The following is a 111,628-nucleotide window of genomic DNA, read 5'->3' on the forward strand; positions in this document are numbered from 1 at the left end:
AAAAACAGCAACACCACAGACCGATGCCAGCCAGCATACCAAAACAGGACATCAAGTCATGCCCGGTCCGCGGGATAAGGCCGGGAGTGGAAGGGACCGCGAAGCGGCGATTTCCGTTGCGGGGCCGCGAGGGGTGTCGGGGAGCGAGCGGGACGCTCCCCGGCCCGTTGACTGATAACCGGAGTTAACAAAGGAGCACTAAACATCAAGTGAACGGAAAAAAGCGGAGCTTCAGACTCACACCAGACTCACCGCGTGAGCGGAAAAACAGCCCCCGTCCACCCACCCCACAAATATCAGTCACGGAATCCGCTCCTCTGTCGGCTGCGACTGCGGTTGCGCAGTCACAATCCGGTAGCCGGCCCCCGGGTGCGGCGCCTGCAGACGCGGCCCGGCGCCGAACAGTTTTTCACGCAGCGTTCCCGGACGGTACTCCTGCTTATACACACCGCGCTTCTGCAACTCCGGAATCAACAGTTCCACCACATCGCGGAAGGTCTCATGGGTCACCGCATAAGCGAGGTTGAAACCGTCCACATCGGTCTCTTCCACCCAGCTTTGCAGCTCATCAGCCACGGTCTGCGGGCTGCCCACCAGTAACGGGCCGAAACCACCAATCCCTACCCAGTCCGCCAGCCCCTCCACCGTCCACTGGCGGTTGGGATCGGCGCTGGAAAACGCCTCCACCGCCGACTGTATGGCGTTAGTTTGCAGGTATTTCAGTACCTGATTCGGCTGATACTGGCCGAAATCGATGCCGGTCCAGCCGGAGATCAGCGCCAGCGCCCCCTCATAACTGACATAGGAGCGGTACTCCTGCCATTTTGCCCGGGCGGCGCGATCCGTCTCGCCGACAATCACCGTCTGCAGGTTGAAGATCAAAATACTGCGCGGATCGCGCCCGGCCTGCGCCGCGCGACGGCGAATATCGGCCACGGTTTTTTTCAGCAGGGCTTTCGACGGCGCGGCGACAAATACGCACTCGGCGTGCTCAGCGGCAAACTGTTTACCGCGGCTTGAGGCGCCAGCCTGATAGAGTACCGGGGTACGCTGGGGCGACGGTTCGCACAGGTGAATCCCCGGCACCGAGAAAAATGTTCCCTGGTGGTTAATCGGGTGGATTTTGCGCGGATCGCTGAAGATCTGCCGCTGCCGATCGCGCACCACCGCCCCCTCTTCCCAGCTCCCTTCCAGCAGCTTATAAATCACCTGCAGATACTCATCGGCATAGTCGTAGCGGGCGTCGTGATCGGTCTGCGCCTTGTGGCCGATATTACGCGCCCCGCTTTCCAGATAAGAGGTGACGATATTCCAGCCCACCCGGCCCTTCGTCAGATGATCCAGGGTCGACAGCCGGCGGGCGAAGGGGTATGGATGTTCAAACGACAGCGAGGCGGTCAGGCCGAATCCCAGGTGTTCAGTGACCAGCGCCATCGGCGTCACCAACGCCAGCGGATCATTGACCGGCACCTGTGCCGCCTGGCGAATCGCGGCGTCGCCGTTGCCATTAAGTACGTCGTAAACCCCCAGAACATCGGCGATAAACAGGCCGTCAAACTTACCGCGCTCCAGCAGACGCGCCAGGTCGACCCAGTATTCAAGGTCTTTATACTGCCAGGAGCGGTCCCGCGGATGGGCCCACAGCCCCGGCGACTGGTGCCCGACACAGTTCATATCAAAAGCGTTAAGGCGAATTTCACGTTGCGATGACATAGCTTTCTCCATGGTGATGCCGTAGCCGCAAGGCGGCCCGGTCATTCGTTATCATTGTTAAGGGATTAAAAACGCGAATTTATGACTGCGGGACGGGACATCGTGAAGCGGTAATCTGGCGCAGAGAGGCGAGCACCTCCAGCGCCACGGTATGAGCGTGATCGGCCACCTGGGGCAGCCCCATCAGTTCGCCAAAGCGCCCGCGCGCTGCGGGCCCCACCACCAGAAGGCGCGGGTTGGCCTCCCCGGCGTGATTAAGGGTTTGCGATCGCTGATTCACCAGCAACCCCAGACGTAGCGCATCGGCCTGAATGATCCCATGTCGCGCCAGATCGCGCAGCAGCGGCTGGCTGTCGATCAGCCCGCCGTGGGCCGGGCCGGTGGTCACCACCAGCCGATCGACTACCAGTTCCGTCGCACTGCCGCCGCGCTGGCGCAGGAACAGCCGCAATTGTTCCCCCTGCTCCTCCGCCGCCTCAAGACGCGCGGCCCGGACATCCAGTTCGCCACGCTGGCGACGCGCCGCTATCTCCTGCGCCACCTGTGGAGCGATACGGTAACGGTGGACATCCCACCAACTGCGCAGATGGCGTAAAAATCGCTGTTGCTCGCGCAGCGGCAGCGACTGCCAGATATCCTGGCCGTGATGGCGCACCGCATCGAGTACCTTCTGCCAGGGGATCCCCTGCTCTGCGGCCAGGCGAATGTCGCCGCGTACTCGAGCCAGCCACTGGCGCAGGCTGATTGCCTCACTGACGCTATACTCTGCCGACCAGTCGGGGAATGTTCCGGACAGGTTGGCGCGCGGCAGCAGCCCGCGGCGGGAAAACGCCAGCACGCGGCCACGGTGACCACGACTACCGAGCGAGGCCACTACGTCCGCCATGGTCAGCCCGGTGCCGATAATCGCCACCCGATCGGTGATGCCAATATCGTCAAAGCGCGAGGTTTGCCACGGATTAGCGATCACCCCGGGATGATCCGCCAGCGCCTGCAGAGACGCCGGTAGCGCCGGCGGCGGATGGCTGACCGCCAGCACCACGACATCGGCCTCCAGACGCTGGCCGCTGGCGGTGATCACCGCGTTCTGTTCCTGAGCGACGGCGTGTTCGCGCAGATGGCTGAACGCCACGCCGGGTTTATCAACCGCTTCCATCAGACGCTGGTGCACATAGCGGCCAAACCAGGCGCGCTGCGGCCACACTGCGCCGTCCGGGGTACCTGCCGCGGTATCTTGCTCAAACGCCGGCTGCTGGCGATACCAGCGGTCAAAATCGCCCTCCGCGCTTTCACTGAGCTGCATGCGCGCCGCCGGCACATTAATGCGGTGTGCCGGCTCCGGGGTGGAATACGCTACCCCATGCCCCGGCAGATCGCGCGGCTCAAGCAGCGTAATACGCAGCGGCGCCTCGCTATGGCGCGCCAGCTGGACAGCCAGCGCCGCGCCGCTGAAACCACCGCCGACGATCACCACATGGCATTCATCCATGGGCCAGCTCCGGCGTCAATTGTTGCTCCAGATCGCGCACCAACGGAATCACCTCGCGGCCGAAAAACTCCACCTCTTCCTGGCAGTGCAGGAAGCCAAGCAGCAGCAGATCGACCCCGGCGCGTTTGTAATCGATAATCCGCCGGGCGATTTGCTGCGGGGTGCCGATAAGCCCGGGTTTAAAGCCATCGTTATACTGCACCAGATCCTCAAAAGTTGATTTCGCCCAGTTGCCCTCTTTTTCCGGGGAGGCGTTGCCGGCATTCTGCACTTCATGCTGGAAGCCTTTCACCGCTTCGATATCGGCATGGTCGAGGATCTCCTGCAACTGCGCCTGCGCTTCCTGTTCGGTAGCGCGGGCAATCACAAAGGCATTCATACCAATCTTCACGCTATGGCCATTTTCCGCGGCCTTGCGCTGAATATCATCGACCTGAGCACGGATCCCCTCCGGCGTGTTGCCGTTGGTGAAATACCAGTCCGATACCCGGGCCGCCATATCCCGCGCCGCCCGGGAACTACCGCCCTGGAAAATTTCCGGGCGCGGATCGACGGGTTTCGGTTTCAGGCGATAATCGCGAAAACGGTAAAAATCCCCGGCGAAACTAAATGACGCCTCCTCCCAGACCCCTTTCAGGCAGCGGATAAACTCTTCGGAACGCAGGTAGCGCTCTTCATGATCCAGCCACGGCTCGCCAATAGCCTTAAACTCGCCGCGAAACCAGCCGCTGACGATATTCACCGCAATACGCGGCCCGTAGAGATGGCTGATGGTGGCGACCTGCTTGGCCGCCAGCGCCGGATTCCACGGGCCGGGCAGCAGCGCGGCGATCACCTTCAGCCGTTCAGTGGCGGCCAGCAGATCCTGGGAAAAGGTCACCGACTCATGCTGATTGTCGGCCCCGTAGCCGGCGGTAAAACGGATTTGGGTTAGCGCATAGTCAAACCCGGCCTGCTCGGCGATACGCGCCAGCTCGCGGTTATAAGGGGCATCCCAGTGGGTGCGCTGCGGTACCTTACTGACCACCAGGCCCCCGGACACGTTGGGCACCCAGTAGGCAAACTGCAGTGGACGCTGTGCTGTCATGATCTCTCTCCTCAGCTGGCGCTGACCTGTTTCACCGGACGGCGATCGCCGCCGATGGTTTCACCAAACGGGCCGGTGTTGACAGTTTTTTGCCGCTGCTGACCGTTACCCGCCAGCGGCAGCAGCGGCATCACCAGCTCAGCGAAGCGATGCGCCTCCTCAAGGTGCGGATACCCGGAAAGCACAAAATGGCTGATGCCCAGCGCCTGATATTCACGAATGCGTTCCGCGACCTGCTGCGGACTGCCCACCAGCGCGGTACCGGCGCCGCCGCGTACCAGGCCGACCCCGGCCCACAGATTCGGGCCAATACGCAGATTGTCCCGGGAACCGCTGTGCAGCGCGCTCATCCGCGCCTGGCCGGTCGAGTCCATACGCGCAAAGATCTGCTGCGCCTGGGCTATCGTCTCATCATCAAGGTGGGCAATCAGGCGATCGGCAGCGGCCCACGCCTCTTCTTCGGTTTCACGCACAATGACATGCAGGCGAATACCATATTGCAGAGTACGGCCGCGGGCCGCGGCGCGCTCGCGAACCACCGCCAGTTTTTCCGCCACCTGAGCCACCGGTTCCCCCCAGGTCAGATAACTGTCGATCTGTTCGGCGGCCACATCAATCGCCGCTTCGGAAGATCCGCCAAAGTAGAGCGGTGGCCCGTTTTCCTGTATCGGCGGGAACAGCAGTTCGGCACCTTCAACATGAATATGTTTGCCGATGTAATCCACTTTTTCTCCTTTCAGAAGGCGGGAATAGACATCGAGAAACTCGCGGGTCACCTCATAGCGCTCCTGGTGACTGAGAAAAATACCGTCACCTTTGTTCTCCACCGGATCGCCGCCGGTCACCACATTAATCAGCAGGCGCCCTTCAGACAGCCGGTCGAGGGTGGAAGCCATCCGCGCCGCCAGGGTCGGCGGCTGCAATCCCGGGCGTACCGCCACCAGAAAGCGCAGGCGACGGGTCAACGGCGCCAGCGCCGACGCCACCAGCCACGAGTCTTCGCAGCTTTTACCGGTGGGGATCAACACCCCGTAGTAACCCAGGTTATCCGCCGCCAGCGCCACCTGCTGCAGATAGGGAAGATCAACAGGTCGACCGCCGTGGGAAGTGCCCAGATAGCGGCCATCGCCGTGGGTGGGCAGGAACCAGAAGACTTTGATATTTTCGTTGCGCTGTTCGGTCATAATGCTTTTCCTTTATAACTATATCCAATATTCATCGAAGCGATGTTCTCTTTTAGTTATAAGTCATTAAGCGAAAAGCGTGCCAGGTTGGGAAATAAAAATTAATGTTATTTTTCAATCAATTATAAAAAATGACGCACAGACCCGTTGCTGCATTTGCAGCAATTCACCGACAGCCTCTGTTGCATTTGCAACGATACCCACAGTATTTGCCGGTATTTCGCCGTCGCAAGCCGGGATAAGGTCTAAGCGTCAACCGCAGGAGACCGCTATGCAAAACCTTCACCACGGACAAACAGATACCCCGGAACTGGTCGATCCCGCTTCACGGGCATTTCGCAATCTGCTCGACCGGCTGGCCCCTACCGACGCCACGGTATTGATCGTTGGGGAAACCGGTACCGGCAAAGAGGTGGTGGCCCGCTATCTGCACCACCACAGCCCGCGCCGCCATCAGCCCTTCCTGGCGGTCAACTGCGGCGCGCTGAGCGAAAGCCTTGCCGAAGCGGAACTGTTCGGGCATGAAAAAGGCGCCTTTACCGGCGCGGCGCAGTCCCGCCCCGGCTGGTTCGAAGCGGCGGAAGGCGGCACTCTGCTGCTTGATGAGATTGGCGAACTGAGCATGGCGCTACAGGTGAAGCTGCTGCGGGTGCTACAGGAGCGGGAAATCACCCGGGTAGGCTCCCGGAAACCAGTCCGTATTAATGTGCGGGTGATTGCCGCCACCCACGTTGACCTGTTACAGGCGATCCGCGAACGGCGCTTTCGTGAAGACCTCTGGTACCGACTGAATATTGCCGCCGTAGAGCTACCGCCGCTGCGTCAGCGCCGGGAAGATATTCCGGTACTGGCCAGCCATTTTCTGGCGCTTTATGCCCGCCGGCTGGGCCGGCCAACGCGCCGTCTGGCGCCGGAGACCCTTGACGCGCTGGTAGAGTATAGCTGGCCGGGCAATGTGCGCGAACTGGAAAATACCCTGCATAACGCGGTGCTGCTGAGTAAAGAAGAGATCATTACCCCCGACCAGTTGCGGCTGAACGTCTATGCCGAAAAAACGCCGCGCGCCCACCCGCAAGACGATATCGCGGAGGTGCTCCAGCGGCTACTGGTCGGCGGACAGCCGCAGGCCTGGCAGCACGTCACCCGGACCCTGCTTAACAGCGCGCTTTCCCTGTGCGACGGCAATCAGACCCAGGCGGCCGCGATGCTCGGTATCAGCCGCAATACGCTGCGCACCCAGCTTGCTAACCAGGGCGTCATTCGCCCGCGGCGTAAACCGGCTGGCGCCGCCATCGCCTTCGTCCCGCAGGGGCGTGAATTGCGTATCGGCTATCAGAAATTCGGCAACCTCGGCATGCTGAAGGCGCGTCAGACCCTGGAGCAGGCGCTGGCGCCGCTGAATGTCGATGTCCTGTGGAGCGAATTTCCCGCCGGCCCCCAGCTACTGCACGCGCTACAGCATCACGACATCGACTTTGGCGCCACCGGCGAAGTGCCGCCCATCTTCGCCCAGGCCAGCGGTAGCTCACTCCAGTACGTCGCCTGGGAACCACCGGCCCCGGACAGCGTGGCGCTGGTGGTGCCGCAGACCAGTAGCATCCGCGCTCCGGAGGATTTACGCGGCAAACGCATTGCGGTAAACCGCGGATCGAACGTCCACTGGCTGTTGATGCAGTTGCTTGACGAAGCCGGATTGAGTCAGGACGAAGTGCGGATCGTCTATACTCCGCCGCGTATCCCGCTGACCCCCAGCGATTACCGGGCGGTGGATGCGTGGATGATGTGGGATCCGCTGCTCAGCGATGCCCTGAGCGAAGGGACGCTGCGCGTGGTTGCTAACGGGCAACGGCGGGTCAATAATCACCTGTTCTATCTTGCCAGCCGCGAGTGGGCCGGACAGAACCAGGATGTGATGCCGCTGTTGCTGGCCGCCCTGCAACAGAGCGGGCAGTTTATTGACCGCGAACGCCGTCAGGCCGCCGCGCTGCTGGCCGGGGAATTAAACCTTAGCGCCGCGGCGCTGGAGCAGGCGCTGGCGCGGCGCAGCCACCAGACACAAACGATGGACAGCCAGATCGTGCGCGAACAGCAGCGCATCGCCGATCGCTTTTACGCGCTCGGCCTGATCCCGACGCCGGTACGGATACGCGATGCGGTCTGGCAAAGCCCGGTGCCGCTGGCCGTGGACCAGCACTAAAGGCCGGAGGTTTTCGGCGGGCGCGGATACTTCCACAGCCAGCGCCCGCTGACCATGCGCCAGTAGAAAAATGCTCCGCGCACCGCCCAGTCGAGGAACATCCCCAGCCAGACGCCAACCACGCCCATGCCAAGCACAATGCCCAGCACATAGCCCGCCACCACCCGGCATCCCCACATCCCGAGCATTGATACCCACATGGCGAAACGGGCGTCGCGGGCGCCCTTAATCCCGGCGGGCAGAACCCATGAAGCGGCCCAGATGGGCATAAAGGCGGCGTTCAGCCAGATAAGCACTTTCACTACCTCAATAACGTCTGCCTCCCGGGTATAGAACGACGCCATCAGTCCGGCCAACGGCGCCGTCAGCCAGGCGATAGCGGTCAAAAACAGAGTGGAAAGCCAGAATACATGGCGCAACTGACGTTCCGCCTGGCCAATCTGCCCCTTCCCGAGGCGCTTGCCGGTAATGATGGTCGACGCCGACCCCAGCGCGTTGCCCGGCAGGTTAATCAGCGAGGCGATAGAAAACGCGATAAAGTTGCCGGCGATCACATCGGTCCCCATACCGGCGACAAACATCTGGGTTAACAATTTCCCGGCATTGAACAGCACCGACTCAATGCTCGCCGGAATGCCAATCCCCAGCACCTCCCCGAGAATGGCGAAATTGAGCGGTGTGAAATAGCTGCGCAGCCGGATATGCAGCGCCGGCGTGAAGCCAATCATCAGCACCCAGATAATCGCCAGCGCGCCGATATAGCGTGACAGGGTCAGGCCGAGCCCGGCGCCGATAAACCCGAGGCCGGGCCAGCCCGCCACGCCATATATCAGCACGCTGCTGATGACGATGTTGAGGATGTTCATACCGCCGTTAATCAGTAGCGGAATTTTGGTATTTCCCGCTCCGCGCAACGCCCCGCTGCCGATCAGCGCTATCGCGGCCGCCGGATAGCTCCAGGCGGTGAACTGCAGGTAGCTGAGCGCCAGCGCTTTTACCTCGGCGGTCGCTTCTCCGGCGATAAAATCAATGATGTACTCCCCGCAGGCGTGAACCAGCGCGGCCAGCAGCACGGCAAACAGCGTCATCAGTACCAGCGACTGGCGCGCCGCGGCCCGCGCCCGCTGACGATCGCGCTTGCCGAGGCTGAAGGCCACCACCACCGTGGTACCGAGGTCTACGGCGGTAAAAAAGGCCAGCACCACCATATTGAAGCTGTCCGCCAGCCCGACGCCGGCCATCGCTTCCTTACCCAACCAGCTGACCAGGAAGGTGCTGAGCACCCCCATCAACAACACGCAGGTATTTTCCAGGAAAATGGGGATCGCCAGTGGGGTGATTTCTCGCCAGAACAGTACGCGATAGCTTTTACGATGGGTGTACCAGCGGGTCTTTGCCAGCGCCTGCCGGAAAGGGATATTCAGCGTCAAGGGAGGCCTGCGTTAAGAATTTTGAAACCACATTTCAATAATGGACGACATCGGTCTGGTCTGCAAAGGGTTTTATGAAAAACCGCGCGATTTTGTCCCTGGCGGAGCGGGTAAGATGAGCCAATATCTGGCCGGATTTCGCCAGCGTCCCTGCGGGTTGTGCAGACAAAAGCAGCGGTTTGAGGAATTAATCAGCAATCGCGCGCTTTCCGGCAAACAGCCTTTGACAAGGGCGCCAGGTATCGTTACTATGCGCCCCGTTCACACGATTCCTCTGTAGTTCAGTCGGTAGAACGGCGGACTGTTAATCCGTATGTCACTGGTTCGAGTCCAGTCAGAGGAGCCAAATTAAGGAAAGCAGACGTTCACTGACGTCTGCTTTCTGCATTTATATCAACTGGTTATCCCCTTCTTCAGGTTCACTCTCGTTCACTAAAAACCACTCGAAGCCATACCCTTTTGCTGGTAAAGCTGGTTCGATTTGCGTTTTACCAGCACGCGGAGAGAACCGTCATGTCACTTACTGATACTAAAGTAAAAAATGCCAGACCAGCGGAAAAGGCCGTCAAGCTCACTGACGGGTTTGGCCTCTGCCTGCTGGTGCATCCCAATGGTTCGAAATACTGGCAGTCAGGCTTGACCCTGACCCAAAATCCTGTTCCATCCGGAAACAGAACTTTAGGTCAGGGTCACAGGGTCAATGCTCGTCAGCGCCCACGCATCAGGGGCAGCTAATCACTTCATGAAGATCCTCGAATGAAAAAGCGCGTAGCCCGTAGCGGCGATCGTCCACTTCGAGCGGTAACTCTTCGCATTCATCGCCCTCGCCCATAAAGCACTGTTCCAGTTGCCCAACCACCCGGCGTAATTCGTGATCGACATAAATCACCCGATACAAATCCCGCACCGGATAAATATCGCTGCCGCCGATCAGTACCGAGAATTTATCATTAAGCTTAATTAAGTACTGTCGATTATCTACGCAGTTTATCATTTTGCTCTCCTTATCATCTAACTCCTGAGGTCACTTATAGGTCAAGGTAAACGTCGCCGTCGCATTCGCTTTTCCAGCAGTAATTGTTGCTCCCGTCTGATAATAGCGCGCCTGAAGCTGCACGATTTCATTACCACCCGATGGCGACTGATAATAAAAACGTTCCTGCCCAAACTGCACCGGCACATTAATATGCTGATACCACAGTTCAATACCTACACCGGTCGCCGCCATATTGCCTGGCGCTCTATCCAGCCTCATCACGCCGGGTCGGTTTATGGGATCCGGTGTGGCGTCAATTCGTACATTAATGCGGGCATTACGGTTACAGTTCAAAGAAATATTAAATCGCGTCCACCCGGTCCCGGTCCCGGTCCCCAGGCCACGGAATTCCCGTTTATCGTGATCGCCCATCGCGACATTGACCCCAGGCGTAGTCACCGAGCAGGCTGCTGCACTCACGGTATTGGTTCCCGTCAGGCGAATATTGGCCATCGGAAATTGATTCACAATTACCGCCTGTGCCAGCATACCCGGCGTCAGCGTGCCTCCACTAATATTACCGGTTTTAATTAATTCAACCCGGACATTGGAAAGAATAGGATAATTGAGTGCCGGAAAATCGATCTGAAAAGGTAAGTGTCGACCACTTGTACCCATCACTAATCTAATCCCTACACCCGGGATATTAGTATTATAAATATTATTTCCAGAACTACTCAATGTTCTCCACTGGCGTATCTCCCAGGCAAATGTCCACGGCACATCACAGCCTGCAATAGATCTGCCATTATTAAAATCCCCGGTATTCGCTGTGCCAATAACAGTCCCCACTGCGGCATCACGCTGAACAATAATATTGCCAAAATTGACCTCCACGGAAACCTCAGAAGTTATGCCGTCAACAAAATTACACCTGGCATAACCCACCGCTGGTAGCAGCAGTAGTATCATCATCGTTGATAATTTAGCTATTAAATTCATCCTCCCTCCTGCTTATATCTAATGTCTGGTACATTCTGCTTTTATTCAGGCATTGTTTATTAAAAATTGCCGCTAAAGTTGCCCTTCCTGTCAAATGCTTATTACCCCCGGCGCGCTGTCCAGCCTCATCACTCCCGTGATTCCCGGATATGCTACTGCATTGATCTGAACGTTTACCCTGGCGTTTCTGTCGCAATCCAGCCCAATTGAAAAATCCTGCCACGCAGTGCCTGAATTAATACCGCTGAATACCGACTTTGGCTGTTTACCCAGCGCCACACTGACGTTGGGTGTTGAGACTGAGCAGGCGAGCACCGTCACTACGCCGCCGGAAAAGCTTATCGGCACTTCAGGCGACCAGGCGCCGGTTTCACGTATTCCAACATAGAATGTGCCAACCGGGCCGCTTAATGTTCCCCCCTGAATCGTGTGGGTTTTAACCAGCAGAATACGCGCCTGGTGACCAAATGAGTGGCGAATTCCTACGGCGTTCGAGATATAAAATATTGGCCACTCAGTTCTGCCGACCTGTATTCCTCGCCATGGCGCCCACGCAGAAGTATTGACATGGCTTTCTCCCTCAATAATGAAGCCAACGCCGGGAAGATTGGTATCGAATACCGTATCAGTGGCATACAAAAGCCCGGAAGATCGTCCATTATTGCTTCTGACGCCCGTCTCAAGGCTATATTGCGCCATCGTGTCATAGTTGCAGTTTTGGTATGACATACCCCGGCCGGAATAAAGCCAGTCGCTAATCGGTTGTCCAACCTGCGCATCGCGCTGTACGGTAATTGAACCGGCATTAATACTAAATGCCCCCACCGCCTCACAAAGCGCCAGCGTTTTCAACGGCACAGACAGCAGAATAAATAGCCCCCCCTGCCAGATAGTATTACGGTTCATCAGCGACACACCCCCTGAATCCCCGTCAGCACGCCTGAATCCGTCGGCTCTGGTAAACGGTAATGTACCGTACAGCGCTGCGACCCGTTCCAGGACACCCTAAGATCGCCCTCATCCGCGACCCCCGTCAGATAGACCTGCCCGCCGTCACCCACTATTCCGCTACTGCCGTTTTGCTGGCTCACACTGGCGCCAAACGGCACAGGCCCCTCCTGATAACTCACCGTCATCAGCACCCGACGACCAACGCGAGTGTCGAAATCCGCTACCACCACCGCGCCTTGCCCGGGGGTTACCGTACGAACCGCGGTATCAATATCCACGTCTTCCGCCAGCGTACTGGTATCCAGCGCAATACGATTTTTCTTATACGGGTTGACATAAGGCACCACGGTATACCCGCGCCAGTCGGTATAGACCCCGGTATTATTCTGGACTTTGGTATTACCGGCGCCGGGAGCTCTGACAAGCGCCATCGAGTCCCCCAACGATTGCGAGAACGTAACGCCGTACGGATGGGCGACGATCCCCCCTTTCAGGCCATAATTGATTTGCTGCGTATTATCGTCATAGCTATAACCGCCAGCGATCTCGTTATAAGCCCCTTTATAAGTGGCGTTGATATTACCGGCCGCCCCCACGCCATGGTTGGTATAGCTCTGCTGAACGCTATAACTAAGGTTGTTGTCTGATAATAATGTACCGTTAAGCCCGACTTGCTGCCGGGTATCGCCCCCTCTGGCGGTGTTAATACTGTAATTGGCCCATGCGCCAGGCATAAAGCTCAACAGCGGTACCTGAATGGTGAACGCCAGTTGCTGGTCGGCGGCCTGGGTACTTTCCGGATAGTCGCTGTAGCTGTAGGTCAGGCTGTAGTTCATCGAACCAATATTACTGGCCCAGCCGGCACGGAAAGTACGCTCCTCCCCGTCACGGTGCCAGTAATCCTGCTGGTAACCGGAAATAAAGAATGATCCGATATCACTAAGACTCTGGCTGATGTCCAGTTGCAGGCGCTGGCGTTTGTTGTATTGCATGCGCCAGACATCGCGATCGCCAACGCGCATATCATTAGCCTCCGGGAAGGTATAATAGCCCTGCGTGGAGTAACGATAAGCCGCCAGCGTAAAACTGGTGCCGGTAGTCTGCATGGTTTTTGAATACTGCACCCGATATGACTGACCATTGCGGGTTTGTTCGTCATCAAGCGTTGTGCGCGCAACGGTAATATCGGTAGAAAAAGATCCCAGTTCACCAAGTCCGAATCCCATCCCGACGGCGGCGGACAGATAATCCGGGGAATAGATTGCCCCGCCATAGACCGTCATTGAATGCGGTAGACCATACATAGCGCTCAGTTGCCCAAACCCGGGCTCGTCGCCGGTATCATTACCGCTGCGATACTTGCCGGCGGTGGCGGCATATTTGAGCCGGCCTTCACGCTGCATAATCGGCACCGCCGCAAAAGGTTGCACAAAACGGCGTTCGCTACCGTCCGCCTCTCTGATAGTGACATCAAGGTCGCCGCTGCCGGCGGTCGGATAGAGATCGCTGATGACAAACGCGCCGGGAGCCACATAACTCTGCCAGATAATGTAGCCATTCTGCCGCACCGTCACCTGGGCATTCGACCGGGCAATGCCGCGGATGACCGGGGCAAAACCGCGCAAACTATCAGGCAGCATATTATCGTCCGACGCCAGCTGTGCGCCGCGGAATTGTACGCTGTCGAAAATTTCCCCGGGCGTATAGCTGTCCCCGAGCGTTAATTGCGCTTTCAGCGATTTGATATCCCGCTGCAGCCAGCTATTAATCGAATCCCAGCGGCTGCCCTGTTCCTGGCTGTAAGACCAGGTCGAATAGTTGCGTAGCCGCCACGCTCCAAAGTTCAGGCCGCTTTGCAGATTCGCGTAATAGTTATCCCGGGAGCCATCGTTATGACTATGCCAGGTATTAGCGCCGCTGAAATTGTAATTGAGTAGCGCCGCGGTGACGCCATCATCCCACAGCGCCGGATCGACCCATTCCCTGGCGGAAGCGTTTATCGCCGCCTGGGGAATACTGACCTCCAGTTGCAATTTACTGAAACGCAGTTCGGTAGCCGCCTGAGGGATATACTGACCGATATCATCGAGCGGCTTATCGGCGGGCAGCGCCGCCAGTTGTGGGAAAGCGTCGACTCTTACGCCCCACGCTTTAAGCATCGCCGGGGTAATTTGCGCACGCAGTTTTTGATCAGCACCGCTGACGAAATGAATATCCTGAAGTTCGCCCTGCGCCTCGCCATTGATATATACCATCACCCGATACACGCCTGGCTGCTGGCCGCCCGCTTCGGCAAACGCCGATAAATCCGCCACCGGTTGACGCGGATTGCCTATTTCCAGCGCGTAAGGGTTGAAGGTTTCCCGGGCCGCAGCGATGTAACTCCACGACAGCATCAGCGCTATCGTGACGGGAGAATAACGCTTAATCATCTTTATTCCCCCGACAGGTTGCGGTTTTCCGGTTGGCTAATCGCGCCGTAATCGCTGATCGCCTGCCAGGAGACCGTCGTCACTTTGCCGCCCGCCAGAGTATATGTGGCGCTGCCTTTCGGCGGCACCATGTCCGCTTCCTTAATTTCCTGGCCGTCCACTTTCAGGGAAAAGAGCGAGACGTAATAAGCTGAAGGGTTGGTTAAGGTCAAACGGTTGCCGCTACGTGAAGCCTGCAACTGCTGATATGCCGTATCCACCCGGCCTTCCAGCCCCGCCGGACGGTAAAACAATTTAAGCCGTGATTTCACGACGATATGCAGCACATTAGTATCCGCCTTACTACTGTCCATGGCCGGGATAGCTTTCACATTCAACCAGTACACCGATTCCCGATCTTCCGGCAATTGACCACCCGTGCGCACAATACGCAGAATATTTTCTTCATCGGAATTAATACGAAATAGCGGCGGCGTAACAATAAATGGGGCTTTACTGTCAGGCGCATCCATATCTACCCAGCTTTGCACCAGATAAACGCCAGAATCGCCCGGGTTGCGTATGGAAACGGAAGTCTCTTTTTTATCACCGGGATAAATGACTCGGGTACCACCAATAACAATACCCGCCCAGGCCGTATGAGTAAAAATAACCAACATCATCGCCAGCGAAATTGGATATAGGTTCATTCCTTTTCTCCTGACAAAGGAAAACGCGTCCTTGCGGAAAATTTCCTGTCTACAGAATATGTCAAACAAGATACGTGGCTGATCCGCCACTCATCGCAGTGTTATCTGTAATTAATAGTGAACTGAGAAGTACTGTTCGCAGTACCGACACCCACAGTGGTATTTGTGGAAACATAGCGCGCCACAAAGTCCAGATTGTTATCGCCGGCGGCCAGCGGATAATTTGAAGAAGCGGTGTACAACGGAATAGTGGCGCCATTTCTGTCGGCAATTTCAATACCAACCTGGGTAGCAACACCCGCCGTACCAGCGCCGGTCAACTCCAGCAGGTTACGATTCTCCGGTTTAGCGACACCGTCAAACTTAACGCTTGCCCCAGTCACTGTTGCCGGACAGCCGGTTAATTGCAGCGTAAAGCGCGTCGGTCCGGCCTTTTTACCTGCACCGCCGTCCAGTGCCGATTTAGCGACCCGGCCAAGATCAACATTCAGGTTTTGTGAACCACTGGCAATAGTGCAAGTCTCATCAGTGATCGTTCCCGTGAAATTGATGGTGCCATCTGCAGCATTAGCGATACTCGCCACACTGCCTACGCCGACAGCCAGTAAAAACGCGCTAACTATTTTGGTTTTCATGAACTTCTCCTTCATTAATCGATAATCATGTGGCAACAGGGCTGCCAAAATCTGGCAAACTGATGTCTAACGCATAAAAAACGTGCGCTGAACTCTACGTTTTGTGCCAGTTCGAATAATTCAGAAGATCAGACGCAATAATCACGGCCTCGCAGAGTAACAACATAAAAATAATTCTAAGTACGAAGATAATATGTTGTTGAAAGGTGGTTTTTAGCAGGAGGGGCATTCTGGCAGCAACGACATCACAACGTGCTGCCAGGTCAATGTAACAAAACATTAAAACGATAAATCAGAAAAAATCCAGATAATTCAGTCAATTTAAATACCACCCGATGATCCCTTCATAAAAAAATTGACATTCCATTAATACATTGAGATATTAACTCACAATCTGGCACAAATTGTGTGGTTCTCTGTTACATTTCCCCACACTTCCTGAAACCTCCGCGTATTTGTTGCTGTATAAATCACCGTATTCCTGATATTCCGATGGCCAAGATAATCCTGAATCAACCGGGTATCGCGGCCAAGATTGGCCAGCGCATAGCCGCAGCCATGCCGTAACATATGGGGATGCGCCGCAATACTGACGCCGGCCAGCTCCCCATAACGCTTTAGCAATAACCGCACCTGGTAGCGCGATAAAGGTCCCCCTTTCTGAGATAAGAACAGCCAGTCACTATCGGCCTCGCGCCAGCGTTTACGCGCCTGTAGCCAGCGCAGCAGCGCAGGAAGTTCCTGGTCGAACAGCGGATGCTGAGTCGATAAGCTGTTCTTTAAACGCCGCACATATAGCGACTGACTGCCCAGATCGATATCCGACAGCCGCAACCCACATAATTCACTCACCCGCAAACCGTGTAAAAAACACATCTGAATCAGGCAATAATCACGTTCGAAATGAATACCCTGATCGGCAACACCTAATATTTGCTCCACTTCATGATGAGTAAGATGTTTTCTTTTATGCATTCACTTGTCCTTAAATAATCTTATGGAAAGATCTAACCCGACAATCCAACGACGGGTCATATAAATAATACCATTAATATCCACAAAGATGCGAGTCTATATTTAGATCATTCACCCCGTAAATATCATAAACACGCTGAACAAAAAAACCAAAATAATAATAGAATCCAAAAATGATTTTAATAAATTAACACAAAATATCTTATTAAATAAAGTTACAGAATGATAATTTAATTATCATTTCATTAGTGAATGTAAAATAACCCGCTAACTGACAATATATCAATATGAAACAGAGAAAATCATAAACTCAACAGACAGTTTCTCTAAAAAATATAATTTGTAGAGTAATATCTACGTCAACCAATGGCGCCTTTCGCTGGTGTTAATATTCATCCGCGAATATCCTTATAACAGGATTTTGGTTGTATTTATCTATCATTCAGTATGTTAAATACCGTGGGCTGTTTAATGCCCGACACCTGCGCCATCTCTGTCTGAGTTTTCTGCACTCGCTCATCCGGTTCGGCGAGATGGGTATTGAGCAGCATATCGACTGCTTTTGCCCACACCGGTACCACAGCATCCGGTTGTTCATCCATAAGAAGCTGTTCCAGCGTGCTGCCATGGCGTAATGAAACGTCCCCTTCCCCCCGGTGTGGTTCTTCGGCCCGGATGTTATCCGCCGCCGGTAGCATTCTGGGTTCAGATGAGATGATTCTCAAGAAATCCATTTTTGCGACATCAAAATGGCGGATAAATATCACTCACAGGAATAACACAACGTTGCACCGGCACGACAAATCAGTTACAAGGAGGCAGAAAAACAGCAAAGTGCCATTGATTATGAATAGTGAATTTCTGACCAATAATATTCTCAGCCTGATGATTCTGTTCGCCTGTTTCATTCTTCTGCCAGGTATGCGTATCTATAGTCGCAGCCACCCAAAGTTCAGACACGGCGTACTGATCCATACATTTCAGTTTCTATTGTGGTCTGCCATTATTATCATACTGGGTAGCTATGCCGACGACGCTATTAGCGATTTCAAACTGACGTTCATTAACCCGACGGTCGTCAGTCTGGTATGCACCTCATTAATCGCGGCCCTGCTACTACGCAAACTGTTTTTAATGATTAACCGCCTGGAAAAGAATCAGGTGAATAAAGGCAGCGATGTTACCAGCGCACGCATGATCTCCCGGGTACTGAAGATCACCCTGATCGTCGCTATGGTATTGTTGTATGGCGAACACTTCGGCATGAGCCTCTCCGGCCTGCTGACCTTCGGTGGTATTGGCGGCATCGCTATCGGTATGGCAGGCAAGGATATCCTCAGTAACTTTTTCTCCGGGATTATGCTCTATTTTGACCGGCCATTTAATATCGGAGACTGGATCCGCTCACCTGACCGTAATATTGAAGGCACCGTGGCGGAAATCGGCTGGCGTACAACCAAAATAATTACCTTTGATCAGCGTCCGCTTTATATCCCCAACTCTATCTTCGCCGCTATCAGCGTGGAAAACCCGGGGCGCATGACCAACCGGCGCATTAATACCATACTGGGTCTGCGCTATGAAGATGCCGATAAAATTGCCGTTATCAGCGATGATATTCGTAACATGCTAAAAACCAGCGAAAACATTGATCAGAATAGAACCCTACTGGTCTATTTCAATGGCTTCGGCGACTCTTCACTTAATATCATGGTCTATTGTTTTACCCGCACCACTCTCTGGGCAGAATGGCTGGAGATTCAGCAGGGGATATTTTTAAAGATGATTGAAATCGTTCACGGCCATGGCGCAGACTTCGCATTTCCCAGCCAGACGTTGTATATGCAGGACAGCAACGCCGCACCTGCCGCGCCGACTGCCCCGGGGCAACCCCCTCACTGACGGGATTACGGATTGCAGACACGCCCGGCGAACGCACCGGGCGGCGAATCACCTTCCCGGCGACTATTTCTGGCGCTCTTTCACCACCAGTTGGTGGCGGTCATTATAAAATCTGCGGTACCCCAGATAGCAGGCAATCATTGTGGAAAGGCTGGCGGTGGAAAGCAGCATAAAGGTCACCATAATCTGGTATTTAATCGCTTTCACCGGATCGATACCGGCAAAAATCAGGCCCGACATCATTCCCGGCAGACTGACCAGCCCCACCGTTTTAGCAGAGTCCACCGTTGGGATCAGCGCAGCGCGGATACTGTCGCGAATCAGCCTTGCCGACGCCATCTTCGGCGTCGCGCCAAGGCTGAGCATCTCCTGAATCTGCTGCTGTTCACCATTGAAGCGCTGCCCAAGATTGTTGTAACACAGCCCCACAGCCACCATGGCATTACCGGCAATCATCCCGGAAATCGGAATCACCTGCATCGGAGCGAATTCAATCGAGCCGCTGATAACCAGCACCGCCAGCGTTAAAACCGCCCCTGTAGTAATCGCGATAAATGAAATCGTGAACGCATTATCGATATATTTGCTACGCTTTTTGGCATTCCAGGCGGCATTAAAGCAGATAAATAACACCATCAGGATAGTCAGCGCGGCGTTATTCAATTCGAAGATATATTTCAGCACATAGCCGACAATGATCAGCTGTACCACGGCCCGGCAGATACTCCAGATGATATCCTTTTCCAGCGCCAGCTTCTCTTTATGGCTAATCAGTATCGCCACCAGAACCAGAATCATCGACAGCCCGAGTGACTCATTAGTGATATTATGCTGATTCATGCTGGCTCTCCTCACGCAGCTTCCCGGCATGGGCCGGCAGGGTAATAACCTCATCCGCGTGGCTAATTTCTTCCCGATCGTGGGTCACCCAGAGCACCGCCATCTGCCTTTCCTGCACATACTGATGGATCAGATCGTTGACGCTGCGCTTATTGCTTTCATCGAGGGCGCTGGTTATCTCATCCAGCAGTAAGACTTTCGGCAGAAACTGTAGATTGCGAATCAGCGACACCCGCTGTTTTTCCCCGCCGGAAAGCTCATTAATCCCTTTTTCCAGCAGACTATCCGGTAGCGAAAAGCGCGCCAAATCCGCTACCAGCTTTTCCCGCCCGGGGGTCTGGCCGCGAATCTGCCACGGAAACGCCAGATTGTCATACACGGTCGCGCCAAACAGCGCCGGCGTCTGGGCACAATAGGAGACCTGTTGGCGATACGACTCCGGCGCCAGACTATTAATATCCTGACCGTCAAACCAGATGTGGCCATCGCTGGGGCTAATCAGCGAAGCAATAATTTTTAATAATGTACTTTTGCCGCATCCGGACGGCCCGGTAATTAATTTAAATTCACCCGGCATTAGCGAGAATGACACCTGCCGCAAAATATCGGTCTGCCCGATACGGTAGTCAATCTCTTCCAGCCGCAGTAGCGGACGCTTTTCGTTCATAATTTGTTCCGTATTTTTCACGCTTACCAAAACATTATGGTAGCGCGAAACGGCCCCGGCGTATTTCCGGCGGCGCACGCTTTTTAGACGAACGGCAGACAGAGTTAGCTTTCGTTAAATATTCCGCCGGCAGCGTTAAAAATTCACCGCTGCCCGGCATGATGGCGCGCGCTCAAACAGGGACACTGCGCGCCGCTCCCGTATCCGCTTACCAGCCGGGCACCGCGCCGCCGTTAAATATTTTCTCTGCCGCGGCGGCAACCTCAGGCGACTGATACGATTTAATAAAATCACGCACGTTTTCGGCGTCTTTGTTTTCTTCGCGGGTGACGATGATATTTACATAAGGGGAGTTTTTATCCTCAATAAACACACTATCGCGCACCGGTGAAAGCCCGGTCTGTTGCAGATAGGTGGTGCTGATGATCGCCACGGTAACCTGCGGATCGTTAAGAACTCTGGGCAACTGGGCGCCTTCCAGCTCGATAATTTTTAACTGCCGCGGGTTTTCGATAATATCCGCCGCCGTCGGCAATAGCCCGGTACCGTCTTTAAGGCGAATCAGTTGCTCTTTTTGCAATAACAGTAATGCCCGCCCGAGGTTGGTCGAATCGTTGGGAATCGCCACCGTATCGCCGTCTTTCAGTTGCGCAACCCGGTTTATTTTCCGCGAATAGCCGGCCATCGGGAAAACAAAGGTGTTTGCTACCGCCACCAGAGAGTAGTCATGGGCTTTATTATCCTGTTCCAGGAAAGGCCGATGTTGAAAAACGTTAGCGTCCAGTTCGCCGTGGGCCGTGGCGTCATTTGGCAGCAGCGATCCGCTAAATCCCACCAGTTCCACCTCCAGCCCATACTTCTGTTTCGCGACCTGTTTCGCGACTTCGGCCACATCCTGTTCGGCGCCATTAATCACACCCACTTTAATATGCCGCCCATCGCCGGACTGGCCATCACAGCCGCTCAGTAATAACCCCAGTAATAACGCCGTACCCGGTAATACCCTGAAAAACACGCCTTTCACGTTAATGATCCTTTATCGACAGGAGAATATTCACCCTAAAAAACCGTATCTGCTACACAGAGTCAACCCTGCCCTTATGTCAAAAAAGCACTTGTTATACTCGTGATACGATAAACTGGCTGTACGCAGTTCCCCTCGGTCACTGGCTCCGCTCAGCGCCCGGGAATGAATTCCCCCTGGCGCCTTCCTGCAATGTGACCTGTTAATGCGCAAGACCCGTTTCGCCATCCTGAAACCGGCATTGCGCGGGTTATGCATTTTTCAGTCCGTTTCCCCGCCTCGTAGACCAGAGCTCCGCCAGCCAGCGGGGTTGCGCGCCACTCCACTAGGGTGTAACCCACACGGCGATAAACTGCACCTTCACCTCCCCGCTCCACAAACCGTCCCTGAGGTTTTTAAACCGCTGCGTCGTTACGCCATCCGAGGTGGCAGAGTCGATGGTGAAGTCAAAGTTACCCTGCGCGGAACGGCGATCGGAAGAGGCATAAGCGCTGGCCACCGCCAGAGAATCCAGTCCGGCTGATTCCGCGCCAGCGGTATCCACCAGGGTGGTTTGGCTGGTTTTTGTTAATTTTTGCCCCTTCCAGCCCACACCGACCTCCAGCGTTGAACCATCTGCGCGCCTGAGGGTGTTGGTGACCAGTTGTGAAAGCAGTTTAAAATCCGTGGCGCCGGACTGCCCCTGAATGGTGATGTCAAAGGCGCCATTCTGAGTATTAAACTGGTCGAGCCCTTCGACGTACTGAAACGCCAGAGGCCGTACCGGCGTAACCACCAGCACGCTGGTGGTATCTTTCGTGGCGGTAACATCCCAGCTCACCGTTGTAGAGGCGTTAATCTGCGCAACCACGCCTGCGCTGTATAGCACTGCCGTCACAGCGATACCCGATATGCTTTTTTTCATCTATAGCGCCTTTTTATCCAAAATATTCACTGATCTGAAACGGGATAAAGCCATATCGGTATCGCAGATGGCTTCTGTGTAATATCAAACATCCTGTAGAAATAAATCCCGGCTATCTTTTCACTGATTTTCATGCGCTAAGGGCCCCGTCTTTAGCAGACAGGCAATAAGGTCTGCGCTCTGTCACATTGCAGCGTAATGAAATAGATATTTAAATAATCACTGGTATTTCAGCATTTGCTCCCGAAGGGCGATAACCGGTTTACCGCAGGCACATCATTTTGGTTATCGACAAGTGTAGTAAAGCCTGACGGATAAATAAAAATGCCGATCGCCGCACACAGATGCAGGCGCGTGAATTACATGCTAAGGTGCTCCGTTACCGGGCAGTAGAGTCCTGTTCACAACCAGATGAAACAGCAGCGCATCGTCACGCGGGAAAAATGATTGTCTGTTGCTGACACGGAACCGGAGCAGACGCCAGACAATATACGCGCCGGTAACATCATACCGCCCGCAATCCCTCCGTCAGCGGAAAAACGCGACGGATAGTGTCGTAATCTATTACGGAGCCAGGCTGTAATCGCGCCATGACCGATCTGTTCATTCCTGACCAACCCTTTCATGACGATTTTTTGTCCGGCGCCAGCGGCCATATCGCGATGGCGTCACAGGCGCGCTATTGTGAAATACGCTTCGACCGCACCCGATATCATGACGCGCTGTACCGCCAGTATGCCATCGACTACCCGCAAAACATCCGCCAGGCGGTAGTAAAAAGAAAAGCGGAATATCTGGCCGCGCGCTACGGCTGCGCGCTGTTGCTACGGGAGGCTGGCGCGCCGCACACGCGGGTCGCCAGCGGCGCCAACCGCCAGCCGCTGTGGCCGCCGGGATTCTGTGGCGCGATAACCCACAGCAAAGACCGGGCGCTGGTGGTCATCGCCCCGCTCAGCGCCGGCCTGTATCCCGGCGTGGATATCGAATTCTGCGCGCCGCAAACGCTGGAAACCATTGCACAAGAAATCACTACCCCGCAAGAGTTGCGCTACCTGAAGCAAGGGCCTGGCGGGCCGGAGATGGCGCTGCTACTGGCCTTCAGCGCCAAGGAGAGCCTGTTTAAATCCCTGTGGCCGCAGGTCGGGCGGTTCCTGAATTTCACCAGCGCCAGTGTGGTGGCGATAGCGCCGCAGCGCCGGGAATTCACTTTGCAACTTAACGAAGCGCTTAGCGCCGCCCTGCCCGCCGGCCGCTGCTTTTATGGCCATTACCGGCAGGACGACAGCGCTATCACTACGCTGATCCTGTAACGTGTCCGGCTACAGAGTCGGCGTCGGGGTGGGATACATATTGCCTGCCAGCGGCGGCTAAGCAATTCAACACCAGCCGGCCTGGCAGACGGTGTGCCGGGCACGCCTGGGTTCAGTGATTAGCGGAAGGAAGGTGAATATCACTACCGGCCAGTGTGCCCATAACGTTGTACATCGCACAAGCGGCATCAAGCAGCGGCATGGCCAGCGCCGCGCCGCTGCCCTCGCCGAGGCGCATCTCCATATTCAGATACGGCGTCATGCCAAGATGCTGTAAAGCAATGAGCGATCCCTTCTCCGCCGATAAATGCGAGGCAATCAGATACTGACGAGCGCCGGGTGCGATACGGCAGGCCGCCAGCGCCGACGCATAAGACAGGAAACCATCCAGCACCACCGGCAAGCCGCAGGACGCCGCGCCAAGTATCGTTCCCGCCATCCCCACCAGGTCGAATCCCCCCACTTTCGCCAGCACATCAATCCCGTCGCTGGCGTCCGGCCGGTTAGCGGCGATCGCCCGCTGCACCACACGCACTTTATGGTGCAGTTGCTGGTGGGGAAAATTAGCGCCAATGCCAACCACCTGCTGCGGGTCACTGTCGGTCAGCACGCTCACCAGAGCCGCCGCCGGAGTGGTATTGGCAATCCCCAGCTCGCCGGTACCAAACACCCTGATCCCCTGCGCCGCCCGCGAACGCGCCAGATTCGCGCTATCGAGCAACAGTTTCTCCGCGTCCTGGCGGCTCATCGCCGGGCCGGCGGCAATATTGGCGCATCCCCGGGCGATCTTCAGGCTGGTCACGCCGGGCAAAAGATCGCCGTCGATACCGATATCCACCACTTCCACCGCCACGCCGGCCTGGCGCGCCAGCGCGCAAACTCCGGTCAGGCCGCGCGTCATATTGCACGCCTGAATCCAGGTCACCGCCCGCGGCGTGACGGCGACGCCTTCATCAAACACCCCGTGATCGGCGCACATCACCAGGATAAGCTTGTCGGCAACCGCCAGTTTACCGCCAAGCCCCGGCATTCCGGCCAGTTGCAGCGCCAGAGTTTCCAGGCGCCCCAGACTCCCCGGCGGCTTCAGCAGGCCGTCAATATGCTGCTGCGCAGCGTCCATGGCCGCCCGGTCAATAGCCGGAATCGCCTCTATCAGTGAAGCCAGTGTCTGCATGATTCTTTTACTCCATCTGGCCGGCTCACAGCAGAGCCAGCAGGAAAATAACTTCACCCAATTCGATTGCCGCCCCAAGGGTATCGCCGGTCTGCCCGCCCAGCGTGCGCCTCAGCCCCCAGGCCAGCAGCATAATCAACGCCAGCGTCGCCGCCATGGCGAACAGTCCCCTGACGGACAGCAGCGCGGTGCACAGCCCCGCGCCAGGTAGCAGCACCAGTACCGCCTGGCGCCCGGTCACCTTGCCAATAAACAGATTACCGAGGCCATTTTCCCGGGCATACGGCTGGCGATACATCAGCATCACCACGGCGCTGCGCCCGGCGACGCAGGCCGCCGCCAGCGCCGGCAACATCTGAGTGCCGCGCACCGCCAGTTCGCTGAGCAGCACAATTTTCCCTACCAGCACAAACACCAGCGCCAGCCCACCGTGGGTTCCCAGCCGGCTGTCGCGCATAATCTCCAGCATCCGTTCCCGGGTACGGACGGAAAAGATCCCGTCGCAGGTATCCGCCAGCCCGTCAAGATGAAAGCCGCCGGTCAGCAGCGCCAGCGCCAGCACCGCGGCAAAGGCCGCCACCGGCGCCCCGCCGCCCGGCGCTACCATCACAAAGACCAGCCCGCTCAGCGCGCCAAGAATCATCCCCGCCAGCGGAAACGCCACAATGGTGCGCTGATACTGGTCAATCTCCAGCCCGCGGTACCAGCGCGCCGGCACCGGCAGTCGGCTGATAAACGACAGCGCGGCGCACAGTAATTTGATCATTTAATTTTCACTCCAATCCCGCTGACCACCAGCCAGACTTCGTCCGCCGCCCGGGCCAGCCGTTGATTCACTCGCCCGGCGATATCGCGGAAATGACGCGCCAGACGATTTTCCGGCACAATCCCCATCCCCACTTCGTTGGTAACCAGCACCACCGGCGACGGGCAGCGGGCGCAGGCCGCCAGCAGGAGTTCAATCTGGCACTGAATCCCGGCTTCCGCGGCGGTGAAGTCCCACTCCGCCTCCGGACGATCGCCGAAGAAGTCGAACAGCAGATTGCTGATAAGCGTGGTGATACACTCCAGCAGCACCGCCTCCCGGGGATCGTTATCCGCGCCAATTACCCGCTGCAGGTCCTGCCACCGCTCTACGGTGCGCCAGTGAGCGGGGCGACTCGCTTTATGGTGCGCCACCCGGGCCGCCATCTCATCATCAAAAATTTGCGAGGTGGCGATATACAGCACCCGCTCGCCGGCCTCGCTCACCAGACGCTCGGCATGGCCGCTCTTACCGCTGCGTGCGCCGCCGGTAACCAGAATCATAAATCTTGCTCCTGATGCTCGCGCATAATCTGGTAAATCCTTTCAATATCAATATGCTGACGCATCGCGTCAGCCAGTTGGTCAAACTGGCGCGCTTTATGGCCGGCATAATCCAGCACTTCGCCCTGCCACGCCGCCATCCCCTTACGCTGGCGCAAATTGTCCAGCAGCGAGCGGGTAAAGGCGCCATTATCAAACAAACCGTGTAAATAGCAGCCCGCCGCCAGGCCATCGTCGCTCACCGCGCCGTCCGACACCGCGAGCTGGCCGTGGAACAGCCTGAGCAGCGGCCGCGCCTGGCTGCCGCGTACCGTTTCTCCCATATGAATCTCATAGCCGCTGACCGGATGCGCCACGGCGCTGCCGACAATCCCCGGCAGCCCGTCGAGCGCATGGCCGCGCACCAGCGTGGTCACTTTTTCGCTGGCGAAACGGGTCACCACATCCAGCAGCCCCAGCCCGGCCCCTTCGCCAAGACCGGACTCCACGTCATCGATAATCTGTCTGCCAAGCATCTGATAACCGCCGCAAATGCCCAGTACCGGCGTCCCCTGACGGTGCTGTTCCAGCAACGCCTGCGCCAGGCCGCTGGCCCGCAGCCACTGTAAATCGCCAAGGGTATTTTTACTGCCGGGCAACAACAGCAAATCGGCGCCGGACAGTTCGTGGGGATGGGTGACATAACGCAATCGCACGTCTGGCTGGGCCGCCAGGGCGTTAAAATCGGTGAAATTCGCGATATGCGGAACCTGAATTACCGCAATATCCAGCGCCTGGCTGACGGCATCGCGGTATTTCCCGCGCTGGAGCGCCACGCCGTCCTCATCTTCGAGATCGATATCCAGCCACGGCATGACCCCCACCACCGGCACGCCGGTCAGCGCCTCTATCTGGGCAATCCCCGGCGTCAGCAGCACCAGGTCGCCGCGAAATTTATTGATGATCACCCCTTTCACCCGCCAGCGCTCATGCGCCTGAAGCAACGCCAGCGTACCGTAAATCGCGGCAAACACCCCGCCGCGATCGATATCCGCCACCAGGATCACCGGGCAGCAGGCCAGTTCCGCCATGCCCATATTCACGATATCGCGATCGCGCAGGTTAATTTCCGCCGGGCTGCCGGCCCCCTCCAGCACCATAATTTGCTGTTCCTCCGCCAGGCTGCGGTAGACGCTGCGCACCTGCTCGCGCAGTTGCGGCTTATAGTCGTGGTAGCTGAGCGCATCCATATTGCTGGCGACTTTACCCATCAGCACCACCTGCGCCTGACGATCGCTGGTGGGTTTGAGCAGCACCGGATTCATGCGCACGTCGGGGGCGATACCGGCCGCTTCGGCCTGGAAAATTTGCGCCCGCCCCATCTCTTTGCCATCTGGCGTGATACCGGAATTGAGCGCCATATTCTGCGATTTAAACGGCGCGCAGCGCCAGCCGTCCTGGTAAAAAATACGGCACAGCCCTGCCGTCAGTACACTTTTCCCGACGTCAGAGGCGGTGCCCTGTAACATCACTGCCAGGCTCATGAGACCTCCTGATGGCTACGCCCGAAATGGGCATAAAGTTCCTGTTCGCTACGATACAGCGGAAGTCCCGCCAGAGCGTGGAGTTTCACCAGCCACGGCTGAACCAGCCCGGCCTGCTCCAGCATGCGCTGCTGGCTAAACACCTCCTGCGGCGTACCGGAGGCCAGCACCGCGCCGTGGCGCAGCACGTGAACGCCATCGCACACCTCGTAAATCAAATCGATATCATGGCTGGAGATCACCACCCGTTTGCCCTGCCGGGCGATACGGCGGATAATCTCCATCATCTGGCGGCGCCCGGCGGGATCCAGCCCGGCGGTCGGTTCATCGAGCAGCAGATAGTCCGCCTGCATCACCAGCGCCCCGGCAATCGCCACACGCTTCTTCTGGCCGTGGCTGAGAAACTGAATCGGCTGCTGGCGAAACGCCCCGGCGTCCACCAGCTCAATGGCCTGCGCCAGGCGGCGGGCGATTTCCGGCTCCGGCACCCCAAGATTACGTAGACTGAAGGCGATATCGCTGTCGATATCGGTATAAAACAGCTGCTGATCGGGATCCTGAAATACCGTGGTCACCTGGCGGCGCAAGGCGATAAGCCCCTGCTTGCTGTAGTCCAGCGGCCTGCCCTGCCACACGACGCGGCCCTGCTGCGGACGCAGCAGCCCGCACAGATTCATAAACAGCGTCGACTTGCCGCAGCCGTTGGCGCCGACCAGACCGGTCACCGGATATTGGGCAAAATCGAGGCTAATATCCCGCAGCACCGGCTGATCCTGATACTGAAAATACAGGCCCTGAGTGGCCAGCATGGCAGATCCTTACAGGTGAAAATCCCCCTGAAATAATTTAACTTCCAGCGCCGTGACCATCTGCTGGTAGCGCGCCATTACCCGGGAAAACAGCATACCCACCAGCATCGCCAGCGAGCGATAACCGCCCGGCAGAGTACGGTAGCCGAAACGCAGCGTCTGCGCCCGGTGAATCGCCAGCGCTTCATCAAGCAGAATAAAAATAAACCGCCAGGTAAGCAGAATCTGCTCGGTCAGCAGGCGCGGTACCCGGCAGAGCTGCAACAGCCTAATCATCTGGTTAAACGGTAGATTGAGCACCAGCCAGAACGTGGCCGACAGCGCCGCCAGACTGCGCCACAGGGTCTGGTTGGCCATCTCCAGTCCGGCGGCGGTGATCCCCAGCGCTACATTGCCCAGCGACAGACTCCACAGCATCCCCTGCGGCTGGCGCGAAACACTGAACAGAATCGTGATGGTCCCGAGCAGCAGAAATCCCAGCGGCAGCGCCAGCCAGCGTAACCAGCGCCCGGGAGTGACCCGCAACATCCAGCAACTGACTCCGCCAGTCACCGCCGCCAGCGCCCCCTGTGCGGCGGGCGGCAACGCCATCGCCAGCGCCATCAGCAGGATCCACAGCGCGAACTTGAGCCGCGGATCCCGATCGCGCCAGCGGCTGCGGGCGCTGATTTTATCAATGCTCAGCATGCTGGCCGCGCCTGCCGCGGTAGTAGCCGAGTATATAGAAAATCACCGCCGCGCCGATCGATCCCTGCAGGGTAAACAGCAGACTTTCGATCTCCCCGCTGGCCGGTTCATAGAGCGGTTCGAACCACGGCTGATAATCCGGCGCAATGGCCATGATCTGCTGCTCCGCCTCACCGTCGGAGCCGCCAAACTCGCCGCCGTGATCGATGAAAAACGGCACAATCATCAGGGCCGCCACCAGCCCCAGCAAAATCAGCGTCTTTTTCATTTCATATTCCCCGCGCGGTAATGAGCTGGCGTTTGGTTAACTGGTCATAAATCAGTACTGTCAACAGACCTTCGGCAATCGCCACCGGGATCTGCGTCAGGCAGAAAATCCCCATAAACTTGGCCATCGCACCAGCGGCGCCGGACTGCGGATCGGGAAACGCCGCGCCGAGCTGTAGCGAGGTAACAAAATAGGTCATCAGATCCGCCGTCATGGCGCACAGGAATACCGCCACATCGCTGCGCAGCCCGGATTTACGCGCCAGCCGCCACACCAGATAACCAGCCACCGGCCCGATCACCGCCATCGACATGCCGTTAGCGCCGAGGGTGGTTAACCCGCCATGAGCCAGCAGCAGCGCCTGGAACAACAGCACGATGGCGCCGAGGGTTGCCACCACCCCGGGGCCAAACAGGATCACCGCCAGCCCGACGCCGGTAGGATGCGAACAACTGCCGGTCACCGAAGGTATTTTCAGCGCCGAAAGCACAAAGATAAACGCCCCGCACAGCGCCAGCAGCACCTTCTGATGACTGTCCTGCTGGACAATCTGGCGCAGACGCACCAGCCCGTACCACAGGCACGGCAGGAACAGCACCCACCAGGCCAGCGCCCACAGCGGGGGTAAAAAGCCTTCCATAATGTGCATCGCGAACGCATCGTCGGGAACCGCCAGCATCAGCAGCCCCAGACCCAGCCCCGAAAAAGAGAGGCGTTTCAACTGTTGTTCCATAATCCTTCCCCTGTCGCTTATGACGGTCGGTCATGCCTGGCCGCGGTTCACCAGAATGGTGGAAAAATAGGCCAGCGGCTGGTCGTCGCTCACCGCGGCCAGATCCCGCCAGCACTGCTCCTCCGGCAGAGTCGCTTCTGTCATCATCACGGCGTATTCCAGTAATCCAAGGCGCGCCAGCAGCGCTTTGACCGCCGGGAAACGCCGGTACACCTTCATCAGCACCACGCACTCATGCTGCCTGAGCGCCTGCTCCAGCGCCGCCTCGCCGGCGGTACAGGAGACGATCGCCAGCGACTGTTGTTCCATCGCCAGCGGCAGTTGCGCCGCGGCGGCAATCGCGGCGAAGGAGGTCACCCCGGGGACAATCTCCAGCCACGGCACGCGCCCGAGGCGCTGGAACAGAAATACCCAGGTGCTGAACAGCATGGCGTCGCCGAGGGTGATAAAACCGACCCGCTTTCCGGCCGCCACTTCGTGGCGCAGCGCGGCGCTAATCTCATCCCACACCGCGGTTTTTTCCTCGCTGTCGGCGCTCATCGGAAAATGGCAGGTGCGCACATCAGTCTGTGGGCCGAGATAGTCGCGGGCGATACTCAGCGCGACGCTCTCCCCACCGCGGCGTCCCGCCGGGGCATACAGCACATCCAGCGTGGCGATAATGCGTGCGGCGCGTACGGTGATCAGATCGCTGGCTCCCGGCCCGACGCCCAGCGCATAGAGTCTTCCGCTCATGCCACCTCCAGACAGGCGTCGCTCAGCGCCTGCTGCAAATGATCGCTGAACATGGCGCGAATCGCCGGGTTTTCCCCCAGCCCCTGCAGCCAGGGCCGGGCGTCAATACCGGCGCGGGCGAAGCGGGTTTTCCACGAATCTTCTTCATCCGAGGCCATATCGTTGATGGCGTGATCGCCGGCCACCAGCATCAGGGGCATCAGGTGTACCCGACGCACCTCCTGGCGGCGCAGGCTATCGATCAACACCTCAATTTCCGGGTAACTTTCCACCGCGCCGACGCGCATCGGCAGCCCGCGCGCCGTCATCAGATGATCGAGGCAGGCGTAGGCGGCGAAAGCGTGGTGGCTGGCGCCGTGTCCCATAAACACCACCTGCTCCCCGGCCGCCAGCGGCGGTAGCTGCTGCTGTAGCGCGGTAAGCAGGGTTTCATAATCCGCAAAGCCGCTGAGCAGCGGCGCGCCAATCACCAGACGCTGAAACTGACCGCGCAGTTCGGCAACCTGACGGACGATTTTTTCGTATTCATCGCCGTTGATGATATGCAGCGACTGAATCGCCACATCCTGATATCCCAGCGCCGCCAGGCGGCGCAGCGCCTGCTGCGGGTTGTCGATGTCGAGGTTGTCGCGCTGTTTCAGCTTGCGAATAATCATGCCGGAGGTAAATGCCCGGAACAGATGCCGATCCGGGCAACGGGCCGCCAGCGCATTTTCGCAGGCGGTAATGTTCTTCTCACGGGTATCGTGATAGCTGGTGCCAAAGCTGATCACGAGCAGGGCTTTCTTCATCTATTTCTCCTGAGCATCCGCCGCGGGATGCGGGTTATTTTTCGCCGCCAGCCACTCGCGCAGACAGCGAGCGAAATCCTCCTGGCTCTCCAGCAACGCCGCCCCCGACGCCTCGTCCGGCGGACGGGTCAGCACAATGCACGGGATGTTCAGCGCCAGACAGGGGCGCACTTTTTCCAGAAATCCCCCCTCGCTGCCGGACTCTTTGGTGATCACCACATCGGCCCGACATTGCTGATAAAAGACCTGATTAAACGCGGCGCTGAACGGCCCGCACAGAGCATAAATCTGTTCGACGCCCAGCCCGGAAGCTTCACACTGCGCCAGCGCCTGTGCGGTAGGCAGCACCCGCGCCAACAGAGTTTTATCCGCCAGTCCCTGGCGCCAGCGGGCCAGATCTTTGCTGCCGGTGGTTAACAGCACCCGCGGTCCGCAAGCGCTGGCCAGCCGGCAGGCCTCTTCTATCGATGTCGCCCGGTGCAACAGCGGGCTGTCGATAACCTCCAGTTGCCCCGGCCGCTGATAGCGGTGCAGGCGGATCCCCAGTTGCCGGCAGGCCAGGCGGGCGTTACGGCTCACGACCTCGGCGTAGGGATGCGAGGCGTCAATCACCCAGCGCACCCGGTGTTCCCGCAGCCACATCACCATTTGTGGGCCATCCATGCGCCCGCTGCGTATCGTACCGCGCAGCCCAGCGGCCATTTGTCGACCCGCCGGCGTGGCCACCGACAGGGTGTAATCCACCCCGGCCTCGTCCAGCATCCGGCATAGCTGGCGGGCGTCGCTGGTGCCGCCAATCACCAGCACCGGCGCCGTCACAGTTGGTAGCCTCGCGGGGTGATCATCAGGCCATCGCGCAGATAGGTGGCCTGATTGCCGACAATCACCAGGCTGGTCATGTCTACCGGCGCAAAGTCCATCTCGCCGAGGGTCGTCAGCCATTTTTCCTGCTTTTTACGGCCGGCGGCTTTGACTACCCCGACCGGGGTCTGCGGATCCTTACTTTCCAGCAGCAGTTCAAAAGCGCGCGCCAGATGCCCTTCCCGCCCACGACTGCGCGGGTTATAAAAGCAGATAACAAAATCCGCCTGCCCGGCGGCGGTGATACGTTTTTCAATCACCGGCCACGGGGTCAGCAGATCGCTTAAGCTGATATGGCAGAAGTCGTGCATCAGCGGCGCCCCGAGCAGCGATGCGGCGGCAATACTGGCGGTAATCCCCGGCACCAGCCGCACCTCCAGATCCAGTTGCTGACGCGTCACTATCTCCAGCACCAGCCCGGCCATGCCGTATATCCCGGCGTCGCCGCTGCTGATCAGGGCGACATTTTTACCCTCCAGCGCCAGATCGATGGCGGTCTGGCAGCGCTCAATCTCTTTGCACATGCCGGTTTTGATCACCTGCTTATCACCGCTCAACCCCTTCACCAGGTGGGTATAGGTTTTGTAGCCGACGATCACTTGCGCCTGTTCCAGCGCCGCGATCGCTTCGCTGGTCATCATGGCCTGCGAACCCGGGCCAATACCGATAACGCTCAACATGAATGGGAAACTCCTAAAGTAATGGTGACGCCCTGTTGACGCAGGGTTTCGCCCACCAGTTGGCCGTCGCTCATTAACCAGGCTACCGGTCGCGAAACGCTACTCACCCCGACGGTCTGGCGCACAAACGCCGAACCGGCGAAACGATGCTCGTGGCGCCGCAGTTCATCGACGCTGAAAATCTCAAAAGGTACCCGGTGGCACAGAGCGAGCTGGTTGAGCGCCGGCTCATCTTTTTTCAGCGCCACGCTGCCAATGGCCCGCAGCGCCAGCGGATCGATATGATTGGCGTTAAATTGCTGGCGCAACAGCGCCACCAGGGTTTGCAGCGAGGTGGCGCGCCGGCAGCCAATGCCCGCCACCACCCGCCGCGGCACCAGGCGGAACAGCGGAACCGACGCCGCCAACGGCAGGTCGCTCAGAGTGACGCATACCAGCGCCGCCAGCCCGTCCAGCTGGCGCAGCGAGGCCACCGGGATAAAACCGCGGGTGTCGCAGCGTTCGGCATCCCCGGCCAGCGCCGGATCCCACCACAGGCCGACGCGCTTCCCGCTCACCAGCATGTGGTTGACGGTCTTCACCGCCTGGCGGAAATCCCGCATATCGGCATCCAGTTGGGTGGCCAGCACGTCCAGCGCCGCCAGTTGGTTAACGTCAGTAGCGGTGGTGATCACCGGATCGGCGCCCAGCACCCCGGCCAGATAGCGGGTCAACGCGTTGGCGCCGCCGACGTGGCCGGAAAGCAGGCTGATAACATGCTGACCGCGCTCATCGATCACCACCACTGCCGGGTCGGTCAGTTTGTCGTTAACCAGCGGCGCAATCACCCGTATCGTCAGGCCGGTGGCGCCCACCACAATCAGCGCCGAATAACTGTGAAACGCCTCACGCACCGTTTGGGCGAAACTGCCGTTAAACGGCATAAAACCCGGCTCCAGCAACTTATCGCTGGTGAAGCAGGTCAGCGGCAGCGCCGCCTGCAACCGCCGGGCCAGCGCCACGCCGCCGGGGGTCAGGCAGAACAGGGCGATGGATTCAGGAGTGACGGTATTCATGGCTAAACTCCGCGTCGTACAGTTTTGAATAGTGGTACTCCGCGCCGAGGAACGGCCCCACCAGAATCAGGGCGGTTTTGCGGATCCCGGCGGCGCGCACCTGGTCGCTGATGTCGCTGAGGGTGCCGCGCAAAGTCTGGCTATCCGGCCAACTGGCCTTGTAGACCACCGCCACCGGGGTATCCGCCGGATAACCGCCGGCGATCAACTGTTCCGCCACCCGGTTAATTCGCTGTACCGAAAGATAAATCGCCATCGACGTCTGGTGGGCGGCAAAAGCGCCAAGGGTCTCCTTCGGCGGCATCGGCGTGCGCCCGGCAATACGGGTGATGATCAGGCTCTGGGACACCTCCGGCACCGTATACTCAATACCGAGCTGCGCCGCGGCGCCCTGGAATGCGCTGACCCCGGGCACCACCTGCCAGCCGATACCGCGCCGTTTCAACTCCTCGCTCTGCTCGCGAATTGAGCCATACAGCGACAGATCGCCAGTCTGCAGGCGCACCACCAGCTTGCCGGCCTGCACGCCCCGGACCATCAAATCGATAATCTGTTCCAGATGCAGAACGGCGCTGTCGTGGCATTCGGCCTGCGGCGGGCAATAGTTAAGGAGATCAGGGTTAATCAGCGAGCCGGCGTAAATCACCACCTGGGCCTGCTGTAGCAAGCGGTAGCCTTTGAGGGTGATCAGCTCGCAATCCCCCGGACCGGCGCCGACGAACCACACGCAGCGAGTGTCAAAAGGTTGATTCATGATGTCCCCTCCTGAGGCAGGAAATAACAAAAGTGGCATTATTCGGTTTGAAATAGTGGCCGCTGCCCAGCGCGGTCAGCGTGGCGCTCTGAATCTGCTGGCAATCCAGTTCCGCCACCGGGCAGTGCGCCAGATGTTGCAGAGCGCCGGACAGGTTCTCCTGCAGAATAAATGTCATCACCAGCCGCCCCCCCTCCACCAGGTGCGCCAACGCCCAGTCGATAAGTTGGGTCAGGTGGCCGCCGCTGCCGCCGATAAAGATTGCCTGCGCCTGTTCGTTGATCTCCAGCGGCGCCACACCATTGATTACGCGCAGAGTGCGGCAGTCGAAATAGGCCATGTTTTGCTCCAGCAGCGCCAGCGCCCGGGGATTACGCTCAATGGCAATCACCCGCAGTTGCGGATAGCGCAGCGCCGCCTCCAGTGCCACGCTGCCGGTACCGGCGCCGACGTCAATCATCAGTTGTGCCCGGTGTAGTTCCAGCCTTGAGAGCGCCAGCGCCCGCACCGCCTCTTTGGTCATCGGCACCTGCTGACCGCGCAGAAATAGTTCATCTTTCATCGAGGATCACCACCACGTTCATCTCCCAGCCTGGCGCCACCTGCTGTGGCGCAAGCCGGTGAATACGTTCATTGTCCTGCGCCAGGTTCTCACCGATGATCAGCGTGCGCGACAGCCCGCGGCGCATGATTTCACGGGCAATCTGATACGGGCCGATAAGCTGATCGGTGACCATCGCCACCCGCGGATGGCCCAGCAGCCAGTCAAAATCGGGCTGGCGTCCGTGACTGCTGGTCATCAATAAGTCGTTCATCGCTACTCCGGCGCGGGCGCACAGATACTGAATGGCGCTGATGCCGGGAATAATGCGGACCCGATCGGCGCCAAAATGGCTGACCAGACGGTTGCCGATGCCGTACAACAGCGGATCTCCGGAAGCCAGCACCACCACGCGCTGCGCCAGGCGCCGCTCCAGCCACGCCAGCAGCCCCTCAATATCGGCATCCAGCAGCCGGGTTTGCGCGCCTGAACCGGCAAACAGCGCCAACTGTCGTCGCCCGCCCACCAGAATTTCCGCCTGCGCAATGGCCTGGCGCGCCGCGTCGGTCAACAGCGCCGGCGTTCCCGGGCCAATACCCGCGACGATCAACATCTCAACGCCCCGACAATGTCCGCCAGCGGGCGGTTACTGCCCAGCAACTGGCTATCAAAGGAAAACAGCACCGCGTCGCAGCGCGGCGGCTGGCGGGTATAGCGCAACATTTCGCCCACCCGCAGACAGATACGCTGCGCCAGCCGGGTATACACCGCCTGCCAGCCGCCGGCGTCGATAACCTCCAGCGCCGCTTCGGTGGTGGTGCATTCGCTGACCGCCAGCAACAGCGCCCGGGGCGCCCCCATCAGCGCCAGATGGGCCACCAGGGTTTCCATCCGCCCATCGGCGATATGGCTGTGGGTATGAAAAATCCCGGCCGCCACCTTCACCAGTTTGCCCGGGTGGCCTATCAGGACGATATGCTGAAATCCCAGCCGTACCGCTTCCTCAATCATGTAGCCGACAAAATTGCTCATGGTGACCACCATGTCGCCATCCAGTTGTAACTGCTCGCGAACAAAGCGCTCGCCGTGGTTGCCCGGCACCAGAATGATTCTGTCCAGCCCGGCGGCGCGCTTCATCTCCAGCTCAATCGCCAGCGAACGTTTCCAGCTCTCTTCGGACATTGGCGTCACAATGCCGGTGGTGCCGATAATCGAAATCCCCCCCTCAATCCCCAGCCGCGCGTTGTAGGTTTTTTTGGCCCGTTCCTGCCCTTCCGGGGCAAAAATCTCCACTTCCGCCCCGCGCCCCGGTCCGATAACCTCGCGCACCGCGGCCTCGATAGTCTGGCGCGGCGTGCGGTTGATGGCGGCGCTGCCCACCGGCAGCCCGACGCCCTGGCGGGTGACGGTCCCCACGCCGTCACCGCCGCGCAGCGCAATCTCGCCGCTGTCATTAAGGGTGACCCGGGCAAAGATCAGCATGCCGTGGGTAGCGTCCACATCATCGCCGCCGTCTTTGCGGATAGCCGCCACCGCCTGTTGTCCGGCAATATGCGGCTGCTCGACGTTAAGACACAGCGTGACGCCGGACGGCGTGACAATCGACACCTGGCGGATAAGATGCTGGCGCAACACCATCAGGGCCGCCACCCGCGCCGCCGCCGTGGCGCACGACCCGGTGGTGTATCCCTTGCGATACGCCCTGCCATGGTGCCAGACGCTGTCCAGTGTCTGTTGGCTCATGCTTCCTCCTGCAGACGGTAGAGCAGCGCATTGACGATCGCCGCCGCCACATTACTCCCCCCTTTACGCCCCCGGGCGGCAATCCCGGTCACGCCGCTGTCGATCAGCGCCTGCTTTGACTCTTCGGCCCCCACAAACCCCACCGGCACCCCCACAATGCCGACCACTGAACGCAGATGGACCTGATGTTCCAGCAGGCGAAACAGCGCGGTAGGCGCATTGCCGAACACAAAAATTTTCTCCCCCGGTTCGCTGACCGCCAGATCCACCGCCGCCATCGAACGGGTTATTCCCTGGCGCTGCGCCTGCTCCGCCACCCGCGCATCGGCGACATAGCAGCGGCACACCCCGTCATAGCGGGCGAGACGGGTTTTATTAATGCCAGACAGCGCCATGGTGGTATCGGTATATATGGCGCAGCCGCGGCGCAGGCCGTCGCTCAGGCGCGCCAGGGCGTCCGGGGAAAACCACAGAAGATCCAGCCAGTCAAAGTCGGCGGTGGTGTGGATCACCCGCTTGATCACCGCCTCCTGCAGCGCGTCGCGAAAGCGAAAATGCGGATACTCCCGGGCGATAATCTCGCCAATAATGGCAAAGCTCTGCGCTTCGATAGCCTGTGGCTGCTGTAGGTATTGCATGGCCCTGTCCTTATTCAGTTCGGCGACAGCATGTTGTACTGTCGCAGCGTTGCCCGGTCTGCCGCCGGCAAGCCGGAGACGCCATTGACGAATGACGCCCGTTAAGCGCCGAACCACGGTTTGCGGCCCGACCCGCCGTTGTCTATCCCCCTGCCAGCCCCCAGCGCAGCGCGGCGAACAGCGCCAGCGCCAGCCCGGCGGCAACCATCATCAAACGCACTGCCCGCGGAATATCGGCGATCTCCACCTCGCGGGTCGCCTCGCCAATCCACGGTTTTTCCACCCGTTCGCCAAAATAGTCATTCGGCCCGCCGAGACGGATCCCAAGGGCGCCGGCGACGGTGGCTTCCGGCCACGCACAGTTGGGGCTACTGTGCTGGCGGCGGTCGCGCCAGCCAGTGCGCAGCGCCCGGCGCGCGTCAAAACCGCTGAGCGCCGCGGCGACGCTCAGCAACAGCCAGCTCAGGCGCGCCGGAATAAAATTAGCCACATCGTCAAGGCGTGCGGATACACAGCCGATAGCCCGATACTGTTCATTTTTGTAGCCCACCATCGAATCGAGGGTGTTGACCGCTTTGTAGGCCATGGCCAGCGGCGCGCCGCCGAGCATCAGGAAAAACAGCGGCGCGATAACCCCGTCCACGCTGTTTTCCGCCACGGTCTCCACCACTGCCCGGGTAATCTGCGGCTTTTCCAGCGCCGCGGTATCGCGCCCGACAATCCACGCCAGTTTCTGGCGGCTTTCCGTGAGACTGCCGCCGCGCAGCGCCTGCTCCACCTCCCGGGCGGCATCGCCGAGGCAGCGCCCCGCCAGGGTGGTGAAAATCATCCACACTTCCACCACCACGCCGAACCACGGGTGAATCCGCCACGCCAGCGTCAGTACGCCCCACGCTGTCGCCCAGGTGACGCCCACGACCACCAGCCACAACACCCCACCGCCGATAAACAGCCCACGCTCGCTGACGCAGACCCGGCGAATAGCACGTTGCACGACGCTAATCAGCGCGCCGATCCAGCGTACCGGATGCGGCCAGCGCGGCGGATCGCCAATCACCAGATCGCACAGCCAGGCGACAAACCACGGCAACAGCGTCATCGCCGGCTCCTTGCCGCGGCAAACCAGCGGTTCAGCAGCGTCGGGCGCTGAGCGAAGTGCAAATGCAGGTAGCTGCCGAGGGTATTTCCTACCTGCCAGCCCCCCTGCCAGTTGCGCAACACCGCGCCGTCGCGGGTTTTGCGGCAGTCGAAAACCGCCGACTGGCGGGGAGTAAAATCGGAGTAATGGAATTCATGGCCGCGCAGGGTCTCACCGGCCTCCGCCAGCAGCGTGGTCTGGCGAGCGGTGGCTTCGCAGTAGCCGAAGCGGGTTAACCGTTCGCCCATATGGCTGTTGCCGGGCAGCACCCCGGCCATCAGAAAGGTCTGCTCATGCCGGTCGGTTAGCATATCGCCGAGGTACATCAGTCCCCCGCATTCGCCGTAGACTGGCACTGCGCGCCGGTGCGCTGCGCGAACGGAATCCAGCATGGCGCGGTTTGCCGCCAGACGCCCGGCGTACAGTTCCGGATAGCCGCCGCCGAACCACACCATGTCGCAGGGTGGCAGGGCTTTGTCATGCAGCGGGCTGAATGGGCACAGCCGTACTCCGCTGTGCTCAAACAGATCCAGCGCATCGGGATAGTAAAAATGGAAGGCTTCATCGCGGGCGATGGCGAGAGTCAACCCCTGCGCCAGCGCCGGATCAGGTAGTTGCGGCATTTCACCAGATGGCATTCGGGCCAACCGGGTCAGCGCCAGCAGACGATCGATGTCGAGGGTGCGGGCCAGTCGGGCGGCAAAATCCCGCCACGGCTGCAGGTTTGGACGGCTTTCACTGGCGCTGACCAGCCCGAGATGGCGCGACGGCAGCGCAATGTCGTCCATCACCGGCACCCGACCGAGTACCGGCAGCCCGCAGTAACGCTCAATGGCGGTTTTCAACAGCTGATAATGGCTATCGCTGTTGACCCGGTTAATGATCACCCCGGCAATAGACAGCGTCGGGTCGAACTGGCGAAACCCCAGCACCGTGGCGGCGATAGACGTAGAAACCGCCTTACCGTCCACCAGCAGAATCACCGGGCAACCGAGCTGTTTCGCCAGCGCGGCGCTGCTGCAGTAATCAGGGTCGCTGCCGTAGCCGTCATAGAGCCCCATCGCCCCTTCAATCAGGGCGACGTCCGCATGGCGCATCGCCTGGCGAAACAGAGCATTAAGGGTGGCGGCGGGCAACATAAAACTGTCGAGATTACGCGAGGGGGTGCCTGAAATGGCGCTGTGCCAGCCGCTGTCGAGGTAATCCGGGCCGACTTTGAAGGGCTGAACGCGCATGCCGAGCTGCCTGAACAGGGAAAGCAACCCGAGGGCGACCGTGGTTTTGCCGGTTCCGCTGCTGGTCCCCGCAAGGACAAATGCCTGCCTGACTGATGCCGCCATCGCCATCCCCTGCTGCCGGGGAGAGTAATGGCGACGTGTACGCAAACCCAGCCAGGACGGCTGTGCGCAACAGGTGACCACCACCCTCCCACCGAAGGTGTTAAGCCTGGGTCATCAGATCGGTCTTCTGGCTTAGCGTCACTCTTATCCGCCCTTCCCAATCCGAAGATCAGTGGTTATGCGGACTCGTCAGCATCACAGCAGCGGGGGCTGCGGGGGATTTTCACCCCCTTCCCGGTATTATCTGATGGCCGTAGATTATTCAGTAACAGACGCGTCATTACTTTAAGTTACATGTGGGCTGGCAGCATTCACTTTTCCCGACCACCCGGACAGTAACCCCGGGTAATACTCTCGTTTGCCGCCTCCCTGTCACTCAAATTATTTAGCGTGTCAGGTACTCTATTACGACTATACGTTATCAAAAAAATAAGAACTTGCTTAGTTTATAAAGTGCGATAACAATAATTGTTGAGCTATAGCAATTTTTTGCACACTACTTTTCTTTTATATCCGTATTTACTTGCCTCTGCACGGGCAATTAATTTTGCAAACTATATCAAAATATTGCTATTTCACGCTTAATTCGGGTTACCGCCAGAAGGTTGATACTCCTTCACCCCGACCACGTTAATTATCTATGCCAATAGGGATGCCGGCGTTTATCACCTTCCCGCGTGCGAATGACTCAGCGACTGTTTTCGGCGCCCCGCTCACTTCATCTCCTGCTCTTCCAGCGCCAGTGAGCGAAATGCCTGCGGTGTGACCTGATAAGTATCGCGGAACACTTTGCAGAAATAGCTGGTCTGGGAAAAACCCAGATTACGGGCGATACTGGCGATACTCCAGTCACTGTGGCACAGCAGTTCCCGGGCGCTGGCCATGCGCTGCTTGTTGACCCAGGCGTTGAAGCCAATTCCCTGATATTTCTTAAATAGCTTACTGAAATAGTACGGACTGAGGTAAACGTGCGCCGCCACCTCTTCGAGACGCAGATCCTCTGACAGGTGCGCATCGATGTAACGCAGCGCTTTTTTCATTTTACTTTCATGGGGCGACTGGGCGCGCTGACGCGCGCTCGGCCGCTCATCGCGGTCTTTAATGACCACAAAATTGAGGTGCTTCTTAAGGCAGTTTTCGACAATCAGTTTCAGCAGATCCGCCGAAGCGGCGATACGCGAATAGTCCACCACCGGTATCTTGTGGTACTCCCTGAGCAGAGTCTGATCTTTGCGCCAGTGCTCATCAACGTTAAGTATTTCAATCAGTTCGACATCATTTTCCAGCCGCACCTGACCGCAGAGCACAAACCCCACCAGATGGCCGGCAATCACCAGCGGAATCGAAAAATCCGTTAACCCGGCGTGGCAGCGATAGATACAGGGACCGTCCGATTTGGACGCTTCCAACCCCCCGCAGCGATCGCTCATGCGGCAACGGTGGTGGCGTTCAGGATCCTGACGCATCAGCTGGCAAAACGGCGTAAAATTAAAGAGTTCGGATATCTCTTCGCCGTGGATGTTCACCACTACAACTGCTAAACCGGTAGCTTGTGCAAAATCCTGGGCGATTTTATTTATGAGTTCTGAGTTGAGCGAACTGGCAGAAATCATGATAAAACCTCTCAGCGTGTGTTGAATTATTGTTATCAGCAAGCCCCAAAAAACACTTTCTATTCACATCTCAACGACAGGGATTTTTCTCCTCTCCGTTATACACCAGTAATGACCTGACTCGTAAACCAAACATAACAAATAACGCCCTCCGGATGGAGGACGTTATTTTTATACAGGAAAGCAGATCACGAAAAAAAGCGCTGTTGCTGCAAATACGGCATTCAGAAAATAAAAACTGTGCGCTTCATTCCACTTTGCAACTATTGCACGGGAGATTCTTACCAATTAAGGTCCGGTAACAGAACGCTCCCAGACATGCGCCGGCAATCGGCGCCACAATGGGAATAATGAAATACGGTAAATCGCGCCCACCGGTCATGGCGATTTTTCCCCAGCCGGCAATAAAAGCGAACAGTTTCGGGCCAAAGTCACGCGCCGGATTCATAGCGAAACCGGTCAGCGGACCAGTCGACGCGCCGATTACCGCCACCAGAATACCAATCAACAGCGGCCCCAGTGCGCCACGCGGCACGCCATTACCGTCGTCGGTCAGCGCCATGATCAGGCACATCAGAATCGAAGTAATCACAATTTCTACCAGCGCGGCCTGCCAGATAGCCAACTGCGGTGCCGGATAAGTACTGAAAATACTCGCCAGATACAGGCTCTCTTCACTACCGCGCACCATGTTATTTACCGCTTCATAGTCGGTGAACAGCGCCATATACAGCACATAGGCCACCAGCGCGCCGCCAAATGCGCCGGCCACCTGCGAAACAATATACGGCAACACTTTAGCGCGCGGAAAACAAGCGAACAGCCACAGTGCGATAGTAATCGCCGGGTTCAAATGGGCGCCTGATATCCCCGCGGTCAGATAGACCGCCAGCGAAATCCCCAGCCCCCACACGATACAGATTTCCCACAGACCAAAACTGGCGCCCGCCACTTTGACGGCGCTCAAACAAGCAATACCAAAGAACAGGAACAGACCGGTTCCCAGAAATTCTGCAATACACTGCGCCTTCAGCGAATCATCATTCATAATGTCACCTTTTCCTCAGGATTATGCGTCCGTGCCGGCACCAGCAGTCGCCAGCCAGGGAGAACACCCCAACATCCTGGCTACCATAGAATAATCGCCGCGGAAAAGTGTTGGCCTCCTTACCGGCGTCACTGACAGAAAATAGTAAACGGATAACAAATTATTGCTCAGGGTAAAACGCCATACCCGCGCCACAAAATGCCTGCGAGCAATAATCCACTCACCGGACGATATTAATTTCTTGCCGGGGCTTTTATCGTTATTTGCAAAGCGGATCGCAATTTTATTTTTAATCGCCAGCCGCCAGTTTGGCGTTAGCAAAAATAATAGACAATGTCACCTGATGAAATGTAAATCTGATTTTACAAAGACAATTATTTGCCAGCATAAAACCAATCAAAACTAAAAAAAATCAATGAAATACAATATTTAACAGCAATAATTTGTTATTCGCTGACGGATATTTTTTTCGCCTTCTTTCAACACAGCCATTCTTTATTGACGCTTGTTTGTATATTGCCATTATCCCCATGAACCCCAGGTGAGGTTTATATGCAACAGGAAGCGTTAGGAATGGTGGAAACCAAAGGACTGACCGCTGCAATTGAAGCGGCCGATGCGATGGTGAAATCCGCCAATGTCATGTTAGTCGGCTACGAAAAAATAGGCTCCGGCCTGGTGACGGTAATCGTGCGCGGCGATGTCGGCGCAGTAACGGCCGCCACGGATGCCGGCAGCGCCGCGGCGTCGAAGGTCGGCGAAGTGAAAGCCACTCACGTCATCCCGCGCCCCCACGCCGATGTCGAAAAATTCTTACCAAAAGGAATTAACGCATGAGTAGCAATGACCTGGTGGAGCAGATTATGGCCCAGGTAATCGCGAAAGTGTCCGCCCCTGCCCCGGCGGCTTCCGCATCCCCTTCCCCTCAACAACGAGACACAGTTATGGCTGAAAAATCCTGCAGTTTAACGGAATTCGTAGGGACGGCCATTGGCGACACGGTTGGTCTGGTGATTGCCAATGTCGACAGCGCCCTGCTGGAAGCAATGAAACTTGAAAAGCGCTACCGCTCCATCGGCATTCTCGGCGCCCGCACCGGCGCCGGTCCGCACATTATGGCGGCGGACGAAGCGGTGAAAGCCACCAATACCGAAGTGGTGAGCATTGAGCTGCCGCGCGATACCAAAGGCGGCGCCGGCCACGGCTCGCTGATTGTCTTTGGCGGCAACGACGTCTCCGACGTCAAACGCGCGGTGGAAGTGGCCCTCAAAGAGCTGGACCGCACCTTCGGCGATGTCTACGGCAATGAGGCCGGCCATCTGGAGTTGCAATACACCGCCCGCGCCAGCTACGCGCTGGAGAAAGCCTTCGGCGCCCCGCTGGGCCGCGCCTGCGGCATTATCGTTGGCGCGCCGGCCTCTATCGGCGTGTTAATGGCCGATACCGCGGTGAAATCCGCCAACGTCGAAGTGGTGGCTTACAGCACCCCGGCCCACGGCACCAGCTACAGCAACGAGGCCATTCTGGTGATTTCCGGTGATTCAGGCGCCGTACGTCAGGCGGTGATTTCAGCCCGGGAGATCGGCAAAAAAGTGCTCGCCACTCTGGGCAGCGAGCCGAAAAACGATCGTCCTTCCTACATCTGACGCCAGCGCGAGGTTGAGTCATGAGATCAAAAAGATTTGAAGCGCTTGCGAAACGTCCGGTCAACCAGGACGGCTTCGTCAAGGAATGGATCGAAGAAGGCTTCATCGCTATGGAAAGCCCTAACGATCCAAAACCGTCCATTAAAATCGTCAACGGCGTCGTCACCGAACTGGACAGCAAACCCCAGGCGGAATTTGACCTGATTGACCACTTCGTCGCCCGCTACGGAATTAACCTTAAGCGCGCCGAAGAAGTCATGGCCATGGATTCGATGAAGCTGGCCAATATGCTGTGCGACCCGAATGTGAAACGCAGCGACATCGTCCCGCTGACCACCGCGATGACGCCGGCGAAAATCGTCGAAGTAGTCTCGCATATGAACGTGGTAGAGATGATGATGGCAATGCAGAAAATGCGCGCCCGTCGTACGCCGTCCCAACAGGCCCACGTCACCAACGTTAACGATAACCCGGTGCAAATCGCCGCCGACGCCGCCGAAGGCGCTTTCCGCGGTTTTGATGAGCAGGAAACCACCGTGGCGGTGGCGCGCTATGCGCCGTTCAACGCGATTGCGCTGCTGGTAGGATCGCAGGTAGGCCGCCCCGGGGTACTGACCCAGTGCTCGCTGGAAGAAGCCACTGAACTGAAACTCGGCATGCTCGGCCACACTTGCTATGCGGAAACTATTTCCGTCTACGGCACGGAGCCGGTGTTCACCGACGGCGACGATACGCCATGGTCGAAGGGCTTCCTCGCCTCTTCTTACGCCTCCCGCGGCCTGAAAATGCGCTTTACCTCCGGTTCCGGCTCGGAAGTCCAGATGGGCTACGCCGAAGGTAAATCGATGCTGTATCTCGAAGCGCGCTGCATTTACATCACCAAAGCCGCCGGGGTTCAGGGCCTGCAGAATGGTTCCGTGAGCTGCGTCGGGGTACCGTCCGCCGTGCCGTCCGGTATTCGCGCCATCCTTGCGGAAAACCTGATCTGCGCCGCGCTGGATCTGGAATGCGCCTCCAGTAACGACCAGACCTTTACCCACTCGGATATGCGCCGTACCGCGCGCTTCCTGATGCAGTTCCTGCCGGGAACCGACTTTATCTCCTCCGGTTTTTCCGCGGTGCCGAACTACGACAACATGTTCGCCGGCTCCAACGAAGACGCGGAAGACTTTGACGATTACAACATCATCCAGCGCGACCTGAAAGTCGACGGCGGCCTGCGCCCGGTGCGCGAAGAAGATGTCGTCGCGGTACGCAACAAAGCCGCCCGCGCGCTCCAGGCGGTGTTCGCCGGGATGGGCCTGCCGCCGATCACCGATGAAGAAGTGGAAGCGGCCACCTACGCCCACGGCTCGAAAGATATGCCGGCGCGCAATATCGTCGAAGACATTAAGTTCGCCCAGGAAGTCATTAATAAGAACCGCACCGGTCTGGAAGTGATCACCGCGCTGGCCAAAGGCGGGTTTGAAGATGTCGCCCGCGACATGCTCAGTATCCAGAAAGCCAAGATTGCCGGGGACTATCTCCATACCTCCGCCATCATCGTCGGCGACGGCCAGGTGCTGTCGGCGGTGAACGATGTCAACGACTACGCCGGACCGGGTACCGGCTACCGCCTGCAGGGCGAGCGCTGGGAAGAGATCAAAAACATTCCCAACGCGCTGGATCCGAACGAGATGGGTTAAGGGGCCTGACCATGGAAATTAATGAAAAATTACTGCGCCAGATTATTGAAGGTGTTTTGCAGGAGATGCAGGCCGGCGACAAACCCGTCTCTTTCTCCTCTTCCGGCGCCGCAGCGGCGCCTGCCCAGGCGCCAGCGGCGGCAAATGGCGGCTTCCTGACCGAAACCGGCGAAGCCCGGCCGGGCACCAGCCAGGATGAAGTGGTGATTGCCGTTGGACCGGCATTTGGCCTCTCCCAGACCACCAATATGATAGGGGTACCGCATCAGGCGATTCTGCGTGAAGTGATTGCCGGAATTGAAGAAGAAGGCATTCGCGCCCGGGTCATTCGCTGCTTTAAATCCTCGGATGTAGCCTTTATCGCCGTGGAGGCCAACCGTCTGAGCGGTTCCGGCATCTCCATCGGCATTCAGTCGAAAGGCACCACGGTTATCCACCAGCAGGGGCTGCCGCCGCTCTCAAACCTTGAGCTGTTCCCTCAGGCGCCGCTGCTGACCCTGGAAACTTATCGCCAGATCGGCAAAAACGCCGCCCGCTACGCCAAACGCGAATCGCCGCAGCCGGTGCCGACCCTTAATGATCAGATGGCGCGCCCGAAGTACCAGGCCAAATCCGCCATTCTGCACATTAAAGAGACCAAATATGTGGTCACCGGGAAGAATGCGCAGGAACTGCGCGTGGCTCTTTGACGAAGGACAACATGATGAATGCTGAAGCAATTGAATCCATGGTTCGCGATGTGCTCAGTCGCATGAACAGCCTGCAGGAAGGGGCGCCGGTCACCCCAGGCGCCAGCTGCGCGGCATCGGCCGGCGTCAGCGCCAAAGTGTCCGATTATCCGCTGGCTAACCGCCATCCGGAATGGGTGAAAACCGCCACTAACAAAACCCTCGACGATTTAACGCTGGAAAACGTGCTTAACGGTAGCGTAACGCCTCAGGATCTGCGCATCACGCCGGAGATCCTGCGTATTCAGGCGGCTATCGCCCGGGACGCGGGGCGCGATCGGCTGGCTATCAACTTCGAACGCGCCGCCGAACTGACCGCCGTGCCGGATGACCGCATCCTTGAGATATACAACGCCCTGCGCCCGTATCGCTCCAGCAAGCAGGAACTGTTGGCCATTGCCGACGATCTGGAGAAGAACTACCGGGCCAACGTCTGCGCCGCCTACGTTCGCGAAGCCGCGGAGCTGTACGTACAGCGTAAAAAACTCAAGGGTGATGACTAACCGGCTCAGGAAACGGCTATGCGATATATAGCAGGTGTCGACATTGGTAACTCCTCCACGGAAGTGGCGCTGGCGCGCTGCGAACCGGACGGCGCGCTGACGGTGATCGCCAGCGCGCTGGCGGAAACCACCGGGATCAAAGGCACGCAGCGTAACGTGTTCGGGATTCGCGAAGCCCTTGACCGGGTGGCGGCGAATGCCGGTATCGCCGTCAGCGATATTTCGTTTATCCGCATCAACGAAGCGACGCCGGTGATCGGCGACGTGGCGATGGAAACCATCACCGAGACGGTGATCACCGAATCCACCATGATCGGTCACAACCCGAAAACGCCGGGCGGCGCCGGTCTCGGGGTCGGGACCACCATCACGCTGGATGAGTTGATGACCCGCTCGCCCACCCAGCCGTATATCCTGGTGGTGCCCGCCACGGTGGATTTCGCCGCCGTGGCCCAGGTGGTCAACGCCGCGCTGCGCGCCGGTTATGACATTACCGGCATTATTCTGCAGCGCGACGACGGCGTACTGGTCAATAACCGTCTCGATAAACCGCTGCCGATTGTTGACGAAGTGCTGCATATCGATCGCATTCCCATGGGCATGCTCGCCGCCGTCGAGGTGGCGCTGCCCGGAAAAGTGATCGAAAACCTCTCCAACCCCTATGGCATCGCCACCGTTTTCTCCCTCAGCGCTGAGGAGACCAAAAATATCGTCCCGGTAGCCCGGGCGCTGATTGGCAACCGCTCCGCGGTGGTGGTGAAAACCCCCAGCGGCGATGTGAAAGCGCGCACCATTCCGGCCGGTAATCTGGAGCTTAACGCCCAGGGCCGTACTCTGCGCATCGATGTCGCCGCCGGCGCGGAAGCGATTATGAAAGCGGTGGACAGCCTCGGCGCACTGGACAACGTCACCGGCGAAGCAGGCACCAATATCGGCGGCATGCTGGAACACGTGCGCCAGACCATGGCGGAACTGACCAACAAACCGAGCAGCGAGATCTTTATTCAGGATCTGCTGGCGGTGGATACCGCGGTGCCGGTCAGCGTCACCGGCGGTCTGGCCGGGGAGTTTTCCCTCGAACAGGCGGTGGGTATCGCCTCGATGGTGAAATCCGATCGCCTGCAGATGGCGCGCATCGCCAGTGAAATCGAACACACCCTGCACGTCGAAGTCCAGGTGGGCGGCGCCGAGGCGGAAGCGGCGATTCTCGGCGCGCTGACCACCCCGGGCACCCGCACGCCGCTGGCGATCCTCGACCTTGGCGCCGGCTCCACCGATGCCTCGATCATCAATGCCAGCGGCGAGATTGTCGCCACCCATCTGGCCGGCGCCGGGGATATGGTCACCATGATCATCGCCCGGGAACTGGGCCTCGACGACCGCTATCTGGCCGAAGAGGTGAAAAAGTACCCGCTGGCGAAAGTGGAAAGCCTGTTCCACCTGCGCCACGAAGACGGCAGCGTGCAGTTCTTCCCGCAGCCGCTGCCGCCATCAGTCTTCGCCCGGCTGTGCGTGGTGAAACCCGACGAACTGGTACCGCTGCCCGGCGATTATTCGCTGGAAAAAGTGCGGCATATCCGGCGCAGCGCCAAAGAGCGGGTTTTCGTCACTAACGCCCTGCGCGCCCTGCGCCAGGTCAGCCCCACCGGCAACATCCGCGATATTCCCTTTGTGGTGCTGGTGGGCGGCTCGTCGCTGGACTTTGAAGTCCCGCAACTGGTGACCGACGCGCTGGCCCAGTACCGACTGGTGGCCGGACGCGGCAACATCCGCGCCTGCGAAGGGCCGCGCAACGCGGTGGCCACCGGGCTGATCCTCGCCCGGCAAAAGGAGCTGAAGCATGGATCTGAGTAACGACAGCCCGACAATCCTGATCTACGCCAGCGCCCCACAGGCGCTGTGGCAGGAGGTGCTGTTCGGCATTGAAGAGGAAGGTATTCCCTGGCAGTGGCTGGCTGCCGGCGAAGACCAGGACGCGCTGGAACAGATGGCCTGGCAGGCGGCGAACCGTTCGCCGCTACTGGTCGGGCTGGCCTGTAACAGCGCAGAGATTGTAGTTCATTACCGTCATTTACCGGTCGACGCGCCGTTATTTCGCCTCGGCCGGCAACAAGAGAACGCAGACCTGCGGCATCTGGGCAACAACGCCGCCAGGCTGGTGAAAGGGCTACCGTTCCGGTAAGCCGCTATTTAGCAAAGGAGAAAGACAACATGAATAACGCACTGGGACTGGTTGAAACAAAAGGTCTGGTGGGCGCCATTGAGGCAGCGGATGCGATGGTCAAATCCGCCAACGTACAACTGGTGGGATACGAAAAAATCGGTTCCGGCCTGGTAACGGTGATGGTACGCGGCGATGTCGGCGCGGTAAAAGCGGCGGTTGACGCCGGCGCCGCCGCAGCCAGCGTGGTGGGCGAAGTGAAATCCTGCCATGTCATCCCGCGTCCGCACAGCGACGTGGAGGCCATTCTGCCGAAGTCAGCCTGACCGGAAACAGGGAGCACAGCGTGAAAACATCTTTAGGACTACTGGAAGTGAGCGGTCTGGCGCTGGCGATCCGCTGCGCGGACGCCATGGCCAAAGCGGCCTCCGTCACGCTGCTCGGCATGGAGAAAACCAACGGTTCGGGCTGGACCGTTGTTGAGATAACCGGCGATGTGGCGTCCGTGCAGTCGGCTATCGCCACCGGCGCGGATCTGGCCCGGCAGTTAAACGGGTTGGTGGCGCAGAAGGTGATAGCCCGCCCGGCGCAGGGGTTAATGGCCCATCAGGAGAAACGCGGCGCCCCGGCGCAACCGGTCCGTGCCGCTTCCCTGCCTGAGCCTGAACCGGCCCCCGCGCCGACGCCGCTAACGCCGGTCAACGAAACCGCGCCGCAGCAGGCTGAGGACGCTGAGAGCGCTGCGCCCGCGCCGCAACAGCCCGAACCGGCGGCGCCTGCGCGGGTGAGCTGTAACCTGTGTCTGGATCCCGCCTGTCCGCGGCAGAAAGGCGAGCCGCGCGCAGTCTGTATTCACAACGGTAAAAAGAGGTAATCGCTGATGGACAGAACGTTGCTGGAACCGGTGGTGAATAAAGTGCTGGAAGAGATGCGCCAGCGCCCTATTCCGCTTGGCGTCTCAAACCGCCATATCCACCTGTCGCAGCAGGATTACGACCGTCTGTTTCCCGGCCAGCCGATTGCGCAAAAAAAGGCCCTGCTGCAGCCGGGCCAGTATGCCGCCGAGCAGACGGTCAACCTGGTAGGCCCCAAAGGCACGATTAAAAACGTGCGCCTGCTCGGCCCGCTGCGCGGCGACAGTCAGGTGGAGATTTCACGCACCGACGCCCGTACTTTGGGTATTGCCGCGCCGCTGCGTATGTCCGGCGACCTGCGGGGGACGCCGGGGATTCGCCTGGTGAGCGCCGACGGCGAAGTCGAACTGCAACAGGGCGTGATCGTCGCCCAGCGCCACATTCATATGTCGCCGCTGGATGCGCTAATCCTGCGCGTCGCCCACGGCGATATGGTGCAGGTAGCCATAGCAAGCGAGGGCCGGCGCCTGGTATTCGACCAGGTGGCGATCCGCGTCTCACCGCAAATGCGCCTGGAGATGCATATCGACACCGACGAAGCCAACGCCGCCGGGGCCGATAGCCCTGACGCCCGGGCGATGCTGGTAACGCCGCCATGACAGCCGCGGACATCGGCGCCATCGTCAACCGGGTACTGGCGCTGCTACAGGCCCGGGAGCGTCAGGTGTATGCCGTCACGGCGGAGCAACTGCGCCGCGGGCTGGACGCCGCTATCCCGGTTCACCACGCCACGCTACATGTGCGCATGGCGGATATCGCTCTGCTGGACAGTCTGGCGGAGCGGGACGCCGACGACCCGGCGGTGGCGGCGCTACTCGATGCGCTGTCATGGGGCATGCGCGTCCATATTTCGTTGCACGCCCGGCAGCTGGGCGCGCTGTCGGTAAAAAAACTGGCCCGTTTGCCCCTGAGCCTCGCCGACCACCAGGGATTCCGCGTCTGGCTGCATCCGGGGAGCGTCGTCAGCTTCCGGGATGTGGCGGGCAAAGACGGCTGGCTGGTGGTGCCCCGTAAAACGGTCATCACGCCGCTGGCCAGCGAGGCGATGCAGCGCCGCTCACTTCATTTACTGAGGCAGGAGTAGATCATGTATCTGGCACGCGTAACAGGTTCGGTGGTTTCCACACAAAAATCACCCTCATTGACCGGCAAAAAATTATTGCTGGTGCGGCGCGTCAATGATGATGGCGCATTTGACGGCGCCCGCTCGCTGCCGGATGAAGTCGCCGTGGACTCCGTCGGCGCCGGCGAGGGCGAGCTGGTGTTGGTCACCTGCGGCTCCAGCGCCCGCCGGGTATTCCCGGAACCCAACGACGCCATCGATCAGGCCATTGTCGCGATTGTCGACAACGTGTCGCGTTAAAGGGAGCTGAAGTTATGGCTATTTACACCCGCACCGGCGACAAGGGAACCACCTCCCTGTTTACCGGCCAGCGCGTCAGCAAAACCCATCCCCGGGTGGAAGCCTACGGCACGCTGGATGAGCTGAACGCCACCCTGAGCCTGAGCGCCAAAGCGGTGGGTCTGGCGGAAAATCGCCAGTTGCTGGAGGCGCTCCAGCACCAGATTTTTTATTTCAGCGCTGAACTGGCCAGCGAAAGCACGGCCCCCGATCCGGCCAGGCGCTACATCTGTAGCGAAGATATCGCCGCGCTGGAAAAAGCCATTGATCGTTGCATGAGCGCGGTGCCGCCGGTGAAGAGTTTTATTTTACCCGGCACCAGCGAAGCCGGCAGTCGCTTACACCTGGCGCGCACTCTCGCCCGCCGCGCCGAACGGCGGCTGGTGGAGCTGGCGGAACAGGTCGCCGTGCGCCAGGTATTGATGCAATACATCAACCGTTTGTCGGACTGCCTGTACGCGCTGGCCAGAGCCGAAGACCACCACGCGCAGTTGGCGTGTATCACCCGCCGGGTGATGGAGCGCTACCTGGCGGCGGTCAATCAGGCGCCGCAGGCGACTCCCGGGGCCAGCGATGCGCCACTCAATTTTCATGATACCCACACGCTGATGAAACATGCGATGCAGGCCGCCCTGGAACTCCAGGTACCGGTGGTCATCAGCGTGGTGGATGACCGGGGACTGCCGGTCATGACGTACCGGATGCCGGATACTCTGCTGGTCAGCAACAGCCTGGCGCCGAAGAAAGCCTGGACCGCGGTGGCGATGAAAGCGCCGACCCACACCCTGAGCGATATCGTTCAGCCCGGCCAGGCGCTGGCGGGGCTTGAAGCCATGATGAATGGCGACGTGGTGACGTTTGGCGGCGGCTACCCGCTGTGGCGCCACGGGCGAATTATCGGCGGGCTGGGGATCAGCGGCGGCAGCGTTGAACAGGACATGCATATTGCACAGGCGGCCATTGAGGCTGCCCATTTGAGGAAAGGATAATGAATAACAGTGAACTGGAAACCCTCATTCGCAACATTCTGACCGAACAACTGGCGGCGCCTCAGCCGGCGGCTGGCGGCCAGAACGGGATCTTCACCAGCGTCGATCTGGCCATCAACGCCGCCTGGAAAGCGTTTGTGCGTTTTCAGCAGTGTCCACTGAAAACCCGTCATGCCATCATCGACGCCATCCGCAGCGATATCGCGCCACACCTGGCCGATTTGTCCCGGGAAGGGGCCGATGAAACCGGTATGGGCAATCAGGAAGATAAGTTGCTGAAAAACCGCGCCGCGCTGGAAAACACCCCAGGAGTGGAGGATTTAATTACCACCGCCCTGACCGGCGACGAAGGCATGGTACTGTTTGAATATTCGCCGTTCGGGGTGATTGGCTCCGTGGCGCCAAGTACTAACCCGACAGAAACCATTATTAATAACAGCATCAGCATGCTGGCGGCGGGCAACGCCGTCTACTTCAGCCCGCACCCGGGGGCCAAAAACGTCTCCCTGAAATTGATCGCCATGATCGAAGAGATCGCCTTTAAATGCTGCGGTATCCGCAACCTGGTGGTGACCGTCGCCGAGCCGACCTTTGAAGCCACCCGGCAGATGATGGCCCACGACAAAATCGCCCTGCTGGCCATTACCGGCGGCCCCGGCATTGTGATGATGGGGATGAAGAGCGGCAAAAAAGTGATCGGCGCCGGCGCCGGCAACCCGCCGTGTCTGGTGGATGAAACCGCCGAACTGGTGAAAGCCGCCCAGGATATCGTCAGCGGCGCCTCCTTTGACTACAACCTGCCGTGTATCGCCGAGAAAAGCGTCATTGTGGTGGACTGCGTGGCGGACCGGCTTATCGAACAGATGCAGTTGTTCGACGCGCTGCTGATCAAGGGCGACGATGTCAACACTCTGCGGCGCGTCTGCCTGACGCCGGAAGGCCATGCCAATAAGTCACTGGTCGGTAAGAGCCCGATGGCGCTGTTACAGGCCGCCGGCCTGCCGGTGCCCGCCAAAGCGCCGCGCCTGCTGATTGTCGAAGTACCGGGCGACGATGCGCTGGTGACCAGCGAACAGTTGATGCCGCTGCTGCCTATCGTGCGGGTAGCCGATTTTGACGCGGCGCTGGAACTGGCGCTCCAGGTGGAGGGCGGTCTGCACCACACGGCAATCATGCACTCCCAGAACGTGTCGCGCCTTAACCTCGCGGCGCGGCGCCTGCAGACATCGATTTTTGTCAAAAACGGCCCGTCTTATGCCGGTATCGGCGTCGGCGGCGAAGGTTTCACCACCTTCACCATCGCCACGCCAACCGGTGAAGGCACCACCTCAGCCCGCACTTTTGCCCGCTCGCGGCGCTGCGTGCTGACCAACGGTTTTTCGATACGCTAAGGCGGTTCCGGGATGAAAAAATTTTCATTGCAGACCCGGTTATTCAGCGGCGAGGGCAGCCTGGCGGCCCTCTCCCGCTTCCACCGGCAGAAAATATGGGTTATCTGCGACGCCTTCCTCGCCCAGTCGCCGCTGCTGAAGGTCCTGAAAGCGGCGCTGCCGGAAGACAACCAGGTCACCGTATTCAGCGACATCACCCCGGACCCGACCATCGGCACCGTGGCGAAGGGCATCGAGCAAATGCAGCAGTTGCGCCCGGAGGTGGTGATCGGCTTTGGCGGCGGTTCCGCCATGGACGCGGCGAAGGCCATTGTCTGGTTTTGCCGCCAGCAGGGGATCGAAATCAACACTTGTGTGGCGATCCCTACCACCAGCGGCACCGGCTCAGAGGTGACCAGCGCCTGCGTGATCAGCGACCCGGACAGGGGCATCAAATACCCGCTATTCGACAACGATATCTACCCGGATCTGGCGATCCTCGATCCCGCTCTGGTGGTGAGCGTTCCGCCGGCGATTACCGCCAACACCGGGATGGATGTGTTAACCCATGCCCTGGAAGCTTATGTCTCGCCGCAGGCCAGCGATTTTACCGACGCGCTGGCGGAAAAGGCCGCCAGCCAGGTGTTTAACTACCTGCCCACCGCCTGCCGTAAAGGAGACTGCCTGGCGACCCGCGGCAAAATGCACAATGCCTCCACCCTTGCCGGCATGGCCTTTGCCCAGTCAGGGCTGGGGCTGAATCACGCCATCGCCCACCAGTTGGGCGGCCAGTTTCATGTCGCCCACGGGTTAGCCAACGCTCTACTGCTGGTGCCGGTGATCCGCTACAACGCCGCGGATCCGCGCGCCATGAAGCGCTATGCCCGCCTGGCCCGGGCCTGCCTGCTGGCGCCTGCCGGCAGCGATGACCGCAGCGCCCTGAACCTGTTGATCGCCAGAATCGAACAGTTAAAACAGCAGTGCGGTCTGCCGGGGATGCGCGATGCGCTGAAAGTGGACCGCGCCACTTTCCGGGCGCGAATCCCGGAAATGGTCAGCGCCGCGCTGGCCGATGTCACTCTGCGCACCACGCCGCGCCCGGCGGATAGCCGGGCTATCACCACGCTGCTGGAGTCATTGTTATGAGCGCGATTGCCGTCATTGATTCGCCAGCCGGAGAGCTGGTTACCCGCGACAGAGAAATTATCCTTGAGCGCGTGCGCCGCGCCGGGGTGGTCGGCGCCGGCGGCGCCGGGTTCCCGACGGCGGTGAAATTACAGGCCCAGGTAGAAACCTTTCTGGTTAATGCCGCCGAATGCGAACCGCTACTGAAGGTAGACCAGCAGTTAATGCCCCGCCAGGCGGCGCGTCTGGTGCGCGGACTGTGCTACGGCATGGCGGCAACCGGCGCCCGGGAAGGGGTAATCGCCCTGAAAGCCAAGTATCAGCCGGCCATCGACGCTCTGACGCCGCTGCTGCCGCCGCAAATCCGCCTGCACATTCTGCCGGATATCTACCCCGCCGGCGATGAAGTGATCACCATCTGGCTGGCGACCGGCAAGCGGGTACCGCCCGCGGCGCTGCCCGGGAGCGTCGGCGTGGTGGTCAACAACGTGCAGACGCTGCTGAACGTCGCCCGGGCCGTAGAGCAGGAGTGGCCGGTCACCCGCCGCACCCTGACGGTAAACGGCGCGGTGGCCCGTCCGGTCACCGTGACAGTCCCGCTGGGCGTCACCCTGGCGGAAGTTCTGGCGCTGGCCGGCGGCGCAACGCTGCCCAACCCGGGTTTCATCAACGGCGGACCGATGATGGGACACCTGGTGACCGACCTGAACACCCCGGTCACCAAAACCACCGGCGGATTGCTGGTACTGCCGGAAGATCACATTCTGATCAAACGACGGATGCGCGATGTGCGTACCCAACTGGCCATCGCCCGTACGGTATGCGAACAGTGTCGCCTGTGTACCGAGCTGTGTCCGCGCCATCTGATCGGCCATGAACTATCGCCGCATCTGCTGGTGCGCGCCGTGAACTATCAGCAGGTCGCCACACCGCAGACGCTGCTGGCGGCCCTGACCTGCTCAGAATGTAACGTTTGTGAAAGCGTCGCCTGCCCGGTGGATATTTCCCCGATGCAGATCAACCGAATGCTCAAACAGCAGTTGCGCGCCGAGGGCGCCCGCTATGAAGGGCCGCTGCGCGAAGCCGATCCGATGGCCAGGCACCGTCTGGTGCCGGTTAAACGGCTGATCCAGAAACTGGACCTGACCGACTGGTATCACGAAGCCCCCTTTGACGACACGCCTTATCAGCCGCAGCAGGTCACGCTGGCCCTGCGTCAGCATATCGGCGCGCCGGCCGAGCCCTGCGTCAGCGTCGGCGATTCGGTCAGCCACGGCCAGTTGATTGCCGCGCCGCCGCAAGACGCCCTCGGGGCGCCGGTGCATGCCAGCATCAGCGGCACCGTCAGCACGATTTCATCAACAACCATTACACTGGCGCGAGGTTGATATGTCACAAGCCATTGGAATTCTGGAACTCACCAGCATAGCGAAGGGCATGGAAGTCGGTGATTTGATGCTCAAAAGCGCCAACGTCTCCCTGCTGGTCTGCAAAACCCTGTGCCCGGGTAAATTTCTAATCATGCTCGGCGGCGATGTCGGTGCGGTGACTCAGGCCATTACCGCCGGCGAGCACGCCTCCGGTAGCCTGATGGTCGACAGCATTGTGCTGGCCAATATCCACCCGAGCATTCTCCCGGCGGTCAGCGGTCTGAACCCGGTCAGCGAACGCCAGGCGGTCGGGGTAGTGGAGACCTGGAGCGTGGCGGCTTGTATCCAGGCAGCGGACCAGGCGGTGAAAGCCTCGAATGTCACCCTGGTGCGTATCCACATGGCCTTCGGCATTGGCGGGAAATGCTACCAGGTGGTGAGCGGCGATGTATCCGATGTGCAAAACGCCGTCAATGTCGCCAGCGAAAGCGCCGGCGAAAAAGGGTTACTGGTGTACAGCGCCGTGATCCCCCGCCCCCATGACGCCATGTGGCGCCAGCTGGTACAGGAGGCGTAATGGACGATCATTTTCCTCATGCCACGGAACGGGTAGTACAGGAGTATGTGCCGGGGAAACAGATTACTCTGGCCCATCTTATCGCCAATCCCAACAAGGGGCTGTACAAAAAACTCGGGTTAAACGAAGGGGCCACCGCCATTGGGATCCTCACCATCACCCCCAGCGAAGCGTCGATTATCGCCTGCGATATCGCCACCAAGTCGGGAGCGGTGGAGATCGGCTTTATCGATCGCTTCACCGGCGCCGTGGTGATCACCGGCGATGTCTCGGCGGTGGAATACGCCCTGAAGCAGGTGACCGCCACCCTTGGCGACCAGATGCGTTTTACCGCCTGCGCCCTGACCCGGACCTGACGCCATGAAACGCATCATGTTTATCGGCCCCAGCCAGTGCGGGAAAACCACCCTCACCCAGGCGCTGCATGGCGAAACCCTGCATTATCAGAAAACCCAGGCCATTGAGTGGCGCCAGCAGACCATCGATACCCCCGGCGAATATCTGGAAAACCGCTGTCTGTACAGCGCGCTGCTGGCCAGCGCCTGTGAGGCGGACCTGATCGGGCTGGTGTTAAACGCCAACGCCGAATGGAGCCAGTTCGCGCCGGGTTTTGCCATGGCGCTGAACCGTCCGGCCATCGGCATTGTCAGCAAGGCGGATCTGGCGACGCCGGAACGGGTGCAGTGGGCCGCGCAATGTCTGCGCGAGGCTGGCGCAGAGTCGGTATTTATTACGTCGGCGCCCAACGGCGCCGGAATCAGCCAGTTACTGACATTTCTGGAAACCCACTAACCGGTCGCCAGCCGCGGCTAACACCTGCCGCCACAGGCCGGGAAACGCCGCGGGAAACGTCACATTGTCAGCAGCACAATGCCGTTCCGCCAGTATCGCGACAGCCGGCAGGGAAGCGGTCTGACACAGGCATACTATTCTCACCAGGAGTAACGGATGAGTCATAAAATCATGGCGATCAACGCCGGCAGTTCCTCTCTGAAATTCCAGCTATTGCGACTGCCCGCGGGCGAAGCGCTGTGCCAGGGGATTATTGAGCGCATTGGTTTACAGGATGCGGTTTTCACTCTGAAAGCCGCCGGGCAGAAATGGCAGGAGACGCTGCCGGTGGCCGACCATCACGCGGCTGCGCATCTGCTGCTCGACAGGCTGGTGAGCCACCGGGTGGTGGCTTCGCTTAAAGAAATTGACGGCGTCGGGCACCGGGTCGCTCACGGCGGCGAGGCGTTTAAGGATTCGGCGCTGATCGACAGCAGCGTACTAGCGAAAATCGAAGCCCTGAGCGAGCTGGCGCCGCTGCATAACCCGGTCAACGCGCTGGGGATCCACGTTTTCCGCCAGGCGCTGCCCGGCGTCCCAATGGTGGCGGTGTTCGATACCTCTTTCCACCAGACCCTGGAAGAGAGCGCGTTTCTCTATCCCCTGCCATGGCGCTACTACAGCGAGTTGGGTGTTCGCCGCTACGGATTCCACGGTACCAGCCACAAGTATGTCAGCCACACGCTGGCCGAACAGCTCGGCGTCCCGCTGAGCGCCCTGCGGGTTATCTCCTGCCATCTCGGTAATGGCGCCAGCCTGTGCGCTATCAAAGGCGGCAAATCGGTGAATACCTCGATGGGTTTCACTCCGCAGGCGGGAGTGATGATGGGAACCCGCAGCGGCGATATTGATGCGTCGATCCTACCGTGGGTGGCGCAAAAAGAGGGTAAAACCCCGCAGCAACTCAACGCGCTGCTCAACAATGAGTCCGGACTGCTGGGGGTTTCCGGCGTGTCGCCGGATTACCGGGATGTGGAGCAGGCCGCACAACAGGGCAACCGCCGCGCCGCGCTGGCCCTGACGCTGTTTGCCGAGCGCATTCGCGCCACTATTGGCAGCTACGTGATGCAACTGGGCGGGCTGGACGCGCTGATCTTCACCGGCGGCATCGGTGAAAACTCGCGCAGCGCCCGTCAGGCCATCTGCCGCAATATGCAATTCCTCGGTCTGGAGCTGGATGAAGAGAAAAACCAGCGCAACGCCAGCTTTATCCAGCGCGACACCTCGCTGGTGAAAGTGGCGGTGGTGAACACCAACGAAGAGTTGATGATTGCCCGCGACGTACTGCGTATCGCCCTGCCGCAGCGCGACGCGCAGACCGCGGAGCCCTGCCTGTAGCGCCAGCAGCCGGCGCAGCGGCGAATATCATAATTGTGATAAGCGGGGTGGTGAAATTAGCGGGGTTGTAGCATGCTGCGGCCTCGCTTTTGATGGAGCCGCGACGCGGAAAAGATCATGAAACTAATCACCTCAGCCCCCGGACGCCATGGCTGAAGCCCGTTGCCCCGCCTCCTGCGGCGAACTGATCCAGGGCTGGATTCTGGGGAGTGAAAAACTGGTCTCCTGCCCGGTTAACTGGTACAGCGAAGTGAGCGTCAGCGCCGGTCGCCCCGACGAGCGCGAGCGCCCGCGGATGCGCGCGATGCTCGAACAGGTGGTCAGCGCGCTCGGCTACCCGACCTCGCTGTCGCGTCAGCTCACCATTCGCTGGCGCTCCACAATCCCGCTGGCTAAAGGTATGGCCAGCAGTACCGCGGATATCGCCGCCACCGCTGTCGCCACGGCGCGTCATTTGCGCCACAGTCTTTGCGAATCCGCGCTGGCGCAACTGTGTGTGGCTATCGAGCCCACTGACAGCACCCTGTTTCGCCAGTTGACGCTATTCGACCACCTGCGCGCCGGCTGGCAGCAGCCCTGTTTTGGACTGCCGGCGGTGGATATTCTGCTACTGGAAAGCGCCGCAACGCTGAATACCGCGGATTACCATCGCCGCGATCGCCATGCCGCGCTGCTGCAGGGAGCTGCGCTGCTCGATGAAGCATGGCAAAAGCTACAGCAGGCCTGCCGCACGGAAAGCGGCGCATTGCTCGGGGAAGCCACCACCCTCAGCGCTATCGCCAGCCAGGCGATTCTGGCTAAACCGGCCTTCAGCGCGCTGAGACAACTGGTGGAACAGGAAGATTTATTTGGTCTGAACGTCGCCCACAGCGGCAGCGTGGTGGGTCTGCTGTTTGACGCGCGGCGCCACGACCCGCAGCGATTGTGCGCCCTGCTCCGACGCGGCGCCGCCGGCCAGTACTATCCGCGCCAGCATCTGCTACGCCTGATCCCGGGGGGCGTGGAGTAAGGGCAACAAAAAAGCCTGCCGCGCTTTACGCCTGGCAGGCTGTGACGTTGTGCAACCAAAGAACGGGGTTGTTACGCTTTCTGTTCCCCGGCCTTTTGTTCGCCCATGACTTTGAGCTTTTTAGAAATGTCGCGACGCTCTTTGGACAGTTCGGCATTTTTGATGATGTAGTCATCGACGCGATCTTCATAGTCGGTTTTCATGCTGGCGATAATGCCCTGAATCGCCTCAACGCTCATCCCCGGCTTGATGTAATCGCTCAGGTTATCCAGCAGCAGAACGCGTTTCTGATTGTCACGGATCTTTTTCTCTACGTCCTGGATTTCACGCTGCAGTTTGTTCTTACGACGGTTTAAACGTACGAACTCCAGCACGTCCTGGAAAGAAGGTTTGATGGTTTCCATTTTTACACCCCTGATTTGAGATTCGGATTCGTTAAAGCCACCGCTATACGGCTAACCTTACTTTTAGCTGCTGCTGATGACAATGATTTTCGACATGCTATTTATCATACACCTGAATACTGCTGAATCGAAACAACAAGCCATTTCAGCATACACTACTGCCCGCTATTTACGCAGCGCCCGGCAGATAAGCTGGGAGAGCCGCTCCAGTTGGCGCGCCAGTTCCAGGCTCAGCCAGACATAGCCGTGAACCGGCGTTTCCGATAGCGCCGCCGCCTGCTCATCGCGCAGCAACTGGCGCAGCTCGCGGGCCACTTCATTGAGTTTATCGATATTCGCCCGCGCCGGAGAGGGATTTCCCTCGTACAGCGCCCGGGACAGGGCTGACAGGGTCTGCCAGCTCATCTGTTGGGTATCGCGCAGGGTGCGGGCATTGATCATCAGAAAATGGCTCTCCCGGGAGGCCCACCAGGCGTTGATCTGCAGTTCCAGGGTACATACCATATTGCGACTGGTGGTCTGAATCGCCTCGAAAATCGCTTTCTGAATCCGGGTTTCGTTGCTGGCCGGGACGATCAGCGCGCGCATTTTCACGACCTCGTTGAGAATATGCTGCAACGGCTTTTCCAGCCGTGGACGCTCAAGCAGATTCGGGGAAAACCCTACCTGCGCCACCCGGGTGAAGTCGCCAATAAAATCGGCCATGTTGATGCGCCAGAGAATAAACGCCCGCTGCGGCCAGACGCTGGTAAACAGCATCGCCAGCAATGAGCCGAAAATCACATCGCCGCTGCGCCACAGCGCGGTTTCCAGATCGCCGGGCTGCGCGCCGACCACCACCGCCAGCGTAATGCCGATCAGCAACGCCTGATACGGGCGTTTACCGAGGGTCAGAAAGCCGCACAGAAACATCCCCAGCGCGCACCAGATAAGCATCAGCGGCAGCGAATACAGTTCAAGGCGCAGCGCCACCAGGCCAATCGCCGCGCCGACAATGGTCCCGCCAATACGCTGAAACGCCCGCGGCACCACGTTGCCCCAGAACGAGATAGGCCCCATCACCACTACCAGCGTAATCAGCGGCCAGGTCCCTTCCGGCACATTGAGGATCCGCACCAGTAAAAACGTGAGGATAAACGCCAGCGCAATCCGGCAACCGTGAACAACCCGGTAATGGCGATAAACGCGGACTTCGAAAGGGGTGAGTGATTTGTCGGGCCGCACGCGCGGGTCTCCAGCCAAAGAATGCATTGTAGCGATTTTTTGAGTGACATCACACAACGCGCCACACAGGAGATTACCCGTCGCAGCGGGCGCCAGTCCAAACATAACACAAACAAATCACCCGCAATGCAGAAACATTCATTAACATTTACAACACAAAACCGCACAAACAACCCTTTTCCTTACAAAGCGAAACGACCTACCCTTTATAGGGTATTCATTCACCGCACAAATTTTTCTGGTGAATTTTTCTTCGCCTGGTTAAGGAAGCAACATGCGCAAACCACAAAAGACGCTACCGGGAGTCACCCGGCGGCAGGTGCTTGCCTGGTCTGGTGCTGCTCTGGCTTTAGGTACTGGTTCCGCAAAAGCGATAACAATAACTGGTACACCTGGCTGGCAGCCCTTTTCTGACAATCCCCCTGAAACCTTTTCTGAACCACACTGGCTGTTTTTAAATGACGCCGAAGTCGCCACTCTTGAGGCCATTGTCGACCGGCTGATCCCGGAAGATGAGCTCAGCCCCGGCGGTAAAGAAGCCGGCTGCGCGGTATTTATCGATCGCCAGCTCCACGGTTTCTACGGCAATTTCGAACGTCTGTATATGGAAGGCCCCTTCCAGCAGGGCACGCCGGAACAGGGCGATCAGTCTCCCCTGACGCCGCGCCAGCGCTATCGCATCGGCCTTGCCGCCATTGATAACCACTGCCAGAAACAGTTCAGCAAACCCTTCCACCAGCTCAGCGCCGAACAGCAGGACACTCTGCTGCAGGGGCTGGAGAAAGGCGACATCAAACTGGAAGGTATCGACAGCCAGCAGTTCTTCGCCCAGGTGTTGAACAACACGACTGAAGGTTTCTTTGCCGATCCCATCTACGGCGGCAACCGCGACATGGTGTCGTGGAAGATGATTGGTTTTCCCGGCGCGCGTTACGACTACCGGGATTTTATCGATCGTCACAATGAGGATCTGCATCTGGCGCCCGTCAGTATCAACGGCGGACCGGAATGGAATAATAAGAAGGGCTAAGCAATGGCAAAAAAACTACCACACACCGATGCCGTGGTGATTGGCCTCGGCTGGGCCGGCTCAATCATCGCCAAAGAGCTGGCGGATGCCGGCCTGCAGGTTATCGGTATTGAACGCGGCCCGTGGCGCGATACGGCGCGGGATTTTAACGTCGCCAGCGCGCCGGACGAACTGCGCTATGTTCAGCGCCAGGAACTGATGCTGCGCACCCGCCAGAATACCTGCACCATGCGCAACAACCCTTCTCAGACCGCGCTGCCGATGCGCAGTTGGGGATCATTCCACCCTGGCAACGGTACCGGCGGCGCCGGCAACCACTGGGCGGGGATCACTTACCGCTTTCAGCCGCAGGAATTCCGGCTGAAAAGCTACCTGCAGGAACGTTACGGCGCCATTCCCGATGAGCTGGTGCTGCAGGACTGGGGCACCACCTGGGAAGAGATGGAGCCCCACTACATGGCGTTCGAACGCATTGCCGGGACCTCCGGTAAAGCCGGGGTGCTCAATGGCCAGCGCCAGGACGGCGGGAACCCGTTTGAAGGCTCGCGCTCCGGTGAATATCCGACTCCGCCGCTGAAACAGCCGTACGGCCCGGTACTGTTCGCCAACGCCGCGAAAAATCTTGGCTATACCCCTTTCCCGGTGCCATCGTCGCTGGTCTCAGAGGCTTACACCAATCCGTACGGGGTTACCATGGGCCCGTGTACGTTTTGTGGTTTCTGTACCAACTACGGCTGCGCCAACTACTCCAAAGCCAGCGCCATCACCACTATCCTGCCGGCGCTGATGCGTCAGGACAATTTTGAGGCGCGCACCTTCTGCGAAGTGCTGAAGGTCAACACCGACAGCAGCGGCAAACGCGCCACCAGCGTCACCTACATTGACTCTTCCGGCGACGAGTGGGAACAGCCGGCGGACCTGATCATTGTCGCCGCCTTTACCTTTGAAAACGTGCGTCTGATGCTGCTGTCAGGTATCGGCAAGCCTTACGATCCGCTGACCAATAGCGGCACCACCGGGCGCAACTATGCCTACCAGACGGCGAATAACGTTACCCTGTTTTTTGACGATAAGAAGTTCAATCCGTTTATCGGCGCCGGCGCGGTCGGTATGGGTATCGACGACTTCAACAATGATAATTTCGATCACAGCGGGCTGGGATTCCTCGGGGGCGGCAGCATCCGCGTTACGCCGATCGGCGGCGCGCCTATCGCTTATCACCCGACGCCGCCCGGCGCGCCGAAATGGGGCAAAGGCTGGAAGCAGGCGATGGTGCAAAACTACCAGAGCACTATGTCGATCGGCTGCGAGGCGAGCAGCTACACCACCCGCACTAACTACCTGTCGCTGGACCCCAACTACAAAGACCGGCTGGGCCGCCCGCTGCTGCGCATCACCTTCGATTTCCCGGAAAACGATCTCAGGATGGCGCAGTACTGCACCAACAAAGTGGCGGAAATCGCCCGCGCAATGAACCCGCGGGAAATCGTCGCTAAGCCGGCCAGCGGGCACTGGAACAGCGTGCCATACCAGTCTTCTCATGTGGTGGGAGGATTCGTGATGGGCGCCGATCCGACTACCAGTTCCGTGAACAAGCATCTCCAGGTCTGGGATGTACCCAATCTGTTTGTGGTGGGGGCATCCGCCTTCCCCCAGAACCCGGGCTACAACCCCACCGGCACCGTCGGCGCGCTGGCGTTCAAGGCCGCTTACGCCATCAGGACTTACTGGCTGAAAAATCCCGGGGAGATGATCAACGTATGAAACCGTTAATGGCTTTATCCCTGCTGGCCCTGAGCTGCGCGTTCGCCAGCCAGGCGCTGGCCCAGCCGGAGTTCGACCAGGTGGAAAAAGGGCGTTACCTCGCCACCGTCGGCGACTGCGCCGCCTGCCATACCGCCGATCCGGCCAAACCCTTCGCCGGCGGTATCGCGATAAAGACGCCGTTCGGCACCCTGGTGGGGGCCAATATTACGCCGGATACGGCGACCGGTATCGGCAACTGGACCTATGACGACTTCAGGCGCGCCATGTCGGAAGGTATAGGTCACGACGGCAAGCGACTGTACGGCGCGATGCCGTTTACCGCCTATACCAAAGTCACCGATGAAGATAACCGCGCTATCTGGGCGTATCTGCAGACCCTGCAGCCGATCAATAACCCGGTGGAAACCAACCAGTTGCCCTTCCCGTTCAGCGTGCGTACCAGCCTGATGGTCTGGAACTGGATGAACTTTGATAAAGGGGTCTATCAGCCGGATATGACGAAATCGGCAGAGTGGAACCGCGGCGCCTATCTGGTACAAGGACTCGGCCACTGCGGCACTTGCCATACGCCAAAAAATATCCTCGGCGGCGATAAGAACGATTTATTCCTGCAGGGCGCAGAGGTGGAAAACTGGTGGGCGCCGAATATTACCGCCAACAGCCACGAAGGGGTGGGCCGCTGGACCATTCAGGAGATTAAGGATTACCTGCGCACCGGCGTAAATCGCTACGATATCGCCTCCGGACCGATGGCCGAAGAGGTCAAACACTCTTCGCATGCCTGGAGCGATGCTGATTTACAGGCCGTCGCCGTCTACCTGAAATCGCTCGGCAAAACCGAGGGAAAAGGCCCGGAACCGCTGCCGGCGGATAACCCGCAGATGGTCACCGGTAAAGCTATCTACTTCGATCGCTGTTCGGCGTGCCATACCTCTTCGGGCAAAGGAGAGAAGAATATCTTCCCGCAACTGGCCAGCAGCCCGTTAATCAACGCCCGGGAGCCGGTGTCGTTGATGCGCGTCGTGCTGGCCGGTAGCCGCGGCGTGGATACCGACAGCCGCCCGACCGCGCCGGCGATGCCGTCTTTCGCGGCCACCATGACCGACCAGCAGATCGCCGATGTCCTCACCTACATCCGCAACAGCTGGGACAACGCCGCGCCGGCAGTGAGCGCCAGCGATGTGCAGGCGATGCGCGAAAAGCTGCAGGAATAATCCCTGCGCCCCCGGCCATCATGGCCGGGGTGTTTTTGCAAACTATGCTTTTTCCTGCACCGCAATATACATATCAAATTCCCAGACGCCGCTTTCCGAGCCATCGTTCAGATAGTGGTCGAACGTGGGTTTTGGACTAAAGGTGTATTTTTCGTCCTGCATCAGGGCGCTGAAGAAATCCATCCACGGCGCGGCGAAGTTGTTGTCATCCACCCTGGCATGGGCCACCGCATACAGCCCGCCTTCGATTTGAGTCAGAATCACCCCTTCGCTGTTATCGGGAATAACAAAATCTTCGGGTACCGAAATCACTGTATCGCAGCGCAATTTTTCCGGAGGCGTGATTTCCGGATTGTCGTAATACACGGCCAGCCATTCACCGCTGTGAATATTGTTGCTCTTCACCCACAGCGCCAGCTGATCAAATCCCTGGCAGACGGTCGTTTCCCACGGCCCAACCATATGGAACCCGGCGACGGTACGCCCGGGCCACGACTGGATCTGGTAGTTCATACCCTTTCCTCCTTCGATTAAAATTACTGTATTTTTATACAGGTTAATCTATGAGAGACAAGCCCGCAGAGGTAATTATGTGAGCAGTATTCCACTTAGGCCAGGCGCAGCGGCGCTTTAGAGATGGGACTCAGGAGTCTATTCGCTCAGCCGCACCGGCCCTTCCATATACACAGAAAGCCACAGCCACAGCATTATTTCCATAAATCAGCAGAACTGACTGCGGGGGTTTTAATTCCGGCTTAAATCGCCGCACATTTTCACGGCTGGCCGGATCAGGCCGGAGGGAACCGACCTGAAGGGAAGCCTGGGCAGGGACAAAACGCCACTGGCGTTTTGCACGACGCCTGCGTCGGCCCTGAAGGGGTGAGCCCCGTTTCAGACGGGGCGAATAAATGTTGTCTTCCCCGACCCGAAGACAGACGTCAAAATGTGCGGGTACCGCGCAGCGGCGATTTTGGGCCGGGAGCCGGGAGTCCAGAGGACGCGGCGGTGAGCGTCCTCCGGCCGTTCACTAATATCAGGAGCCCGGGAAGGCACAGACATCAAGTGAACGGAACTCCCCACCTACTGGAGAGCCCCTCCAGTTGAAGAGCCTCCCCCCAACTGGAGCCCCCTCCGCCCCCGACAAACCAAACGCCCCGGAGCGAACGTCCCCCTACCCCTACCCCTCACACAAACTCACCACGCCCCCCTTACCATCCACCCTCACCCGCATACCATTGCTGAGAATCTGCATCACATCACGCACGCTCATCACCGCCGGCAGTTGTAGCTCACGGGCCGTCACCGCGCCGTGAGACAGCGGCCCGCCGCTTTCGGTTATCACCCCGCTGGCGCGGTAAAACAACGATGTCCAGGCCGGGTTAGTGGTCCGCGCCACCAGAATCGCCCCTTTCGGGAAAGCGGCAAACTCTTCCGGGCCGTGAACCAGAAACACCTCCCCTTCCACAACGCCCGGGCTGCCCGCCATCCCCTGCAACTGATTGCCCGCCGGCACCACCGGGGTTGCAGCCTCATCCCCATAGCACCACGCCGGACTGCGGCGCTTCGCAGACCGCCAGGCGTCGCGATTGGCCCGCACCCGCTCAGCCAGTTCGGCAAAATCGTCCTGCTCAATGGCGTGCCGCAAATCGGCAAAAGAGGCAAACCAGAGATCGTCAGTGGTACTCAGCACGCCGCGCTGCACCAGCAATTCCCCCAGCTCGCGCACCCCTTTGCGGAACGGCAGCGTCAGGCGAGTAGTCTGGTAGTGCTCCAGATCGTCCAGCCAGGTGTACTCCCGCGCCAGGCGGATCACCTCCTCAACGAAGTAGCGCAAATCTTCCGGCACCCCGCTCAGCAGCGCATGCTGGGCCGCCGATGCCTCCAGCTTAATAGCCAGCGCCTTCGCCGCCCGATCTTCATCCGCCAGTTCTACCAGCATTTTCAGTTGATCGAGCACCACATGGGGCGCCTCCAGCCAGGTAGGATAGTAAGCGTCAAAGTCCAGTTCCCGGTGACCGTGGCGCTGCAGGAATTGCCAGAATGCCTGGTCGAAGGCCGGATAGCCGGCAAGCTGCGCCACCAGTTGCTGCGACGGGGTCTGTTCAAAGGCCGCGAGTAACCCTGAATCCAGACGCACCTGGCGCGACAGCGCCCACAGCTCGGCGTTAACCTGGCCGGTTTTGGTGTCGGAAACCGACAGCAGCAAATCGAACATCGACTTAGCCTGCGCGGGCGGCATCGACATCTGCAGGATCTGGTACAACACGGCGTACAGCGTACGCTGCGTCAGGGAAATCGCGATATTCGGCAGGAAATAGCGGGTACCGGCGTCGCGCACCCGCAGAATATAATCCCAGCACGCCTTCACCCCCTGCTGCCCGGGCTGTTCGCGCATCAGCGCGCCGATCTCCAGCAGATACGTGTCCAGATCGCGCATCCAGCGCACCGGCAGTTCCTGAACCCAGGCGTAGCGTCGGGCCAGTTCCGGCAGCGCCGCGCGCAGTTGCTCAATCGAGCTGATCCCGGCAGGCATCCGCCCGGCATACAGTTCAACGGCATTCTGGTTGCCATAGACGTAGCTGTCTTTCACCGCAAACCATTTACCGCCGAAATGCGGCAGCCCCATCAGTGAAAAAGAAAAGTTCAGCGACTGATGAAACCCCTCCTCCACCAGATCCCAGGTCAGGGGCGTGACGGCATTAGGGAAACGCTCCGCGGACTCATCGCGGGTCCAGCGTTCGGGAATAAACGTCACCGGCCGCGACTGCAGCAGATACAGCGCGTCGCCGGAAAACGCCCATTCAATATCCTGAGGAAAACCAAAAAACGCCTGAGCGGTACGGGCGATGCGCGCCACCTGGCAGCACTGCGCGTCGTTCAGCGAATTCTCGCGCTGGCGGGATGCCGCGACCGGCACCTCACGCACGCCCCCGGGACCTTTCAGCAGGATGGTGGTTTTCTGGCCGGGATGGCGTTCGGTGACCGTCAGCGCCGGCACCGCAACGCGGTATTCATCCACTTCGCACTCTCCGCCCACCACGCTCTCCCCCAGCCCAAAGCAGGCGTTGATCAACACGGTATCGAGCTGCCCACGCACCGGATCGATGGAAAATGCCACGCCGGCGGCATCATTTTCCGTCATCTCCACCATCTGCTGAATCACCACCGCCATGGCGGCGTCGAGATGGGCGACCCCGAGGCGCTCGCGGTAACGCATGGCGTGCTCATTCCACAGGGAGGCATAACACGCCCGCACGGCATCCAGGATCGCCGCGTCGCCGCGCAGGTTGAGGAAGGTATCGTGCTGGCCGGCGAAAGCCGCTCCGGGTAAATCTTCAAAGGTGGATGATGAACGCACCGCCACATTCCAGTCCTGAGCCCCCAGCGCCGCCAGTTGCGCGACGATCGCCGCGCGCTGCGTCGCGGGCAGCGGCTGCTGGCCGATCAGCGTCTGAATAGCGGCGCTGCAAACGGTAAGATCGTGTTCACTCGCCAGCAGAGTCGCCAGTTGTTCGCGGATGGGGGCGATAAAGTCCCGATAGGCGCCGGCGGTAACAATCATCCCGGGCGGCACCGGTAACTGCGCGGCGGTCAGGCGCGCCAGACTGGCCCCTTTTCCACCGCTGAGCGCCAGCTCCGTAGCGGCTACGTCGTGAAATGCCAGAACCGGCGTCAGTGTCATCGACATTGTGTCATCCTTATCTTGTCTTTGGGTCTGGCGAAGCCGCTGCGGCGTAGCCAGAGAATCACGCCTGCCGCGCTTAACGTGCCGGCAATCAGATCGATGCCGTAGTGATAGCGCAGATACAGAGTGGCCAGAATCAGTCCTGCCACCAGCGGCGACAGGATCAACAGTAATAGCGTGTGGCGGCGTATCAGCAGGTAGCCGAGGACATACAGGCTGATGCCGCAGTGCAGGCTGGGAAACACATCCATACCGGTCCCCCCCTGGGCCACCAGCCCGGTCAGCAACGCCGTCATGGCGCCGCCGGGGGCCGGATAGCTGAATACCTCAGGAAACGCGATATAGGGCCCGGCCGCCGGCACCAGCAGATAGCCGGTAAAACCGATCAGATACATCAGCATCAGACCATACAGAAAGCCCTTCGCCGCCGGGGTATAGCGGCGAAAAGCGCAGAAGATCACCGGCACCAGGATAATGAAGTAAAAAGAGAGGTAACAAAGACTCATCAGTTCGCTGAGCCACACCTGCTGCCAGCCCAGCAGATGTTCGGTGGCGCTCTGGCCGCCAAACAGCCAGCGGTCGATGGCCAGCAACTGACTATCCGCAGAGCGCGGCATCGCCAACTGGATAGCCTTAAACAGCGGAAACGCCAGCCAGCTGGCGGCGAACTGTAGTATCCCCAACCAACTGCGCCAGCGTCGCGAATCGGCGGTCATCGCTTTGAGCAATAACAGCCACGCCGCCACGCTCAACGCCGCCGGCGCGATAAACTGCCCGTCCCCCAGCCGCCAGGTACTGACAATCCCCAGCAGGTTAATCAGGCCGATCTGCCCCCACCACAGCCAGTAGCCAGGGCGATTACCCTCCCCGGATGCCGTATTCAGAAAGATATTAGCGGTCATGGCTGATTTCCCTTTCATCCCACGCCGCGCGCTGGCGCCAGCCGATGAAAGCCAGCAGGTATAGCAGCCATAGCCCGGGTTCCATTAACGCCCCGACAGCCAGACAGGGTAGCCACAGCAGCGCCGCGCCGGCCCCGCCCAGCAGGCGGAAAAAGGTTACGGTATTCACGCCATCGGCCTGTCTGCCCACCAGCCAGCCGCACAGCAGTACCGGAAACAGTGCCGCCAGCCACGGTAATTGCAGTAGCCAGGCCAGCGGGCGACGCGTCGCCGCTAACATCGGCGGCGGCGCGTCGTCCCCGGCTTGCGCGCCCTTAAACGCCAGCGCGACAGATTCCCCGCGCCGCCGCGCCGCGCGGGCTGCACACAGCGCTCGCCGGAACGTCGGTTCATCAGGGCAATTGACCGACACCTGATCCAGCGCGCCAAAAAGACGCCGGGCGATCTGCGCCTCACCGTCGTCAGCAAAGGTCAGCGGCGCGGAAACCATCAATTCCACGGCGGAACCAAACCGCTGCGGCGCCGTATAGAAACTCCCGACCGCCACCACCCGTAGCGGCAGCCCCTGGCGCTGCATATGGCGAATAATACTGACCGCCCCGGGCTGGTACTCCTGCGGCGCGATGCCCCATTCGCTGGTGCCCTCCGGAAACACCATCAGGCTGCCGCCCTGGCTGAGGTGGGCGATCGCCTGGCGGAGCGGATTCCCGGCCTGAGCGCGGCTGAGCCCATAGCGCAGACGATCTTTTTCCCGCACTACCGGGATGCCGGTAAACAGTAAACGCAGCAGGCGTGAACGCAGAAGTTGAGCGGAAGCCATAAACTGCGCGTGCGGCGCCAGTTGGCTGAACACCCAGCCATCGGTAGCGCCATTGCGGTGGCTGGCGACGAACAGCGTCGGCGTCGCGTCGTTGAACGGCGCCAGCGGCTGCCCCTGTGGGTTAACCAATGCGATAGAAGAGTAATAAAAGCGGCTCAGCGCAGCGGCGATAAAACGATACCAGCGCGGTAGCGCCCTGCCCGGCGTAAAGCGCAGAAATGCCGATATCGCGGCCGAATTGTGTTGTGACATTCCCTGACAACCCTGGTGAGTAAAATTAAGACGCCGGCGGGTTCCCTGTGTCGCTGCCGGCGCGCCTTTGCAACCCGGGCGCGACAGACATCACAGCTACGCCCGGCAAATCCCTGGCGACGCCCGTTGACATCGCTCTCTCCTCAGACACTGCGCCCGGCCGTTTCGTTCCGGAACGCCCGGCAAGCGGAGAAAAATCACCGGCAAGCCGCCCTTGTGGTGTACCATTATGCGCGCCGGAATTTCGGCGGTCAGCATGAAAAAAGATGAAAAGGACCCGTACGCCATGAAAGACTCGAACACCGCGCCCCCTGGATTCCTGTTCCACGACTACGAGACTTTCGGCACCAGCCCGGCGCTGGACCGTCCGGCGCAGTTCGCCGCCCTGCGCACCGACGCCGATTTCAATATTATCGGCGACCCGGACATTTTTTACTGCCAGCCGGCGGATGACTATCTGCCCCAGCCGGAAGCGGTGCTGATCACCGGCATTACCCCCCAGGTGGCCCGGGAGCGCGGGGAGCCTGAGCCTTACTTCGCCCGACGCATTCACGATCTGTTCACCGTCCCGAACACCTGCGTGCTGGGCTACAACAATGTGCGCTTCGACGACGAAGTGACGCGCAATATTTTTTACCGCAATTTCTACGATCCCTACGCCTGGAGCTGGCAGCACGGCAATTCACGCTGGGATCTGCTGGATGTAATGCGCGCCTGCTACGCCCTGCGTCCGGACGGCATTAACTGGCCGGAGAACGACGACGGGCTGCCCAGCTTTCGCCTTGAGCATTTGACCCGCGCCAACGGCATCGAGCACAGCAACGCCCACGACGCCATGGCGGATGTCTACGCCACCATCGCTATGGCGCAACTGGTGAAAAGCCGCCAGCCGCGGCTGTTCGACTACCTGCTGACTTATCGCAACAAGCACAAACTGACCACGCTTATCGATATCCCGCAAATGACGCCGCTGGTGCATGTGTCTGGCATGTTCGGCGCCTGGCGCGGCAACACCAGTTGGGTGGCGCCGCTGGCCTGGCATCCGGATAACCGCAATGCGGTGATCATGGTCGATCTGGCCGGCGATATCGCCCCGCTGCTGGAGCTGGACGCCGATACCCTGCGCGAGCGCCTGTACACGCCAAAGGCTGAGCTGGGGGACAACAGCGCGGTACCAGTCAAGCTGGTGCATCTGAATAAATGTCCGGTGCTGGCCAAAGCCAATACCCTGCGCCCGCAGGACGCCGACAGGCTGGGGATCGATCGCCAGCGCTGCCTGGATAACCTGAAAACCCTGCGCGCCCACCCCGCGGTGCGGGAAAAAGTACTGGCGCTGTTCGCCGAAGCGGCGCCGTTTGTCCCTTCCGACAATGTGGACGCGCAGTTGTATAACGGCTTCTTCAGCGACGCCGATCGGGCGGCGATGAAGATCGTGCTGGAGACGGCGCCGGAAAACCTGGCGGCGCTGGACATTACCTTCGCCGATCCGCGGATTGAGAAACTGCTGTTTAATTACCGGGCGCGCAACTTCCCGGGCACTCTGGACGAACTGGAACAGCAGCGCTGGCTACAGCGCCGTCGTGAAATTTTCACCCCGGAGCGCCTGCAGGATTACGCCCGGGAACTGGAAATGCTCTATAACCAGCACGAGGGCGACAAAGAAAAAATCGCCCTGCTGAAAGCCCTGTATCTGTATGTTCAGGAACTGGTGGGGTAGTCGCTATTTCGCCGCCACCAGCGCGCTGACCGGCACATCAAAGTGTTCCTGCATCGCCGCCGTGGCCGCCGCGCTATCGCGCTGGCAAACGGCGTCGCAGATGCGCTGGTGTAGTTCAAGGATCCGTTTTTCATACTCAAACGCTGTACTCTGAGCCGCCAGTCCTTCGCTGATCGACTGGCGCAGTTGGCTGTGCAGCGCCTGGAGCAGGATAACAAACACCGGATTGCCGCTGGCCCGCGCCAGCAAAATATGAAAACGCATGTCATGCTCGACAAAATGGCGCGGTTCGGCGAAGTGATGGCGGATCTGCGCCATTTCGTGGCGTAGCCGGGCAAAATCCTCCTCACTGCCGTTACGCACCGCCGCCTCCACCACCCCCAGCTCCAGCCAGCGGCGCACCGAAAGAATCTGGGTGGCGGTCACCTGCTCGGTGGAAAGCGCAAAACCAAATACCACCTGCAGTACGCTGGCATCGAAAGATTTTACGCGCGGTACTTTACCGCTTTTGATCTCCAGTACCCCCAGCGCCGCCAGGGAACGATAAGCCTCACGAATAATTCCGCGGCTGACGCCGAGCTGCTGGCTGATCTGCATTTCACTGGGAACCGCCATACCCGGCGTCAGTTTTTCGCTGGCAATAAAGTCCAGAATGTACTCTTTCACCTGCGCGGAGAGCGTGATGGTTTCCAGCGGTGCTAACTGATTCATTTCCCTTCCTGATAGATAACGGTGTTTTTGCCGGTCGATCTTCCCCGATCGCCGCCCCTGCGTCACGGCGCAAAAAATGATCGTTTCGTGACCCTGTGCACATTAATGATACGCTGTGCCGATTAGCCTATCAACCTGTTAAACAGGTTAACAGCTTAAGGAGAAATTTATGTGGGCTAACGACAGGGAGCTGTTCGTGCTGATGCGCACCCGTCTGTTCACGGCAGTGGTTGGCGATATCCTCGATACCATGGGATACCTGCATCAGTTTGTCTCTCCCGCCATCAAGCCGCTGGCGCCGGATATGGTGCTGGCCGGGCGCGCCATGCCGGTTCTTGAGGCGGATGTCTATGAATGCGAATCCAGTTCCGGTTACAGCGCTATCGGAAAAAAACCTTTCGGCATCATGTTCGAAGCGCTGGACTCCCTGCGCCCGGATGAGGTGTACATCACCACCGGCAGCGCCCCGCGCTACGCCCTGTGGGGCGGGTTGATGTCCACCCGCGCCCGGCATCTGGGCGCCGCCGGCGCGGTACTCGACGGTTTTGTGCGCGACTCCGCGGAAATCCTCGGGATGAATTTCCCGGCTTTCTGCCTGGGCACCTACGCCCAGGATCAGGGGCCGCGCGGCAAGGTCATTGATTTTCGGGTGCCGATTGAATTCCACGGCGTACGGGTAAATCCCGGGGACATTGTTTACGGGGATCGCGACGGTTTGCTGATCGTGCCGCAGCAGGTCGAGCAGGAAGTGATCGGCAAGGCGCTGGATAAAGTCACCACCGAAAGCAGCGTGCGTAACGCGATTAAAAACGGCATGAGCACCGTGGAAGCCTTTGAAACCTTTGGCGTGATGTAAGGAGTGTCCCATGAAAGCGTTAGCGATAGAACCCGGTAGCCATGCCCGCTTTATTGATATTGCGCCGCCGCAGTGTGGCGATGGCGATGTCCTGATCCGCGTCGAGCGCGTCGGGCTGTGCGGCTCCGATCTCAACACCTGGCGCGGGCTGAATCCGCTGGTGAAATACCCGTGTATTCCCGGTCACGAAATCGGCGGCACTGTCCTGAAGGTCGGTTCTCAGGTGACCAGCGCCCGACCCGGCGATCGCGTTGTGGTGCTGCCCTGCACCGAATGCGGGGTTTGCAGCGCCTGCCTCAGCGGGCGACCCAACGCCTGCAAAAACAACCAAACCCTCGGCGTTCAACGCCAGGGCGGAATGGCGGAACAACTGGTGATGCCGGCCCATAAAGTGCTGGTGTGCAACAGCCTGACCAACGACGCGCTGGCGCTGGTGGAACCGTTGGCGGTGGGGCTGCATGCCGCACGCCGCGCCGCACCGGAGCCAGGCGAATGGATCATGGTAATTGGCTGCGGGGTGATCGGCCTTGGGGCTATCTCCGCCGCCGCCGCGATGGGCGCCCGGGTCGTCGCCGTGGATATTGACGATCGCAAAGCCGCCGTGGCTCAGGCCTGCGGCGCGCAAACATTCATCAACGGCCAGCGCGATGATATCGCCGCAGCGGCCGCGCAGCTCAACGCCGGGCGTGGCCCGTCGGTGGTGATTGAAGCCGTCGGCAATCAGAAAACCATCGAACAGGCGGTAGACCTGGTGGCCTTTGCCGGCAGAGTGGTGTACGTCGGTTACGCCAAACAGCCGGTCAGCTACCAGAGCGCGCATTTTCTGATGAAAGAGCTGGATATTCGCGGTTCGCGTAACGCCACCGCGGCGGATTTCCGCGCCGTACTGGCGCTGATGGAACAACAGCGTTACCCCACCAGCGCCATCGTCAGCGCCCATTACCCGCTCGATCAGGCCGACAAAGCGTTCCGCGACTGGGCCGCCGATCCGGGCGCTTTTACCAAGATCCTCATCGACCTGTAATTTACAAACGCTTAAGGAGCACTGTCATGGAAAACACTCTGCCTTTCTCGCTACGCGGCAAAACCGCGCTGATCACCGGCGCCGCCAGCGGCCTGGGTTACGCCATGGCCCACTGTATGATCGCCAGCGGCGCACAGGTGATTATCGCCGACCGGGATTCAGTCAAAGCCCAGGACGCCGCCGCCAGCCTGGGAGAACAGGCTTACTGGGTGCCAATGGATGTCAGCCAGATCGATATACTGCCGGAAATTGTCCAGGTGCTGGTGGAGCGCTTCGGGCAGATAGACATTCTGGTCAACAACGCCGGCAACCACTGTAAAAAACCCATTGAGGAGATGAGCGTCGACGAATTCAGCGCGGTGCTGGATGTCCACGTGGTCGGCGCCTTTGCCCTGACCAAAGCGCTGGTTCCCCATATGAAACAACGCGGCAGCGGCTGCGTGCTGTTCACCGCGTCGATGACCTCTTTCCTCGGCCAGCCGCTGGTCAGCGGTTACGCGGCGGCAAAATCGGCCTATCTGGGCCTGATTCGCGGCATGACAACCGAACTGGCCGGCGCCGGTATCCGGGTCAACGGTATCGCCCCCGGCTGGATCGACACCCCGATGCTGCGCAAGGCCATTGAGGGCGACGATGAACGGCGCAACAAAATCCTTGGCCGCACGCCGATGAAGTGTTTCGGCAAGCCGGAAGACATCGGCTGGGCCTCGGTGTATCTGGCCTCGGACGCGGCGTCGTTTATCAGCGGCCAGGTGCTGGTGGTCGACGGCGGCGCACTGATCGGTTTTTAACCCCGGAGGTCGATGATGAAAAAACGCGCCCTGTTACTGCATCCCGCTGACAACTGCATCGTGGCCCTGTGCGATATCGCCCGGGGAGACACGGTGTACTGGGACAGCGGCGAAACCCTCAGCGCTCAGGCGGTGAGCCTGGGTCATAAGCTGGCCTGCGTCGCCATCCAGCGCGGCGCTAAGGTCATTAAATATGGCGCAGCCATCGGCTCCGCCACCCGGGATATTCAGGCCGGAGAGCATATTCATACCCACAACCTGCACAGCGACGCTATCGCTATTTTTCACCATCACAACGCGGGCTATCAGCCCGATCAGGAGGCGCCATGATGCAGGGCTATTTGCGCCAGGACGGCCGGACGGGGATCCGCAATACCTTGCAGGTGATCTTTCTGGTGGAGTGCGCCAGCCATGTCGCGAAAGCGATAGCGGAATCCTTCTCTCACCATGAAGTCCAGTACTTCGGGTTTTCCGGCTGTTACCCGAGCGACTACGGTTACCGGCTGGTGCGCAATCTCGCCACCCACAGCAACGTCGGCGGCGCCTTGTTGATCTCGCTGGGCTGTGAAAATTTTGACCGGGAGCGCCTTGAACAGGAGATCCGCGCCAGCGGCCGCCCGTGTCACTCGCTGGTGATTCAGGAAAACCGCGGCACGGCGGAAACCATCCGCCGCGGCCAGCAGCTGGTGGAGTCGATGCTGGAACCCATCCGCCGTGTCCCACGCTGCCCGCTGGCGTGGAGCGATCTGGTGATTGGCACCATTTGCGGCGGCTCTGACGGCACCAGCGGCATCACCGGCAATCCGGCGGTGGGGCGCGCGTTTGACTGGCTACTGGCCCGCGGCGCCACCTGCCTGTTTGAAGAGAGCGGCGAACTGTTAGGGTGTGAACCACATATGCTGGCGCGGGCCGCTACCCCCGCCGCCCGTGACGCTATTGACGCCGCCATGAAAAAAGCACAGCGCTATTACGCCACCATGGGGCTGGGGAGCTTTTCCAACGGCAATGCCGTCGGCGGGTTAACCACCCAGGAGGAAAAATCTCTCGGCGCCTACGCGAAATCCGGCGACAGCCCGATCAGCGGCGTACTGCTGCCCTGCGAATATCCGCCCCATCCCGGGCTGTGGCTAATGGATGTGGTCCCTGACGGCGAACCGCGCTTCGGCTACCCGAATATTAATGACTCTTCCGAGGCGATGGAGCTTATCGCCACCGGCTGCCACCTGGTGCTGTTTACCACCGGACGCGGCTCGGTGATCGGCTCAGTGATCGCGCCGATCGTCAAGGTCTGTAATAACCCCCGGACCTAGCTCAACCTGCAGGATGACATGGACGTTAACGCCGGACGCATCATCAGCGATAACGCCTCTCTCGACGACATCGGCAAGGAGATCATTAACACCATTGAGCAGGTGTGCAGCGGCCAGCCATGCGCCGCCGAACGCCTGGGACATCGGGAGTTTGTGCTGACCTATAAAGCGTTTGACTATTCCGCCAGCCGCGGCTGCGACGCCTGATCGCCGCTGGTTTGTGAACCCTAATGACATCACAGGTAACAATAATGAAAAAATTACTGACCCTGTTTCTGCTGGTTGTAATGTGTGGTTTCTCCGCGCTGAGCAGCGCAAAACCGATTGCGATTAAGGTCGCTTATGAAAGTAACCCGGGAGAGCCGGCCGATAAAGTAATGCACTACTGGGCCGATCTGATTAAGCAGCGCAGTAACGGCGAGATCCTGTTTGAACTTTATCCCAGTTCACAGCTCGGCTCGAAACAGGATGTCACCGAACAGGCGCTGATGGGCATGAACATTATCACCATCAGCGACGTCGGCTTTCTTACCGACTATGACGCCGACCTCGGGATCCTGTTTGGCCCCTACCTCACCGACGATCCGCAAAAGCTGTTCGCCATTTACGACAGCGACTGGTTTAAGCAGAAACAACAAAAGCTGCGCGACAAAGGCATTCATATCGTAATGAGCAATTATCTGTACGGTACCCGGCAGATCATCGCTAAAAAACCGATCCGCACCCCGCTGATGCGGAGCGCGATAAATCGTAGTGTCTCAGCGCGATAAATCGCGGCGCTATCATTTATGAATAGTGAAAAAAAATTGCATTATCTGAAAATCAGATAGATATACCTAACCTGGCTGCTCTGGTCCGCATTAGCGCTGCAATCTGACTAATTTCCGCGTCCGTAAGTACCACGCTGTAGACAATTAATTGTGACACATCGACTGTACCAGCAAAACCCACGTAACCGCTCCCGATGCGCAATGTTTGGGTGGTAGGGACACGAATATTGGTATTTGTTGTCGATGCCTTGCTATTGGTTGTCAGGTTAATGTAATCCGTTGATACGTTATTACCAGTACGTAATACGCGCAGACCCCAGTCATTAATCGCCTCTATATGAGACGCTGTCGCGCTGGTAACATTTGAACCAGTACCATCATCTCTGGTTCCGGCAGCTAGTGTTCTGTCAGGATATTGATTGTAAATGCTAACACCATAACTGGTTGTGTAGCCTGAAATTGCCGCTGTTCCTGAATAAGTACCAAAATGCATTGGAGTGCTCTCGCCTGGCACTGCAGGCGAGCCATCAGGGACAGATACTGCTCTGGATATAATCAGAACAGTCATATCTGAAGACTCAATTATGTCCGTGGTCAGGTAATTTGTAAGCCCTTTTAGACGTATGTGATTATCTGAAACTGTCGGTGACCCGATAAGTGTTGCATCACTTTTACCTGGTGCACGGTTGAATCCAGCGCGAGCAATATCAGTGTCAAAACAGAACCACCCCTCCAGTCCACGGATGACCGGGGGGGATACTTTTGTGTACCACGGAGCCTGGCTTCCTACAGAAATTAATTCAACGCCCATTATATTTTCCTCAGAGTAAATTCAGGTAAGAGGCTGCGACATACGGCGCAAGTGATTTATAGAGAAGGTGTCGACTAGCCCCAATGGGATGGACATTATCCCCCCAATTAAGCACCCCAAAACCGGTCTCAGCATCGATGTTGGAATACGATGTGCTGTAACCGTTGTCATGATTCACTAGCGCCCAGGTAGGTACGATGGACTGCCTGCCGTCAGTCAGTACTCTCGCTGCTGCATTCATTGCACGTAAAACCGGAACATATTTTGTCGACCACAGTTCATTGCGCTCAGCATCCATAGACGTCCCTGGCAACATGCGGATAACTCTGGCTGATGGCCACGCAGCCCTCAGTTGTCGCATCAGTAACAGTTCGTTATTCAGAACGTCGCTGTAGATTGTTTCAACCGTCCGGTCACGGACGTCATTAGTGCCTGCGCCGTAAATGACAACATCAGGTGTTTCCAGCGAAAAACGCTCCTGATAGAACGCAAAATCCATTACCCACCCATTGCGGATAATATCGGTACTGTCTGACTCAATTGAAACCCGTAAAAATGGGTTCTGTGGCCATTTGGTTGTTTTATCCTGCGCCATGTACATCGCTTCATCTCCGGGTCGGATAATGCTGATACGGTCAGTTATTGCACCCGTAAAATCTCCCGACTCCCAACCCTCCCTGCATTCTGCCATTGCGCCGGTGGCATCATTTGCTGTACTGGCGCTGGCAGAGGTGTTTAGCGTGCCAATAAACTGCGCTGTATACCCGTGAGTACTCAGAAACTGAGAAATCAGTTGCGGCCCCTGCCGATTGCCAATGCTGTCACCAATCATCAGGATTTTGATGGTGGTTGCCACACTGGCATCTGGTACCGAAACCATTTTGACTGAGGCTCCCCGGCGATCACTCACCGATGCATCGGTACGAAAATTGAGGACTGCAGCGGAGCCGTAATCACTGGGGATGACCTCCAGCGTGTTCCTGCCGGATGCCTGTGCCGGTGTGGTGGAGGAGGAGATGGTTGCCAGCACGTCACGACCCGCCAGCCGTTCGCTGAGAACGGAGGGAATATGAATAACCTGTTTTTCACCGGAAAATGCCGCGAGAGTTCGTGAACCAAAATAAACACCACCATCCAGCACCGAACGCACTTCTGATGGACCTGGGGCATCACCTGGATCAGACAGGTCACGTAAAATACCACCTTCGTCGTCAATAACGCGCAATCCTGGTAACGTGGAATAACGTAATCTCAGGGGGCCAATATCAACCGTTTCCCCATTGGCTCTGATAAGTGCGCCACCTTCCTCATCTCCCCCTAGAACAGTTTCAGACGGATTTGAACGTATGCGATGGTGTAGGTCAAAAATTTCTTTATCTGAATACTGTCGTAATAAACCCCCTTCCTCATCAGTCAGCTTCTCGTAAATAGTTTCTTCATTTGAATATCCACGAATGAGAGAATGAATCAGATCAACGGATCGCTGAGATGCCAGATATGCCACAGCTATGGCTACACCGGAGTCATTCCTGTAATAGATAAATGCGGGTTCAGTACCAGCACCAAGAGCTACCCGAAATAATTGCCCCTCGGGGGTTGCAGCCAGACCAGCAATGGTTCCATCTGGATCGTTAACAGATTTATAAAAAGTGAACTCCCGAAAATCTGGGAGGCCGGTAATGAGGTTTTTAAGATACCGGGTTCGGTTAGCGAGTTGCTGAGCCTGGCGATTATCCGGTCCTCCTGGACCGCCTAATACGGGGGTATCCTCTTCCAGTTGATAAATCTCCTCAACCCAGATATTTTCATCATTAAGCGTGGACATCTGATTAACCTCGATGTGTATATTTACCGTCATATTGGATTGAGCCATTGTGTGTAATGCCGCTTAATCCCTCAAACATAGAAACCTGACCAAAAGGGCCAAAAAACGGATCGTGAAACTTCCTCGGATCAATCAATAATTCCGCTTTGGTCTCAATGTTATTTAACGTGCTTCCATCATTAATAAGAGACCATCCTGATATGGGTTCGTATGCAATCCGATATAGTTCGAGTAGTACATAGCTATTTTTCTCTGCAAGATTAATGCCTTCATAACGCAAAGAAAATTCTTTTTTGTTATTCATGGCCAGAGGGATAACCGTCTTTCGGGCATGCTCATAACTGACTTTGAGAGGTTGGAGAGTTGGCGTTCTGTTGAACACAATCGCCCCCCAATGTCTGTCAACAATGTAATCTGTATCCTGTGTCATCCCCGGAATATCAACACTCCAGACACGTTGATGTGGCAAACAAACCCTACAACCAGCAGTAATCCCTGACGGAAATGTATAATTACTGACAATATCAGGTAATTGTGTACTTAAGTTGCTATCCAGCAATGTGGAAAGGTTATCATCTGAAAAATTAAACCATTTTGCCGAAACCGTTCCATTATGTCCGGTTTTTATCTTTTCGCCGGTATAAAGTACTCCACCACGGGATATTTTAGTTTTCTGTTCATCAAAGTTAAGTGTAACGGCCAGTTCTGACACATCACCAATCCATTTCCAGTCCAGAGCAATATCTTTTTCACTCCGTAACGACAGATACACTTTACCTTGTCCATAATAATAGGGTTTATCCATATCATGTACTCCTTTCTGCCAGTTCCAGGTAGATTATGCCCTCGTTCAGAACGGGACCGTCTGTCGTGAAAATAGTGATATCCATTTCTGCGAGATAAATACCTGCGTTCCATTCAACAGCCACTGCCGAACCTGCAGAGGAACCCAGCAACAGCGCAGAAGCATCGCCTTCCAGCGCCAGCACGGTCAGTGGTCCGCTGGTTTCAGTCCACTGCACGATGACCAGCACCGCATGGGTACCGAAAGACCACGGCGACGTCGGCCAGGTTCCGGCTGGCCATTCAATATTATCGGCAGGAATGGACAGGCCGCTGGCCAGCAGGTCGGGTGGATACCAGGCCGTGACTCCGGCAGCATCAGCAATGGCGTGCAGCTCCGGCACTGCACCGGAAGAGGTATCTTCCGGCGTTGTCGTGGCCCAGTCGTTACCATCGACAATGGTCAGGGACAAGGTGATGCTTATCGGGAACGGCTTGTAACGACCTGCTGGCAGCTCTGCCTGGAATGTATAAAGCGACATCAGACCATCGCGTTTACTCTGCAGCGTCAGGGTATGTACATCATCACCGCCGGTGACATAGGGGATCGGGATGCTGACGTCACTGGCGGACAACGACCAGACCTCGCTCCCGGTGCTCTGAGCAATAAGTTTCACCACATACTCTGTACCGGGTTCGGGGCCGATGCTGTTTTCGGTACAGTCAATCAGGCGGTCGGCCTGCAGCAGGCGATCACGATGAGAAAATGCCAGAGTAAAGTTATCTGCGCTGGCCGCCACATCGGGATACAGGACGCCATTCACACGGATATTCCCAGGCAGATACGGTCTGGCCTGACGCCCGGACATGGTCAGCGTGGCCACCGGGGCGGCTGATTCTGCCAGCGTCTCCGTGCTGGTCCGGGTAAGCAAACGTGCCTCCACCGTTTCACCGGACAGGTATTCCAGCCCGTCCGAGTCCAGCGCATCCTGATACGCCCAGCAGCGGTCCCCTGCAAAGTGCCCTGACGGCAGGGAGTCCATGCAACCACGCCCGACGGTGAGAGTGCCTGCAGGAATGTCGACCGCGTCAACACGCATGATTTCATCATTAATCATCAGACCTTCACCAACGGTCGGGAAGATGGCCATGCTGACATGCAGGATGGTATCGAGTCGCCCGACTGGAGCCGTCAGCGTTCCTGATGGTGTCCAGTCACCCAGGCCACGGTCGGCGAATGTCGCTCCCGCTGCGCGGGTCTGCAGCAGATAGTTGATGCTGAGTGAGGTTGGTGCTATGGCCATCACGCCAGGATAGCCGGATTCAGGTTTCAGATAGTTCAGCTCAGCCTCGCTGACGGTCCCGGCCAGAACAGCATAAGGCAGCTCAATCAGCCGCTGGATGGTGACAGGTCGGGCGGATTTATCCGGCGGTGTCCAGCCACTGTCCTGTTGTCCGGAGCTGTAAGAGGTGGATGGGAGGCCAAAAACATCCTGAACCACAGTCAGCGTCAGGACACCGGTATCACCTTCCTCTATTTTTCCCACGCGCAGCACCATATTGTCGATGTTACGGTCAGGCAACTGGATGCGGAAAACATCACCCGGGCGCAGAATTCCGCCGCGCCGGTCGAACTGGATGACCAGACGGGTCAGCTCAGACTGGGCCGTCTCCAGGTCTCGCTGGGCTACGCGGGCGGCAAGTGAATGTGTGGGGATCGCTTTGTACTCGACCGAACTGCTGTTGAGTCCGGTATTCTGTATCGCCCCGAGGTTCTGCGCCCGGACTTCACCATCGGCATTTGTAACGGGGTCATTCCAGGTCACGACAATCTCATTCGGGTTCGACGTGGTGCTGGCGCTGTCGTCATCCTGAACGGCGATAACGCCGTTGTCGTAGGTGAAAACCGGCAGGTCATCGACACGGTAATCCCCGCGCAGCAGCTTCAGGGTCAGCTTGCCGGTTTCGAGGTCGGCATACTGCACCGCGCCGACATGATCGAGTACCTGCTGAACGAACGTATCCAGCCCGTCCTGGCGGTTATAGCGGAAACACAGGCCAAAGCCTTCTTCATACAACGTATCAGCAGCGGCGCGATAACTGTCGAGGTTCAGGTCATCGGCAAGCGTCAGCTGACGTCCCCAGTCGCGGTTAGTGGCACATTCCACAAGGATGTGGGCCGGGTTCATGGCATGAATGGCCCGGAGGTTGGCGAGCTGCTCCGAAAGGAGATCAGCTTCATCATCAAGCTGCGCTTCGCTGTTCTCCAGAATGATGGTGGCTTTCTCAGGGTACCAGACATCACCGTCCCAGCCTTTTGTTGTACGGCGAACCCGGTATAACCACGGTTTGGGGCTGGCGCTGTAGCAACTGACCAGACCACTGAAGAAGGTGGTCACCACGCCACGAAATCCCGGCACCAGTCCCGTCAGCAACTTCAGGAGCGATGCCGGTGGGACCTGATCCGGTTCGCCCATCATGATATCCAGTTGACCCTGTATGCCACCCTCACCACCGGTATCATCGCCGCCGAACAGACCGGGTTTGTCGATGTACACCGAGGTGCTGGATGAAATCTGCCCCGGCGTACCGGCAAAGACCGTCTTTTTATCGGCCATGATCGACACAATTTCGTTAACCGGACCGCGCCCCAGCCCCGCCTGTACATCCCAGGAGTAGCGATAGCCAACGGTGACTTTTTTTGAACCTTTACCGCCCATTTATGCTCCCGCTTCTTTCTTAGTCTGTTGCGCCAGTTCGACGATCTGAATCGCCAGCGCGTCGCCGGTTCCGGCCAACTGGTCTGAATCAATCCCGCCGTCACGAATGAATGCCTGCAGGTCGAGGTTATAGCGAGCAAAAAAGGTCCGCAGCCCCCATGCACAGCCACCACCGGCGCGAATATGCTCCATCGTTATCAACATGTTCACCTCCGGTTATTTTTTGATGGCCTGATAGCGATAATTGCCGTACCCGAGGACGAACCAGTCAGCCGTCCAGCAGTCACCAAAGAAGACGCACTGCGGGGTGCCCTCATCGGGCATGGGCATATTCCAGTCATCCTCAGTGGCCGCTTCCGGCGTGGAGTTTTTTTGTTTGGGCGCTAAGGCCGTGTTGAGAACATACGATGCAACCAGAATCGCCACATATTTAGCTACAGCCCACCACATGGCATATCCCTCCTAAAACAGTTTGATGATGGTATACGGAGACTTACCGGGCATATGCGGCTGGCCACCGTAGTTGAGATGGTTGGAAAACTTGCTGTCACAGGTAACAATCGTACGGTCGCAACCCGGGTACAGCGTGACCGACTGCCCGACCTGCAGGCCGGTTGTGCCGCCAAAAAGATGCAGCGTGCTACCGTCCTGAGCACGCAGCCCGCGCCGCTCGGTGTAGCCGTTGCGGTCAAACTCAATGTAACCACCGGAAAACCAGTCGCTGGCCAGCCCGGCTGGCAGGTTCGCGGTAATGGAGGAGCCAGCGAGGGCGGTGACCACCACATCACTGACCGCGAACCGGAGCGGATCAACTCGGCAGTTGTGGTCGTACAACGCATACGGGCACTGACGCCCAAAGGTGAGCCGGAGGCCCACCCGTGTAAACGTGCTGGCCAAGCTGATGGTGATCAGCTTGCAGGATTCAATCTGCTCGCGTTTGACGCTGCTGATTTCCCCGATCCAGACCACGCGGAACTCTCCGGAGGTATCCGTTGCGTGCCAGCGCATGACCCGCACCCTGACGGTCAGCGAAGGCGGCGTGGCACGAAACAGCAGCGCCACCGGATTACTGGCCGGAACTGTGATATCCATCCCGTCACCACTGCCGGAACTGAGGCCGCTGTTGCTGATGGCCTGTGCCTCCCAGACCTGACCGGCAAAGTCGATATCTTTGTCGGCGTTGCTGTAACGCCAGAACAGGTTATCGCCCAGCCGGAACTCATACAGCGTCAGCGGCTGACCATCGGCGACGGAATATTCAAACTCACTCCAGCTCATCACGTACTCCGGTAAAAGTGGTGGCAACCCGGGCCACGCCGTCGGCGTCGGTCACATGCTCCCAGGACACGCTGTCGGCGTCCTGGCGGGCCAGGGTCATCAGGGAAATGGACACGATCTGGTGCTGACCTGCTGAAATGGCATCGCCATCAAGCACAAGACGCTCTGCACCACTGACCAGGCTCACAGCAGTGATACGGCGGTAGTGCCGGGTTCCATCTGCCAGCAGAATGCAGATATCACGGCGACCTGGGCGGATACCCAGTTCGGCAAAGCCCGCCCCGACAACATCAACAGCGTTACCGCTGATGGCGGATGCCGGGGAAAAGTCCAGCGTCTGCCCGGGCACCCATATCGGGCGCTGACGCCCACGGAGGTACCACAGAAGCTGGCGCAGGGAAGTCTGTGCCGGACGGTTGGTGGTGAACCAGCTGTGCGTCTGCCGCCAGAAGGGACGACCTGCTGTATCAATCCGGAGCGGCACGCTGCTGCCATTATCGAGTTCACGGATCAGAGGCTGATAGCTCCCGCTGACCGACTCGCCCCAGTCGGTTTCGGACTCAAGCACCGGGTGGCCACGGTACTGTGTGAGCACCAGAGCATCGCTGAAGGCATTGTGCTCTGCGATGCGGAAACGCACCTGCGCGGTCGTCGCGGTATCAGTGAGACGGGACAGCGACGGCGGCTCTGTCAGCACCGCCGGGCGTACCGGATACACCAGCGAGCCCGCAGGCCAACTGTCGGTCAGCGGGGAGACCAGTTGCAGGGCATCCCCGGTCATACCGGCGATGGTCGCCATCCGGCTGGTTGCATCAGGGGACTCATTGGTTTTCAGCAACGCTGTTCCGCCGACGGTAAAGTCACGCCCGGCGGTCGGAATGGAGAGCGTGGTCGCGCCACTGGACACCGCTGCCGGCAACGCATAAACATCCGGATAAACCGGCATGGCCCAGGTACCCGCACAGCCCTGCCAGAGCATATGTTCGAAGCGCTGGCGGGCGGTGTCATACAGCATCGCCGTGAACTCAAACGTCCGGCGCGGTGAAAGTCGACCGGAAATCCGCTGCTCAGCGCCGGTGGGCGACTGCAGTACATCGGTTTTCCACTCCAGCGTCTCAGTCACGCCACGGGACCAGTCGGGGTCTGCCAGCCAGGGAAATAACGTCGTCATTTATTCAGCCCCAGCCATTGTTTCAGGGTCGGTACCTGCGCCTTAAGCGACGTGGTGAACTGGCGCTGGCCAGCCAGCGTCTGTGCTCCGGCGGTATAAACCTCGGACGGATCCAGCACCAGTTGCTGCTGCAGGCTGATGGGCTGCTGCGACGCAGCGGCGGGCGTGGCCATCGCGGTTTCAGGCACGGATGCTGGGACCGGCATATTTTGCGCGGGGATGCCCGCCAGCCCACCAGTGGCATGGCGAACGCGGGGCAGCCAGCCCCTGACCGCGTCCATACCGTGGCGGTTGAAGGCGTGCAGAAAGTCCAGCGCACCGGGCTGCTGAACCACAGCGGCGCGGGTCACAAACTCCTGGTCGGAGAGCATCGCCGGAATGGAGTCGGACGTGGTGCTGCCGGGGCCGCGAACCTGACCGCCATCAGCCGCAAACACACTGCCAAGAAGACCGCCGATACCGCCGCTGCTCCCGATAAGGCTGGAATTGGCCATCTGCGCCAGCTGCTGTGCCGCCAGCTGCGCCATGCTGTTAATGATGGTGAGAGCGAGGTTCTTCACCGCATCACGCAGGTTCATCGTGCCTTTGGCCAGCCCCATCAGGGAGCTTTCGATACCGCTCTGCAGACCGTCGCGGAATGCCTGAGTCAGCTCATTCCCCGCCTGATTCAGCTTGCCGAGCTCTTCTTCGAGCTGGCGGATCATCTCCCGGATTTTGTCACCGGCTTCACCGGGGGCGGTGGCCATCTCTTTCAGCTGCGGGAGGTAGCCCTTGATTTTGTCGCCAACTTCCTGGTGAAGCTGGACGAGGCGCTGCCGCCCCTGAATCTCATTAAGCAGGCCACCCTGAACCTGCGCCTGAATGCTGGTTTCCTGCTGGGACTGCCAGGTGAACAGGTCGTCGAGCTGCTTTTTAAGGTCATCGACGCGGATTTTGGTTTCAGCGACCGGCAGCAGCTTATCGAGCCAGTTCAGACCTTCGGTGTTACCGCTGGCTTCAAACTCGCGGCGCAGATCGGATACGCGGTTCTGCAGCTCTAGCATCGATGCGCCAGCGGTGTCGCCGGTATCGCGCATGTATTCCAGCTGCAGCTGGAGGTTCTGCCCCTTAAACTCCTGGGCGGTGATGGCGGCGTTGGCTGCTTCCGCCTGGCGACGTTGTTCGGCGGTCAGGTTGCGGGTGGCAATCTCCTGGGCGCGGGTCGCTGCGGCACCCTGAGTGCGTTTTGCGGCCTGATCCTCAAGCTGTTTGACGAAGTTTTTATTCGAGGTTTCCTGCTGCTTGGCCAGCGACTGTCCTTCTTTTGTCGCCTTATTGGCCGCGTTGGCCGCGTCAATTTTTTTGGCCAGCGCCCGGGCTTCATCCTGTTGTGCTTTGGTCGCACTTGAGAGCGTGCCGTTGCGGATTTCAGCCTCGACGCGGTCCAGCTCGGTGATGGCTTTTTTCTGGTTCAGCGTCTGCTGCAGCTGTTTGTTGTACTGCTCTGCCTTCTGACCGGATTTATCCAGCGCTTTCGTGTCGGCATCCCACTGACCGCCGGAAAAATTTTCACCGTCGGTGGAAGTGACGCCACGGTCTTGGAGCTCCTTTCGACCGTCAGCAGTGGCCCACATTGCCTGGTAGGTTTTTTGAAGGTCTTTAACCGCATAATATTCTTTCTCAATATCAGTCCGGTTATTGGCCCAGACCTTCCTCAGCGTCTCAGTTGCAGCAATAGCATCATCATTAATTTTCTGCCGCTGGGCTTTTTCAGCAGCTTCTTTTTTCTCAGCGGCTTGCAATTCCTTAAGTGCTGCCAGATCGTCTTTATATTGCTTCACTGACTCCTGATATTCACGAGGCTGCATTGCAATAAAAGTTTCACTACCTGCACCGGCGATCCTGTCTTCTAAAACTTTAATTTTATCGGCCAGTTCTTTGGCTGGAGCATCCAGACCAAGTGCACCACTGGCTTTACTTTTGAATGACTCCCAGGCACCGGTAGCAGCTACTTTGACATTACCCCATGCTCTTGCTACACGGTTAAGCTGTTGCTCCATTGTCCGAAGACGCTCTTCACTGGCTTTTTTAAATGCCTGCGAGGCGACCTCAATGGCTTCCTCTTTTCGCCCCTGGTCCTCCAGACTCTGAATACGCTGGTAGGTCTCCAAATCCAGAAAATGATATTGCTGGTTGGTGTTGGCGGCCCACGTGGTTGCGCTGTCGCTCATCTTCAGGAAGTTTGACACAACCTGATCAGCCGAGTCGCCGGACAGCTCTGCCATCAACGTCGCAGCCTGGGCCACAGAGGTCAGCGTTTCGCCGGTAAACCTGCCGCTACTGACCAGACCATTCAGGATATCGCGTACCTGGCTGTAATTACCGCGCAACTGGCCGCCCTGCTGCGCCATCTGCTCCAGTTCGCCGGAGGTCACACCGGCATAGTTGCCGGTTTTCTGGATCGAGCGGTTAAACTCGTCCAGGTCATTCATCGCCGAAACAGCCGCAATGCCCGCTGCAGCAACAATACCAGCCAGCCCGCCCATCGCGATTCTTGCCGGAGTGATAATGCCCGTCAGAGCCTTAAAGGTGTTACTGACGCCACCAAACGAGTCCTTGATTTGCCCGCCTTGCTGGATGGCCACCAGCCAGACAGGCATACCGCTGGCCAGTGATGTAACCACATCAGTAATCTGCATCGGTAGATATCGCATTGCCTGAGCATACTGACCAGCACTTATTCCCCCTTTACTCATCGCGGCGGTCTGGTCGGTGATACGCTGGATGAATGGCGTAGCCTCCGCTGAGATACCCAGTTGTGCGGCTTTATACTGCAGCAGCTCTGTGGTCGTCAGGTTCATTGTTTCAGCCTGCTCACGTAGCCGGCTGATGAATTGCTCTTTGGTTTTTGCCGCCTGTGCTTCAGCCTGTGCGGCTTCACGGGCCGCCGCGGCTTCTTTGCGACCCGCCTCCGTCGCGGCCCAGGCTGATTTCTCTACCTGCTGACGCAAATCATTAAGTCTGGTCGAGTACTGTTCAAAGTCATCATCATCAACCAGACCTGCTCCCCGGAACGCACTGAGCTGAGACTTCATTTCATCTAGGCGACCATAGGCGGCAACAACGGGATCAATCCGGTTAACCAGAGCGGAGAGAGCGGCTCGCTGGGCTTCGATATCGGCATTCGTACCTCCCAGGCCACTCTGCAGGGCGTCCATCTCAGCGCGGGTCCGGGCCAGCGCGGCCTGGTAACCTGCGTACTCAGTTGCAACCTGATGGACAACTGACCCTGCCTGTTCTGTAGCAGACGCTGCACTTTGTTCTGCCTGTGCGTGGCTACGTGCTGATTCGGCGATACTATCCTGCGCCCGGGCGGTGGTACTGAGTTTCTGTGAGCTGGTTGTTGCTGCAGAGCCAACATCTTCCACATCTCCGGCCAGTCCCTGCAGCGCACGGCTGGCATCCGCGAGGTCGGCGCGGATTTTCAGCATTAAATTGAGGGTGGAGTTATCGGCCATAACGCACCTGTATATAAAGGAAGAAAAAGCCCCGATCAGGATTTCAGGGCATTAACACGCTGAGTCGCGTGGTTACCACCGGCATAGGCGGCATTGACGTCAATAACGCGGTCAATACAGTCCTGCCGGTGTTGCCTTAGCGCTTCGCTGTAATACAGCGTCAGCTGGCGGAGGGTGTAGGTTCCGAGCCTGCCCGGGTCATGTCCGGCCCGGATGAGGGTTGCGAAGATGCTGCCGAAGCCGACAATTTCGCCCGTGTTGCCCTGATGGTTTCCAGCCGGACGACAGCGTTCATAAAAAAACGGCGGTTCTGGGTCCACCACCAGTCAATCAGGCTCTGGCCCTCACCGGCGGGCAGCAGCGCCACCCACTGAACGGGCTGGTCCACAGAACAGGCGATGAGTTCAGGGATATCACCGGCGTGCTTTCGCAGTACGGCTTCAATCTCTTCAATCATGGGCCACGGTGTCTGCATGACCTCCGCCAGACTGTGTGTGAGCGCATCCAGTTTGTCGCCCAGTTGCAGCATGTCCACCAGGGTGTATTCGCGGATAACCAGCCCCCGGCCCGCAATGGTGATATTGCGGGTCGAGAGCAGCACGCTCAGCTCGTCTTCGGTATCGGCGGGTTTCTGCTTGCTCATGCGACAGGCTCCGCAACATCAATGACGCGGCCAAAGCGACCGATGGTCGGGTCATCCGGGCGGGCATTGTCGTACAGCACGGTGGAGGTGGTCTCCAGCCCGGCCAGCGAGGTGTCGCCCTGAATCAGCGCCAGCGCAGAGGCCGGGGAGAAGGAGATTTTGTAAAGCTCCAGAATCTTCGCCGCACCGCCTTCGGCAAGGTTGATCCCCTCGAAACGCAGGTAAAAATCTTCCGGCTGCTGCGTGAACAGCGTGGTGTTGACCGAACCTGCATACTCATAATTCACGGACGGTGACGTTGCCTGAGCGGTCAGGAAGGTGATCGCCCCGTAGGTGTAATCCACTTCGTAGTCGGTCCCTTCCACCAGGCTACCGATAACCACGTCACTGACGCGCTGATGGTCCAGAATGTAGCGTTCACCCGCCATAATACCTGCCGGAAGAAGTTCGCCGGTGATGGTGCCTGCGGGGATTACAACCTGCTCACCGTACAGCACCACGGCCAGATTCTCCGGGGCCAGATCGTGCCACGTTGACGTCAGCGTACCGTCCTGGTTGGTGACAAAGCTGCGCACCGTGCCCCGGCGTCCGGAATAACTCTCTTTGTGGTTAAGACGCTCAACCGTCAGCGCCAGCGATAAGGCCGATACATCGCCAACCCAGCGGAATGCACCGGGCTTGCCGTTAGCCAGACGACGGGCCAGAAACACTTTCCCCTGGCCGTAGTAGTAGGTTTCAAGCTGTGCCATTGTCTTCCGGCTCCTGTTGTTTGCTTTTGCCACGGTTGCCCTGAGTGTCGCTGACGACCGGAGTGGCAACCCCGATAAGTTGATGGTCCCGGAGCCAGACTACTTCGGCTTCGGTCACGGTGATGGTTTCACCGGCTGCAAAACGCTTACCCTGATGGGTATGCGGCTGCAGGAGTTTTACGTCGGGCATCGTCTGCCTCCGATAACATGATTGACCTGGAAGGTATCCATCCAGAGCAGGGTACCGCCGTCATAGTCCAGAATGTCGCCCTTGAGCCACTGGATACCGGTGGTTGCGAGTTTGCCGGGGACCCAGCCAATCAGCTGGTCGCGTATCTGGCCTATCAGCGGGCTGATTTCATGGGTCAGACCGTCTGCACCCTGACCATAGTTGCGCACGGCAACGGCCACACCGAAGACCGCCTCGGCAACCTGCGCCCGGCTCCCGTTCCCCGGAACACCGCGCTCAGGTCCCATCAGCACATACGCCCCGGGGACCGCAAAACCGGATAACTCCGTCACCTGGCTGTATTCGACGATGGTGCCGAGGAAGCTCAGCGGGGACGGCGTCAGTGGCTGCAGGCGCTCGACGATCAGACTGATGGAAAACGGTTCGCTGCTCATTTTCCGTAATCCCTCAGTGAGTCCATGCTGAACGTGCGACCGGGACCGTCCACCATCGGCGGACCGCCAGCGGGTTTCTGCGTATCGGTTGCGCCGAGGCTGAATTTACCGTTGGCCAGCTGCTCCATCAGCTTCATCGCATCGCGGTAATCACGGACAATCGGGTCTGTCCGTTCATCAGATATACGATGCTGATGCAGCTTGTAGCGCACAACGGAGCGGCCCCAGCTGCTCAGGATCGGGTGGACCTTCACCAGCGGCAGGGTGTAGCCACGCTGGCGGAGATAACCGTCAATCAGGTTCTGGGCTTCTTCCACCGCACCGCCAATGTGCTCCACCACCTCAAGGGCCACCGCCACTTCAGCAGGAGGCCATGACGTGGTCTCTTCCCCACGCAACACCGCATCCAGCAGCTCCGGTCGGGCCGGTGGCTTGCCCGGAAGCTGAGTCACCTGAGACAGTTCGACCGCACCCGGGCGGTCAGCCAGTTCAGCAAGGGAGATATACCAGGTCACGGCCATCACTCGCCTCCGCTTAGGCCGATACGGCATTCTGGAAGAAGTAGCCACAGTCCTGAGCCACAATCAGCTCGCGCACGGACTCACCGACACGGACGCGCTGGCCACCGCGCATCCCCATGTCCGGATCAGGAATGGAGCCGGAGACACGGGAGCCAAACTGCGCGGTAAAGCCGAAGGTCACGCCACCCTGGGTATCAGCCAGCAGATTACGGTAGATAAAGGCGGCATGGTTGGCCCAGGCACGCACCAGTACCGGCTTCTGGCCCGGTCGGGCGATATTGACGAACGCCGAACCGACGACGATTTCGTCGAGTTCCAACAGGCCGCGAAGGAAGTCCAGCGGTACCAGGCCATCTTCACCCAGTGTGCCGTTATAGGCTTTCACGACCGACGGGTTCTGACGCAGGGCTGTTGCCGTAGAGCGTCCCAGTACCGCCACGTTCGGGCGCATGATCATCTTGTCGAGCGCAGTGACAATTTTCTTAATCGGTTTGCTCGCGTCGTTGTCCCACCGGTCAGCAGCAGCCAGGTTTTCTTTATTACCCACAGGGTAATTGGCCGCGTTAAACACCTCTTTACTGGTGCGAACTTCTCGGTCGAGCATGATGATATCGGACACGCGCTCGGTCGCACGACCCAGCGGATCGTAATTGGCCGGAGCATTGTCGATATCGGACTGTGGAACCGGTGCATCAAGGGCGTAATCGTTGGTCGAGGAGGTCTCATCCTCTGCATCAAACTCAATCTGATTGGGTTGTGACGTCCGTCCGACGGTGGTGGTCGGTACGGTGAAGCCCTGATCGAGATCGAACTTCCACCATTTAAACTCGGCTTTCCCCACCGGCACGCGCGGTAACACGCTGTCGGCAATGAGGGAGAGGTTACGGTACCCGATGGCAATCGCCGTCAGGTGGGGGTCAATGGGAAACGGTGCTTTGGACATTCTGAATTACTCCGGAAAAATAAGATGAAAAATTCTGTTTGTTACCCCTGGTGCTGCTGTCAACCGCCTCCGGCTGCAGCAGCGGCCAGTTGACCCGGAGCAATCCAGACAGAGCCGAGATCGTCTTCGGCACCGCCATACTCCGCAAAGCCGAGATAGAACTGACCCGCTGTAGCCGGAATTGCGCGACCGTCAGCATCAGCCGTCAGCGGGTCACCGGCGACAACATCACCACCATAGATAACCGGCGTCAGCTGGCTGCGAACCACATCGGCGGGTTCCCCGACGCTGGCTGCAACGAGGGTGGTGACACCGATAATCAGCTTGCTGCCATCGACGGCCAGAGTGATTTCGTCCGGCACCGTGCCATGCGTGACCATACGACGCGCAGCCAGTGCCACTTCTGCCTTATGGCAGGTGATCAGACCCGGAATATTCATTGCTGGGCTCCTTTCTTCACGTGGTTAACGGCGTCTGTCATGGAGATGGTGCGACCCTGTTTAGCCTGCTCTGCCTGATAGTTCTGTGCGGCAGTGGCCAGAGCGGAAGCATCGGCGAAATCGACAGGATCATCAGCCGTGCCGGTTTTTTCGCTGAAGTCCATCACTTTGGGCTTCTGGCTCAGCACATCGCGCAGCAGCTCTTCCGGGGTTTTGTTCACCGTGGCATCACCATCGGCAAAAGACAGCGGTGTGGAGTTAAGGCTAAGCAGTACCTCAACCACAGTATTCTTCTGGCGTGGCAGGATAGATCCCGCTTTAACCAGCCCGTCTGCATAGCTGACAACCGCGTCGCGTCGCACCTTCGCATCGCGTAGTTTTGCGGCTTCTTCATCCTTGCGTAGTTTCTCTTCACGCTCTGCCAGCGCGGTTTCACGCCGGGCGAGCTCCTCCGCCGTAACGGTGGTCTTTTGGTTCGGGTCCACATTGGTCTCCTCGGCATACGCCAGTGGTGAAATTGACTTACGTTCATCGGTGGCCGAGTCCAGAATCGACTGGATACGCCACTGAGGAATGATGGAATCGGCCTGCTCGATGGTTGTCTCCTGAATCACCCAGTCGCGAATCGACTGAAACAGGCTGGCCAGATTGTCGGCTTCCCACGGCAACGCGAACTCCAGCGGGCCGTTATCGCCGCTGGCCTCTGCGAACTGCGCATCAGGGAGCCCTTTGACGCCAGGAGGGACGGCCCCCAGAAAACCCACGTGGCGGGCGTAGAAATGACCGGGTTTCGGGTTGCCGGGGCTGTCAGGCTGATAAATAGAGAGGGAGCGTTTTTTGTAGCTGCCCGCGTTGAAGGCTTCCGCAAAGGCCGGATTCACCTGACGCGGCGCGGCATAGACGATGCCGTCACGGTACTCGAAGCGTTCCGCCCAGCCATACGCCGGAGCGGTCAGATTCGGATGCCCGATGACAAACGGTGCTTCCGATACTGAAGGGTCGTAGCTGTTGGCCAGATCAATGCAGTCTTCAGGGGTGAACGTGATGGTCCGTCCATCCATCGCGGTGTGGGTGCCGGGGGCAAAAACCGCAAGTGTTGCTTTAGCTGTACTCGTCGTCATGGCTATCGTCATTCTGGTTGTCAGGGGTTATGGCGACATCATGACGAAACGTGCTCAGGGGGTAATCTGCCCACGGACAGATAAAAAGGGACGGAAGGTAAAACTGAGGGCCAGCGAGAGGGAGGAAAAGGGCCGGGAGCCGTATTAAAACGTATTATAATACGGGTCGCCAGCGTGGATTGCGCCATCGTAGCCAGACGACCACCAGAACGCGTTACAGGGCGTCTGACGGCGACATCAGTTAAACGCCCCCTGCAGGTAGTTTTTCGCCATATCGATAAGGGTTTCCCCTTCCGCGTTTGACACACCCAGCCACTTTCTGGCGGGGATCGTGATTTTGTAGGCCGGAATAGTGTGCCACTGTGAGTAGTTTGATTTCGACTTACGGACGAACTGACTGGCAACCTTGCCGTTTTTCTTTTGCCGGTAATACGCCTGCTGACTGCGGGCGGCGATTTCGATGGTACCACCAAGCTGGTGAATGGCACCATAGACCCGGTTCGTACCGAACAGCAGTTCATCAGCATTCACCTGCCAGCGCAGGGTGTTACGCAGATAACCGTCGCGGGTCAGGATTTTGTCCCTGTTTTTTCGCTTACGCTTCTGGTACCGGGCCGATAGCTCCTGCCACGGTACTCCCTCCGGCGATGTCTGTTCCGTGAAACGTTGCTGGTGAAACTCCAGCAGGCGCTCTCCCATTGAACGCAGCAGCGGTGCCGGGCGCATCATTTCGGTCCGGGCATCCCACAGTCGGCTCAGCGCATCCTGAGCATCAAACGTCAGCGTCACACCCGACATCGTCAGTCCTCCCGCGACCACAGGCTGATACCCTGTCGCAGTGACTGCAGCAGCGTATCATCAGCTGAAATATTCCCGGCCCAGCCATCGCGCCCGGTGGCGAACACCACCGACAGCGGGTCCGTTTCCCCCTCCTGCTGCAGGCGTGCCAGGTAATACCGTCTCACCAGCGACTGCTGTTCTTCCGGTAACCAGACAATCTGCGCCCATATTTCATCGGGGTGACGGACAGCCTCGGCCAATTGAAGTGCCTGCGCCAGTGTCAGCGGTATCTGGCCATGACCTTCCGGCGATGTGAACATATCGCTGCCAATGGCGATGCGCTGGCCCGTCGGGTCCCGGAATACTGCATCGCGCTCAGCGGTTGCGCCGAACAGCTGCAGGAAGGCGTGCACCGCATCAGTATCGCCTTCAGGCACCGGAGCCTGACGGGGCGCTGGCAACGGTGCCGATGTGGCTGGCGCTTCCTCCACCGGGGTGAACGGTCCGTCGCCGATCGGGTTACTGCTCCGGGGCGGTGGCACTTCACTGAAATACCGGCTGCGGCCAGGGGTATGCTCAAACCCCGGGTCAATCCCCTCCGGCACAATAACGGTCCTCGGGCCACCCGGACTGCGCTGGCCAATCACGCGGGCAATGAATTTGATGGGGGGCGCAGTATCCGGGCCGTCTTTGCCCATACGCCGCAGGTCATCGTCAGTGCGACCAATCACGCTGCATTCACATCCCCAGGCATTAATCGGGAAATGATAAATCCACCACGGGTCATCTGCCCGCAGGATCATCCCGTTCCATCCCAGATGCTCCTCACGTGGATGTTCAACGGAATCACTGTGGACATATTCCCAGTAAGGGTGAGTATCGCGCATGTCCATCAACTGTCTAAACCGCCCGGCCATATAAGCGCTGCGCAGGTTCGTTTCGTAAATGGTGCGAGAGCGCCACTCAAAGCCGCCGCTATAACTCCAGCCATAACGTGCAACGATGGCCGCGAAGTCCTTGCGGAAGGTTTCCAGCGTACCACCGTCAAGACTTTTCTCTACTGCAGTACGCAGGTCTGCCAGCAGGGCATCGCGGTTGGCTCCGGCAACCATAAACTCAGTGTCATGTGCGGAGCCATAGACGTCTGTCCAGGCATCAGTCTTCGTATTGAACTTGCGACGGAAGAAGGCAATCTGCTCGCTGAACGGTAGCGAGCCATAGCTGACGTTACCGGCCATTCATTTCCTCCAGCAGATCGTTACGTCCAGCCAAGGCAGCAGCAGACATCGCTTCGCCCAGAATACGGGCATAGTCATCAAGCGACATATCAGGTATCAGCACCGTCAGGCCGTCACGCAACTCGTCGGCGGTCTCAGCAGAGTCAACCAGCACTTTTATCTGATTGATCCATCCGTCCATGACCGGGCGAAGTTCGGTATTGAGGCGACCAGCCATCAGAGTGGCGGTATCGTTATGGTCCGGGTTATGCTCCGCAAATGACGACGGCGCAGCGGCCCGGGGGGGAGATGATACCAGCTCAGGCTTCGGCTCCCACTCGCCGCCGTAGGTCTCTTTGACAGTGGCCAACGTCGGACGATAGCCGGTGGTCTCGCTGATTGTTTTGTCGCGCTCAGCCCGGTCTTTCAGGTCTTCCGCCTCTTCGAAGACGCGGGACACCACCGGCACTGCGGCATCGGGGAAGTTAAACTCGGTAAACCATTTGCCCGGGCCACGGTTCCATGACTCACAGATAATATCGGCATCGGCCTTGACGATGGAATCCAGCACTTTGTCCTGCAGGGACTCATTACCGCCGATACCTTTTGCTGCACCACCAGAACTGGATATCTGACCCACCGTCACGCGTCGGATAGCCTCATTCATCGCGTTGTACATTGCCTGGTAGTCAGCCGCACCTGAACGGGCTGCAGACATCAGTTCGACGCTCATCCCCTCGGGCATAATGACGCCGCTGTCGGTAGAAATGGCACGGGTCAGCGCCAGCAGGTTACGTTTCTGCTCCTGCGTGGCCCCTTCGGGGTGTTTCCCAGCGACGGTTGGCATCCCGAACTTATCCAGGAAAATCAGCCAGAACTTAATGTCATTACGCTTAAAGAAGGTTGGCCAGTACAGCCAGTGCGCCAACCCCAGACCGTAGGGTTCATCATCGTGGTCTGCGCCGGTGGAAAATGACCAGAAATACGGCCCCTCGCAGGGCTCACCTGCCATCATGTTCTGTGGGGTCAGCAGGCGCAGTTCGCCTTGTGGGCTGAAGCGGAAGCGGCGACGGTCACGGACTTTGATGTTATCAATCCACAATAAATTATCCCGGACACCATAAATCAGTTCCGAGACGGCGTATCCGTAAAACACACCGAAATGCATCAGGCGGGTAATACGATCGAAACCCAGCGATTCAATCTGCTGGCGCATGGCGTCTGCTGCCTCAATATCAACCGGACGCTCACCACCTGCCTCGACCTTAATCTCACGGGATATCAGCGCATCCTGCCGCTGGCTGAAGGCCGACTTAACCTCATCGTCACTCAGTACCTCGCGGTAAATCTTCAGGTCAGGTGCGCCGCGATGCTGCAGAACGCTGTCATCGGATAATGCCAGCGCACCAATCCACGGGCGGGTGATATCGCGCCCGTCACCGGTCGAGGCAAACTCGCGCCCCAGTTCAGGACGCGGTGTAGATGAGGGTTTTGATGGCATTTGTCTTTTTTGTTTTTTGCGACTCACAGGAATCCTCCAAAATCATTAATGCCACGCACGGTACCGAACCCGGTTTCAGTGAATTCACCGGCGCTGCTGCTGTCGCCGAAGCCTGACAGCACGCGGAAAATATCGCGCTCACCGGTGGACTCAAACGCTATCTCTGTGGCCAGATTCAGGGCCGCATAGTTCGCCAGACAACCGGCAATCGCGGTATCACCGTGGCGGACCAGCTCAGGGTCTTTGAGGTCTTTTTTCTCCAGACTGGCTACCATCGGCACACCGTCGATTTTTTCCACGGCCCGCAGGTCCTGCGCCGTGTTCTCATCGCGTGGCAGGATGATCATGCTGTCCTCAAACAGGCCGGTGAATTTCGGCATCCAGAAGCCGTACCATTTACGATTCAGGGTGATTTCGGCAATGCGCGGGCGACCGTAGCGGTCGGCGGTATACTCGGCCAGTACCATACCCGGCCCGGTGGCATCCATCGCGCCGCCCGACTGGCGGGGGAGATGCTCGATGATCCAGTACAAAATTTGCTGCTGCAGTGCAGACGGCACGTTGTTCAGCTCCAGCAGGAACGGGACATCACGGCACAGGTTCTGCATGATGGCCATCGGTACGATGGAGGAGAAGTGCCGGTGGCGGGCGAAGTCCATACCAAACACGTGGCGCAGCTCCGGGTTCAGGGTTTCAGCCATCACCGGACGCAGCTCCCTGTCAATCCAGTCCTTACCCCATGCGGCACGTTCCGCCTCTGTCATATGGATAAAATCATCATCCAGCGCGAGACGGATGACGGGCCGTTCCTCTGGCATGGCCCGCTCGATCCAGATACCGGGAATACAGATACCGTTACCGTCACGCGGGATGGCATCCAGCTCCTCACGCATCGCCGCTTTACGCGGGCCATAGGCGTTGCGGATGCGGTTATACCAGTTTTTTTTCCCCTCGACGGTTGCCGCTTCGCCCTTCATCGCGCAGACCCGCTCGTACAGGCCATTCGTCACTGCATCATCGAAGGTAATACGTAACACGGCGGCATCGTCACCGTAGCGCCCCTCTTCGATATCCTTACAGAACTGGTGGAACGGGTTATTTTTGCCGTTCTCTGAGCTGATGACCACAATACGCCCGCCCCAGATAAGCAGCGCGGTGGCCGCATCCAGTACCCCCTGAACGTCAGCATGGAATGCGGCTTCGTCGATAATGACGACGCCCTGAAGACCACGGATGTTGGCTGGGCGGGACGAGAGTGCAGCAACCTGGAACCCGCTGGCGAAGCGGACACGATAGGCCGCAATCATCCGGGTATTACCCTGTTCGTCCTGGTCTTCGAAAAGGAACTCTTCAATCGCTGAGACGTCCTGAGCCTGCTGGGCTGCGATGACGCGGGCGAACTTGGCCACGTAGCCAATGAACTCCAGCCCTTTCTCTTTGGTATCACCGATGTAGTAGACGTTGTCGCCGCCAGCGGCTTTCTGCGCCCCGGCTATCAGGGTCGAGTTAAGCCCCCAGGCGAAGGTGATACCGGCACGCCGCCCCTTCGGGATAGCCAGAATGGACACATCAAATTTGAGGCATTCCACCTGGTGGGCCATCAACACACCGTCGGCAAACGGGTTGAAGCCGAACGGGATTTCCCGGGCCCGCGCCGGAAGCTCATCCCATTCAACGGTACGGATAGTGGACGCTAAGGGTTTCATCACTTGATCCCCAGCACGCGCTCACGCCAGAACTGCACCTGGTCTTCGCTTAACCCCTGCGCTCTGGCCGTCTCTTTCAGATTCTCTTCCTGCTCGTGCAGCAGCCGCTCACGGGTGGCACGCTCAATCTCGCGGCGCTCATCGAGGCTGGCCTTACGCGACTGCAGGACGTCTTTGGCGGCACGGGCAAGATGGCGCACCGTGTCGATGTCCGGGTCCTCGGCCTGCTGAGCGGTAAAGGCAGCATGGGTGGTGAGCGTGGTGACGGCCTGAACCATCAGGGCACCGGCGCGTTCGTCCGGATTCTCTCCCAGCTCACTGACCAGCAGGCGGGCCATCTGGTCCTGCTCGCGCATGCGACTGACCATTTCGCCAAACGTCTGCTTATAACGACCCAGCGCACTGCGGCTGGGTGCGTCCTCGCCCGGGAAGTGTTCGTGGATATCGGCCAGCAGCTCATCCAGTGTCATACGGTCTTCCCGCAGACGGCGCTCGATATGGGCGCGGACGTCAGGCTCCAGACGGTGAATCGTGGACTTTCTTCCCATATCAGCCTCCCGCGCCGGGACGCTTCACACCAGGCACAATCGCCCGACCCGCAGCCACATCAGCGCCGCGTTCGGTCAGGCGGGCAACCAGCACCGTCCCGATATCTTCAACCGTCACCAGACCCTGCTCTTCAAGCCAGCGCAGCTCAGATTTAATCTGGTCGCGGCTGGGAGCGTGGCCATAGCGGGTCAGCGCCTGGTAAATGACGGAACTGTTGGAGCTGTAACTCGGCATCTCGGACAAAAAACGCAGCATAACGAGGCGCTGGTCCTCACGCAAAAAACTGGCAAAGTTCATGGGTCCTCCGTTATTTCTTCTGCAGCAGATAGGCTTCGATATTCTCAGTACGACGATAGGTGGCCGCTATCTGCTCCTGCATCCCGTGCATCTGGGCTTCAGTACGGCTCAGTTTTGCGATGAGTTCGGTGATTTGCGACTGCGTTGGTACCGATTTAATCTGTGCCTCAACGGTGGTGATGCGGGTGCGCAGCTCCAGCAATTCCTTCTGACTGGCTGACTGGCGACCAATCAGCCAGGTATAGACACCAACCACCGCCATCACTGCCCATTGCAAAAATGCCCAGTCGAATCTCAGTTCATTTATTCCCACAGTTACCCTCCTGGGCACACTTGATGACTTCAACCAGCTGACCGGCGCACAGGCCGTACTGGTCATATAACTGCTTCTGAGCCACCGCGAGATCGTCCATACCGCTACTTGCCGGAAACACCGGACGGGGACATGGTACGGTCATCCTCGCGGGTAAGACCCGAGGAAGCGGCTGTTGCTGCTCTCTCCCGGGCTCCGGCGAGTTCCTGCATGACGTCAGCATCAAACCTGCAACCAGCACGACTGGCAGCGTTCTTTTTGAGAGCCTCACGAATGGCCTCCGTGGATTTTTCATCCGCCTGCTGGCGGGCGTTAATTTGTTGTGCCAGTAAGGTGCTGGCCTGATTTGCCTGCGCAGTCAGTTGCCTGGCCCCGTCGATAAACTGATTCAGGGAGTCGGCGGCCTGCTGAGTCTTCTGATTTGCAACCTCAAGTCGCACATCCGCTTCCCCGCGCTCGTATCCCTGATGCCAGATAAACCAGACCGACCCCAGCATCAGCGCTCCCCACAACAGATAACGGGCGATCACTTTCACCCACTCAGTCGACGTCATGGCATTCTCCCGGTCCCCAGCCCGCCGCCAGATAGCGCGGTTGCCAGGTGTAGATGATTTTCAGGGGATAGCCCCGGTTCTCGCGAAAGTTGGCAGCGCTCCGGCCCGCATTCACCTTTTCGACCTGGTTCCAGTAACGACTGGCATCCAGCCCAATACTGGTGGCCAGCTTCCGGTCTCTCTGGACCCAGCCCAGACCACCGTTATAGGCCGACAGCGCAAAAGCCATGCGGTCACAGTCGCTGGCGGTACCCGGGAGTCGCTGCCAGTGCCACCGGTTGTACTGCACCAGCGCCCGCATGGCCCACGACGGGTTGTAAGGCTGACGGTCTTTCAGCTGCTCAGGGTAAATACCGGCAATCCAGCTGGCGGTGGCAGGCATAAACTGAGCCAGCCCCTGCGCTCCGACCGGAGAACGGGCGCGGGCGTTCCACTGTGATTCCTGATGGATTTGGGCGGCGAAGGTGGATACAGGGGCATTAAGCCCCCAGATAGCGCGGGCATTACGCGTCAGCTCGCGCTGGTATTGCCGGGCCTCAACCGGAATGCTGGCCGCAAAGACCGGGTGACAACCACTCAGCAGGCAAAGCAGGATGAGGGACAGCGCGAGTCGGATCATCGTCAGAGCCCCATTGTCACGCCGAGGCAGATCGCCGCGACAATTAGCGCCCGGCGAATCAGTACCACAGCGAAAATCAGCTCATAGCCTTTTGCGACGGGATATTCAGGTCCACTGAAATACTCAACACCACTGAACTTGCTAACTTGCCTGGTGTTTTGCTTTTTCCAGTCGTTAGCCAGGTACCCACCCGGGCTGGCATATGGGAACAGAGCCCGATCAAGGTGGTAGCCGAGAATGGCAGCGATGGAAACCAGAGACAGTTTGTACAGCGTGACGCCGAGCTGTTCGGGCGAAATGAGGGCGATAGCGGCCAGCAGCGCAACGGCAAGGATGATCCAGTTGCGCAGCCGCTGGTGACGGACCTTGTGAAGTAACGACATGAGGTGACTCCTGAAGATGAATGTGCCCGTGGGCTAAATAGATCAGGAGATAGTGTGTGTCAGAATGGGGTGCAGAGTAATTTGCCCCCGGGCAGAAAAAAGCCCGACAGATATCGGGCTTCCTGAAGGTTAATTCTGTTGTTGAGGTGTATTACCTATTTTCTCCAGTTGATCGCTGTGAACGTCAATAAAAGGAGCCATCTTACGCTGGAACCAGCCGATGTTAACCATTTCTGATTTCGGATAGTTCATTGCACGAAGCTGCTCGTTATAACACAACGCATCCAACACGCGGAGAACCGGTGGCTCATCCATTTCGATGGTCAGGCGCTTATCTGTGAATTCAGCAATGTTTTCCTCCGAGGGTTCGGTTTTCATCATCGCCTTCTCGATCTCTACAAATTGACGTGCCAGATCGAAGTGAAGTCGAGCCCTCTGAGAAGACCCCAACACCAGATTAATAGCTGATAGACCAGTCACCAACCCAAGGGCAACAAGTGCCACGGTTTTCCACGATTGTTCGAGTACCCCGTAAATGGCTGTTGAACCCAGCATCACGGATAACATATTGCTGACTTGATCTAACCTGTCGTAAAACGCCCGACGACGGTTGTGATATCTTACAGAACGACGGATATCAAACAGCAAGTGATGCCATTTTTTGGTGATGTTATCTTGTGCTTCCTCCATTTTTATCCCCTTTTGTTGGAAGTGGGTCCGGTGGAGCGAATGTGTTCGATATTACAATACCATCACGGATATCGCCAAAGTCAGTTTGTCGCTTGTCCTTATGGCTTTCTGTTATTGGGCCGGAGGGTCTTTGAGGCCTGCCATTAGATGGTTTTTGTTTTGATTTATCATTCATTTTAAATTCCCCTATCAGGTATTGTTTGTCACTCCGAGCTGATAACACGCCTCTATTGGTCTTCTTTAAGCTCTCTAGCGGCCTTAGCTTGTTCGCTCCACTGCTCAACGGCTCCCTTTAGGGATTTTTTGAAAGCCTTGACTATATCCTCACGCTTGAAAGCATCACTTTTTTCGTAACGTGCAGTCATCTGTTGTTCAAGACCATCACTTACAAAGTGCTCCCACAGCCGCTCTATTTTCTCTGGTGATGGATGGGCTATCAGTTGACAAGTCAGAAGCCATGCAACACCTCGTCTCTGGCTCTGACTGCAAATAGCTCAGCTTCAAGAGCACAAACTCTGTTTGTTAAAGCATCAAAGGCTTCCTGTATATCTACCTTTTCATTCATCTAACAGCTCCCCAACGTATTCCGCCCAAGGGCAGATGACTCTTGCTGTGTGTTTAAGAAAAAATATTGGCACTCTTTAGAAAGAGCGGCCTGCGGGATGCGCTAACATCCTGCAGGCCAGTAACACACAGCGCATACCTGTGAGTCACATCTTGGCTCAGTCCGTCTCGCGAGACAGATTCAGCCTACTGCATTTTCATTCAATGAAAAAGGCTTACAGAATATGAAATCTCAGTTTTTGCCAGTATTACCGTGGATGGGGGGTAAACGCCGCCTGGCCAGACACATTCTTCCGTTATTTCCGTCACACACCTGCTACGTGGAGCCGTTCTGTGGCGCAGCGGCGCTGTACTTCATGAAAGAGCCCAGCAAGGTTGAGGTCATCAATGATATTCACGGCGAGCTGATTAATCTCTACCGGGTGATCAAGCATCATCTTGACGAGTTTGTCCGGCAGTTCAGATGGGCGCTGGTCAGTCGCCAGATATACCGCTGGATGAAGGATACCCCGGAAGAAACACTGACCGACATTCAACGAGCAGCCCGCTTCTTCTACCTGCAGAAACAGGCTTTTGGCGGTAAGGTGGCCGATCATACCTTTGGTACCACTACCACCAGCGCACCACGCCTTAACCTGCTACGCATAGAAGAAGAACTGTCACTCGCTCACCTGCGACTTTCCAGAACCACCATTGAGCACCTGGACTGGGCGACCTGCATTAAGCGGTACGACCGCTCCCATACGCTTTTTTACTGTGACCCACCGTACCTGAAAACTGAGGGATATGGCGTTGAATTCGGGCTGGAGGAATATGTGCGCATGGCGGAACTGGCGCGGACCATCAGCGGGAAAATGGTTATTTCGGTGAACGATATCGAAGAAATGAGGGAAATCTTTGCCGGGCTGCGGATTCAGACGGTCGATATCCGCTACAACCTGCAAACAACGGGTAAAGCTGAACTCAAGCGAGAGCTAATTATCTGCAATTTCTAATCATATCCTGAAGAGAATGGCCGATATCGGCCATTCTGACCATAGTTCAATTACTCTGCGCTCTTTGAGTTTGAGGGCGTCCTGGAGACACCTAGAGTGCAGCCATTTTTTACCCTAAGTAGTTGCAATTGTGACAGTCGGGTGTTTGCACTCTCAAGAGCACTATTTTTTTCCATAGTGTTGCCAATACCAAAATCACCCAAAAAGGAAAGGACTGAACGACCATCGAACTGGCTTTCTTTATCAACATGCTGCAGGAAACCATGAACTTTGGCTTCCTCTAACTCTATTTCCCGGCATGACATCATATCTTTTTCGTACTGAGTTAATTCGCCCTGCCTGCCGTAGTTTTTTGTTGAACACCCTGAAACTAATGCTACTAGCGGTATAATAGCCAAGAAATAACGCATTTTCATTCCTCAATTTACTGTATGGTTCAGGGCTAATCCGCCCCAAAATGATACTCCGGATGAATGTTTTTTGGGCAGGTGAATATTCCATTATTACTATACTCACTCCTCGTGTCTGGGAGTGTTTCGACATTTTTTATAGTCAAAAATGTTAACCACATTGCCTCTGTCTTGTTTTCTCTGTTACCCCGCAAGTTTACCTGGTTTAGGTTGTGCGAGGCCTTTGCCAACCTCAAGAATCGCCCTCCGTTGTTCGGGGGTCATTTCATCGAAAGCATCCAGTAATTCCTGTTTTTCAGAGGACATTTTTGGGATAGCTGCCGGGGAGGACATCATATTACTCCTCTGGCCTGTAACTACATAAAGCACATCCAGCCCGACACCAGCCCAGACACTAAGAGCATCAGCTCCAGGTGCTGACTCGTCTTTTTCCCATCTTAATTGGCTTTTATAAGAAGCCCCAACCAATTCAGCAAATTCAGACTGGCTAAATCCCAAACGGTTTCGTTCTTCTTTCAGACGTGCCCCAAGTGACATTTTTGTCCGCTCTCTCTTTACATATCCCATTTATGGGATAATAATCTAACACACATAAGGCAAACATCATTGCATCAATAAAGGGGACAACGATGACTGCAGAACAAGTCAAAGCACTCTTTCGCCAGCGAGGGGTCACTTTCACCCAGTGGGCTGAAGAGCATGGCTACTCCCGGAATGAGGTCTACCGGGTTCTTAATGGCCAGACCAAAGCCAATTACGGTAAATCGCACGAGATCGCCGTCAAGCTAGGGCTCAAACCCGGCAACGTTGCAGCCTGAAGAGCCTGCAATAAGTGTAACAGTGTTTCATATATAGAAAAGAGGTATGTGACATGAGCAAGGTAATCACATCCACATCCGGTGGCCGTATCCTGCGGGTTCTCAAAGCACTCAAAGGGTCTTCACTCAGTGGCCGTTCCAACAGCGAGCTTGCTAAAGCACTGGACGAATCACCGGCCAATATCAACCGAGCCCTCAATACCCTTATTGAAGAAGGATTGGCCCAGAAGCTGGATAACGGCAGGTTTGCCCTTAGTGTCCAGGTTCTGCAGATCGCTGTTGCACACAGTAATGAAATTGCCCGAGCTCAGGGGCGTATTGATGAACTGAATCAGCGCATCATCGCTGGCAGTCGCTAATTAAGGAAAAGCAAGAATGGCCCGAACTAAGCAACAAACCACTGAACTGGCACCTGATGTGACCCTGAATCCTGAACTGATTACCTCCCAGAACCTGATGGCCACCGTCAGCAGCCATATGACCGATGAACGTGACCTGCTGAACCAGTTACTGGGTCAGGCTCAAATGGCTGATGCGTTTGCTCAATTTTCCAAGACCGTCTTGACTTCTAAGATGGCATTTGTAAAGGAAAATAAACTTTATCAATCACTTAAGGGAAAGAAGGGTCAAGACGGTCTTGAGTTTTCAGGTACATGGGCAGAATTCTGCAATTTGCTCGGATACACCCCTGAACATGCTAATGAATCAATCAACAACCTCCAATCCTTCGGCGAAGAAGCCCTGGAATCCATGTCCCGTATGGGTATCGGCTATCGCGAGCTGCGCCAGTTCCGCCGCCTGCCGGAAGACCAGAAAAGCGCCCTGATCGAAGTGGCCAAAGAAGGCGACAAAACCGCGCTGCTTGAGCTGGCCGAAGAGATGATTTCCAAACATGCCCGCGAGAAGGAAGAGCTGAAGACCGACCTTGAAATCAGTCGCCAGATGCTGGCCGAGAAAAAAGAAGAACTCGGCACGATGCGCAATGAAAAAGAGGAGCTGAAATCCCGCCTGGTTCGCCGCACCACCACTGAAACACCGGACGAAGAAGGCGTGGCGCTTGAGACGGAAGTCACTGGCTTTAAAAGCGGGGTTCTCAGCGCATTCTTTGACCTTAAAAGCGGTTTCAACGCGCTGACCGAGCACACCGAACGCACCGGCATCAACCATACCGGCATGATGGCGGGCCTGCTTGATGACCTTCAGGCGCAGTTTGAAGAGCTGCGTCAGGAATTCAGCCTGCCGGAAGCCCGCGAGACCAGCGTGATACCGGACTGGGTAAAAGAAGCACAGCAAGAGGATGAAAATAATGGATAAAACCACCGCTGTTATTGACTCACCAGAGGCGCTGGGCGCTGCCCTGTGCCGCCATGTACCCGATATGGCCAACGGTTTCACCATCACCACCCGGGACAGCCAGCTGCAGCTGACTGTAACTGCCGAAGATACCAGGCCTTTCATTGCGGCGATGGAACGGCTGCTGAAGGGCAAAATCCGCCAGATCCAGCGTGGGCATCAGGAACGCGTTCTGGATGAAAAAGAGGCCATTTTTGATGCCAATAACAAGATTATTGCTGAACGGCAGGCTGAGTATGCGCGGCTCCTCTGGGACGGGAATCCTCCATTTACCACTGACGAACTGGACCGCATCGCCGCTATCTACAGAGCGGCCATGTCGCGCAAAAAAGCGGACTCACATACTGACACTGGTATCTGAGGGGGCCGCGATGAATCCAGTCCTTACTCAGAGACTCGTTGCCATTGCCGAAGCAGCCAGCGCTGCCGGGCATGGCAAAAAAGAAGCAGTGTATCAGGCAGCCTGCGAAGAATTGTGTATGTCACGTGCCACATTGCTCAAAAAACTGAATGCCGTCCGCCTGCAGAAGCCGAGAAAACAGCGCTCTGACGCTGGTGATTCCGCGCTGACCCGCGAGGAGGCGATGACCATTTCCGGCACTCTGATGGAAACCATCCGTGGGACGGGCAAACGTACCCTCAGCGTGGAAAAAGCCATCAACAGCCTGCGCGATAATGGTCTGATCGTCAGCGGCAGGCTTGATGAGACCACCGGTGAGATTGTGCCGCTGTCGGCCAGCGCCATTATCCGCGCCCTGCGCCAGTACCGCCTGCACCCTGACCAGCTGCGGGCACCGGCTCCGGCAGTGCAGCTGGCCAGCCGCCACCCGAACCACGTCTGGCAGCTGGATGCGTCCATCTGCGTACTGTATTACCTCAAGAACCCGGCCAAAGGGGTTAAGGGGGATACCGGGCTGCGCATCATGGATGAGAAGGAGTTCAACAAGAACAAGCCCGCCAACGTGGCCAAAGTCGTCAATGACCGCGTCTGGTCTTTTGAAGGGACCGACCACACCACCGGGTGGATCTACCTGGAGTATCGCTTCGGCGGTGAAACCACAGAGAACTTCACGTCCGTCCTGATCAACATGATGCAGGAACGCGGCGGCGCTGACGTGCTGCACGGGGTGCCAAAGGTGCTGTTCACCGACCCCGGTGCAGCCCTGAAATCCCCCACGATGGGCAACCTGTGCCAGGCTCTGGGCATCAGGCTGATTGCGCACAAAGCCCGCAACGCCCGGGCCACCGGCTCGGTGGAAAAGGCTCGTGACATTCTGGAACGGGATTTCGAACACGGCCTGCGCTTCTGCCGGGTGGAGAGCATCGACGAGCTGAACCGCCTGGCGCGTCTGTGGCGGATGAAGTTCAACCGCACGGCCATTCACAGCCGTTACGGCATGGCCCGCACGGATAAATGGTTGCTGATCACCGAAGAGCAACTGGTCAAGGCTCCCTCTGTTGAGGTCTGCCGGGAAGCGGCGGTTTCTGCGCCGGTCAGCTGCAAGGTGGACAGCTTTATCCGGGTACGTTTCCGGGGGAGGCAGTACGACGTTTCCGCTGTGCCGGGTGTCTGCGTGAATGACCGCGTGATGGTTGCCCGCAACCTCTACCGTGACGAGCAGGCTCAGGTGGTGATGACGGGTGAGGATGGTCTGAAAACCTTCTTCCTGGTTGACGAGGTGCAGAAAGACGAACACGGCTTTGCTGTTGATGCCCCGGTTATCGGTGAGAGCTTTAAATCGCTGCCCCAGACCGTCGCCCAGCAGCATCTTGATGAAGTTGAGCAGCACGTTTTCGGCACCGCCAGCAAGGAAGAGACAGAGGCCGCGAGAAAAGGCAAATCCCTGCCGTTCGGGGGACGTTTCAACCCATATCTCGATATTGAACGCGACGATCACCCGACCTATCTGCCAAAACGCGGCCAGGAAAGTCAGGTGCGTGGCCCGCGCATCGAGCAGCGCCCGTTATCTCATGTTGAAGCAGCTAAATTGCTGCGTGAGCGCCTGACTGCGGCTGGCCATAACTGGTTCCCGGAACACTACGCGCAGCTGGTCAGTCGCTTTCCGGAAGGCGTTCCGGCAGAAGATATTGACGCCATCGCGCAGGAGCTGGCCGGGAACAAAGCGCCACGACTCAGCATCGTTAACGGCCATTAACCGGAGGCACCCATGCTGGTACTGAAAGACCTGATGAAGCAGCACGGTATCGAACAGACAGAAGTTGCTGCAGCTGCAGCTGTTTCGCAGCCCGCCGTTTCACAGCTGATTAACCACGGCATCTGGCCGAAGCGTCGCCCTGAAGAAGTGCGGCAAAAAATAATGAATTTTCTGGCATCACGCGGGCTCGGACAGGACTTGTCCCGGGCGTTTGATGAGGTACTGGCGGCGGAATCCGCCAGTACCTCCGTCCCGCAACAGGCAAAAAACGAAGAGGACGAGAATATGTTACTGGCAAAACAGGTATTAAATCCAGTCACCAAAAAGCAATTCGGTATTTTCCGTGACCCGTTTGCAGATGACGCGATGCAGAGTTCGGAGGATGTGTTTACCACGCCGGATATCCGCTACGTCCGCGAGGCGCTGTATCAGACGGCCCGGCACGGTGGTTTTATGGCGGTTATCGGCGAATCCGGGGCGGGGAAAAGCACGCTGCGCCGCGACCTGATCGAACGTATCCACCGCGAAAATACGCCGGTCATCGTCATTGAGCCCTACATCATTGCGATGGAGGACAATGACAATAAAGGCAAGACCCTGAAAGCGGCCAGCATCGCCGAGGCGAT

General features: G+C 58.2%; 115 protein-coding genes, 1 tRNA gene, 4 pseudogenes and 1 riboswitch (1 of these 121 cut by a window edge). Of the genes and pseudogenes, 43 read left to right on the forward strand and 77 right to left on the reverse strand.

The features are described 5' to 3' along the window. Positions 1 to 300 precede the first annotated feature (300 nt). The 4 genes from AQ981_RS08095 to ssuD all read right to left on the reverse strand — a co-directional run bounded on the left by AQ981_RS08095 (position 301) and on the right by ssuD (position 5,473). The gene (locus tag AQ981_RS08095; protein WP_058911242.1) at positions 301 to 1,713 is read right to left on the reverse strand and encodes an LLM class flavin-dependent oxidoreductase; all 1,413 of its coding nucleotides are present in this window, start codon (positions 1,711 to 1,713) and stop codon (positions 301 to 303) included. 79 nt (positions 1,714 to 1,792) lie between these two features. After that, entirely contained in the window at positions 1,793 to 3,202 is a 1,410-nt protein-coding gene (locus AQ981_RS08100) for an FAD/NAD(P)-binding protein (RefSeq protein ID WP_058911243.1), read from the reverse strand. Beyond that, entirely contained in the window at positions 3,195 to 4,289 is a 1,095-nt protein-coding gene (gene sfnG / locus AQ981_RS08105; RefSeq protein WP_058911244.1) for a dimethylsulfone monooxygenase SfnG, read from the reverse strand. Before sfnG ends, AQ981_RS08100 begins: the two co-directional genes overlap by 8 nt. An 11-nt stretch (positions 4,290 to 4,300) precedes the next feature. After that, positions 4,301 to 5,473: an FMNH2-dependent alkanesulfonate monooxygenase gene (gene ssuD / locus AQ981_RS08110; protein ID WP_058911245.1), complete on the reverse strand. Its 1,173-nt coding sequence runs from the start codon at positions 5,471 to 5,473 to the stop codon at positions 4,301 to 4,303. A 271-nt stretch (positions 5,474 to 5,744) separates the two neighbouring features. Between ssuD and AQ981_RS08115 the strand changes: the two genes are divergently transcribed. Then, positions 5,745 to 7,670, forward strand: a complete 1,926-nt coding sequence (locus AQ981_RS08115) for an aliphatic sulfonate ABC transporter substrate-binding protein (protein ID WP_058911246.1) — start codon at positions 5,745 to 5,747, stop codon at positions 7,668 to 7,670. Here AQ981_RS08115 and AQ981_RS08120 read toward each other — a convergent pair. Next, positions 7,667 to 9,100, reverse strand: coding sequence for an EmmdR/YeeO family multidrug/toxin efflux MATE transporter (locus tag AQ981_RS08120; protein ID WP_058911247.1), 1,434 nt, complete (start codon positions 9,098 to 9,100; stop codon positions 7,667 to 7,669). The genes AQ981_RS08115 and AQ981_RS08120 overlap by 4 nt on opposite strands. A gap of 270 nt (positions 9,101 to 9,370) precedes the next feature. Here AQ981_RS08120 and AQ981_RS08125 point away from each other — a divergent pair. Next, a tRNA-Asn gene (locus AQ981_RS08125) sits at positions 9,371 to 9,446 on the forward strand. A 167-nt stretch (positions 9,447 to 9,613) separates the two neighbouring features. Further along, positions 9,614 to 9,736: pseudogene (locus AQ981_RS28025) on the forward strand (Arm DNA-binding domain-containing protein); the annotation flags it as partial. A gap of 85 nt (positions 9,737 to 9,821) precedes the next feature. On the opposite strand, the gene AQ981_RS08130 reads toward AQ981_RS28025, so the two are convergent. From AQ981_RS08130 to AQ981_RS08170, 8 genes and pseudogenes are all read right to left on the reverse strand, one after another. Beyond that, positions 9,822 to 10,094, reverse strand: a complete 273-nt coding sequence (locus tag AQ981_RS08130) for a hypothetical protein (protein ID WP_058911248.1) — start codon at positions 10,092 to 10,094, stop codon at positions 9,822 to 9,824. A gap of 30 nt (positions 10,095 to 10,124) precedes the next feature. After that, the gene (locus AQ981_RS08135) at positions 10,125 to 11,078 is read right to left on the reverse strand and encodes a fimbrial protein (RefSeq protein WP_058911249.1); all 954 of its coding nucleotides are present in this window, start codon (positions 11,076 to 11,078) and stop codon (positions 10,125 to 10,127) included. A gap of 90 nt (positions 11,079 to 11,168) precedes the next feature. Continuing rightward, the gene (locus tag AQ981_RS08140) at positions 11,169 to 11,984 is read right to left on the reverse strand and encodes a fimbrial protein (protein WP_058911250.1); all 816 of its coding nucleotides are present in this window, start codon (positions 11,982 to 11,984) and stop codon (positions 11,169 to 11,171) included. Beyond that, positions 11,984 to 14,461 carry a fimbria/pilus outer membrane usher protein gene (locus tag AQ981_RS08145; protein ID WP_058911251.1) on the reverse strand — a complete coding sequence of 826 codons (2,478 nt, stop codon included), beginning with the start codon at positions 14,459 to 14,461 and terminating at the stop codon, positions 11,984 to 11,986. The genes AQ981_RS08140 and AQ981_RS08145 overlap by 1 nt, the downstream gene beginning before the upstream one ends. 2 nt (positions 14,462 to 14,463) lie before the next feature. After that, on the reverse strand, positions 14,464 to 15,150 hold the full coding sequence (locus tag AQ981_RS08150) for a fimbrial biogenesis chaperone (RefSeq protein ID WP_058911252.1): 687 nt from the start codon (positions 15,148 to 15,150) through the stop codon (positions 14,464 to 14,466). Between the two features lie 101 nt (positions 15,151 to 15,251). Next, complete coding sequence (locus tag AQ981_RS08155) at positions 15,252 to 15,785, reverse strand: fimbrial protein (protein WP_058911253.1); 534 nt, start codon at positions 15,783 to 15,785, stop codon at positions 15,252 to 15,254. Between the two features lie 387 nt (positions 15,786 to 16,172). Beyond that, on the reverse strand, positions 16,173 to 16,760 hold the full coding sequence (locus AQ981_RS08165) for a tyrosine-type DNA invertase (RefSeq protein ID WP_058911255.1): 588 nt from the start codon (positions 16,758 to 16,760) through the stop codon (positions 16,173 to 16,175). Positions 16,761 to 17,215: 455 nt separating this feature from the next. After that, positions 17,216 to 17,362: pseudogene (locus AQ981_RS08170) on the reverse strand (transcriptional regulator); the annotation flags it as partial. A gap of 244 nt (positions 17,363 to 17,606) precedes the next feature. Here AQ981_RS08170 and AQ981_RS08175 point away from each other — a divergent pair. Next, positions 17,607 to 18,662, forward strand: coding sequence for a mechanosensitive ion channel family protein (locus tag AQ981_RS08175; RefSeq protein WP_058911256.1), 1,056 nt, complete (start codon positions 17,607 to 17,609; stop codon positions 18,660 to 18,662). 63 nt (positions 18,663 to 18,725) lie between these two features. On the opposite strand, the gene fetB is transcribed toward AQ981_RS08175, so the two are convergent. The 4 genes from fetB to ecpA all read right to left on the reverse strand — a co-directional run bounded on the left by fetB (position 18,726) and on the right by ecpA (position 22,097). Next, on the reverse strand, positions 18,726 to 19,502 hold the full coding sequence (gene fetB, locus AQ981_RS08180) for an iron efflux ABC transporter permease subunit FetB (protein ID WP_058911257.1): 777 nt from the start codon (positions 19,500 to 19,502) through the stop codon (positions 18,726 to 18,728). Beyond that, the gene (gene fetA, locus AQ981_RS08185) at positions 19,489 to 20,169 is read right to left on the reverse strand and encodes an iron efflux ABC transporter ATP-binding subunit FetA (RefSeq protein ID WP_058911258.1); all 681 of its coding nucleotides are present in this window, start codon (positions 20,167 to 20,169) and stop codon (positions 19,489 to 19,491) included. Before fetA ends, fetB begins: the two co-directional genes overlap by 14 nt. A 208-nt stretch (positions 20,170 to 20,377) precedes the next feature. After that, positions 20,378 to 21,184, reverse strand: a complete 807-nt coding sequence (nlpA, locus tag AQ981_RS08190; RefSeq protein ID WP_082683166.1) for a lipoprotein NlpA — start codon at positions 21,182 to 21,184, stop codon at positions 20,378 to 20,380. A 334-nt stretch (positions 21,185 to 21,518) separates the two neighbouring features. Beyond that, positions 21,519 to 22,097, reverse strand: a complete 579-nt coding sequence (ecpA, locus tag AQ981_RS08195; protein WP_058911260.1) for a common pilus major fimbrillin subunit EcpA — start codon at positions 22,095 to 22,097, stop codon at positions 21,519 to 21,521. A gap of 590 nt (positions 22,098 to 22,687) precedes the next feature. On the opposite strand from ecpA, the gene AQ981_RS08200 reads away from it, so the two are divergent. Then, positions 22,688 to 23,407 (forward strand): 4'-phosphopantetheinyl transferase family protein, encoded by a 720-nt coding sequence (locus AQ981_RS08200; RefSeq protein ID WP_058911261.1) that lies wholly within the window; start codon positions 22,688 to 22,690, stop codon positions 23,405 to 23,407. 112 nt (positions 23,408 to 23,519) lie between these two features. Here the strand turns inward: AQ981_RS08200 and cobT are convergent, their stop codons facing one another. The 22 genes from cobT to AQ981_RS08310 all read right to left on the reverse strand — a co-directional run bounded on the left by cobT (position 23,520) and on the right by AQ981_RS08310 (position 42,846). Beyond that, entirely contained in the window at positions 23,520 to 24,581 is a 1,062-nt protein-coding gene (gene cobT, locus AQ981_RS08205) for a nicotinate-nucleotide--dimethylbenzimidazole phosphoribosyltransferase (RefSeq protein WP_058911262.1), read from the reverse strand. A gap of 25 nt (positions 24,582 to 24,606) precedes the next feature. Continuing rightward, positions 24,607 to 25,347, reverse strand: a complete 741-nt coding sequence (gene cobS / locus AQ981_RS08210; RefSeq protein WP_058911263.1) for an adenosylcobinamide-GDP ribazoletransferase — start codon at positions 25,345 to 25,347, stop codon at positions 24,607 to 24,609. Beyond that, positions 25,344 to 25,889 (reverse strand): bifunctional adenosylcobinamide kinase/adenosylcobinamide-phosphate guanylyltransferase, encoded by a 546-nt coding sequence (gene cobU, locus AQ981_RS08215; RefSeq protein ID WP_058911264.1) that lies wholly within the window; start codon positions 25,887 to 25,889, stop codon positions 25,344 to 25,346. Before cobU ends, cobS begins: the two co-directional genes overlap by 4 nt. Continuing rightward, positions 25,886 to 27,412 carry a cobyric acid synthase gene (locus AQ981_RS08220; protein ID WP_058911265.1) on the reverse strand — a complete coding sequence of 509 codons (1,527 nt, stop codon included), beginning with the start codon at positions 27,410 to 27,412 and terminating at the stop codon, positions 25,886 to 25,888. The genes cobU and AQ981_RS08220 overlap by 4 nt, the downstream gene beginning before the upstream one ends. Continuing rightward, positions 27,409 to 28,221 carry an ATP-binding cassette domain-containing protein gene (locus AQ981_RS08225; RefSeq protein ID WP_058911266.1) on the reverse strand — a complete coding sequence of 271 codons (813 nt, stop codon included), beginning with the start codon at positions 28,219 to 28,221 and terminating at the stop codon, positions 27,409 to 27,411. The genes AQ981_RS08220 and AQ981_RS08225 overlap by 4 nt, the downstream gene beginning before the upstream one ends. A 9-nt stretch (positions 28,222 to 28,230) precedes the next feature. Continuing rightward, positions 28,231 to 28,908, reverse strand: a complete 678-nt coding sequence (locus tag AQ981_RS08230) for an energy-coupling factor ABC transporter transmembrane protein (protein ID WP_058911267.1) — start codon at positions 28,906 to 28,908, stop codon at positions 28,231 to 28,233. Next, entirely contained in the window at positions 28,895 to 29,176 is a 282-nt protein-coding gene (locus AQ981_RS08235) for an energy-coupling factor ABC transporter substrate-binding protein (RefSeq protein WP_058911268.1), read from the reverse strand. Before AQ981_RS08235 ends, AQ981_RS08230 begins: the two co-directional genes overlap by 14 nt. Before the next feature lies 1 nt (position 29,177). Beyond that, positions 29,178 to 29,909, reverse strand: coding sequence for a cobalt ECF transporter S component CbiM (gene cbiM / locus AQ981_RS08240; protein ID WP_058911269.1), 732 nt, complete (start codon positions 29,907 to 29,909; stop codon positions 29,178 to 29,180). A 30-nt stretch (positions 29,910 to 29,939) separates the two neighbouring features. Continuing rightward, positions 29,940 to 30,644, reverse strand: coding sequence for a cobalt-factor II C(20)-methyltransferase (locus AQ981_RS08245; RefSeq protein ID WP_058911270.1), 705 nt, complete (start codon positions 30,642 to 30,644; stop codon positions 29,940 to 29,942). Beyond that, positions 30,641 to 31,435 carry a sirohydrochlorin cobaltochelatase gene (gene cbiK, locus AQ981_RS08250; RefSeq protein ID WP_058911271.1) on the reverse strand — a complete coding sequence of 265 codons (795 nt, stop codon included), beginning with the start codon at positions 31,433 to 31,435 and terminating at the stop codon, positions 30,641 to 30,643. The genes AQ981_RS08245 and cbiK overlap by 4 nt, the downstream gene beginning before the upstream one ends. Next, positions 31,436 to 32,242, reverse strand: a complete 807-nt coding sequence (locus AQ981_RS08255; protein WP_071608847.1) for a cobalt-precorrin-6A reductase — start codon at positions 32,240 to 32,242, stop codon at positions 31,436 to 31,438. 8 nt (positions 32,243 to 32,250) lie between these two features. Continuing rightward, complete coding sequence (locus AQ981_RS08260) at positions 32,251 to 32,976, reverse strand: precorrin-3B C(17)-methyltransferase (protein WP_058911272.1); 726 nt, start codon at positions 32,974 to 32,976, stop codon at positions 32,251 to 32,253. Continuing rightward, positions 32,970 to 34,031 carry a cobalt-precorrin 5A hydrolase gene (gene cbiG / locus AQ981_RS08265; RefSeq protein ID WP_058911273.1) on the reverse strand — a complete coding sequence of 354 codons (1,062 nt, stop codon included), beginning with the start codon at positions 34,029 to 34,031 and terminating at the stop codon, positions 32,970 to 32,972. Before cbiG ends, AQ981_RS08260 begins: the two co-directional genes overlap by 7 nt. After that, positions 34,012 to 34,785: a cobalt-precorrin-4 methyltransferase gene (locus tag AQ981_RS08270; RefSeq protein WP_058911274.1), complete on the reverse strand. Its 774-nt coding sequence runs from the start codon at positions 34,783 to 34,785 to the stop codon at positions 34,012 to 34,014. The genes cbiG and AQ981_RS08270 overlap by 20 nt, the downstream gene beginning before the upstream one ends. Beyond that, positions 34,769 to 35,347 (reverse strand): decarboxylating cobalt-precorrin-6B (C(15))-methyltransferase, encoded by a 579-nt coding sequence (locus AQ981_RS08275; protein WP_058911275.1) that lies wholly within the window; start codon positions 35,345 to 35,347, stop codon positions 34,769 to 34,771. Before AQ981_RS08275 ends, AQ981_RS08270 begins: the two co-directional genes overlap by 17 nt. Further along, positions 35,337 to 35,939 carry a cobalt-precorrin-7 (C(5))-methyltransferase gene (locus tag AQ981_RS08280; RefSeq protein WP_058911276.1) on the reverse strand — a complete coding sequence of 201 codons (603 nt, stop codon included), beginning with the start codon at positions 35,937 to 35,939 and terminating at the stop codon, positions 35,337 to 35,339. The genes AQ981_RS08275 and AQ981_RS08280 overlap by 11 nt, the downstream gene beginning before the upstream one ends. Then, positions 35,933 to 37,069, reverse strand: a complete 1,137-nt coding sequence (cbiD, locus tag AQ981_RS08285) for a cobalt-precorrin-5B (C(1))-methyltransferase CbiD (protein ID WP_058911277.1) — start codon at positions 37,067 to 37,069, stop codon at positions 35,933 to 35,935. Before cbiD ends, AQ981_RS08280 begins: the two co-directional genes overlap by 7 nt. Next, positions 37,066 to 37,707: a cobalt-precorrin-8 methylmutase gene (locus tag AQ981_RS08290; RefSeq protein WP_058911278.1), complete on the reverse strand. Its 642-nt coding sequence runs from the start codon at positions 37,705 to 37,707 to the stop codon at positions 37,066 to 37,068. The genes cbiD and AQ981_RS08290 overlap by 4 nt, the downstream gene beginning before the upstream one ends. Before the next feature lie 142 nt (positions 37,708 to 37,849). Further along, positions 37,850 to 38,806 carry an adenosylcobinamide-phosphate synthase CbiB gene (gene cbiB, locus AQ981_RS08295; RefSeq protein ID WP_058911279.1) on the reverse strand — a complete coding sequence of 319 codons (957 nt, stop codon included), beginning with the start codon at positions 38,804 to 38,806 and terminating at the stop codon, positions 37,850 to 37,852. Further along, entirely contained in the window at positions 38,803 to 40,185 is a 1,383-nt protein-coding gene (locus AQ981_RS08300; protein ID WP_058911280.1) for a cobyrinic acid a,c-diamide synthase CobB, read from the reverse strand. The genes cbiB and AQ981_RS08300 overlap by 4 nt, the downstream gene beginning before the upstream one ends. A 100-nt stretch (positions 40,186 to 40,285) precedes the next feature. Continuing rightward, a riboswitch (cobalamin riboswitch) is annotated at positions 40,286 to 40,448 on the reverse strand. Between the two features lie 450 nt (positions 40,449 to 40,898). Next, entirely contained in the window at positions 40,899 to 41,798 is a 900-nt protein-coding gene (gene pocR, locus AQ981_RS08305; RefSeq protein WP_058911281.1) for a transcriptional regulator PocR, read from the reverse strand. A gap of 247 nt (positions 41,799 to 42,045) precedes the next feature. Then, positions 42,046 to 42,846 carry an MIP/aquaporin family protein gene (locus AQ981_RS08310; protein WP_058911282.1) on the reverse strand — a complete coding sequence of 267 codons (801 nt, stop codon included), beginning with the start codon at positions 42,844 to 42,846 and terminating at the stop codon, positions 42,046 to 42,048. 552 nt (positions 42,847 to 43,398) lie between these two features. Between AQ981_RS08310 and pduA the strand changes: the two genes are divergently transcribed. From pduA to AQ981_RS08415, 21 genes are all read left to right on the forward strand, one after another. Then, entirely contained in the window at positions 43,399 to 43,683 is a 285-nt protein-coding gene (pduA, locus tag AQ981_RS08315; RefSeq protein WP_058911283.1) for a propanediol utilization microcompartment protein PduA, read from the forward strand. Continuing rightward, a complete protein-coding gene (gene pduB, locus AQ981_RS08320; protein ID WP_058911284.1) occupies positions 43,680 to 44,492 on the forward strand; it encodes a propanediol utilization microcompartment protein PduB in 813 nt (270 codons plus the stop codon). Before pduA ends, pduB begins: the two co-directional genes overlap by 4 nt. A 20-nt stretch (positions 44,493 to 44,512) precedes the next feature. Next, positions 44,513 to 46,177, forward strand: coding sequence for a propanediol dehydratase large subunit PduC (gene pduC, locus AQ981_RS08325; protein WP_058911285.1), 1,665 nt, complete (start codon positions 44,513 to 44,515; stop codon positions 46,175 to 46,177). Positions 46,178 to 46,188: 11 nt separating this feature from the next. Next, a complete protein-coding gene (locus AQ981_RS08330) occupies positions 46,189 to 46,866 on the forward strand; it encodes a propanediol/glycerol family dehydratase medium subunit (RefSeq protein ID WP_058911286.1) in 678 nt (225 codons plus the stop codon). A 14-nt stretch (positions 46,867 to 46,880) separates the two neighbouring features. After that, positions 46,881 to 47,408 carry a propanediol dehydratase small subunit PduE gene (pduE, locus tag AQ981_RS08335; RefSeq protein WP_058911374.1) on the forward strand — a complete coding sequence of 176 codons (528 nt, stop codon included), beginning with the start codon at positions 46,881 to 46,883 and terminating at the stop codon, positions 47,406 to 47,408. An 18-nt stretch (positions 47,409 to 47,426) separates the two neighbouring features. Continuing rightward, positions 47,427 to 49,262, forward strand: coding sequence for a diol dehydratase reactivase subunit alpha (locus AQ981_RS08340; RefSeq protein ID WP_058911287.1), 1,836 nt, complete (start codon positions 47,427 to 47,429; stop codon positions 49,260 to 49,262). After that, a complete protein-coding gene (locus AQ981_RS08345) occupies positions 49,249 to 49,590 on the forward strand; it encodes a glycerol dehydratase reactivase beta/small subunit family protein (RefSeq protein WP_058911288.1) in 342 nt (113 codons plus the stop codon). The genes AQ981_RS08340 and AQ981_RS08345 overlap by 14 nt, the downstream gene beginning before the upstream one ends. A 29-nt stretch (positions 49,591 to 49,619) precedes the next feature. Then, positions 49,620 to 49,895: a propanediol utilization microcompartment protein PduJ gene (pduJ, locus tag AQ981_RS08350; protein ID WP_058911289.1), complete on the forward strand. Its 276-nt coding sequence runs from the start codon at positions 49,620 to 49,622 to the stop codon at positions 49,893 to 49,895. Between the two features lie 20 nt (positions 49,896 to 49,915). Further along, positions 49,916 to 50,443 (forward strand): BMC domain-containing protein, encoded by a 528-nt coding sequence (locus tag AQ981_RS08355; protein WP_058911290.1) that lies wholly within the window; start codon positions 49,916 to 49,918, stop codon positions 50,441 to 50,443. A 6-nt stretch (positions 50,444 to 50,449) separates the two neighbouring features. After that, entirely contained in the window at positions 50,450 to 51,082 is a 633-nt protein-coding gene (locus AQ981_RS08360; protein WP_058911291.1) for a phosphate propanoyltransferase, read from the forward strand. Then, positions 51,079 to 51,567: a microcompartment protein PduM gene (gene pduM, locus AQ981_RS08365; RefSeq protein ID WP_058911292.1), complete on the forward strand. Its 489-nt coding sequence runs from the start codon at positions 51,079 to 51,081 to the stop codon at positions 51,565 to 51,567. Before AQ981_RS08360 ends, pduM begins: the two co-directional genes overlap by 4 nt. A gap of 3 nt (positions 51,568 to 51,570) precedes the next feature. Then, positions 51,571 to 51,846, forward strand: coding sequence for a EutN/CcmL family microcompartment protein (locus tag AQ981_RS08370; protein WP_058911293.1), 276 nt, complete (start codon positions 51,571 to 51,573; stop codon positions 51,844 to 51,846). A 14-nt stretch (positions 51,847 to 51,860) separates the two neighbouring features. Beyond that, positions 51,861 to 52,874: a two-domain cob(I)yrinic acid a,c-diamide adenosyltransferase PduO gene (gene pduO, locus AQ981_RS08375; protein ID WP_058911294.1), complete on the forward strand. Its 1,014-nt coding sequence runs from the start codon at positions 51,861 to 51,863 to the stop codon at positions 52,872 to 52,874. After that, positions 52,874 to 54,265, forward strand: coding sequence for an aldehyde dehydrogenase family protein (locus AQ981_RS08380; RefSeq protein WP_058911295.1), 1,392 nt, complete (start codon positions 52,874 to 52,876; stop codon positions 54,263 to 54,265). Before pduO ends, AQ981_RS08380 begins: the two co-directional genes overlap by 1 nt. Before the next feature lie 12 nt (positions 54,266 to 54,277). Further along, a complete protein-coding gene (locus tag AQ981_RS08385) occupies positions 54,278 to 55,390 on the forward strand; it encodes a 1-propanol dehydrogenase PduQ (protein ID WP_058911296.1) in 1,113 nt (370 codons plus the stop codon). Next, a complete protein-coding gene (locus AQ981_RS08390) occupies positions 55,387 to 56,757 on the forward strand; it encodes a 4Fe-4S dicluster domain-containing protein (RefSeq protein ID WP_058911297.1) in 1,371 nt (456 codons plus the stop codon). Before AQ981_RS08385 ends, AQ981_RS08390 begins: the two co-directional genes overlap by 4 nt. 1 nt (position 56,758) lies before the next feature. Further along, the gene (locus AQ981_RS08395) at positions 56,759 to 57,316 is read left to right on the forward strand and encodes a BMC domain-containing protein (protein ID WP_058911298.1); all 558 of its coding nucleotides are present in this window, start codon (positions 56,759 to 56,761) and stop codon (positions 57,314 to 57,316) included. After that, on the forward strand, positions 57,316 to 57,672 hold the full coding sequence (gene pduU / locus AQ981_RS08400) for a propanediol utilization microcompartment protein PduU (RefSeq protein WP_058911299.1): 357 nt from the start codon (positions 57,316 to 57,318) through the stop codon (positions 57,670 to 57,672). Before AQ981_RS08395 ends, pduU begins: the two co-directional genes overlap by 1 nt. A gap of 4 nt (positions 57,673 to 57,676) precedes the next feature. After that, positions 57,677 to 58,108, forward strand: a complete 432-nt coding sequence (locus AQ981_RS08405; RefSeq protein ID WP_058911300.1) for a EutP/PduV family microcompartment system protein — start codon at positions 57,677 to 57,679, stop codon at positions 58,106 to 58,108. 156 nt (positions 58,109 to 58,264) lie between these two features. Next, positions 58,265 to 59,485, forward strand: a complete 1,221-nt coding sequence (locus tag AQ981_RS08410; RefSeq protein ID WP_058911301.1) for an acetate/propionate family kinase — start codon at positions 58,265 to 58,267, stop codon at positions 59,483 to 59,485. 148 nt (positions 59,486 to 59,633) lie between these two features. Next, on the forward strand, positions 59,634 to 60,494 hold the full coding sequence (locus AQ981_RS08415; RefSeq protein WP_058911302.1) for a GHMP family kinase ATP-binding protein: 861 nt from the start codon (positions 59,634 to 59,636) through the stop codon (positions 60,492 to 60,494). Positions 60,495 to 60,565: 71 nt separating this feature from the next. Here AQ981_RS08415 and AQ981_RS08420 read toward each other — a convergent pair whose 3' ends face one another. Continuing rightward, positions 60,566 to 60,898 carry a DUF496 family protein gene (locus tag AQ981_RS08420; RefSeq protein ID WP_058911303.1) on the reverse strand — a complete coding sequence of 111 codons (333 nt, stop codon included), beginning with the start codon at positions 60,896 to 60,898 and terminating at the stop codon, positions 60,566 to 60,568. A 165-nt stretch (positions 60,899 to 61,063) separates the two neighbouring features. Beyond that, complete coding sequence (locus AQ981_RS08425) at positions 61,064 to 62,122, reverse strand: FUSC family protein (RefSeq protein ID WP_058911304.1); 1,059 nt, start codon at positions 62,120 to 62,122, stop codon at positions 61,064 to 61,066. A 274-nt stretch (positions 62,123 to 62,396) separates the two neighbouring features. Between AQ981_RS08425 and AQ981_RS08430 the strand changes: the two genes are divergently transcribed. Genes AQ981_RS08430 through AQ981_RS08440 form a run of 3 tightly spaced genes read left to right on the forward strand, consistent with a single transcriptional unit; the run spans position 62,397 to position 66,133 of the window. Next, positions 62,397 to 63,152, forward strand: a complete 756-nt coding sequence (locus AQ981_RS08430; protein ID WP_058911305.1) for a gluconate 2-dehydrogenase subunit 3 family protein — start codon at positions 62,397 to 62,399, stop codon at positions 63,150 to 63,152. Between the two features lie 3 nt (positions 63,153 to 63,155). Then, a complete protein-coding gene (locus AQ981_RS08435; RefSeq protein WP_058911306.1) occupies positions 63,156 to 64,916 on the forward strand; it encodes a GMC family oxidoreductase in 1,761 nt (586 codons plus the stop codon). Continuing rightward, a complete protein-coding gene (locus AQ981_RS08440; protein ID WP_058911307.1) occupies positions 64,913 to 66,133 on the forward strand; it encodes a cytochrome c in 1,221 nt (406 codons plus the stop codon). Before AQ981_RS08435 ends, AQ981_RS08440 begins: the two co-directional genes overlap by 4 nt. Before the next feature lie 42 nt (positions 66,134 to 66,175). On the opposite strand, the gene sbmC is transcribed toward AQ981_RS08440, so the two are convergent. The 4 genes from sbmC to AQ981_RS08460 all read right to left on the reverse strand — a co-directional run bounded on the left by sbmC (position 66,176) and on the right by AQ981_RS08460 (position 71,792). Beyond that, positions 66,176 to 66,646 carry a DNA gyrase inhibitor SbmC gene (gene sbmC, locus AQ981_RS08445; protein ID WP_058911308.1) on the reverse strand — a complete coding sequence of 157 codons (471 nt, stop codon included), beginning with the start codon at positions 66,644 to 66,646 and terminating at the stop codon, positions 66,176 to 66,178. Positions 66,647 to 67,310: 664 nt separating this feature from the next. Further along, on the reverse strand, positions 67,311 to 69,821 hold the full coding sequence (locus tag AQ981_RS08450) for a PEP/pyruvate-binding domain-containing protein (RefSeq protein WP_249226288.1): 2,511 nt from the start codon (positions 69,819 to 69,821) through the stop codon (positions 67,311 to 67,313). Next, positions 69,812 to 70,720 carry a phosphatase PAP2 family protein gene (locus tag AQ981_RS08455; RefSeq protein WP_058911309.1) on the reverse strand — a complete coding sequence of 303 codons (909 nt, stop codon included), beginning with the start codon at positions 70,718 to 70,720 and terminating at the stop codon, positions 69,812 to 69,814. The genes AQ981_RS08450 and AQ981_RS08455 overlap by 10 nt, the downstream gene beginning before the upstream one ends. Beyond that, positions 70,710 to 71,792: a 1-acyl-sn-glycerol-3-phosphate acyltransferase gene (locus tag AQ981_RS08460; RefSeq protein ID WP_058911310.1), complete on the reverse strand. Its 1,083-nt coding sequence runs from the start codon at positions 71,790 to 71,792 to the stop codon at positions 70,710 to 70,712. The genes AQ981_RS08455 and AQ981_RS08460 overlap by 11 nt, the downstream gene beginning before the upstream one ends. 286 nt (positions 71,793 to 72,078) lie before the next feature. On the opposite strand from AQ981_RS08460, the gene sbcB reads away from it, so the two are divergent. Continuing rightward, the gene (sbcB, locus tag AQ981_RS08465) at positions 72,079 to 73,509 is read left to right on the forward strand and encodes an exodeoxyribonuclease I (RefSeq protein ID WP_058911376.1); all 1,431 of its coding nucleotides are present in this window, start codon (positions 72,079 to 72,081) and stop codon (positions 73,507 to 73,509) included. A gap of 3 nt (positions 73,510 to 73,512) precedes the next feature. On the opposite strand, the gene AQ981_RS08470 is transcribed toward sbcB, so the two are convergent. After that, entirely contained in the window at positions 73,513 to 74,220 is a 708-nt protein-coding gene (locus AQ981_RS08470; protein ID WP_058911311.1) for a FadR/GntR family transcriptional regulator, read from the reverse strand. Between the two features lie 169 nt (positions 74,221 to 74,389). Between AQ981_RS08470 and AQ981_RS08475 the strand changes: the two genes are divergently transcribed. The 6 genes and pseudogenes from AQ981_RS08475 to dctP all read left to right on the forward strand — a co-directional run. After that, a complete protein-coding gene (locus tag AQ981_RS08475; RefSeq protein WP_058911312.1) occupies positions 74,390 to 75,076 on the forward strand; it encodes an RraA family protein in 687 nt (228 codons plus the stop codon). A gap of 10 nt (positions 75,077 to 75,086) precedes the next feature. Further along, the gene (locus AQ981_RS08480) at positions 75,087 to 76,100 is read left to right on the forward strand and encodes a zinc-binding alcohol dehydrogenase family protein (protein ID WP_058911313.1); all 1,014 of its coding nucleotides are present in this window, start codon (positions 75,087 to 75,089) and stop codon (positions 76,098 to 76,100) included. Between the two features lie 26 nt (positions 76,101 to 76,126). Beyond that, positions 76,127 to 76,891, forward strand: a complete 765-nt coding sequence (locus tag AQ981_RS08485; RefSeq protein WP_058911314.1) for an SDR family NAD(P)-dependent oxidoreductase — start codon at positions 76,127 to 76,129, stop codon at positions 76,889 to 76,891. A 12-nt stretch (positions 76,892 to 76,903) separates the two neighbouring features. Continuing rightward, entirely contained in the window at positions 76,904 to 77,221 is a 318-nt protein-coding gene (locus AQ981_RS08490; RefSeq protein ID WP_249226289.1) for a UxaA family hydrolase, read from the forward strand. After that, positions 77,221 to 78,408 (forward strand): annotated as a pseudogene (locus tag AQ981_RS08495) (UxaA family hydrolase). Before AQ981_RS08490 ends, AQ981_RS08495 begins: the two are co-directional and overlap by 1 nt. Positions 78,409 to 78,452: 44 nt before the next feature. Next, positions 78,453 to 78,926, forward strand: a pseudogene (gene dctP / locus AQ981_RS08500) (TRAP transporter substrate-binding protein DctP); the annotation flags it as partial. Positions 78,927 to 79,023: 97 nt separating this feature from the next. On the opposite strand, the gene AQ981_RS27610 reads toward dctP, so the two are convergent. The 29 genes from AQ981_RS27610 to AQ981_RS28035 form a co-directional block, all read right to left on the reverse strand. Beyond that, positions 79,024 to 79,782 carry a hypothetical protein gene (locus AQ981_RS27610; protein WP_154675918.1) on the reverse strand — a complete coding sequence of 253 codons (759 nt, stop codon included), beginning with the start codon at positions 79,780 to 79,782 and terminating at the stop codon, positions 79,024 to 79,026. Between the two features lie 10 nt (positions 79,783 to 79,792). Continuing rightward, entirely contained in the window at positions 79,793 to 81,607 is a 1,815-nt protein-coding gene (locus tag AQ981_RS08505; protein ID WP_154675919.1) for an SGNH/GDSL hydrolase family protein, read from the reverse strand. 4 nt (positions 81,608 to 81,611) lie between these two features. Then, on the reverse strand, positions 81,612 to 82,412 hold the full coding sequence (locus AQ981_RS08510; RefSeq protein ID WP_058911317.1) for a phage tail tube protein: 801 nt from the start codon (positions 82,410 to 82,412) through the stop codon (positions 81,612 to 81,614). Position 82,413: 1 nt separating this feature from the next. Next, positions 82,414 to 85,110 carry a phage tail protein gene (locus AQ981_RS08515; RefSeq protein WP_058911318.1) on the reverse strand — a complete coding sequence of 899 codons (2,697 nt, stop codon included), beginning with the start codon at positions 85,108 to 85,110 and terminating at the stop codon, positions 82,414 to 82,416. Further along, positions 85,111 to 85,314, reverse strand: coding sequence for a hypothetical protein (locus AQ981_RS08520; protein ID WP_058911319.1), 204 nt, complete (start codon positions 85,312 to 85,314; stop codon positions 85,111 to 85,113). A gap of 12 nt (positions 85,315 to 85,326) precedes the next feature. Further along, positions 85,327 to 85,560, reverse strand: coding sequence for a hypothetical protein (locus tag AQ981_RS08525; RefSeq protein ID WP_058911320.1), 234 nt, complete (start codon positions 85,558 to 85,560; stop codon positions 85,327 to 85,329). 12 nt (positions 85,561 to 85,572) lie between these two features. Beyond that, positions 85,573 to 86,388: a phage BR0599 family protein gene (locus AQ981_RS08530; protein WP_058911321.1), complete on the reverse strand. Its 816-nt coding sequence runs from the start codon at positions 86,386 to 86,388 to the stop codon at positions 85,573 to 85,575. Further along, positions 86,375 to 87,559, reverse strand: a complete 1,185-nt coding sequence (locus AQ981_RS08535; protein WP_058911322.1) for a hypothetical protein — start codon at positions 87,557 to 87,559, stop codon at positions 86,375 to 86,377. The genes AQ981_RS08530 and AQ981_RS08535 overlap by 14 nt, the downstream gene beginning before the upstream one ends. Continuing rightward, positions 87,556 to 91,056, reverse strand: coding sequence for a phage tail length tape measure family protein (locus AQ981_RS08540; RefSeq protein WP_058911323.1), 3,501 nt, complete (start codon positions 91,054 to 91,056; stop codon positions 87,556 to 87,558). Before AQ981_RS08540 ends, AQ981_RS08535 begins: the two co-directional genes overlap by 4 nt. Positions 91,057 to 91,216: 160 nt before the next feature. After that, positions 91,217 to 91,699, reverse strand: coding sequence for a DUF6631 family protein (locus AQ981_RS27615; protein ID WP_058911324.1), 483 nt, complete (start codon positions 91,697 to 91,699; stop codon positions 91,217 to 91,219). Beyond that, a complete protein-coding gene (locus AQ981_RS08550; protein ID WP_058911325.1) occupies positions 91,696 to 92,448 on the reverse strand; it encodes a phage tail tube protein in 753 nt (250 codons plus the stop codon). The genes AQ981_RS27615 and AQ981_RS08550 overlap by 4 nt, the downstream gene beginning before the upstream one ends. Next, positions 92,435 to 92,638 carry a DUF7210 family protein gene (locus tag AQ981_RS08555; RefSeq protein WP_058911326.1) on the reverse strand — a complete coding sequence of 68 codons (204 nt, stop codon included), beginning with the start codon at positions 92,636 to 92,638 and terminating at the stop codon, positions 92,435 to 92,437. The genes AQ981_RS08550 and AQ981_RS08555 overlap by 14 nt, the downstream gene beginning before the upstream one ends. Continuing rightward, a complete protein-coding gene (locus AQ981_RS08560; RefSeq protein ID WP_032742864.1) occupies positions 92,626 to 93,072 on the reverse strand; it encodes a phage tail terminator protein in 447 nt (148 codons plus the stop codon). Before AQ981_RS08560 ends, AQ981_RS08555 begins: the two co-directional genes overlap by 13 nt. Next, a complete protein-coding gene (locus tag AQ981_RS08565) occupies positions 93,069 to 93,593 on the reverse strand; it encodes a gp436 family protein (protein ID WP_058911327.1) in 525 nt (174 codons plus the stop codon). The genes AQ981_RS08560 and AQ981_RS08565 overlap by 4 nt, the downstream gene beginning before the upstream one ends. A gap of 13 nt (positions 93,594 to 93,606) precedes the next feature. Continuing rightward, positions 93,607 to 94,536: a major capsid protein gene (locus AQ981_RS08570; RefSeq protein ID WP_058911328.1), complete on the reverse strand. Its 930-nt coding sequence runs from the start codon at positions 94,534 to 94,536 to the stop codon at positions 93,607 to 93,609. A gap of 59 nt (positions 94,537 to 94,595) precedes the next feature. Further along, complete coding sequence (locus AQ981_RS08575) at positions 94,596 to 94,976, reverse strand: hypothetical protein (protein ID WP_058911329.1); 381 nt, start codon at positions 94,974 to 94,976, stop codon at positions 94,596 to 94,598. Continuing rightward, positions 94,973 to 96,097, reverse strand: a complete 1,125-nt coding sequence (locus AQ981_RS08580; protein WP_071608838.1) for a hypothetical protein — start codon at positions 96,095 to 96,097, stop codon at positions 94,973 to 94,975. The genes AQ981_RS08575 and AQ981_RS08580 overlap by 4 nt, the downstream gene beginning before the upstream one ends. Before the next feature lie 237 nt (positions 96,098 to 96,334). Next, positions 96,335 to 96,895, reverse strand: a complete 561-nt coding sequence (locus AQ981_RS08590) for a phage virion morphogenesis protein (RefSeq protein ID WP_058911332.1) — start codon at positions 96,893 to 96,895, stop codon at positions 96,335 to 96,337. Between the two features lie 2 nt (positions 96,896 to 96,897). Further along, positions 96,898 to 98,115 (reverse strand): PBECR2 nuclease fold domain-containing protein, encoded by a 1,218-nt coding sequence (locus AQ981_RS08595; protein WP_058911333.1) that lies wholly within the window; start codon positions 98,113 to 98,115, stop codon positions 96,898 to 96,900. Beyond that, positions 98,105 to 99,595 (reverse strand): DUF935 domain-containing protein, encoded by a 1,491-nt coding sequence (locus tag AQ981_RS08600; protein ID WP_058911334.1) that lies wholly within the window; start codon positions 99,593 to 99,595, stop codon positions 98,105 to 98,107. Before AQ981_RS08600 ends, AQ981_RS08595 begins: the two co-directional genes overlap by 11 nt. A 23-nt stretch (positions 99,596 to 99,618) precedes the next feature. Beyond that, positions 99,619 to 101,301 (reverse strand): hypothetical protein, encoded by a 1,683-nt coding sequence (locus AQ981_RS08605; protein WP_058911335.1) that lies wholly within the window; start codon positions 101,299 to 101,301, stop codon positions 99,619 to 99,621. Beyond that, entirely contained in the window at positions 101,301 to 101,849 is a 549-nt protein-coding gene (locus tag AQ981_RS08610) for a phage protein Gp27 family protein (RefSeq protein WP_058911336.1), read from the reverse strand. Before AQ981_RS08610 ends, AQ981_RS08605 begins: the two co-directional genes overlap by 1 nt. A gap of 1 nt (position 101,850) precedes the next feature. Beyond that, complete coding sequence (locus tag AQ981_RS08615) at positions 101,851 to 102,147, reverse strand: VpaChn25_0724 family phage protein (RefSeq protein ID WP_016808585.1); 297 nt, start codon at positions 102,145 to 102,147, stop codon at positions 101,851 to 101,853. Between the two features lie 10 nt (positions 102,148 to 102,157). Beyond that, a complete protein-coding gene (locus AQ981_RS08620) occupies positions 102,158 to 102,460 on the reverse strand; it encodes a DUF2730 family protein (protein WP_032742847.1) in 303 nt (100 codons plus the stop codon). A 104-nt stretch (positions 102,461 to 102,564) separates the two neighbouring features. Then, on the reverse strand, positions 102,565 to 103,014 hold the full coding sequence (locus tag AQ981_RS08625) for a hypothetical protein (RefSeq protein WP_058911337.1): 450 nt from the start codon (positions 103,012 to 103,014) through the stop codon (positions 102,565 to 102,567). Next, positions 103,001 to 103,633, reverse strand: a complete 633-nt coding sequence (locus AQ981_RS08630; RefSeq protein WP_179192449.1) for a transglycosylase SLT domain-containing protein — start codon at positions 103,631 to 103,633, stop codon at positions 103,001 to 103,003. The genes AQ981_RS08625 and AQ981_RS08630 overlap by 14 nt, the downstream gene beginning before the upstream one ends. A 2-nt stretch (positions 103,634 to 103,635) precedes the next feature. Further along, positions 103,636 to 104,016, reverse strand: a complete 381-nt coding sequence (locus tag AQ981_RS08635; protein ID WP_032742844.1) for a putative holin — start codon at positions 104,014 to 104,016, stop codon at positions 103,636 to 103,638. Positions 104,017 to 104,145: 129 nt separating this feature from the next. Beyond that, positions 104,146 to 104,706 (reverse strand): hypothetical protein, encoded by a 561-nt coding sequence (locus tag AQ981_RS28030; protein WP_058911339.1) that lies wholly within the window; start codon positions 104,704 to 104,706, stop codon positions 104,146 to 104,148. Between the two features lie 227 nt (positions 104,707 to 104,933). After that, entirely contained in the window at positions 104,934 to 105,071 is a 138-nt protein-coding gene (locus AQ981_RS28035) for a hypothetical protein (RefSeq protein ID WP_154675920.1), read from the reverse strand. Positions 105,072 to 105,494: 423 nt separating this feature from the next. Here AQ981_RS28035 and AQ981_RS08645 point away from each other — a divergent pair, with 423 nt between their 5' ends. Continuing rightward, positions 105,495 to 106,265 carry a DNA adenine methylase gene (locus AQ981_RS08645; protein ID WP_058911340.1) on the forward strand — a complete coding sequence of 257 codons (771 nt, stop codon included), beginning with the start codon at positions 105,495 to 105,497 and terminating at the stop codon, positions 106,263 to 106,265. 50 nt (positions 106,266 to 106,315) lie between these two features. Here AQ981_RS08645 and AQ981_RS08650 read toward each other — a convergent pair whose 3' ends face one another. Further along, positions 106,316 to 106,681, reverse strand: coding sequence for a hypothetical protein (locus AQ981_RS08650; RefSeq protein WP_058911341.1), 366 nt, complete (start codon positions 106,679 to 106,681; stop codon positions 106,316 to 106,318). A 177-nt stretch (positions 106,682 to 106,858) separates the two neighbouring features. Continuing rightward, the gene (locus tag AQ981_RS08655) at positions 106,859 to 107,212 is read right to left on the reverse strand and encodes a helix-turn-helix domain-containing protein (RefSeq protein ID WP_071608840.1); all 354 of its coding nucleotides are present in this window, start codon (positions 107,210 to 107,212) and stop codon (positions 106,859 to 106,861) included. 92 nt (positions 107,213 to 107,304) lie between these two features. Here AQ981_RS08655 and AQ981_RS08660 point away from each other — a divergent pair, with 92 nt between their 5' ends. The 6 genes in view from AQ981_RS08660 to AQ981_RS08685 are tightly spaced (at most 53 nt apart) and all read left to right on the forward strand, a layout consistent with a single transcriptional unit that may run on beyond the window. Then, positions 107,305 to 107,493, forward strand: coding sequence for a DNA-binding protein (locus tag AQ981_RS08660; RefSeq protein ID WP_058911343.1), 189 nt, complete (start codon positions 107,305 to 107,307; stop codon positions 107,491 to 107,493). A 53-nt stretch (positions 107,494 to 107,546) separates the two neighbouring features. Beyond that, the gene (locus tag AQ981_RS08665; RefSeq protein WP_016808597.1) at positions 107,547 to 107,852 is read left to right on the forward strand and encodes a helix-turn-helix domain-containing protein; all 306 of its coding nucleotides are present in this window, start codon (positions 107,547 to 107,549) and stop codon (positions 107,850 to 107,852) included. A gap of 16 nt (positions 107,853 to 107,868) precedes the next feature. After that, positions 107,869 to 108,807: a hypothetical protein gene (locus tag AQ981_RS08670; RefSeq protein ID WP_058911344.1), complete on the forward strand. Its 939-nt coding sequence runs from the start codon at positions 107,869 to 107,871 to the stop codon at positions 108,805 to 108,807. Further along, positions 108,800 to 109,207, forward strand: a complete 408-nt coding sequence (locus AQ981_RS08675) for a hypothetical protein (protein ID WP_058911345.1) — start codon at positions 108,800 to 108,802, stop codon at positions 109,205 to 109,207. The genes AQ981_RS08670 and AQ981_RS08675 overlap by 8 nt, the downstream gene beginning before the upstream one ends. Before the next feature lie 10 nt (positions 109,208 to 109,217). Further along, complete coding sequence (locus tag AQ981_RS08680) at positions 109,218 to 111,002, forward strand: DDE-type integrase/transposase/recombinase (protein WP_058911346.1); 1,785 nt, start codon at positions 109,218 to 109,220, stop codon at positions 111,000 to 111,002. A gap of 12 nt (positions 111,003 to 111,014) precedes the next feature. Continuing rightward, positions 111,015 to 111,628, forward strand: partial view of an ExeA family protein gene (locus tag AQ981_RS08685; RefSeq protein WP_058911347.1) — the 5' portion only. 556 nt of this gene lie beyond the right edge of the window; only the first 614 of its 1,170 coding nucleotides appear in the window; its start codon is at positions 111,015 to 111,017; its stop codon lies beyond the right edge, outside the window.

The sequence above is a fragment of the Entomohabitans teleogrylli genome, assembly GCF_001484765.1.
Taxonomy (GTDB): Bacteria; Pseudomonadota; Gammaproteobacteria; order Enterobacterales; family Enterobacteriaceae; genus Entomohabitans; species Entomohabitans teleogrylli.

Excerpts from the sequence above, each read along its gene's own strand:
- AQ981_RS08095 (WP_058911242.1), bottom strand. The coding sequence starts at position 1,713 with ATGTCATCGCAACGTGAAATTCGCCTTAACGCTTTTGATATGAACTGT.
- AQ981_RS08100 (WP_058911243.1), bottom strand. The coding sequence starts at position 3,202 with ATGGATGAATGCCATGTGGTGATCGTCGGCGGTGGTTTCAGCGGCGCG.
- sfnG (WP_058911244.1), bottom strand. The coding sequence starts at position 4,289 with ATGACAGCACAGCGTCCACTGCAGTTTGCCTACTGGGTGCCCAACGTG.
- ssuD (WP_058911245.1), bottom strand. The coding sequence starts at position 5,473 with ATGACCGAACAGCGCAACGAAAATATCAAAGTCTTCTGGTTCCTGCCC.
- AQ981_RS08115 (WP_058911246.1), top strand. The coding sequence starts at position 5,745 with ATGCAAAACCTTCACCACGGACAAACAGATACCCCGGAACTGGTCGAT.
- AQ981_RS08130 (WP_058911248.1), bottom strand. The coding sequence starts at position 10,094 with ATGATAAACTGCGTAGATAATCGACAGTACTTAATTAAGCTTAATGAT.
- AQ981_RS08135 (WP_058911249.1), bottom strand. The coding sequence starts at position 11,078 with ATGAATTTAATAGCTAAATTATCAACGATGATGATACTACTGCTGCTA.
- AQ981_RS08140 (WP_058911250.1), bottom strand. The coding sequence starts at position 11,984 with ATGAACCGTAATACTATCTGGCAGGGGGGGCTATTTATTCTGCTGTCT.
- AQ981_RS08145 (WP_058911251.1), bottom strand. The coding sequence starts at position 14,461 with ATGATTAAGCGTTATTCTCCCGTCACGATAGCGCTGATGCTGTCGTGG.
- AQ981_RS08150 (WP_058911252.1), bottom strand. The coding sequence starts at position 15,150 with ATGAACCTATATCCAATTTCGCTGGCGATGATGTTGGTTATTTTTACT.
- AQ981_RS08155 (WP_058911253.1), bottom strand. The coding sequence starts at position 15,785 with ATGAAAACCAAAATAGTTAGCGCGTTTTTACTGGCTGTCGGCGTAGGC.
- AQ981_RS08165 (WP_058911255.1), bottom strand. The coding sequence starts at position 16,760 with ATGCATAAAAGAAAACATCTTACTCATCATGAAGTGGAGCAAATATTA.
- AQ981_RS08175 (WP_058911256.1), top strand. The coding sequence starts at position 17,607 with ATGAATAGTGAATTTCTGACCAATAATATTCTCAGCCTGATGATTCTG.
- fetB (WP_058911257.1), bottom strand. The coding sequence starts at position 19,502 with ATGAATCAGCATAATATCACTAATGAGTCACTCGGGCTGTCGATGATT.
- fetA (WP_058911258.1), bottom strand. The coding sequence starts at position 20,169 with ATGAACGAAAAGCGTCCGCTACTGCGGCTGGAAGAGATTGACTACCGT.
- ecpA (WP_058911260.1), bottom strand. The coding sequence starts at position 22,097 with ATGAAAAAAAGCATATCGGGTATCGCTGTGACGGCAGTGCTATACAGC.
- AQ981_RS08200 (WP_058911261.1), top strand. The coding sequence starts at position 22,688 with ATGACCGATCTGTTCATTCCTGACCAACCCTTTCATGACGATTTTTTG.
- cobT (WP_058911262.1), bottom strand. The coding sequence starts at position 24,581 with ATGCAGACACTGGCTTCACTGATAGAGGCGATTCCGGCTATTGACCGG.
- cobS (WP_058911263.1), bottom strand. The coding sequence starts at position 25,347 with ATGATCAAATTACTGTGCGCCGCGCTGTCGTTTATCAGCCGACTGCCG.
- cobU (WP_058911264.1), bottom strand. The coding sequence starts at position 25,889 with ATGATTCTGGTTACCGGCGGCGCACGCAGCGGTAAGAGCGGCCATGCC.
- AQ981_RS08220 (WP_058911265.1), bottom strand. The coding sequence starts at position 27,412 with ATGAGCCTGGCAGTGATGTTACAGGGCACCGCCTCTGACGTCGGGAAA.
- AQ981_RS08225 (WP_058911266.1), bottom strand. The coding sequence starts at position 28,221 with ATGCTGGCCACTCAGGGCCTGTATTTTCAGTATCAGGATCAGCCGGTG.
- AQ981_RS08230 (WP_058911267.1), bottom strand. The coding sequence starts at position 28,908 with ATGCTGAGCATTGATAAAATCAGCGCCCGCAGCCGCTGGCGCGATCGG.
- AQ981_RS08235 (WP_058911268.1), bottom strand. The coding sequence starts at position 29,176 with ATGAAAAAGACGCTGATTTTGCTGGGGCTGGTGGCGGCCCTGATGATT.
- cbiM (WP_058911269.1), bottom strand. The coding sequence starts at position 29,909 with ATGGAACAACAGTTGAAACGCCTCTCTTTTTCGGGGCTGGGTCTGGGG.
- AQ981_RS08245 (WP_058911270.1), bottom strand. The coding sequence starts at position 30,644 with ATGAGCGGAAGACTCTATGCGCTGGGCGTCGGGCCGGGAGCCAGCGAT.
- cbiK (WP_058911271.1), bottom strand. The coding sequence starts at position 31,435 with ATGAAGAAAGCCCTGCTCGTGATCAGCTTTGGCACCAGCTATCACGAT.
- AQ981_RS08260 (WP_058911272.1), bottom strand. The coding sequence starts at position 32,976 with ATGTTGAGCGTTATCGGTATTGGCCCGGGTTCGCAGGCCATGATGACC.
- cbiG (WP_058911273.1), bottom strand. The coding sequence starts at position 34,031 with ATGAATACCGTCACTCCTGAATCCATCGCCCTGTTCTGCCTGACCCCC.
- AQ981_RS08270 (WP_058911274.1), bottom strand. The coding sequence starts at position 34,785 with ATGAATCAACCTTTTGACACTCGCTGCGTGTGGTTCGTCGGCGCCGGT.
- AQ981_RS08275 (WP_058911275.1), bottom strand. The coding sequence starts at position 35,347 with ATGAAAGATGAACTATTTCTGCGCGGTCAGCAGGTGCCGATGACCAAA.
- AQ981_RS08280 (WP_058911276.1), bottom strand. The coding sequence starts at position 35,939 with ATGTTGATCGTCGCGGGTATTGGCCCGGGAACGCCGGCGCTGTTGACC.
- cbiD (WP_058911277.1), bottom strand. The coding sequence starts at position 37,069 with ATGAGCCAACAGACACTGGACAGCGTCTGGCACCATGGCAGGGCGTAT.
- AQ981_RS08290 (WP_058911278.1), bottom strand. The coding sequence starts at position 37,707 with ATGCAATACCTACAGCAGCCACAGGCTATCGAAGCGCAGAGCTTTGCC.
- cbiB (WP_058911279.1), bottom strand. The coding sequence starts at position 38,806 with ATGACGCTGTTGCCGTGGTTTGTCGCCTGGCTGTGCGATCTGGTGATT.
- AQ981_RS08300 (WP_058911280.1), bottom strand. The coding sequence starts at position 40,185 with ATGGCGGCATCAGTCAGGCAGGCATTTGTCCTTGCGGGGACCAGCAGC.
- pocR (WP_058911281.1), bottom strand. The coding sequence starts at position 41,798 with ATGATTTCTGCCAGTTCGCTCAACTCAGAACTCATAAATAAAATCGCC.
- AQ981_RS08310 (WP_058911282.1), bottom strand. The coding sequence starts at position 42,846 with ATGAATGATGATTCGCTGAAGGCGCAGTGTATTGCAGAATTTCTGGGA.
- pduA (WP_058911283.1), top strand. The coding sequence starts at position 43,399 with ATGCAACAGGAAGCGTTAGGAATGGTGGAAACCAAAGGACTGACCGCT.
- pduB (WP_058911284.1), top strand. The coding sequence starts at position 43,680 with ATGAGTAGCAATGACCTGGTGGAGCAGATTATGGCCCAGGTAATCGCG.
- pduC (WP_058911285.1), top strand. The coding sequence starts at position 44,513 with ATGAGATCAAAAAGATTTGAAGCGCTTGCGAAACGTCCGGTCAACCAG.
- AQ981_RS08330 (WP_058911286.1), top strand. The coding sequence starts at position 46,189 with ATGGAAATTAATGAAAAATTACTGCGCCAGATTATTGAAGGTGTTTTG.
- pduE (WP_058911374.1), top strand. The coding sequence starts at position 46,881 with ATGAATGCTGAAGCAATTGAATCCATGGTTCGCGATGTGCTCAGTCGC.
- AQ981_RS08340 (WP_058911287.1), top strand. The coding sequence starts at position 47,427 with ATGCGATATATAGCAGGTGTCGACATTGGTAACTCCTCCACGGAAGTG.
- AQ981_RS08345 (WP_058911288.1), top strand. The coding sequence starts at position 49,249 with ATGGATCTGAGTAACGACAGCCCGACAATCCTGATCTACGCCAGCGCC.
- pduJ (WP_058911289.1), top strand. The coding sequence starts at position 49,620 with ATGAATAACGCACTGGGACTGGTTGAAACAAAAGGTCTGGTGGGCGCC.
- AQ981_RS08360 (WP_058911291.1), top strand. The coding sequence starts at position 50,450 with ATGGACAGAACGTTGCTGGAACCGGTGGTGAATAAAGTGCTGGAAGAG.
- pduM (WP_058911292.1), top strand. The coding sequence starts at position 51,079 with ATGACAGCCGCGGACATCGGCGCCATCGTCAACCGGGTACTGGCGCTG.
- AQ981_RS08370 (WP_058911293.1), top strand. The coding sequence starts at position 51,571 with ATGTATCTGGCACGCGTAACAGGTTCGGTGGTTTCCACACAAAAATCA.
- pduO (WP_058911294.1), top strand. The coding sequence starts at position 51,861 with ATGGCTATTTACACCCGCACCGGCGACAAGGGAACCACCTCCCTGTTT.
- AQ981_RS08380 (WP_058911295.1), top strand. The coding sequence starts at position 52,874 with ATGAATAACAGTGAACTGGAAACCCTCATTCGCAACATTCTGACCGAA.
- AQ981_RS08385 (WP_058911296.1), top strand. The coding sequence starts at position 54,278 with ATGAAAAAATTTTCATTGCAGACCCGGTTATTCAGCGGCGAGGGCAGC.
- AQ981_RS08390 (WP_058911297.1), top strand. The coding sequence starts at position 55,387 with ATGAGCGCGATTGCCGTCATTGATTCGCCAGCCGGAGAGCTGGTTACC.
- AQ981_RS08395 (WP_058911298.1), top strand. The coding sequence starts at position 56,759 with ATGTCACAAGCCATTGGAATTCTGGAACTCACCAGCATAGCGAAGGGC.
- pduU (WP_058911299.1), top strand. The coding sequence starts at position 57,316 with ATGGACGATCATTTTCCTCATGCCACGGAACGGGTAGTACAGGAGTAT.
- AQ981_RS08405 (WP_058911300.1), top strand. The coding sequence starts at position 57,677 with ATGAAACGCATCATGTTTATCGGCCCCAGCCAGTGCGGGAAAACCACC.
- AQ981_RS08410 (WP_058911301.1), top strand. The coding sequence starts at position 58,265 with ATGAGTCATAAAATCATGGCGATCAACGCCGGCAGTTCCTCTCTGAAA.
- AQ981_RS08415 (WP_058911302.1), top strand. The coding sequence starts at position 59,634 with ATGGCTGAAGCCCGTTGCCCCGCCTCCTGCGGCGAACTGATCCAGGGC.
- AQ981_RS08420 (WP_058911303.1), bottom strand. The coding sequence starts at position 60,898 with ATGGAAACCATCAAACCTTCTTTCCAGGACGTGCTGGAGTTCGTACGT.
- AQ981_RS08430 (WP_058911305.1), top strand. The coding sequence starts at position 62,397 with ATGCGCAAACCACAAAAGACGCTACCGGGAGTCACCCGGCGGCAGGTG.
- AQ981_RS08435 (WP_058911306.1), top strand. The coding sequence starts at position 63,156 with ATGGCAAAAAAACTACCACACACCGATGCCGTGGTGATTGGCCTCGGC.
- AQ981_RS08440 (WP_058911307.1), top strand. The coding sequence starts at position 64,913 with ATGAAACCGTTAATGGCTTTATCCCTGCTGGCCCTGAGCTGCGCGTTC.
- sbmC (WP_058911308.1), bottom strand. The coding sequence starts at position 66,646 with ATGAACTACCAGATCCAGTCGTGGCCCGGGCGTACCGTCGCCGGGTTC.
- AQ981_RS08450 (WP_249226288.1), bottom strand. The coding sequence starts at position 69,821 with ATGTCGATGACACTGACGCCGGTTCTGGCATTTCACGACGTAGCCGCT.
- AQ981_RS08455 (WP_058911309.1), bottom strand. The coding sequence starts at position 70,720 with ATGACCGCTAATATCTTTCTGAATACGGCATCCGGGGAGGGTAATCGC.
- AQ981_RS08460 (WP_058911310.1), bottom strand. The coding sequence starts at position 71,792 with ATGTCACAACACAATTCGGCCGCGATATCGGCATTTCTGCGCTTTACG.
- sbcB (WP_058911376.1), top strand. The coding sequence starts at position 72,079 with ATGAAAGACTCGAACACCGCGCCCCCTGGATTCCTGTTCCACGACTAC.
- AQ981_RS08470 (WP_058911311.1), bottom strand. The coding sequence starts at position 74,220 with ATGAATCAGTTAGCACCGCTGGAAACCATCACGCTCTCCGCGCAGGTG.
- AQ981_RS08475 (WP_058911312.1), top strand. The coding sequence starts at position 74,390 with ATGTGGGCTAACGACAGGGAGCTGTTCGTGCTGATGCGCACCCGTCTG.
- AQ981_RS08480 (WP_058911313.1), top strand. The coding sequence starts at position 75,087 with ATGAAAGCGTTAGCGATAGAACCCGGTAGCCATGCCCGCTTTATTGAT.
- AQ981_RS08485 (WP_058911314.1), top strand. The coding sequence starts at position 76,127 with ATGGAAAACACTCTGCCTTTCTCGCTACGCGGCAAAACCGCGCTGATC.
- AQ981_RS08490 (WP_249226289.1), top strand. The coding sequence starts at position 76,904 with ATGATGAAAAAACGCGCCCTGTTACTGCATCCCGCTGACAACTGCATC.
- AQ981_RS27610 (WP_154675918.1), bottom strand. The coding sequence starts at position 79,782 with ATGGGCGTTGAATTAATTTCTGTAGGAAGCCAGGCTCCGTGGTACACA.
- AQ981_RS08505 (WP_154675919.1), bottom strand. The coding sequence starts at position 81,607 with ATGTCCACGCTTAATGATGAAAATATCTGGGTTGAGGAGATTTATCAA.
- AQ981_RS08510 (WP_058911317.1), bottom strand. The coding sequence starts at position 82,412 with ATGGATAAACCCTATTATTATGGACAAGGTAAAGTGTATCTGTCGTTA.
- AQ981_RS08515 (WP_058911318.1), bottom strand. The coding sequence starts at position 85,110 with ATGGGCGGTAAAGGTTCAAAAAAAGTCACCGTTGGCTATCGCTACTCC.
- AQ981_RS08520 (WP_058911319.1), bottom strand. The coding sequence starts at position 85,314 with ATGTTGATAACGATGGAGCATATTCGCGCCGGTGGTGGCTGTGCATGG.
- AQ981_RS08525 (WP_058911320.1), bottom strand. The coding sequence starts at position 85,560 with ATGTGGTGGGCTGTAGCTAAATATGTGGCGATTCTGGTTGCATCGTAT.
- AQ981_RS08530 (WP_058911321.1), bottom strand. The coding sequence starts at position 86,388 with ATGAGCTGGAGTGAGTTTGAATATTCCGTCGCCGATGGTCAGCCGCTG.
- AQ981_RS08535 (WP_058911322.1), bottom strand. The coding sequence starts at position 87,559 with ATGACGACGTTATTTCCCTGGCTGGCAGACCCCGACTGGTCCCGTGGC.
- AQ981_RS08540 (WP_058911323.1), bottom strand. The coding sequence starts at position 91,056 with ATGGCCGATAACTCCACCCTCAATTTAATGCTGAAAATCCGCGCCGAC.
- AQ981_RS27615 (WP_058911324.1), bottom strand. The coding sequence starts at position 91,699 with ATGAGCAAGCAGAAACCCGCCGATACCGAAGACGAGCTGAGCGTGCTG.
- AQ981_RS08550 (WP_058911325.1), bottom strand. The coding sequence starts at position 92,448 with ATGGCACAGCTTGAAACCTACTACTACGGCCAGGGGAAAGTGTTTCTG.
- AQ981_RS08555 (WP_058911326.1), bottom strand. The coding sequence starts at position 92,638 with ATGCCCGACGTAAAACTCCTGCAGCCGCATACCCATCAGGGTAAGCGT.
- AQ981_RS08560 (WP_032742864.1), bottom strand. The coding sequence starts at position 93,072 with ATGAGCAGCGAACCGTTTTCCATCAGTCTGATCGTCGAGCGCCTGCAG.
- AQ981_RS08565 (WP_058911327.1), bottom strand. The coding sequence starts at position 93,593 with ATGGCCGTGACCTGGTATATCTCCCTTGCTGAACTGGCTGACCGCCCG.
- AQ981_RS08570 (WP_058911328.1), bottom strand. The coding sequence starts at position 94,536 with ATGTCCAAAGCACCGTTTCCCATTGACCCCCACCTGACGGCGATTGCC.
- AQ981_RS08575 (WP_058911329.1), bottom strand. The coding sequence starts at position 94,976 with ATGAATATTCCGGGTCTGATCACCTGCCATAAGGCAGAAGTGGCACTG.
- AQ981_RS08580 (WP_071608838.1), bottom strand. The coding sequence starts at position 96,097 with ATGACGACGAGTACAGCTAAAGCAACACTTGCGGTTTTTGCCCCCGGC.
- AQ981_RS08590 (WP_058911332.1), bottom strand. The coding sequence starts at position 96,895 with ATGTCGGGTGTGACGCTGACGTTTGATGCTCAGGATGCGCTGAGCCGA.
- AQ981_RS08595 (WP_058911333.1), bottom strand. The coding sequence starts at position 98,115 with ATGGCCGGTAACGTCAGCTATGGCTCGCTACCGTTCAGCGAGCAGATT.
- AQ981_RS08600 (WP_058911334.1), bottom strand. The coding sequence starts at position 99,595 with ATGCCATCAAAACCCTCATCTACACCGCGTCCTGAACTGGGGCGCGAG.
- AQ981_RS08605 (WP_058911335.1), bottom strand. The coding sequence starts at position 101,301 with ATGAAACCCTTAGCGTCCACTATCCGTACCGTTGAATGGGATGAGCTT.
- AQ981_RS08610 (WP_058911336.1), bottom strand. The coding sequence starts at position 101,849 with ATGGGAAGAAAGTCCACGATTCACCGTCTGGAGCCTGACGTCCGCGCC.
- AQ981_RS08615 (WP_016808585.1), bottom strand. The coding sequence starts at position 102,147 with ATGAACTTTGCCAGTTTTTTGCGTGAGGACCAGCGCCTCGTTATGCTG.
- AQ981_RS08625 (WP_058911337.1), bottom strand. The coding sequence starts at position 103,014 with ATGACGTCGACTGAGTGGGTGAAAGTGATCGCCCGTTATCTGTTGTGG.
- AQ981_RS08630 (WP_179192449.1), bottom strand. The coding sequence starts at position 103,633 with ATGATCCGACTCGCGCTGTCCCTCATCCTGCTTTGCCTGCTGAGTGGT.
- AQ981_RS08635 (WP_032742844.1), bottom strand. The coding sequence starts at position 104,016 with ATGTCGTTACTTCACAAGGTCCGTCACCAGCGGCTGCGCAACTGGATC.
- AQ981_RS28030 (WP_058911339.1), bottom strand. The coding sequence starts at position 104,706 with ATGGAGGAAGCACAAGATAACATCACCAAAAAATGGCATCACTTGCTG.
- AQ981_RS28035 (WP_154675920.1), bottom strand. The coding sequence starts at position 105,071 with ATGACTGCACGTTACGAAAAAAGTGATGCTTTCAAGCGTGAGGATATA.
- AQ981_RS08645 (WP_058911340.1), top strand. The coding sequence starts at position 105,495 with ATGAAATCTCAGTTTTTGCCAGTATTACCGTGGATGGGGGGTAAACGC.
- AQ981_RS08650 (WP_058911341.1), bottom strand. The coding sequence starts at position 106,681 with ATGAAAATGCGTTATTTCTTGGCTATTATACCGCTAGTAGCATTAGTT.
- AQ981_RS08655 (WP_071608840.1), bottom strand. The coding sequence starts at position 107,212 with ATGTCACTTGGGGCACGTCTGAAAGAAGAACGAAACCGTTTGGGATTT.
- AQ981_RS08660 (WP_058911343.1), top strand. The coding sequence starts at position 107,305 with ATGACTGCAGAACAAGTCAAAGCACTCTTTCGCCAGCGAGGGGTCACT.
- AQ981_RS08665 (WP_016808597.1), top strand. The coding sequence starts at position 107,547 with ATGAGCAAGGTAATCACATCCACATCCGGTGGCCGTATCCTGCGGGTT.
- AQ981_RS08670 (WP_058911344.1), top strand. The coding sequence starts at position 107,869 with ATGGCCCGAACTAAGCAACAAACCACTGAACTGGCACCTGATGTGACC.
- AQ981_RS08675 (WP_058911345.1), top strand. The coding sequence starts at position 108,800 with ATGGATAAAACCACCGCTGTTATTGACTCACCAGAGGCGCTGGGCGCT.
- AQ981_RS08680 (WP_058911346.1), top strand. The coding sequence starts at position 109,218 with ATGAATCCAGTCCTTACTCAGAGACTCGTTGCCATTGCCGAAGCAGCC.